The organism is Winogradskyella aurantia, from assembly GCF_002266855.1.
Lineage (GTDB): Bacteria > Bacteroidota > Bacteroidia > Flavobacteriales > Flavobacteriaceae > Winogradskyella > Winogradskyella aurantia.
Window position 1 is genome coordinate 1 of record NZ_NGJN01000001.1, and the last position, 115,343, is coordinate 115,343.

Here is a 115,343-nt window from a genome sequence, read left to right on the forward strand (position 1 = left end):
ACTCATGAATCTCGCAAGCACGATTTGATAACGTTCTGCTTGTCTTTAAAATTTATATGTAACTTTCAGTCACCATAAATTTTTAACCCAGAACGTCACTGCGTTTAGCAGGGCGTTAGCTGCAAGCTGAAAATTAAACCAACTAAAAAAACATACATGAAAGAATTATTTACGTCTAAACCGATATTAAGTTTTATTCTTGTAACGTTTGGTATCACATTTGCCTTTTGGTTTTTACCAGTTATCGTATCTCTGCCAAAAGATATAGGATTTGCCATGATACTTATAGGTTCTTGTGGCCCTTTAATTGCAGGTTATCTTATTACAGTTATAAGTTCAAGAGAGAAAATAAAAGTAAATTCTAAACCAATTTTTATCTCTGTTATTATAGTAGTTGCTTTGGTTCTCTTTTTGCGAATCTATTTTGTGAATAATGGATTAAGCGATGTTAATGGAAAAATACCAACCCTAACTGAAGTAAGTATTCTGGGTTATGTGTTATTTGGGATAGTTCTTTTTATTTTAGGTATCAATTTTAGTAATGCTCCCAATTTAAACTTAAAAGAAAACTATCTTAAGTCCTCGCTTTTTGAAAAAGGAAAATCAAAGTGGTACATTATCGCCATTTTTTTAATTATTATATTTAGTCTAGGTAGTTACTTCATTGGTTATTTGTCAGGAATGGAAACAACTGACTTTATAATAAAGCCCGAACCTGTTTGGTTTATAGGTTTTTTTAGCACTTTTTTCTTTTTTGGTGGTAATGAAGAATTTGGCTGGCGAGGTTTTTTACAAAAAGAATTACAAAAAAAATACAATCCGCTAATTGGTGCTTTAATAATCTCATTTTTATGGAGTCTATGGCATCTTCCATTATATTATAATGGATTCTATTCAACAGGTGGATTTATGGACTCACTTTCTCGCTTTATTTATACAATTCCAATTGCTTTTATTTTCACTTGGTTATATAATAAATCTTCATATTCTATTCTCGCAGTTATTTTGTTACACGCTATGTTGAATAATTTTAGTAAGGCATTCGGTAATTCACAAATAATATTTTTGGTAATCACATTGATATTCAATGTTTTCTGCATAATCAATGATAAAATGTGGAAGAAAAAAGACTATCACCACATCTATAAAAATAATGAAATTGGCTAAAGCCAGCAGCTAACAACGTATATAAAAAATAGCTGTTTTAATCGCTTAAAGGAACGAAAATTAATAAAGTAAAGGCTATTGTTAAACTGGAAAATTAGTGCGTAAAATCCGCTACTTTTCATACACAACAACGATGATAACACATTATTCATGTCACTTTTATTGCATTAAATAGGTATTCATCTATTCGCTCCGCTCGGGTCGCCAAAGGCGAACTTTAATCTGCGCTGCTTCGCAGCCAAAGCATCTTAAAGTAAATGTGTTATCATCACAAGGGTTAAATACCTTGTATTAACGAACTCAATAATCTTAATGTATTTATGAATACTTTGCATGTGGCCCTGGCCCTCGAATTCCCAATCTAATAAATTCTACAATATACACCTCGCCTCCCGAGGCTAATTGACGACCAATAATTAGAGAGTATAAGGAGGTCCTCTTCTCTAATTATTGTTTTAGAATTTATTATCTTTTCATTCTCGTACCAGAACAGAGCCTGTCTCGACGTAAGGAGAGATTTAACCCTTGTGTTAGTGGCAATTAGAAAATGAGTTTAACCATATGAGAATTTTATGTTTGATTATCTTATTTAGTTTGTTTTGGAGTTGCATAGACAACCAAAATGGCAGCACAAATACGACATCATCAAAAATTGAGTTTGTTAAGCCACTATCAAGTCTGGATTCATTGAAAGAGCGTTTAGCTAATTTAGGTCGTTACAATGCACTTAGTGTAGCCTTAATAAGACCGGACACTACAGTTATTTGGAATTTCGGTTCAGCAGATGAATCCTCACTATTTCGCGTTGGTTCTGTAACTAAGTCCTTGACAGGATTGTCTATTTTAAAGTTGGTAGAGCAAGGTAAGATATCTCTAAATGATACGCTTATTCAACTAATTCCTGAACTCCCTTTCTCTAATAAATTTGATGAGCCTATTCTACTCAAACATGTTTTAGAAGCAAGTGCAGGGTTTGTTAGTTATAGGGATGGAGATTTTATCATCGACCCAAATTTTGATACATTATCTGTGAGCGAATTGCTCGTAAATATGCCGTATAAATTTGAATCTACTTGGAGACCCGGAACATTTACTGCCTACCATACAGTCGGCCCATTAATCAGCGGATATGTCATAGAGGATAAGTCAAATATGAGCTACAGTGATTTTGTAGAAACTCATTTTTTTAATCCACTTGACATGCCGCGCTCAACATTCTTTGTCAACGATGATGTAAAAAAATCACTGGTAAATTATCAGGACAGCACCTATGAATACGTAAAAGCGCGGCCTGCAGCGGCCTTAAACACCTCAACTTCTGAATTTACCCATTTCCTTCAAATGCTTATAAATAATGGTGTTTACAATGGAAAACAAGTACTTTCTAAAGAGAGTATTGACAGGTTTGAAACCTCCACATCCAACCTGGCAGTCAATAAGCTTGAAATAACGGATGGGCACGGCATAAATAATTGGTCTATGTATCATAACGGAATACGGTATCAAACACATGCTGGGGAAATCACACCGGGCTACTTAGCACAATATGCATATTCCAGAACTTATAAGACAGCTTATGTTTTTATGATACAAGGTGTAAGTGAACGTGCATTAAAAGTTCTCAATAATCAGATACTACCATATCTGCATCCCCAAATAGCTGAGTCACCAATAAAAAAAATCACACCTGAAGAAGAAAATAAATTCATCGGTTGTTATGAAAAAGTTCAAAAAAGCCGAATTACAAGGCCTGCTTTTAAAATTGAAATCATCAGGGATTCAACTGGTCAACTTGCAGTGCTCGACAATAACTTCGATAATCCACCACACGTAAAACCACTAAAACCTACAGATAAAGAATATATTTATATAGATGATAATCCTAAGAATAATTTCTCCATAAACGGACAGACCAGATACGCTCTGGTGACCGATGAGAACGACCAAATGGTTATCCAAAAATTATCTTATCCGTGGGATGCATATAAAAGAATTCCTTGTGATAAAAATAACAGCCACTAACAACGGCTATAATTCATTGATAGAGTCCAACTCCAATAAAAATTGTATTTTTAAAAACGGCTGATTTATGCGGTAGAAAATTTCTTGATTTTCTACCGCAACGAAATCATAGCCTGAACCATTAGGCTCAATAAAAAAACCATAGAATATGTTAAAAAGTAAAGTGTCACTAAATGCAATTATAATTTTCAGTTTTCTTCTATTAATTGGATGTAAACAGCAAGTCAAAGAGCTCACATTAGAAGAAAAAATTGCATTAGCTGTAGAATCAAGAAAAATTCCCACATCAAAAGACCATAAAATAATCTTTACGGTTCCTGAATCGCTTATTGGAAGAGGACCTCAAATAACAGAGGTATTTAGCCATATGGAAAACTATATTCCTACTGTTCTGATAGAAAAAGGAAATACAAAAACAATAAAGCTTCCAGAAAATATAAGTCAAACCCTCGGTCAAGAGATTCTCACCAGTGCCTTCTTTGAAAAGGAAACATCACTTGACCAAATTTGCTATGAAAAACAAGTTAATGGTGTAATTGTTCTTCACAAAGGACAAGTGGTTTATGAAGGGTATCCCGAAATGGAACCTTCTGACAAGCATTTTCTTGGTTCTGTGAGTAAAACATTTTTAGGAACCGTAATAGCACATTTGGCAGATGAAGGAAAACTTAACGAACAAGATCCGATTGGGAAGCATATTACAGAGTTTAAGGATAAGCCATTGGCAAATGTAACTATTGAAAATTTGTTAAGGATGACCTCAGGAATCAACTGCAGAGAAAGCGATGAGGGATCCTTTACTGACCCAAACCATTGTTTTTACAAATTACTTCAGCATTCTGCGGTTTATACAGAGCCAAATCCTGGATTTGAAGAGAGCCTAATAGAATTATTGTCCAATTCGGGAAAAATTGAACCCGCTGGGCAAACCTTCGATTATACTTCCGCCAATTCTGTTATTCTGACTACTATCGCTGAAAGAGTTTCTTCTAAACCTTTTCATGAGTTGGTTCAGGACTATATATGGACAAGAATCGGAGCTGAAGATGATGCAAGGGTAACGCTATCCAGTACTGGTGTTGCTGGAAGTTACGGTCCAATGCTAATGCGCTTAAGAGATCTTGCCAGATATGGACTGGCCTTTACAGATGACGCTCCTACAAAAATAGCATCGGCACGATATTTAAATCAAATTCATACTGGAGATAGAGCATTATTTAGATCTGAAGGAGGAACAGATCAGCATTTGAGGAAAAAATATTATGAAGGTCAAGGTGCAGATTTTCAAAGCTATCATTGGGATGTGATTTTTGAAGATGGCGACTTCCTTAAAACTGGGTTTGGAGGTCAGGGTCTTTACATATCACCAACAAAAAGATTGGTTATTGCTTTTTTTAGTGCAAAAAAGAATGAGACGAATAATAACATGTATATGACAGCCCTTGTCCGTAGTTTGGCATTACTTGAGCAATTTAAAGAATAAATTAGTTAAATACTGAGCTTAACACCTTTTAAAATTAATTGCTAATGCAAACCTACTTACGAAAGTCCTCGTGGACTTTCTATTCGGTTTTTATTTGCTAAATTACCTGCTAGACCACCCAACGAATCATATACAAGACCGTTACCACACATTTTGACCAACCAATAAGATTCCCGCTTTCTCGGGAAATAGAATATGATAAAATTCTTTAGATTATCGAAACAAAAATTTTGCAAAGCAAAATCAAAGGTCTGGTAGAGCTTGGGTTGAGATAGCCGCTTGCGGAAAAAATAGAAACCTGAAATATGATTAAGTTTTTTAGACGAATTAGATATGACCTTATGAAAAAAAACAAATCTGGAAAGTATTTGAAATATGCTATTGGGGAAATTGTATTAGTTGTTATCGGAATTTTAATTGCACTTCAAATCAACAATTGGAATGAACAACGAAAAAGTAATATAAAATCAACGGTATTTCTCAATAGCCTGAAAAATGACTTAAAAAATGACTTTTCACAAATGGACAGCATCTATAGATTCAGAATGCAAAGAGAAAAAATTTTTGAATTATTAAACCAAGAAATTGAATTCTATTCAGAGGGAAGCAAAAATCTTATAGATTCTTTATATTCAGAAACACAAGGCAGAAACCCAACATTTTTTCCAACCGTTGGTGCCTATAATGGCGCCCTTAATTCTGGAACCTTTGAAGACTTAAATAATGAAGCATTAAAACAATCCATAAGAAGCTTATACGAACACTACTATAAACGATTATTTTATAATGGAGAAAAATTGGATGATAGAGTTGAGAAAATAAGTTGGGAGCACCTCACTTTTTTTAATAAAAGTAAATCAAAAATATTCGACCCAACAGTCATTCAATCGGGGCAACTTTTGGCTCAATCTGAATATTTAAGGACAACCAATAATATATATATCGAATTATTAATCACGAATAAAAGTCAAATAAAACAAGTAATGAGCTTAATTGAAAAAGAGCTTAATTAAAAATAACGAAAGAAAAACACAGTATATGAGCTATCGCTTATCCTCGCTTACTTGGAAACTCCTTCAGATTTTCTAAAGCCAGTTTTTATTTAGAGAGGTTCGTGCCACGACACGCCATAGCTCATATACATAACCGTTACCACCAATTATGAAAATGAGAATGTATAAATTATTAATTATCGCCATTTTATTTTTAGTCTCTTGTAAACCAAAAGAAGAAATAAAAAATGATTTCATCTCGTTTGATGGAACTAAAATTGCTTATTCTGACCATGGAAACGGAAAAACTGTTTTACTAATTCATGGTTTTATAGTCGATGGCAATTATAATTGGGGGAAATCGGAATTAAAAAAACAACTGATTAACCAAGGCTACAGAGTTATTGTACCAGATTTGCGAGGTAATGGAAATTCAGATAAACCTGTTGATGAAAATGCTTATAAAAATAATGCCGAGATAAAAGATTTAATGGCGCTGATTGACCATTTACAAACTGACGAATATATGGCTATAGGCTACTCAAGAGGCGCAATTGTTCTTGCAAACTTGGTTACCAAAGATAAGCGAATCACCAAAGCTGTATTTGGAGGAATGGGAATTGGATTTACGAATCCAAATTGGCACAGACGAATTGAATTTGGAAATGTCTTTTCTGGACGGACTGAACCAAATGAAATGACAAGAGGAGCTGTAGACTTTGCAAAAAATCTCGATGTGAACTTTAAAATAATGGGTTATTTACAGGACTATCAACCTGAAACGACAGTTACTGAACTTAATAATATTGAGATAGAGACTTTGATAATTTGTGGAGATGAGGATTTAGATAATGGAAATCCGAAAGAACTACAAGAACAATTACCGAATAGTAAATTGAGTCTCGTTAGTGGAGACCATATGAGTACACCTTTTTCAATGGCATTCGCCGAATCGATTATTGAATTTCTTAATGAAAAATAACAGTGGCTAACAACGGCTATAGTTCATGACGGCTGAAATTGCTTATGCCAATTCGCACTTTGTGCTCGTGCCCTAATCGGAATTTCGAGCCTTTTTGCTAAATTTACGGTTTGCTACCGCCAGTCGCTTCGCTCGTGTCGGCGGAATGATATTCGTCTACCATTCCTCAACGAAACCATAGCTAAAAGCGTTAGCAATAATTTAAACCAACCAAATGAAAAATGACCTTTTATTAATAGCATTTGTTTTCCTTCTAATTTCCTGCAAGAATTCCAATGATAAAAAAGCGGAAACAAACGCAACAAGTTTGAAAGAACTAGAATTAAAATTAGATTCACTTTTCAATTTAAAAATCGGAATAAACGAACCTGGCGCTGCTTTATTTATTGCTCATAATCAAGAAATGATTATAGGAAAAGGTTATGGTTTAAGAGATTTAGAAAATAAAAAGCCTATTACCATTAATACTAATATGAGAATGGCTTCTGTGAGTAAACAATTTACTGCTTTATGTGTTTTAAGTCTTGTAGACAAGGGCTTACTTTCCTTGAATGATTCCATAACAAAGTATTGGAATTATCCTGTTTTTGAGAACATTACCGTTGAACAATTAATAAACCATACATCGGGAATTGCTGACTATGAAGCTTATTTCGATAACAATTGGGACAGGAGCAAAATAGTGGAAAATAAAGATGTTTTAGAATGGCTAGCTACAAATCCAAAACCATTATTCGAATCAGGCAAAGGTTGGGAATATTCTAATACTGCTTATCTTGTTTTAGCCTTATTGGTCGAGAAAGTTTCTGGAGAGGAATTCTCGAATTATGCCAAGAAAAATATTTTTGACAAAGCTGGTATGAAAGAAACCAACTTTTATAATCTAGCAAATCCAATAGAAATTAAAGAAAGAGCATTTTGCTATGAAAAAGACAGTATAGATAATTGGAAAAAAGTTGATGGCTGGTATATGAACGGAATAATGGGAGATGGAGCAGTATATACAAGTGCAAATGACTATCTAGAATATGACAATACATTGCGCAATAGTGTTTTGCTCTCAAAAAATACAGATAGTTTAATTTTTAAACCAAGTTCAACACTGCCAAAAGAATGGCCGAAAACGAACCCATTTGTGGAAAGGTTTTCATTTTTAGCGAAGAGTAAATTAAGTTATGGTATGGGATGGTTTATTAATAAAGATTTCGCAATGCATACGGGAGGTTGGTATGGAACAAGAACTGTAGTTGTGAGAGAACTTGAGCGACCTTTAACTATTGCAATATTTATGAATTCAAATTCATCATTTAACGAATTAATAAACGAGACATACAAGTTAGTAAACGAATATATAAAAACTACTGCTAACAATGACTATAAGTAATTGTTCAAAATATGAATGGAAAATGGATTCTGAAAGACATTGATTCTGGAAATGGAAAAAAGGGTTATCCTGGATTTCAAATGCTGGAAATTAAAGACTCAATTGCCGAATTTTTCACCGATTTTTCTCTCAAAAAACAAGCACCAAATCTAAAAGTTTTAGAAAGCGAAATATTGACTTCTAAAAATGGAAAATTTGCAAAATACAAAGTGATAGATGACAATCATTTGAAATTGTATATCGACGGAAAAGCAAATGGAAAAGACGCTGTTTTTGAGTGCGACTTTTATCGACTTGAACCGACAATTACAACGCTGAAAAAAGAAGATATCGAAAAACTGACTTTCGTAATAATAGAAAATGAACGTGAATCTGAGTTTATTTTTAACAAAGAGCTTTGGGACAAAAAAACTTTAGAATTATTAAAGAGAAAGGAAGGCGAAAAAAAAGTAATTGAACAAATTGATTCGACGTTCTTTGTTTCAATGTATCGGGATGGAAAAAGAAATGTCTCAATTCCAATCAAAGAAGTTACGTCTGAATTTTTAAAACTGTATGCAATTCCGACAGGACCAATGGAAATGATTGCATACCGAAAAGAATAAAATACATGCCACAACAAGGTGTATAATTAATTGCTTTGGTCGTTGCCTATTTGGAAAATTATGAAGGAATTTTCCTGTGTCCGTTTTTGTTTGGTAAATTACCAGAAACCATTAACCCATGATATTATCGAGGCATGATTTATATAGTAAATTAAATGTCCGTTGGACATTTGGGCGAGATAGCCGCCTGCGGACTTAATAAATGCTTTAATTAGACCATGATTATGTTTTTTAGACACTATCCGAATGTAGTTTTAAATGACAAACCCGAGGTCTTCAAGACCTTGAATGAGGATACAGGACCAAACGTCTAGAAACATTCCGATGGACTGTTTTAGTGATAGGGCGAGCTTGCCGCGTTGGCTATTAAAACGAGAAATATGATTAAATTCTTTCGAAAAATACGTTACGACCTTATGGAGAAAAATAAAACTGGAAAGTATTTTAAATATGCCATTGGCGAAATTGTACTTGTAGTTATTGGAATTTTAATAGCCATTCAATTAAATGAATGGAGAAATGATTTAGTAAACAACAAACAAAAACAGAAAGTATTATTAGCCTTAAAGTCGGATTTTGAAGAGAATATTACAAGATTGGACACTGTGTTTAACCACCAGGAAAAGAGCTTTTTCAAATTTTTGAAATCAAAAGATCTTATCGATTCTATAAATTATGTCACAGACAAATTGGTGTTAAAAGAAAACCTGAGGCATGGTGGATATGGATATAGTTTTAGTCCAATTAATGGCGCTTTGCGTTCGGCAATATCCTCAGGAGATATTCATTTAATTAATGATGAGCGCTTAACAAAATTATTATTTAGTTGGGAGGACTTGGTTCTTGATTCTTATGAAGAAGTTGAACTTCTTAGAAGTTACGGTTCAGACCCTTATGTTCGATTAATACATAGCTATGCCCAAGCAAGAGAAATAGGTAGAAAATCACCCAATAAGAACAGAAGCAATCACCCTTCTAATTTCGTTGGAATATTTAAGGATCCGCTATTTGAAAATTATACCCAACAAATGATTTACTACTCATACCAATATATGGAAGAACTAAAGGTCATTAGAATAAATAATTTAGAAATTATAGAATTAATTGACAGAGAATTAAAATAGTAACGAGAGCACAACAACGTATATAATTTATTGCTATTTCTAGCCTACTTACGAAAATTTGCTAACGCACAGTTCACTTCGTTCGTGTCTATACCATTTGTATTTGCCAAATTTAGAGCTTAAACCACTCAACTAATCTTATACAATCACAATGATAATACATTATTCATGTCACTTTTATTGCATTAAATAGGTATTCATCTATTCGCTCCGCACGGGTCGCCAAAGGCGAACTTTAATCTGCGCTGCTTCGCAGACAAAGCAACTCAAAGTAAATGTGTTATCATTACACTGGTTAAATACCTTGTATTAACGAATTTAATAATCTTATTGTATTCATGAATACTTCGCATTTGGCCCTGGCCCTTGAATTCCCAATCTAATAAATTCTTCAATATACGCCTCGCGGTGCGAGGCTAATTGACGACCAATAATTAGAGAGTATAAGGAAGTCCTCTTCTCTAATATTGTTTTAGAATTTATTATCTTTTCATTCTCATACCAGAACCGAACCTGTTTGGACGTAAGAAGAGGTTTAACACTTGTGTTAGCGGTCATTGTAGAACGATACATTTCTCATATTCATTTGACGAATTAAATAATGATAAAAAAACTAACAGCGGCCATATCAATGAAAGTAAAAAAGATACTTGCAAAATATCACAAGTATCTTTTAGTAGTAGCTATTATATTATCGTCAATAGCTATTTCAATAAGAGGAAGTGACGGAGATGTTAAATTGGTCTTACATAACTATCCAGTCCTTATAACCTTGTTGATAACCGCAAGCTTATTCTTAGTTGCCATCTATTTTCAGATTAATGAAAAGAAGTTTTTAAGCCTCTCAAGTCAAATAAAGGATTTGTCTAAAGATAAAAGTGCAGAGTTAAGCCCCTTAATTGACGAGTTGACTGAGAGACAAAGGGAGGTGTATTACTTGATAATTTCAGGAAAGACAAATAAGGAAATAATTACCGAGCTATTTATTGAACAAAGTACACTTAAAACACACATAAATCAGATATACAAAAAGCTAAATATTAAAAGCCGGAGAGAGTTAAAGTCAAAAATAAATAATTGAAAATCAGTACTATCTTGCGAAATCAACCCTTTATCAACCCCTGATTATTTGCTAAAAATGATGACAATAGAGAAATTGCGCTCATAAATATTCACTTAAAATTAAATGTATTATGAAAAACAATTTATTGTACTTCGCAATGTTTCTATTAATCCTTTGTTTGCCATTTAGAGGTAATCAAGAAGGAGTTCGTTGGTTATGGGCAGATATTACTTGGGTACCTATAACATCAATATTTATTTCATTGATGTGTATAGGATTATACCTTTACAAGATAAATAGAGGCAATACAGAAAATCGACAGTCAATAACTAAAGATAAATAATATGAAAATATGTATGATTTTTATACTATTTCCGAACTTGAAAAACAAGGTGAATTGATTGCATCAGAAATGCGAATAAGACGAGCTGAACTATTTCCAGAAGGTATTGAATAAGATAGCTCTAAATTTGACTCTTAAACAATTGATATGAAGTCACAAAATACATTCGAAATTCAAAAGTTAAAACCTAATGAAGTTGAGGACTTCAGAGATTTGGTCAAGATTTTTAAAGATGTATTTAAAAACGAAGAACAAATATCAGAAAAGAAGCAATTGGCTAAATTATTATCTAATCCCAACTTTATGGTGTTTGTTGTAAAGCAAAACGACAAGATTGTGGGTGGCTTGACAATTTATATTTTACAGCGATACTATGGTACGAAACCAGTTGCCTATATCTATGATGTTGGCGTAAGTCCTGATTTTCAAGCCCAAGGAATAGGCAGTTCTTTGATTGCAGAAGTCTGCAAATATTGTAAGGACAATGGATTCGAAGAAGCCTATGTTGAAGTAGAAAGTGATGATGTGGATGCTGTGAACTTTTACAAGAAAACAAAATTTCGTCGTGAAATTAATGCAACACACTTCACTTATACTTTTGAAAATTAGAAACGAAAAACAACGAACCGCTAACAATGTATATAAAAAATAGGCTGACTATTGGTAAAATCAAGGCTTTGGGCTCGTATCAAAACTTGGTGCTTAACCGAATGTTTTGTTATTCGTTATCGCCTACTTTTCATGTACAAGACCGTTGTACTTCATTATAACCAACTACTAACCAATGATATTATCGAGCCAAAATTTACGCAGTAAATCAAATGTCCTGTGGACATTTGGGCGAGATAGCCGCTCGCGGACTTATTAAATGTTTAAATTAGATTATGATAAAATTCTTTAGATTATCGAAACAAAATTTTGCAAAGCAAAATCAAAGGTCTGGTAGACCTTTGGTTGAGATAGCCGCTTGCGGAAAAAATAGAAACCTGAAATATGATTAAGTTTTTTAGACGAATTAGATACGACCTTATGAAGAAAAATAAAACTGGAAAGTATTTGAAATATGCACTTGGAGAAATTGTTCTGGTAATGATTGGCATTTTATTAGCCCTGCAAATCAATAATTGGAATAATGACAGAATAGAACGAAAACTTGAATCGAATATACTAAACGAAATTCTAGTCAATCTTAAAAAGGATGTCATAAATCTTAACTCGAAAATTAAGTTTAATCAAGAAAAATTTAAACTCAATAGAGACGTATTAATACATTTAGAACAAAAAACACCGTTAACTGACTCATTAAGATTCTCTTACAATAAATTAATTGGTAGAGGCACATTTGAACCTATAACTGTTGCTTATGAAAACTTAAAATCTAAAGGAATAGATATTATTAATAATGACTCACTTAGAATTGCCATTTCGGAATTGTATGATTTTAAGTATTTCTACATAACCGAAGATTTAAGAGCAGATTATGAGCCTGTGAAAACTTTGCATATGAGTGAAGTATTTAAGAATGTTAGGACATCATTTGGGCAGTCAAAGTCAGAGCCAGCAAACTTAAAAGAAGCACAAGATAATACTTATTTCCACGAGGCTCTTAAACAAGCTTTGGGCTATTATTTTTGGATAAATACCAATTATGAAAGAGGAATAAAAGAAAATGAAGAGGTACAGAGAAAAATTGAAGCTGAATTAATGCAAAGAAATAAATAACGAAAGCACAACGTGGTTTATAATTAATTACGCTGGTCACTGCCAACTTACGAATATTTCTGCTTCATACTCTATCTGTGATTTTTTAGTTAACAACAATTTTTTTTAGTATATCTCGTATTGTAGCTTCTGTACAGCTAGTGCATAACAAGTAATTAGTAGCCCCACCAGGACTCGAACCTGGATCTAAAGTTTAGGAAACTTTTGTTCTATCCCTTGAACTATGGGGCCAAAACAAAAAAGCATCCCGATTTTCTATAAAGAAAAAAGGAAAGCCTTTCATCGGCAAGTTCCCAACTTAATTGGGAAACTTACAACTACTCTAGGAATTATCCTAGAACAACACAACATCTTTATATTTCAAAAGCCCTAATTTCTCAGAGCTTTTTGCGGTCTGGACGGGACTCGAACCCGCGACCCCCTGCGTGACAGGCAGATATTCTAACCAGCTGAACTACCAGACCGTTGCATAATTGCGAGGGCAAATATACACTGCATTTTTTATATCGCAAACAATTTTAAACAAAAAGTAAGCTAACTGTTAAACAAATTTTTGGCGTTCTATCATGTAGGTGCTTAAGATAGCGTTAAATCCTGCATTAATGTCAGCTTCAACATACTTAATTCTGTACTGTCCGCATTTTAACCGCAAGTTTTTAAAGTAGTCTGAAACGGCCGTTTCGTAATTTTCCTTTATCGTATCGGGATAGAGATTAATAAACTCACCCGTCTCTACATCGATAAAACGCTTGGGCTTATTATCAAAGTCAAACTTCAATTCCTTTTCCTTATCAAATACATGAAATAAGACCACCTCGTGTTTATTGTGTTTTAAATGCCTTAGCGCTTCAAAAAGCTTATCGTCATTTTCAGAGGTTTGAAACATGTCTGTAAATACAAAAATTAGAGAGCGCCTGTGAATTTTCTCCGCAATTTGGTGTAAATAGGTGTAGGTTTCTGTAGTTTGTGTTTCGGGTTTTGATACCGCCGCCTCACTTAACTTGGTCAACAACATTTGATGATGGCGTTCGCTTCCTTTTTCAGGGGCATAAAAATCATAGTTATCGCTGTAGATACTTAATCCCACAGCATCACGCTGCTTTTTTAAAATGTGCATTAAGGAGGCACAGGCCAAGGCTGAAAACGCAATTTTATTTAAATTATTAATCTGTGTTCCCGCATCTTCAGGGTAATGCATAGACGAACTGTTATCCACAATAAGGTGACATCTTAGATTGGTCTCTTCATCATAGCGTTTGGTATACAAGCGGTCTGTTTTAGCGAACAACTTCCAATCGATATGTTTGGTACTTTCGCCCTGATTGTAAATTTTATGCTCAGCAAATTCCGCTGAAAATCCATGAAATGGACTTTTATGCATCCCTGCGATAAAGCCCTCTACCACTTGCTTGGCGAGTAAGTCCAAGTTTTTAAAGCCACCGACCTTATTAAGTTCTATTTGTAAATCCATCAGTTACCGAAACTAAAAAAGGTTTGCCACTAGAGCAAACCTTTTATCATTTCTTTTAGAGCCTTGTATTACAATAAAGCGTCTAATGCTTCTGAATACGCGTTCTTAGGGGCTACACCCACTTGACGGCCTACAACTTCACCGTTCTGAAATACCAAAACCGTAGGAATGTTTCTTACACCATACTTGGCTGCAAATTCCTGGTTAGCATCTACGTCTACCTTCCCAACAATGGCCTTACCATCGTATTCGCTGCTAATTTCATCTATGATAGGACCAACCATGCGACAAGGACCACACCAAGCTGCCCAAAAATCTACCATAACTGGCTTATCACTTTTCAATACTGTTTCTTCAAACGTTGCATCTGTTATTTCTAATGCCATAATATTAATCTTTAATTGTGTTCTGTTTTCTTTAATTATGCAATATTAGTCAAAAAAAGTGCCAAACCTTACATTTGTCATATTCGATTTGACTATAAGTCCATTGCTTAGAATTATTACACTAATCCGTTTCAATTCAACTTATAACGCACGTCATATCCTTCCAGTTCTGCCAATAGTTCCTGTGATATCTTAACCTTCTGCTTACGACTCGGCATGGTTAACTTTAGCTTTTCCTTGTTGTCATAAATAACGAAATTTAAGGCATGCTTTCCTTCATGTAACCTAAATAAGTCGTGAAGATGGTCAATCGTTTCCTTTTCCAAGTTTTCTATATTTAATTGTACAGAAAGTTTTTTGGCATAGGTATCCATAACATCGTGCAGCAATTGAAAATTATTGAACTGAATTCTTGGGTCGCCTTTCTTACCGGTTTCGCGATTGGTCCAGCCTTCCCTAACAAAAGCCCGTACATAGACAAAGGAATTTTGCACTAGAAAATGCCTAAACTTTAAGTAATCTTCGCCAAAAATTCGAAACTCAAAACTATCTGAATAGTCTTCAACCGTAAAGGCCGCCCAACCTTTGCCTTGTTTACTGATGCGATGTTGCACGTCGGTAACCACACCTCCAAAAGTAAGTTCACGGTTCACATAGCTTTCTAAATCATTGAATAGGTTTAGTGTGGCATTACAAAAGGTTTGCATTTCTATTTTGAAGTCGTCCAAGGGATGTCCTGAAATATAAATCCCTACCACTTCCTTTTCGCGCGCCAACTTTTCCATGGTGCCCCATTCCTCACAGGGCGGTACCTGAGGTTCGGAGATTTGAACTTCACTAGCGTCACCAAATAAGCTAACCTGGGCAGAATTTTCATTCTCCTGATGTTTGGCCCCATACTTAATGGCCTTTTCCAAAAAGGTAATACCATCGCCATCATGAGCAAAATACTGCGCGCGATGGGTATTTGTAAAACAATCAAAACCCCCGGCATTGGCAAGTCCTTCAAAAGATTTTTTATTCGCGGCCCGCAAATCAATACGTTTGGCCAGATCGAAAATAGATTTGTAGTTGCCGTCTTTTTTACGACTTTCTACAATGGTCTTAACAGCGCCATGACCAACACCCTTTACAGCACCCATACCAAAACGAACCGCATTGTCCTTGTTTACCGAAAATTTGTAATAACTCTCGTTGACACTCGGTCCAAGCACAGGCAAACGCATACGTTTGCATTCTTCCATAAAAAAGGTAACCGATTTAATATCGTTCATATTATTGGACAGTACCGCTGCCATATACTCGGCAGGATAGTGTGCTTTTAAATATGCCGTTTGATAGGCAATCCACGCATAACAGGTAGAGTGGGACTTATTAAAGGCATAACTTGCAAAAGCCTCCCAGTCCTTCCAGATTTTTTCCAGCTTTTCCTTGTCCATACCCTTCGCCGCAGCTTGCTCAATAAACTTCGGTTTCATTTTATCAAGTACGGCTTTCTGCTTTTTACCCATGGCCTTTCGCAAGACATCGGCTTCACCCTTGGTAAAATCCGCTAATTTTTGGGACAGTAACATCACCTGCTCTTGATAGACGGTAATCCCATAGGTTTCCTTAAGGTACTCTTCCATTTCAGGTAAGTCGTAAACAATTTCTTCCTTACCGTGTTTGCGATTTATGAAACTAGGGATGTATTCCATAGGCCCGGGACGATAGAGCGCATTCATTGCTATTAAATCATCAAAAACGGTTGGTTTTAGATGCTTCATATGCTTCTGCATACCCGGAGATTCGTATTGAAATATCCCTACTGTCTCACCGCGTTGAAATAATTCATAGGTTTTTTCGTCATCTAGGGGAAACTCATCTGGATTGAGGACCACACCATGCTTGGCCTTTACAATCTTAACGGTATCCTTAATAAGCGTTAAGGTTTTCAGGCCCAAAAAATCCATCTTCAACAACCCTGCACTTTCAACAACGGAATTGTCAAACTGCGTAACATATAGGTCAGAATCCTTTGCTGTGGCAACAGGAACGTAATTTGTAATATCTCCCGGTGTTATGATTACCCCACAGGCATGAATCCCTGTATTTCTAACGGAACCCTCGAGAACTCGGGCCTGATTTACGGTATCGGCCTGTAAATCTTCACCATCTGAAATATTTAGCAACTGATTGACCTTTTCTAAATCTTCCTGTCTGAATTTTTTAGATAATTCCTTTTCATCAAGTCCGAAAATCTTACCTAACTTAGACATTGTGGGAATTAATTTGGCAATATGATCGGCCTCATTAAGTGGTAAATCCAGTACGCGCGCGGTATCCCTAATAGAAGATTTGGCAGCCATGGTACCGTAGGTGATAATTTGTGCAACTTGGTTGGCACCATACTTTTCAATGACATATTGCATCACCCGGCCACGACCTTCATCATCAAAATCAATATCGATGTCGGGCATGCTCACACGATCCGGATTTAGAAAACGCTCAAAAAGCAAATCGTACTTAATAGGGTCTATATTGGTTATCCACAAGCAATACGCCACCACGGAACCTGCAGCAGACCCTCGACCGGGTCCAACGGATACATCCATTTTTCGCGCTTCGCGAATGAAGTCCTCAACAATCAAGAAATATCCTGGATAGCCCGTATTCTCAATGACACTTAACTCAAAATCGAGACGTTCCTTAATTTCTGGTGTTATTTCACCATAACGTTTTTTTGCACCTTCATAGGTGAGGTGTTTTAGATAGGCATTTTCACCGCGCTTACCACCGTCCTTTTCATCGTCTTTATGTTTAAATTCCTCAGGGATATCAAACTTGGGCAGCAATACATCTCTAGCCAATTCATAAGCCTCAATTTTATCCACAACCTCTTGGATATTAATAATAGCCTCTGGGATATCCCTAAACAAGGCTTTCATTTCTTCAGAAGATTTAAAATAATATTCCTGATTAGGTAAGCCGTATCGATATCCACGACCACGGCCTATGGGTGTGGCTTGCTTTTCACCGTCCTTTACACACAATAAGATGTCGTGGGCATTGGCGTTTTCTTGGTTTACGTAATAGGTATTGTTGGTCGCTACCAGTTTAATATGATGCTTTTTTGCAAATTGGATCAATACTTGGTTTACCCGATTTTCGTCTTCTTGGTTATGACGCATCAGCTCTATATAGAGATCATCACCAAAGGCCTGTTTCCACCACAGTAAGGCTTCCTCTGCTTGATTTTCTCCGACATTCAAGACCTTGCTGGGGACTTCCCCGTATAAATTTCCCGTGAGACAAATGAGACTTTCTTTATACTGTTCTATTAGCTTTTTATCTATTCTAGGCACATAATAAAACCCATCGGTAAAGGCAGCAGACGATAGCTTAGCTAGATTGTGGTATCCTTTTTTGTCTTTGGCCAGAAGAACTATTTGATAACCGTTATCCTTTCTGGTTTTATCTGCATGGTTCTCGCAAACAAAAAACTCACAACCTATGATTGGCTTTATAAGATTACCGCTCTTTTCCTCACCATTTTCAGCGGCCTCTTTATTTTGGGCCTTAACGGTTTTATTGTGATTGGAAACGGCCTGTACAAAATGGAATGCGCCCATCATATTTCCATGATCCGTTAGGGCTACCGCTGGCATTTTGTCGTTAGCTGCGGCCTTTACTAAGTCATTGATACTTATAGTAGACTGAAGAATCGAAAACTGTGAATGATTATGAAGGTGGACAAAATCAACATCTGCAAGTTTTCTGGCTTCCTCGTTGCTGATTTTATTTGAACTTGATGCTGCTTGTTCCTGCTGAAGTCGTTGGTTTATCTTAGCGCTTTCAAGCTTTAGGTTAACATGTTTAAGACCTATTAATTGAATAGTCTTGGGATTGGCCTTAGAAAATGACTCAAAATAATCTGGTTCTACATCTAGTTCTTCCTTAGTATACTCCCGTCGCCTAACAAGTTCTAGGAAGCAACGTGTAGTAGCTTCAACATCTGCCGTGGCATTATGGGCTTCAGCAAAAGGTTCATTGAATAAAAACTCATGCAGTTCTGTTAGTGTGGGTAGTTTAAATTTGCCACCTCTACCTCCCGGCAACTGACACAAGACAGCTGTATGTTCCGTACACGTATCTAAAACTGGCAACTCCTGTAAGTTATTGGCTATATTTTCCCTTACAAATTCAGCGCCCATAATATTAAGATCAAAACTCAAATTTTGACCTACCACAAACTTAGCCCTTTGTAACACGTCATTGAACTTACTCAAGACCTCTAATAAAGGCACCCCTTGTTCTTGGGCTAATTCGGTAGAGATTCCGTGAATCTTTTCGGCATCATAGGGGATATTGAAACCATTTGGTTGAATTAAATAATCCTGATGGTCGATACAGTTGCCCATCTCGTCGTGCAACTGCCATGCTATTTGAATAGCCCTTGGCCAGTTATCCGTATCTGTGATTGGCGCATCCCAACGTTTGGGTAATCCTGTGGTTTCGGTATCGAATATTAAGTACATAAAATGAGCCGTTTAAATTCTTACTTCCTATTTGTCACCCTGAACTCGTTTCAGGGTCTCTGTCTTAAAGATGGAAAAGAGATGCTGAAATCGAAGATTCATGAATACCGAATTATTTCATTAGATATTTAAGGAATAATCAAGTTCAACATGACAAAAGAAAATAGCTTATAAAATTACGTAGAAATTGTACTTTTTTAAAGTGAAGTTATAAACAGTTTTGAACAATTTGAATAAAAAAAACCACGCTTTTGCGTGGTCTTTCAAACTTAAGTTTTATGTAGGATTACGACACTACTTCTTCATAGATTTTCACTGAATTAATGGCTGCCTCGATAGCGTTACGCTGTTCTCTCAACATCTCAATTAATCTTGACGGGAAGTTATTGTTACTCAACAGTTCATTGTACTCCTCTAAACTTGCTTTTTCGCCTCTCAAGGCTTCATTTAGAATGGTTTCCTCACTGTTGGTTGAAAAGGTTGACTTTAAGGTCATCCAATTTCTATGCAAAGTTCCCTTGATGCTTCCGGAATCTTCTGGCAACTCACCATAAGTTAAAATTTCCGTTCTCAACTGACGTGCAAATCTTGAACGCTCTTCCGCCCTTTTCTTGAAGAATTTTTTCACATTGGCATTATCCACCTCTTTCATGGCGTTAATGTACCCTTTTTCAGCGTCGTAATTCTTGATTAGTAATTCGTTTAACTTGTCTGAAATAATTTTTTCGTACTTCATAATATCATTTATCATTTTAAAATATTTCAATATGTTTTTTTAAGATGCGTATTGTTTCACATCTGATATACTTAATATAACCTATAGTTGGGTTGATAACAAGTTTATTAACACTTAATTCCTTGATTTAACGGTTTTTAACAAAAAAAGCACTGCCTTAGAGCAATGCTTTATTGTTATATACGGTTGTTACACCTTTTTACAGGCAATCACCCAAATCATCTAAAGTAGTTTGTAGATTACCGGAAGAATCGCCACAGGCATCAATAGCGTCAAGAAGAGCATCCCTGTAAGCATTGCACACCTCAATATAATCTGTATCGCCTGCGGTTGTATTATTAAAAATCTGTTCTGCGCTGTTTAAAGCTTGTGAGGCTTGTTGGCAACTATTAGTATCGCCTAATGAAACTAATCCGCCAGTTAATGGTACACGGTAAAAAACACCGTCGATAAAATTGACCGAGCGTAAACCATCTGCTGAAAATGCTGTAAAATTGAACTCCCCTGATATGCGCTGCGGACTTGAACTATTATCAATGTTCTGCACCGAAATAGTCCCTTCTACTGGATATAGGGTAACACTTGGATCAGGACTATTTGCCGTGGAAAAGATGGTCCCATCAACACCTTTAAAAATAGCTTCAGCTGCACTTTCACTAGATAGGTCGAAAGTGCCTACACCATCTGTTGGTGTAACGAGCTGTAAAACCTCAAGGCCTCTACCTCCCTCGAATAAAAAGCCGCCAAAATCTACATCGGCTGCATAATAATCCGCTCTCCAGGCTGTTCCTTCAAAATTTCCTTGAATGGCTGGCGTGTTAAATTCTACATTGTCTCCGCAAGCGACGGCAGCCATGACTACTAGAAACAAAACAACAAATTTCTTCATAAACTAAAATTAATTAACCTCTGGTAAACATAAGTTCTGGGCACATCAAAAATATAATATTTTTTTTTATGACCTAATCTTATAAAGTTGAATTGATTATTGGAAATAATATTCTATCTTTGCGCCCTCATTAATAACCGAGGTCGAGAACCTCACTAATTAATTATTATGCCTGTAAAAATTAGATTACAAAGACACGGTAAAAAAGGAAAGCCTTATTACTGGATCGTAGCAGCGGATTCTCGCTCAAAAAGAGATGGTAAATACCTTGAAAAATTAGGTGCTTACAACCCAAACACTAACCCAGCAACTATAGATTTAAACGTTGATAGTGCTGTACAGTGGCTGCAAAATGGTGCACAACCAACAGATACTGCAAGAGCAATTTTATCTTACAAAGGTGCTATGCTAAAGAATCATTTAGCTGGTGGTGTTGCCAAAGGTGCTTTAACCGAAGAGCAAGCAGAAGCAAAATTCAAAGCTTGGTTAGACGAAAAGACATCAAAAATTGAAGCAAAAGCTGAAGGTTTATCTAAAGCAGAAGCAGAGGCTAAGGCCAAGGCTTTAGAAGCAGAAAAAGCCGTAAATGAAGCTCGTATTGCAGCCGCCGCTCCTGTGGTAGAAGAAGTGGTAGCTGAAGAAAGTGCTGAGACCGAAGAAACGACTGCAGCAAACGAAGAAGAATAAAAAATTTATTTTTATACTTTTAACCCTGACCTTGCCGTCAGGGTTTTTTGTTTTAACGCTTAAGGATGAAAAAAGAAAACTGTTTTTATTTGGGTAAAATTGTTAAGAAGTACAGTTTTAAAGGAGAGCTACTGGCTAAACTTGATACTGACGAGCCTGAATTGTATGAGCATCTAGATGCTATTTTTATAGACTTAAGGGGCAATCTCATTCCCTTTTTAATTGAATCATCACAGCTCCATAAATCGGATTTACTGCGATTAAAGCTTGAAGATGTAGACAATGAAAGTGACGCTGATGCTTTACTCAAATCAGACTTATATCTTCCACTTGAACTGCTGCCTCAATTAAACGGCAACAAATTTTATTTTCACGAAGTAATCGGGTTTAAAATAAAGGATGAAAAATTTGGTGAGGTAGGTACCATAACTGGAATTAACGATTCTACGGCTCAAGCATTATTTGAGGTGGACAGGAACGGTGTTGAAATCTTGATTCCTATGAATGATGAGTTCATTGTAAAGGTTGATAGAGCACAAAAAACGATTATGGTAAATACACCTGATGGTTTAATTGAACTTTATATAAGCTCATCCTAAATCCTTACCGCGGAAGTACTTCTACGTTATGAAACCCTTTAAATTCAAAGAATTCAAAGTCAACCAAGATCGTTGCGCCATGAAAATTGGAACCGACAGTGTTTTGCTTGGTGCTTGGACTTCTGTTAAACATCAGCCATTTTCTGTTTTAGATATAGGTGCAGGTACGGGTATTTTAAGTTTAATGCTTGCTCAACGTAGCAATGCCGAAACCATTGAGGCTATAGAAATTGATGATGATGCTTTTGAGCAGTGTACAGAGAATTTTGAAAACTCCCCATGGAACGACCGTTTGTTCTGTTTTCATGCCTCATTATTGGAATATATAGAAGCTGTTGATGAAAAATTTGACTTAATCATCTGTAATCCCCCTTTTTATTCAGAGGATTATAAAACTAATGATACGTCGAGAAATTTAGCGCGCTTTTCAGATGCTATGCCTTTAGAGCACATCATTTTTGCAGTCGCCCATTTTCTATCTGATAATGGTAGGTTCTCAATTGTTATTCCAAATAAATTGGAAGAACGTTTTATTGAGGAAGCCCAACTTATTGACCTTTATCCAAATCGCATACTTCAGGTCAGAGGCAACCCTAGCTCAGAAATTAAGCGAAGCTTGATAGAATTTTCGTTTCAAAACAATATTCCAAAAACTTCAGAATTGGTTATTGAAACAGAACGGCATAAATATACTGACGATTACATAAGTCTTACCAAGGATTTTTATCTGAAATTATAATTCATGTATTGGGCAATGCAAACGTTTTCGTTACTTTTGCTTTTGAAAAATTTAATGACTACGTATGAAGCCAGATTTATTTGAAGCGCCTGATTATTATAATATAGACGACCTGCTTTCAGAAGAACATAAACTTGTTAGGGATGCTGCTAGAGAATGGGTTAAACGCGATGTTTCCCCAATAATTGAAGAATATGCGCAACGTGCAGAATTTCCAAAGCAAATTATAAAAGGTCTTGCTGATATAGGCGCCTTCGGGCCGTACATCCCAGAAGAGTACGGTGGAGCTGGTCTGGATCAAATTTCCTATGGCTTAATCATGCAAGAAATTGAACGAGGGGATTCTGGTGTAAGAAGTACAGCATCTGTACAATCATCTTTAGTCATGTATCCCATTTGGAAATATGGCAACGAGGCACAACGCCAAAAATATTTACCGAAATTAGCCTCTGGCGAATGGATGGGCTCTTTTGGACTTACGGAACCTGACCACGGAAGTAATCCGGGAGGAATGACCACCCATTTTAAGGATATGGGAGACCATTACCTTTTAAACGGGGCCAAACTTTGGATTTCAAACTCCCCCTTTTGTGATGTTGCCGTGGTTTGGGCCAAAAATGAAGAGGGCAGAATTCACGGTCTTGTTGTAGAACGTGACATGGAAGGATTTAGCACTCCAGAAACCCACAACAAATGGTCTTTAAGAGCTTCGGCCACAGGAGAGCTTATTTTTCAAGATGTCAAAGTTCCAAAAGAAAACCTATTACCAAACAAATCTGGTTTGGGCGCACCGCTTGGCTGTTTAGATTCGGCAAGATATGGTATTGCTTGGGGAGCGATTGGTGCCGCCATGGACTGTTATGATACGGCTTTGCGTTATGCTAAAGAACGTATTCAGTTTGGTAAGCCTATTGCAGGATTTCAGTTGCAACAAAAAAAATTGGCAGAAATGATTACCGAAATTACAAAGGCACAACTATTGGCCTTTAGATTAGGTCAATTAAAGAATGAAAATAGAGCTACCTCGGCCCAGATATCTATGGCGAAACGCAATAATGTAGAAATGGCCATAACCATTGCACGAGAAGCACGACAAATTTTAGGAGGAATGGGTATAACGGGTGAGTATAGCATTATGCGCCACATGATGAACTTGGAAAGTGTCATCACCTATGAAGGCACTCATGATATCCACTTATTGATTACTGGCTTGGATATTACAGGCCTCAATGCATTCAAATAGATCAGTTTTTAGGTACTGAACAAATGCTTTCCTTAAGTAGGAAAGCATTTTTTGATTTACACTATCTTTATTGTGATGAGAAAAATCACTTATCTATTACTTATTTGTTTATTAACCATTGGTTGTGAACCGAGTGATAATACTATTGAACCTTTACCGAAGACATTCAATATATTATCATTAGGGGATAGCTATACTGTAGGAGCAGCTGTATGCAATACCTGTAAATTCCCAGAACAACTGAAGGATAGCCTAAAGGGGTCGTTATCTCAAAAGGACAGTATCAACCTGAGTATCATCGCACAAACAGGTTGGACCACCACTAACCTTATTGGTGCCATTGAAAACCAGAACCCTTCTGAAGATTTTGATATGGTCACACTATTGATAGGTGTCAACAATCAATTTCTAAGCAGGCCTTTTACCTTGTATGAAAATGAATTCCCCATATTAACCCAAACCGCTGTGACTAAAGCTCAAGGGGACAGGTCGAGGGTCATTGTACTATCTATACCCGATTACGCTTATACTCCTTTCGGACAAAACAACGGCAACCCAGAAGTCACCTCTCAAGAGATAAATGAGTATAACGCCTTTGCTCAGAATTACTGCTTAGAAGAGAACATTACCTTTTTAAATATTACGGATATCACCCAAGAGGGTTTAAACAACCCTGATTTGGTGGCACCAGATGGCTTGCACCCTTCCGAATTGGCCTATTCCAAATTTATGGAACGCTTGCTTCCTATAGTTGTCCAAAAACTCGAACTATAATCCTATGGCATTACATAAACTATGTTCTCGACACGAAAACGCTTAGACCGGGCATACAAAAATGCCAAACGATTAGATTTCAATGAGGATTCAAAGTTGATTCTCTTCAGTGATTGCCATCGTGGTGACAATAGCTTCGCAGATGATTTTGCGAATAACCGCAATATCTACTTTCATGCCTTAAAGCACTATTACAAGGAAGGTTTTGATTATTTTGAGCTGGGCGATGGTGATGAATTATGGGAAAACTTATCTTTTGAATCTATTTTTTTTTCTCACAAGAATGTTTATATGCTAATGAAGCAATTCCACGATGAAGGGCGACTACATATGTTGTGGGGCAATCATGATATGGTCTATAGAAATGAGAGCTATGTCGACAACCATCTAAACAGCTATTTTGATCCTAAAACAGGAAAAGACGAGGATTTGTTTTGCGATATAAAATATCATGAAGCTATCGTGTTGAGACATTCTCATACCAAGCAAGAATTATTCTTGTGTCATGGCCACCAAGCCGACTGGTGGAATTATACCTTTTGGAAATGGAGCCGTTTTTTGGTTCGCATCCTTTGGAAACCCTTAAATGTTATGGGTATTGCCGACCCTACTAGTCCAGCAAAAAACTACAAGGAACTCATAAAGGTGGAACGTAGAACTAAAAGGTGGATTACTGAGAATAATAATATGCTCACTATCACGGGGCACACGCACAGACCACGTTTTCCCGAACCCGGCGACATTCCTTTCTTTAATGATGGCAGTTGTGTGCACCCAAGGAGTATTACTGGTCTTGAAATTGAAAACGGGGCTATTTCACTTATTAAATGGCAAATAGTTACCACGGAAGATGGCACACTTAAGATCGATAGGTTTTTATTGGAAGGTCCAAGGCCATTAGTAGCATACAGCACAGAACCTTAATTAGCTCTCAGGGGCTATTTCAACCTCTAAACCATCTATTTCAGGAGTAATCGGAATTTGGCAACTTAATCTGCTGTTGTCTTTCACATAAAATGCTTCTGACAACATGGCCTCTTCATCATCTTGCATTTCTGGCAGTTCAGTATCGGTCAAAATATAGCACTGACAAGATGCGCACATGGCCATACCGCCGCAAATACCAATGGTTCCTTCGGGGGCAAGCTCATAAGACCTTATCACTTCCATAAGGTTCATGGCCATGTCCGTCGGAGCATTAACGTTATGCTTGACGCCGTCCCTATCAATTATAGTGATGTTTACATCTAGGTCATCCACTACTCAATGGCTTTTACAACTGCCTTTGGGGCTTCTTTTCTAGTACCATCAAAACCATCCACTCCACTTACTGTAGTGTATTTTAAGACATAGCGCTTGCCTGGATTAATGATTTGATAAGCCGCTTGGCACATCAGAGTGGCTTCATGGAAACCACAAAGGATTAACTTGAGTTTACCTGGGTATGTATTGACATCACCGATAGCAAAAATCCCTGGAATATTGGTCTGATAATCTAAAGCGTTATTGACCTTAATGGCATTCTTTTCTATTTCTAGACCCCAATTTGCTATAGGCCCGAGTTTAGGGGAAAGTCCAAAAAGCGGAACGAAATGATCTGTTTCCAAAGTCATTGGTGCTTCATCCTTTTTGGTAATTTCTACGCTTTCAAGCTTTCCATTTCCGTTGACAGCTGTAATCTCGGCAGGGGTAATTAAATTTATTTTACCTTCATTCTTAAGCTCTTGGACTTTTTCAACAGAATCTAAGTGGCCTCTAAATTCATTTCTCCTGTGCACCAGAGTAACGCTTTTAGCCACATCAGCCAAGAAGATACTCCAATCTAAGGCAGAGTCTCCACCACCTGCAATAACCACTGCTTTATCGCGGTACATTTCTGGCTCCTTAATCATGTATTCCACACCCTTATCCTCATAATCCACGATATTATCAATTAAAGGTTTTCGGGGCTCAAAACTCCCTAAGCCCCCTGCAATGGCTACTACAGGTGCCTTGTGTTTAGTTCCCTTATTTGTGGTTACAATAAAACTACCATCTTCTAGTTTTTCAACAGTTTCAGCACGTTCGCCTAAAGTAAACCCCGGTTGAAACTGTTTACATTGTTCCAATAACTTATCTGTAAGATCACCAGCTAGTATCTCTGGATAAGCTGGAATATCGTATATAGGTTTTTTAGGATAAATTTCAGAACACTGCCCACCCGGTTGCGGTAGGGCATCTATTAAATGGCATTTTAATTTTAATAATCCAGCTTCAAACACTGCAAAAAGGCCAGTAGGGCCGGCGCCAATAATTATTATATCTGTTGTAATCATTAAATTTTAATTGAAAACAAATCTACTTATGTGTTACTTTAAAAACTGTGACATTTGTCACAGTTCCTATTCAATATTTATAACACGTTCTATTTGTGGAGCGTATTTCTTAATGGTCATTTCAACACCAGACTTAAGGGTCATTTGATTAACGCTACAAGAGGTACATGTCCCTTCGAGTTGTACCTTAACCAATTTACCGTCTTCTATAGACAATAGTGATATATCGCCACCATCACTTTGAAGAAATGGGCGAATTTCATCTAAGGCTTTTTCTACATTGAGTCTTAATTCTTCTGAACTCATCTTACTTTTTCTTTACAGCAGAGCATCCTGCCATTGTTGTAATTTTTATGGCCTCCGTTGCAGGTAAAGCCTCATTTCGGTACACCACTTGCTGAACTACCTCTCGGGTAATACTTTCATAGGCCTCCTCAATTGGCGTTGCCGTTTGTAACGCTGCTGGTCGTCCTACGTCTCCAGCTTCCCTTATACTTTGCACTAAAGGCACTTCACCTAAAAGAGGCACGTTTAGGTCTTCGGCAAGGTGCTTTGCACCTTCCTGCCCAAAGATATAATATTTATTATCAGGTAATTCCGCAGGTGTGAAATAGGCCATATTTTCAATAATACCTAAAACAGGAACATTAATATTATCCTGCTGGAACATAGCTACCCCTTTTTTTGCATCTGCCAAGGCAATGTTCTGTGGCGTACTAACCACTACCGCACCTGTTATTGGCAGAGCCTGCATGATACTTAAATGGATATCACCAGTACCTGGCGGTAAATCAATCAAAAGAAAATCCAAATCGCCCCATGCAGCATCAAAAATCATCTGATTTAAGGCTTTAGAAGCCATAGGCCCTCTCCAAATCACTGCTTGGTCTGGCTTTGTAAAAAAGCCTATAGATAGGATTTTAACCCCATAATTCTCTACAGGTTTCATTTTAGACTTCCCATCAACATTCACCGATAATGGTCGCTCATCGGCAACGTCGAACATGATTGGTATGGATGGCCCATATATATCCGCATCCAAAATACCTACTTTAAATCCCATCTTAGCTAAACTCACGGCTAAGTTGGCAGTTACCGTAGATTTTCCAACACCACCTTTACCAGAGGCAACTGCAATAATATTTTGAATACCAGGAATGGGTTTGCCCTTAATTTCATTTTTTGGCTTGGTTGCAGGTGCATCTACCTTAATATTAACCTTAATTTTAGCCTTTTCATAGACCTCTCTATGGATGGTTTGTAATATCTCGACCTCTGTCTTTTTCCGAGCTTGAAGACTTGGGTTTTTTATAGTGATATCTACAATCACCTCATCTGCGAAAGTCATTACATTAGTTACAGCACCACTATCAACCATATTTTCACCTTCTCCAGGGACCGTAATAGCTTTAAGTGCTTCTAATATGTCTTGTTTTTTTAGTTTCACTCTCTTATTTACATTTATTCTAAATACAAAGATAGTGTGAAAAGTTTAGATTATTAGTTAAGAAAATTGAAATGGACAATAGCCGAATTTGTAAAGCAAATAGCTTTTAAATCGTATCGATTTAAACTAAAGCTCTTTCGTCGGATCCCAATAGACCTCGTCTAAATTTAGGATTTGATTATCCTCTACGACAACCCCTTCATTCTCTAAAAGTTGTTGCATTAGATTGGTGCCTTCAAAATGGTGTTTCCCTGTTAATAGACCATTTCTATTAACAACACGATGCGCGGGCACATCTTTTGTGTGTGAAGCGTTCATAGCGTAGCCTACCAATCTTGCACTTTTGGCCGCTCCTAAATATTTAGCAATAGCTCCATAATTAGTAACTCTACCATAAGGTATCTGTCTAACCACGTCATACACGCGTTCAAAAAAACTCAAGGTTTCTGCTTTCATCAGAGCTCGTTCATAATACTAATGAAGGTCATAAGAGCGACTATTCCCGTAATAAAACCTATGATGTAGTTCATGCTTTTTTGGGACGTGAATTTTCGGTCTTTTATCTTATCAAAAAAAAAGATATAAACATATAGCATCACAAATGTCCCCATTGATGCTCCGGTTACATAGGTAATTATGCTTAAACGCTCAAAATTCATCCAGCCAACAGACGCCAAGGTTATGGTCATATAAGCTTGATAAGGAATTGGAAAGACGTTTAAGGCAGATAAAATTATACCATGAAAAAAACGACTTTGTTTACTACGTACATCGGTTTCTATTTTAGTCTCCTTTTGATTTCTGGCAATCACTAAAAAATAAATGGTAATCAGTACAAAAATCACAAAGGCTACACGCTGAAGAATTTCAACTATATCTGGTCTATTAGATAGATATCTGGCAAAAATGGCCGCAATGTAGGTTTGGATAAATACAACCAGGCAAACCCCAGAAGAAAAGGTTATACCTCTACCAGGTCCTTCCTTTAGACTAATTCGAGCCGCTGTCATATTTAATAATCCGGGAGGGATAACACCTATAAGAGCAACAAATAAGCCCAGAAAGAAAACAACGGTAATATTCAAACTCTAATTGATTTTAAATCTAATATACGTAATTGGTTTGTCTTGGTCTAAATACTGCTGCTCATAGAAGGTCTGAATATTTGTAACTTCTTCTGGACTGCCTTCTAATTTATAGACATTATGGTTGGCATAGAGTACTTCATAATTCAATCCATGTAACAGTCCAAGGGTATAACCATGCATAAATTCACTATCCGTTTTAAGGTGCATTATTCCCTCAGGTTTTAAGACTTTCTTGTAGCGATCTAAAAATTCTGAATTGGTCAATCTATGCTTAGTGCGCTTATATTTTATCTGTGGGTCTGGAAAGGTTATCCATATTTCATCGACCTCATTTTTTTCAAAAGCAAACTCAATAAGTTCTATTTGCATCCTTAAGAAGGCAGAATTGGTAATATTTTCTTCGAGAGAGGTTTTGGCGCCTCTCCAAAAACGCGCCCCTTTAATATCAATACCAATAAAATTCTTGTTAGGATAGCGCTTAGACAAGCCAACGGTATATTCGCCTTTTCCACAACCCAATTCCAAAACAAGAGGGTTATCATTTTTAAAATAGGATTCACGCCATTTTCCTTTAAGCCTAAACTCACCGTGCGTGAGCTCTTCCCTAGACGGTTGAAATACATTTTTAAAGGTTTCATTTTCCTTAAACCTTTTGAGCTTGTTCTTACTTCCCACGATAGCGATACATTATTAATACTGCCGTAAAATTAAGGAAACATTTTAGGTTTATATTTGTTTTTGAATCTATCTGTACCTTTAAAACATCGTAACACGTCAAAACACCCAAAAACGCATCTTAGTAGCACCCTTAAATTGGGGGTTAGGACATGCTACGCGCTGTATTCCTATTGTCAATGAACTTTTAAGCCAAGGCTTTGAACCCATACTAGCAAGTGACGGGATTGCACTTGATTTATTAAAAAAGGAATTTCCTCTGTTGAAGGCCATAGAACTACCTTCTTATAATATAACCTACCCTAAAAAGGCTAACCACTTCAAACTGAAATTTCTTAAGGATGCACCGCACATTTTGTCAACCATCAAAAAAGAGAAGGAACTGGTTGCGACTATAACAAGGTCAGAACAACTTGTAGGAATAATATCAGATAATCGATTTGGCGTACGACACCACAGTGTACCTTCTGTGTTTATAACGCATCAATTAAGAGTAATGAGCGGAAGTACGACGTGGCTAAGTTCAAAATTGCATCAACGTATTATTTCAAAATTTGATGAATGTTGGGTTCCAGATATTAAAGGTCAGCCAAATTTAAGTGGCAGACTTGGGCACGTAGATAATTTTAAAATTAAACCGAAATATATAGGGCCACTAAGTCGCTTTGTGAGAAAAGACGTGGCACTGCGCTATGATGTATTAATTCTGCTCTCAGGCCCCGAACCTCAGCGAACTATCCTTGAGGAAAAGCTATTGATTGAATTCGATAAATTCAACGGAACCGTTTGCTTTGTTAGAGGTAAAATTGAATCTGAGGAAGTAATAAATTATAAAGGTCATATCACTATCCATAATTTCTTAAAAAGCGCTGATTTAGAGCGTATCATAAATGCGAGCGCCGTGGTCTTGAGTCGTTCTGGTTATACTACTATTATGGACTTAGCTAAGCTACAAAAGAAAGCCTTTTTTATACCAACACCAGGACAATTTGAACAGGAGTATTTATCTGAGAAACTGATGAGCGCTAACCTCGTTCCAAGTTGTAAACAGGAGCGATTTTCAATTGATCACCTCTCGCTTATTAATGATTTTAAAGGCTTAGGGCATATACGATTTCAATCAGACTTCAGCAGGCTGTTCGACCTTTTCCAAGGTAAAGGAGAACTCACTGCCCACACCTAATTCACTTTCTACATATATCTTTTCTTCATGCGCCTCAATGATATGCTTTACAATAGAAAGGCCTAAGCCGGACCCTCCCTCTTTACGTGACCCACTTTTATCGACTCGGTAAAAACGCTCAAAAAGTCTTGGCAAATCTTTTTCATCAATACCCTCTCCATTATCGGTAACCCTTATAATAGCTTTGTTTTTGATCAAATTTTCAATGCTTACCTCTGTGGTTCCCTTTTCCCTTCCGTATTTTATAGAATTAACGATGAGATTAGTAAGTACCTGTTGTATGCGTTCTTTATCCGCATAGACCATAATAGGCTGATCATAATCCATATCGAATGTTAAGGTAATCTTCTTTTTGGCTGCTTTCATCTCAAACAAATCGAAAACACCTTTTACCAAATCAACGATATCAAAACGTTCTTTATTCAATCTTAAATCTCCAACTTCCAATTTGGTGATCATGTCTAAATCCTTAATAATATAAATTAGACGTTCAACACCCTTAGAAGCACGATTCAAATATTTTTTTCGCAATTTGGGGTCCTCGACGGCACCATCTAGTAGGGTTAAAATATAGCCCTGGACGGTAAACAATGGCGTTTTAAGCTCATGGGAGACATTACCCATAAACTCCTTTCTATATTCCTCCCTTACCTTTAGGGTCTCAATTTCCAGCTTTTTATCACGTGCGTATTTATCGATTTCTCTAGTAAGCGTACCCATATCCGTAGTTATGGGATATTGCCTTATCCGCGTAGATTCCAGTAGCGTTAAGTCATCATATATTTTCTTAACACGTCTGTAAATAAAGCGTTCTACCCTATATTGGACTATGAGAAAGCAAAGGATATAACAAATAATTGGAAAGAAAATTACCTGCCAGTTAAAGGTATGGAAATACCATAAAAAAACACTCACTAAGAGTGTTGTAAACAATGTAACGTATAAAGAAGTGCGTATCGCAAATTTATACGATTTCTTAAGGCCAGTGTTCTGCATTAGTCTACAAACTTGTAACCAACACCTTTGACGGTTTTAAAGGATTTGTCTCCAATTTTCTCACGAAGTTTTCTAATATGCACATCAATGGTTCTTCCACCAACAACCACTTCATTTCCCCATACTTTATCTAGAATTTCTTCACGCTTAAACACTTTTCCAGGCTTGGTTGCTAGCAAAGATAGTAATTCAAACTCTTTTCTTGGTAAGGTTATTTCCTCTCCCTTATTCGTTATCTTATATTCCTCCTTGTAAATAACCAAATTTCCAATTTTAACGATGGCATCAGATGAACTTTCACCATCCTTTAATCGCCTTAGCAAGGCCTTAACCTTACTAATCAGTACTTTTGGTTTAATGGGCTTGGCAATGTAATCGTCAGCACCTGCTTCAAAACCGGCAACTTGAGAATAATCCTCTCCTCTAGCCGTTAAAAAAGCAATGATGGTATCACTTAAATCAGGCTGCTCCCTTATCCGCTCACAAGCTTCAATACCGTCCATTTCCGGCATCATAACATCTAGAATAATTAAATGTGGTTTGTGCTTCTTCGCTTTCTCCACAGCCTCTATTCCGTTTTCTCCTGTAATAACCTGATAACCCTCGGTAGACAAATTGTAACCTACAATCTCCAAAATATCTGGTTCATCATCAACCAAAAGTATTTTAATATCCTTTTTCTTCACGCTTAAGCTAGTTTTATAATAATGTAAATATAAAGTTTAAATCAATGAGTTAATAATTTAGATAAATTGGTAACGATTTTCTAACACTAGGGTTACGTTTAATTCGGTTTTCAAGAATTTAAGGGTGATAAATCCCAAAAAAATGGCAGAAGAAAGTACACAATCAACGTTAATAAGGCTATTGAAGCTATATTGAGCCAAAACCCTTTTTTTACCATATCCTCAATCTTGAGATATCCCGAGCCAAAAACCACCGCATTTGGAGGTGTGGCAACAGGCAACATAAAGGCACATGACGCTGCAACGGTAGCGCCTACCAACAAAAAGTAAGGATGGACATCAATTGCTGTTGCCAACGACACAAGAACAGGCAACAGCATAGCCGTTGTTGCTAAGTTGGACGTGATTTCCGTAAGAAAGTTCACGGATGCAATTAAAATTAAAAGCAATAAGATTAACGGAATAGAATCAAAGGCCGTCATTTGACTTCCAAGCCATTTCGCTAGTCCGCTTGTCTCAAATCCGCTGGCTAATGCCATACCGCCACCAAAAAGAATCAATATGCCCCAAGGTAGCTTTACAGCATCACTCCAGTTTAACAATTTTTGTTTCTTTGAATTATCAGGCAATAAAAACAAAACTATTGCGCTCGAGATTGCAATAATGGTATCATCAATAGCAGGTATAAACTCCTTTAGCAGAAAAGAACGGGTTATCCAAGCAAGAGCTGTTAACACAAAAACCATGGTCACCAATTTTTCCTCAAAAGACATTTTGCCTAGAGCTTTCAATTGCTTATTAATCTCTTCCTTTCCACCTGCAAATTCATTATTGGGAAACTTAAAAGCGATGCGAGTAAGATACAACCAACTCAAAACCAAAAACAAAACACTAATAGGGAAGCCAAAAACAAACCATTGCGAAAATGTAATTTCAATACCATAAGATTCATTGACAACTCCTGCCAAAACCAAATTTGGGGGTGTCCCGATTAAGGTAGCCATACCTCCAATGGAAGCACTATAAGCAATAGAGAGCATAAGGGCTTTACCAAAAACGAGATTCTCATTTTCCTTTGTCCGCGGATCGTCAATTAATTGAAGAACAATAGCTGTACCTACAGGCAATATCATTACGGCAGTTGCCGTGTTGGATATCCACATCGATAAAAAGGCCGTTGCCACCATAAAGCCCAATATGATGTGCGTAATATTGGTTCCTACAATTTTGATGATGCTCAGTGCAATTCGTTTGTGCAGTCTGCATTTTTCAATGGCAATTGCCAATATAAAACCACCAATAAAAAGAAATATATACTTATGCCCGTATGACGCTGTTGTTTCTGACAAACTCAATCCACCTGTTAATGGAAATAATACTATAGGTAAAAATGCAGTGACTGCAATTGGCATGGCTTCGGTAATCCACCAAACAGCGACCCAGACGGTGGAAGCTAAAATGGCATTGGCCGTTTTTGACAATCCTTCTGGGTGAAAAAAGAAAAGAACTATCAAAAATAGTATTGGACCCAAAACCAGCCCTATGGATTGTTTAGTTAACTTCATAAATCAATCATTAAATATTAAGTCAGCAGCTTTTAGTGAAGCCTCCACATAATTGTGGTCCGCACCATTATTTATTTCCAAAACCCAGTTAAAATCCAAGTTTCCATCTTGTGCTTGCTCAAATGCCAGGTTATAAAAATACTGTGCTCTCGCAAATCTATTGATACCTTGAGCATCAGCAAATACATTATGTCTTAAGCCTGGAGCATTAGGGTCATTATCTAAATCACCTATTAATACCGTTAGATTTTTATCATACAGCTCGTTTAGGGACAGGTTCTCTAATGGGGAATTGTTAAATCCATAAGGAAAACTCACGTCTTCAGTTGGCACAGTATACCATCCGGAAGCTGAAGCAACGACCTTTTCAATACGTGCATTGGGTTTAAACATCACAAAGCGATGTGCAAATTGACCACCAGCAGAATGACCGAATACATGATATTTTTCAGTAGTATTTTCAAGATTGGTCTTTATAAAATCGAACAAAGGGTCAATTACAGAGAATGTCCAATCTTCCTCAGGGTTCAGTGTGGCTGGAGATGGATTATCCCCATCTACAAAAACATTCCCTAAGTTATAGGCGTCCCCGCCAGGAAAATTAGTAATAGAGAACTCTGGTGCTATAATAATAAAACCAAACGTATTGGCTTTTTCCAACATGGCATTCCTATAATCCTTAGCATTGCGACCCGCCCCATGAAAAACAAAAAGCATAGGGGTCGTTGCACTTGAGTTTGGAGGCACATGATAATAGATGTTCATCACCTTATTTGAAAATGGCTCGTAATCCGAATATTCAAAAAACCCAGTCCCTGTTAGACTGTTATTTGGTAACTCTGGTGTATTCGCATTAGGAACATAATCATTCGTACAATTCAATACGGTTAGAGTGAAAAGAACAAAAAGAGACCTATACATAAAATCATTTTTCGAGATGGAGTAAAATACGTTTAGTTTTTAATATATTTATAAGTCCAATATCTAAAAAAAGTGAATACCAATTATAAATTTTCCCTAGATAAAATAAGATTGGCATACACCACTCAGCAAAATTCAGATACGGATGCGAAATATATCGTTTTATACAGAGCTATAAAAAACACCATCACATCGCATGAGTTACCTGCAAACTGGTTACTGCCATCAACACGCGTTCTATCAAAGGCATTAAATATTTCCCGTACTACCGTTAATAAATCTTACGAGTTACTGCAGCTAGAAAAGCTTATAAGCTCTAAAATTGGTTCTGGCTTTAGGGTAAGCTACAATTTGTCAAGCGAGTTTACCCCAAGAAAGAGAAAACATACATCACCTAGCAAAAAAAACTATCCAAATATTTCGGAAAAGGGCATTGCATTTACTGAGAATATTACTCTAGTCAATAAAATTTCAAGTACTAATTTGGCTTTTAGACCTGGAGTACCTCCAATTGATGTGTTTCCAGTAAATCGTTGGAAAAATTTATTAAACAACTATTGGCGCCATATTAAATCTTCCAATTTATCATATTCTTCAGCCACTGGACTAGAAGAACTAAAAAAAAGTATTGCTGACTACCTGAACATAAGTAGAAATATAAGGTGCGATTTTGAACAAATCGTCGTTGTTTCTGGGTCTTTACAGTCCCTATACTTAATCGCGACCACACTAATTGACAAAGGCGATGAGGTTATTTTGGAAAATCCAATTTTTCCTAATGTCCATAGCGTTTTTAAAAGCTCACAGGCCAAACTGATTCCATTATCCATTGATGATGAGGGAATTAAATTATCACAATTAGACCGGCAAAAGTCCAAACCCAAAATTATTCATGTAACACCGTCAAATCATTATCCTCTGGGCGTCAAGATGAGCGTGAATAGAAGACAAGAACTCTTAAATTGGGCGTCCGAACATAATACTATTATAATTGAGAATGATTACGAACACGAAATAGCAAATCACGATCAAGCCATACCAAGTATTTACAGTTTAGATCAAGAAGATCGAACCATTTACATGGGTACCTTTAACAGGCTTTTGCATCCCTCTATAAGACTAGGCTATATGATTGTACCAAGATACCTTATCAAAACGGTTCAAGCCTTGCAGGAGCATTCTCATAGATTTGTATCGCCTTCCATACAAGTAGTTATGAATCAGTTTATTGAAAAAAACTACCTGTATCAGCATATTAAAACATGTATAGACATGGCCAACGAGCGCTATGAACTATTTTGTAGGGAATTTGAAAAGATTAGCAAAAAAATGACAATAGAAAAAAAGCACTGTTCTAGTTTTCATCTCGTTGCTACCTTTAATGAGCCTGATTCAATACAATTGGAAAAGACCGTTTTGGCTGAGCTTGAATCTAAAAATATAACCGCTCATGCCTTAAGCAAATGTTATATAGACGCGCCAAAAACCTATGGGTTAATATTTGGATATGCCGCTGTGAGACCGTCTGTTCTCAAGAAAAAAATTCAAACTATGAAGGGGATTTTATAAAACACATTGGTATTAATAATAATTTAATATTGGTATCTCTAATTTTGTTTTATAAAAATTAACTTTGAGGTATAACTAAATTACAATTCTTATGAAAAAACTTTACCTTTTATTTTTATTATGCTCATTTATAGGGTTTTCGCAAAACCCTGGAGACTTGGTTATAACCGAGTACATGAATGATCCAAGCGCCGTTAGTGATACTGTAGGCGAATGGTTTGAAATTTACAATACTACTAGTAGCTCAATTGACTTAGATGGGTGGACCATACGAGATGATGGCACCAATTCCTTCACGTTCTCTGGCACCTTATTGGTACCAGCTAATAGTTATTTCGTTTTAGGAAGAGGTCCAAATGACCCCACAAATGGTGGTGTAAATTTGGACTTTAGCTACGGTGATGGTTCCTTTACCTTGGGTAATGGCGATGATGAAATTGTATTGGTGTCGCCTACGGCAGTTGAAATCGATAGAGTTAATTATGGTTCAGGGAATGGGTTTCCAGATGAAGGCCCAGGAACCAGTCTTATTTTAGACCCCACACTAACTATTGCTAGTGCAGACAATAACGACGGAGCAAATTGGTGTTTTTCGTCTTCACCTTATGGTGATGGTGATTTAGGAACGCCTGGCGCTGCCAACGACAGCTGTATAGCAACTTGTGAAACAAATTTAGGTGCTAGTGATGCCACCTGTGACACAACCACTCCAGGTGCAACAAGTGATACTTATACAGCCACTTTAGCGTATTCTGGTGCCGGTACTGGTGAAACTTTTGTGGTGTCATCTACATCTGGTGTTGTAGGTGGTGATGATCCAACTTCAGTAGCTGATGGTACAATTACGGTTACTGGTATAACTGAGGGCACTGATGTTACCATAACCATTGATAATACAGGAGATGGCGGTCTATGTACTTTGACAAGAGATATAACAAGTCCGGTTTGCGAGCCTACGGGTAGTGTGGACCTTGAACTTCAAGGTATAATTGACTTTACTGTCTTAGAAGGTGGTGCTGAAGGAAAAGCCGTTCACGTTATTGCTACTGCAGATATTGCAGATTTGAGTGAATACGGTATTGGTGTTGCAAATAACGGAGGAGGTTCCGACGGACAAGAATATACGTTTGATGCCATTTCTGTATCAAACGGGGACCATATTTTGGTGGCGAGAAGCTTAACCGCTATGGAGAATTTTCTAACCACTGCAGGTTATAATTTATTCGATCACCTTTTAGTTGCAAATACATCTATCAGTCAAAACGGTGATGATGCCATTGAGCTATATAAAAATGGTGCTATTGTTGAAACTTTCGGTGACCCCAATGTCGATGGTTCTGGCGAATCTTGGGAGTACACAGATTCATGGGCTTACAAAGACCCATTAGGATCTGTTTGGCCAGCAGGCTGGACTTATGGCGGCGTAGATTGTACAGATTTTGACTCTGGAAATCCTCCAGCGACTTGGACAACTTTTGATACGCCTTGTGTTTACCCATTTGTATCATCCTTATCAACAGATGAGTTTGCTGCGAATGAGTTATCCATCTATCCTAACCCTGTTAATTCTGGCAGAGTTAACATTCAATCACAAATTGCAGGTGATAAAATGATTGAGTTATATGATATCATGGGAAGAAGTGTTATCTCAACGGTCATAACTTCCAACAGTTTAGATGTTACAGGTCTAAAAACTGGTATGTATTTGTTGAAGATTACAATTGGTAGTAAAACCTCAACTACTAAATTGATTATCGATTAACTTGTTTATCATATTTTTCAGAAATTTACAAAAAGCGCCTTAAACAGGCGCTTTTTTTAGTTACACCCAACTCACTCAGAACAGCTCAATTGGTACCTTATAATTTTTTTAATTGGTATCAATCAGCTCAAGGTTTAAATAATACATTTGATATCATCATATGATTTTAATACTATAATTCAATGTTATCTAAAGCACATCTCAAAACCATGTTCCGCCTTATCTTATTAGTACTTTTGGTTGGTTCATGTACTACAGACGATATTAAACCTGCACTCTCCTTAACATCTGATAGCACAAGCTTAAGTGAAGATAATGGTACACTTATCGTAACAGCCACTTTAAATTCTGAATCCTCTAGTGCTGTGAGTATTCCCATAGTTTTAACAGGTACGGCAACAGCGAATTCTGACTACAGTGTTAGCGCGACTGAAATTGCTATAGCTGCTGGATCAACTTCCGGTAATATTACCATAACTGGACTTCAAGATATGGAAATAGAGGGTATTGAAACCTTAATTGTAGGTCTTGGCAATGTCAACGAATTTTTAGTTTTATCAGATTCTACCGTAACGATTGAAGTCTTAGACGATGATTCCGATTCTGATGGTGATGGTGTTTTAGATGCTAATGATGATTGTCCGGATGTAGTAGGTGATGTTGAAAACAATGGATGTCCATTTTTAGGCTTTTTGATTAATGAGGTTAATTACGACCCTGCAGCAGACCTAGCAGGAGATGCTAATGGTGATGGAACTAGAGAGCCTAATGAAGATGAGTTTATCGAATTTTTCAATTCAGGGCCAGAGCTAGATTTAAGTGGCTATACGATTTCAGACGCAGACCAATTGAGACATACGTTTCCAGCAGGAACAATTTTGCCGGTAAATGGTGTGTTAGTCGTATTTGGAGGAGGAACACCAACAGGTAATTTCGGTGGTGCCTTGGTACAAACTGCATCTGAAGGACTATTGAATATGAGTAATGCTGGTGATTTTATGACCATTGCAGACCCCTCTGGAAATGTAGTATTAACTTTTGATATAGAACCACTCTCTAATAATCCTAATGAATCTTACACCAGGAATCCCGACCTTACTGGTGATTTTGTACAACACGCAGGCATAGATGAAGCAAACGGTGCTCTATTTTCTCCTGGAACCAAGTTAGACGGTACCAATTTCTAGAGTTAGAATAGCTATGAGTTATTTCGGTCCAATATTATCTTTAGTTTTTGTTGTAATTACAGCAACCTTATTGTTGCGTAAGTATAACCCTCACGCTGTATTATTGGTTTCCGGTTTAATTATGCTCGTTATTTCACAGGTTTTAAATTTCAATATGCCAGAATTAAAAGATGCCACAGGATTTTCTGGTTTTGATTTATTTAGATATATCAAAGAATCATTTAGCAAAACTAATGCTGGTGTTGGTTTAATGATTATGGCCATTGGCGGATTCGTAGCCTATATTAAAAAAATAGGCGCCTCAGACACTTTAGTGTATGTTGCTATGAAACCTCTTAAGCTCTTTAAAAAACAGCCTTACCTCGCGGCTTCCATGGTTATACCTATTGGTCAAGTTCTATTTACAGCCATTCCTTCAGCGGCAGGCCTGAGCCTTTTATTAATGGCTTCTCTGTTCCCAATCTTAGTTAATTTAGGCGTGAGTAGACTTTCTGCCGTTTCTGTTATAACTGCTACTACGGCCTTTGGTATGGGACCAGCCTCTGCAATAACGGCAAGTGCCACTGAGATTTCTGGAATAGATACCATTGTATTCTTTTTGAACTATCAAATCCCATTGGTTTGGCCGTTAAGTGTTGCAATGATGGTTACCTATTATATAGTAAACCGTTATTATGACAAAAAAGAAGATTTAGAATTTATTGAGGATCATGACGACACTAAAAAACCAAACGCACCTTTGATTTATGCGTTAATTCCTGTATTACCGATAATACTGCTTATTGTTTTCTCCGAAATCTTCAGCCTTTTTAGTTCGCCAATTTCATTAGACACAACAACGGCAATGTTTATAAGTCTATTTATTGCTATGATATTTGAATTGGTTAGAACAAAGAGCATTAAATCCGTTCTTGATTCCCTCAATACATTTTGGAATGGCATGGGCAATATTTTTAAAACGGTTGTCACTTTAATCATAACAGCAGATATTTTTGCTAAAGGCCTTATAAGTCTTGGATTTATATCAGGTTTACTGGATTTAACTCAAAATATGGGCCTTGGTGCTATTGGCATCGGTGTCGTTATGACGCTCATGATTTTCTTGGCCTCCATGCTCATGGGTAGTGGTAACGCCTCTTTTTTTGCGTTTGGTCCTTTAGTGCCTAAAATTTCCAAGTCATTGGGAGCGGAAACCACAGATATTATTTTACCAATGCAGCTATCAGCATCGATGGGAAGAACCGTTTCCCCAGTTGCCGGTGTAATCATTGCAACTGCTGAAATTGCGCAGGTCTCTACCATAGCCATTGTAAAACGAAATTTAATCCCTTTATCCATAGCCCTTGTATTTATGCTAATCTCTCATTTTATATAGTATGATTAAACTTATAAAACATACAGAGTTATATAGTCCGGAACACAAGGGCCAAAAAGATATTCTTATTGCAGGACAACAAATAGTAGCGATTGAGGATGATCTTTCGCGCTTTGAAAACGATGCTGAAGTTTTTGACGCCCAAGGTAAAATAACAACGCCGGGGCTTATTGACCAGCACATCCATGTTATTGGAGCTGGTGGTAAAGATGGTTTTGCATCGATGACCCCAGAAGTAAGCCTGAGTGACCTTATCTCATGTGGGACCACGACGATTTGTAGCCTATTGGGAACCGATGGCACAGCAAGAAACATCAGAAGCCTCTATGCTAAAGTAAAAGGACTCGACCAAGAAGGCATATCGGCTTATATGTTCAGTGGCTATTATGGGATGGACACAGTAACCATAACGGATAGCATTCAAGGCGACATGATATTTATTGATAAAGTCCTTGGATGTAAAATAGCTATAAGCGACATAAGATCATCCTATCCCTCTGCAACCGACCTTGTACGTAAATTGAGAGATATCAGAGTTGGCGGTATGATTGGTAATAAAAAAGGGGTTTTGCATATCCATTTAGGTAGTTTACCTAGTAAAATGGATGTGCTCTTTGAATTGGTTGAAAAATTTCATTTTCCTATAGAACACATTTCTCCCACGCATGTGGGCCGCACAAAAGAATTATTTGATCAGGCTATTGCCTTTGCAAAACTTGGTGGGATGATTGATATTACCACAGGTGCCTCAAAATATACGGACCCTTATAAATCCGTCTTATATGCCTTAGACGAAGGTGTGAGCATAGATCTAATGACTTTTAGTACTGATGGACATGCAGGGCTTACAAAATTTAATGAAGCAGGTGAGGCGATTGGTGTCCGTAAAGCACCAATACACACCAATCTTGAAGAAACTATAGCATTGGTAAAGGATGGTGGTATACCAATTAGTGAAGCTTTTAAACTTATCACAACGAATCCTGCCAAAAACCTTGGACTAAAACATAAGGGAAAGCTCGAAGTAGGGTATGATGCAGATTTGTGCTGTTTCAACAAAGACCTAGAACTCATAGATGTTTTTGCAAAAGGGAAGCACATGATGAAAAATCAAATTATTAAAGTAAAGGGAAATTTTGAACAATAGGCACAAAAATATGAACATGAATATTTTTAAAATAATTCTTAGCGTATTGGCCATTTTGAGCTTCTCAGACCAATTTGCTCAAAACACGAAGCTGAGCTCATATACATTTGGCGAAGGCTATAATTTTACTAATGCCAACGGTAGCACTTTCAGGATACAGGGGTACATCCAACCATCTATGGATACCGAGATTTATGAAGACTCAGACATACCGAACGCTACAAGATTTAGAATGAGGCGACTGCGTTTAAGATTTTCGGGTAGATCGGCGAATGAGAGATTTGGTTACAGGTTACAATTGGATTTGGCAGGCCAGGATGAAGCACAACGTGAAGGGGACGTTACCGATGCAAGAAATCTCTTACTAGACGCTTATATATCTTATAAAATAACAAGACGTGTAGAGCTCATATTCGGTCAGCGCGCTACATATACCGATAACCGTGAATTATTTATGAATTCCAATTCACTTCAACTTCCTGAACGCAGTAGATTAACATCTGCATTCGCAAGCATTAGGGAATTTGGGCTATTTGCAAAGGGAACCTTTAGAACAGGAGGTGGTACCTATCTTAAACCCTATTTAACCATCACAAACGGAGACGGTGCCAATGTATTTTCCAACGACCTAGGCGGACTAAAATACGGCGCACGTTTGGATTTTTTACCCTTTGGCTTATTTACCAATTTTGGGCAATTTAGACAAGCTGATGTTGTAAGAGAATTAACGCCTAAACTCGTGGTTGGTGTTACCGGAAATTATAATGACGGTATAACTAGTAGGAGGGGAAGAAATAGTGGTAGAATCTATTATTTAAATGACTTGAACGGAAATGGTGCATTAGACGATGGCGAAGAGCGTTTACCTGATTATGCAAAGTTTGGTATTGACTTTTTGTTTAAATACAAAGGGTTTTCGGTATTAGGCGAGTACCATAAGAGCTTTGTAACAGATATTGCAGACGATATCAATTTAAGGAATGATATTTATGGTGATGATATTGATGTTCTCACCGATAGATTTAGAGGTCGTGTTAATCCAACCTCGGATGATTTTAGAGATTACACACCGCAAGAATATGTCAAAAGACAATTAATGCTTGGTGAAGCCTATAATATTCAAGCAGGATATCTATTTAAAAATGGATTCTCAATTGATGCTAGGTATACGCATATCAACTCAGACACCAATTCCTTTCTTAACAATGCCACGTTTTTTAATAGACCAGATTATTACACCATTGGAGTAAGTAAGTATCTATCGAGAAGTTATGGTGCAAAAATCCAAGCCTCTTATACTTGGATAAACGCAGGAGAGTTTGGAATATTTGACAATAATGGAAATACTCTGCCAGGTGGTGAACAATTATTTAGACTAATCTTAACCGTAGCCTTTTAAAATGAAGAACGTAATTATTTTAATATGTACCGTGTTGAGTATAACAGCTTATGCTCAGTTTAGTCCTCAATCTAAAAAAATAACAGAGAAGTTTTTTCCTGATAGCGAAGCCATCTTAAACACCACACCAGCGCTACAAAAAAAGAGAGGGTTTACAAACTACAAAGAGTTAATGGCGTTTTTAAATACTGTTAAATCCAGCCATTCTGATAAAGTTGAGATTTCTTTTATAGGCAAAAGCCAAAAGGGGAAAGATATACCAATAATTAAAATAAACGTCCCAAACAGTAAGGATAAGATTAAAGTTTGGATGCAAGGTGGTGTGCATGGCAATGAACCGGCCAGTACCGAGACTATGCTGTATTTAATTGACCGTTTATTAAATGACAACTCCCATGAAAATTTAATGGAACATTTAGATCTGGCCATTGTGCCCATGGCCAACATAGATGGCTATTTAAAAAATGATAGATACGCGGCGAACGGATTGGATCTAAACAGAGACCAAACCAAACTTATGGCACCTGAAAGTATTGCGATTAAACAAGCATATTCTGACTTTAATCCAGACGTATCTGTAGATTTTCATGAATACAGACCTTATAGAAGAGATTTTGCCAGAATGGGGGACTTTGGAATTACCAACATGTATGATGTTATGTTTTTACGCAGTAGTAATCTTAATATCCCTGAGAATTTAAGAGTACTTACAGAGCGCTTATTTATTGAAAATGCTCGAAAACCTTTAGACGTTTTTGGCTATACACATCACCCTTATATCTCAACAACTAAAGTTGACGGCGAAATACATATCAACCAAGGCTCGATTAGTTCGAGGTCCTTTGCAACAAACACGGCCTTAACAAATACCATCTCTGCCCTTATAGAAATTAGAGGCGTTGGTCTAGGAAAAACATCTTTTAAAAGACGAATACATTCAGGATTTTCAATTGCACTTTCCTTTCTAAGAACAGCCACTGAAAATATTGCTTTGGTTAAAGATGAAATTGAACAAGCTAAGAGGCAACAAAACGATGTTGTTGTAGAATATAAAAGGGGCATCTACCAAGATAATGTTTCATTTATAGATGTAAACAGCAATGAATATATAGATATCAATCTGACCATAAGGGATGCGGAAAAAGCGACCTCAACCCTAACAAGAAAACGACCTAAAGCTTACATTGTAGAGGCCAATCAAACAGATATCATCAATAAACTGACCATACTTGGTGTTGACATTGAGTATCTAGAAAACGAAAAAACCTATGATGTAGAAACCTATGTCATTGATAATTATAGTGCAAAACCCATTCGATACGAAAAAATGAAACTTCAAACTGTAAGTGTAGATTTAAAGAAACAGCAACTAAGCTTTCCAAAAGGGACTGCTTTAGTATATATGAACCAAAGAAGGGCCAATATAGTACCAGAAATCCTTGAACCAGAAGCTCCAAACAGCTTGGTTAGTTTTGGTGTTATTAAAACCAAAAAAGGAGATACTTTACCTATTTATAGATTACTTAACTAAGAGCAATAAACTAAATCGATATGAAACGATTACAGCACATAAAGACCAACCATTTATTATTATTACTATGTTGTTTTGGCTTAACTACATTCGCAAATGCTCAGCAAGAATATGAAGAGCAAGACCCGGATGCCGAACCCGAAGCAGCAAAGAATCAAGCAAACTATAAATTAGGTAGTGGCTTGGATTTTTCCTTTAATGACGGTGATTACCATTTTGGAGTAACGGGTTTTATTCAACCTGGGTTTCTAAATGAAAGCACAAAAGGATTTGAAGATGTCAATCAATTTCGATCTAAGCGAACCTTCCTACAGTTTGATGGGAATGCCATAAAAGAAAAAGTTTCCTTTTTTGTGCAGTTGGATTTTAGCCTGTCTAATCCTCTTATGGATGCCTGGTTGGCCTATGAGCCCATTGAGCAAGTTAAAATCAGCTTCGGTCAGAAACAAACCTTTGTTAATAATCGTGAAATGCTATACCGTGAGGATAGGCTACAATTCGCTAACAGAAGTTTTTTGAGCCAGACCCTTTCTGAAACCGGTCGTGAATTTGGTGTATTTGTTGAATCTAATTTTGAATTTGCTGGTGTTGGCATTGCTCCCATGGCTGCTCTTACTTCGGGAGATGGTCGTAATAGCTTCGGTGACGATTCTAGAGATTCAGATATTGGAGGTTTAAAACTTGGTGGACGTTTAGATATTTACCCATTGGGTTATTTTAAAGCTGGGAACGAATTAACAAGTGTAGATTTAGAAAGAGAAGATACATTGAAATTTGTGGTAGGCGTTGCTGGCAGTCAGAATTATGGCGCTAGTGGGCCGACAGGAGAAGGTCATGGTGATTTTTTCTTGTTTGATGCCAATGGCAACGACAATCTACCAGATTACAGACAGTTTTATGTCGATTTACTGGCAAAATACAAGGGCTTTTCCCTTCTGGCAGAATATGCTAACGCTTCTGCTACGGGTATAGATGAAGTATATCTTGATGAGAGCGCAACTCAAATTTTAGCTCCTGGACAAATAAGTGAATTCCTTGCTCTCGGTGATAGCTACAATTTTCAGGTAGGTTATGTTACCAAGAACGGGTACAGTTTTGACCTTAGTTTTAATGCCTCTACCCCTGAATTTGAGAATAGTATGTCCGTTTTAAATGATTTTAACGCAACCACATTGGGCTTTACGAAATATTTTTATGGTAATAGTTTAAAACTACAAACCTCCTACAGCATTATAAATCCTTCAATCGGTGAAACTATAAATCAGTTTGAGATTTTATTTCAAATAGCGCTATAATGGCAAAAAAATGGGTTTTTCTGTTAGCAATAATTTTTTGCCTAACCAATGCTTATGGCCAAAATCTAATAGAAAACTCGACAGGCTCATTTATTTTTACGCCTCAAGCCCCTTTAAACAGACCCCCTATTGAGGTATTTTACCACATTCCTAATGGTGACATTTCTAATATGCCTATTTTGTTTTCATTCCATGGGGCTACCAGAGATGGCGCTAACTACAGAGATTATTGGGTAGGTATGGCCAATGCCAATGGTTTTATGATTTTTGCACCTGAATTCTCCTCTACCAACTATCCTGGACTTGGAGATAATTATTTGATGGCAAATATTTTTGATGATGGCGATAATCCTAGTATAGAAACTTTTAATAATCAAAACGAATGGACATTTTCTATCCTTGATCCTTTGTTTAATCATATAAAAGCAGATATTTCCGGACAGCAACAAAAGTACAGTGCATGGGGCCACTCTGGAGGAGCTCAATTTTTGCATCGGTTTGTGATGTACATGCCTAACAGTAATTTAGATACTGCCGTTTGTTCAAATGCCGGATGGTATACAGTCCCAGAATTTGGAGTTAATTTTCCTTATGGTTTAAATTTAGGTCAACTCCCAAATAATACATTAATTTCAGCTTTTTCAAAAAAACTAATTGTTCACCTAGGTGAGGACGATACAGATCCTAATTCGCCAGGATTAAGACACAACACGATAGTTGATAATCAGCAAGGCCTATTTCGCCTAGAACGTGGTCAATATTTTTATTCAACTAGCGAAACAACAGCGGCTAACTTAAATGTTCTTTTTAATTGGGAGAATGAATTAGTGCCCAATGTAGGCCATGAGCCCCAACTCATGGCAAACGATGCCTTACAGTATTTGTTAGTGAGTTTATCTACACCAACTTTTGATGTAAATAACGGTGTTAAAATATATCCAAACCCAACAAATACAGGTAGAGTTACTATATCTTCATCAAATGCTAATGCCATGAGGATTAGTGTTTTTAATGTTTTAGGAAAGCAAGTTAAGAAAGCCGCCATCCAACCTAATACTAGTCTAGATGTATCTAATCTTAAATCTGGAATTTACATTGTACGATTAGAGCAAAACAATGCTACAACCACTAAAAAATTAATTATTAAGTAATACCTTTTATACTATATAAGAAAGCGCTATTAGGTATCTAGGAGCGCTTCTTATTTTGCCTATTTTTGCATTGTGACGACAGCACAAGACATATTTGGCATTTCTAGTAAATCAGCGTTTAAGGACGCAGCCTTAGACGTTTTCAAGTATCAATTTGAAAACAATTCAGTATATCGTTCATTTTGCGATTTATTATACAAGCATCCTTCCGATATAAACACCATCAGTGACATCCCCTTTTTACCAATAGAATTCTTCAAAACCCATGAGGTCATAAGTAACCGAAATACTATTGAAAAAACATTTACAAGTTCTGGGACAACCGGCACCTTAACAAGCAAACACTTTATCACGGATTTGACGCTCTATGAAAAAAGTTTTAGAAGGGGTTTTAAGCATTTTTACGGCGATATTGAAGATTATGTCGTACTTGCGCTTCTCCCGTCCTATCTAGAACGCAAGGGCTCATCCTTAATCTATATGGTTAATGACTTTATTAAACATTCCAAACACCCTGAAAGTGGCTTTTATCTCGACAATCACAAAGAACTAGCCGAACAGATTCAAGCCCTAGAAGCTAAAAACCAAAAGACACTTCTTATAGGGGTCTCCTTTGCCTTACTGGAATTAGTAGAAACCTATAATTTTCAATGTAAACATACTATCGTAATGGAAACGGGCGGCATGAAAGGCCGAAGAAAAGAAATTATAAGAACAGAACTCCATGAGATTTTAAACAAGGGGTTTGGAGTAAATCATATACAAAGTGAATATGGCATGACGGAACTTTTGAGTCAGGCTTATTCTAAGGGCAATGGTGTTTTTGAATGTCCCCCATGGATGAGCGTTTTAACACGTGACACCGAGGACGCCTTGTCTATACAAAGCATCAATAAAACGGGTGGATTAAACATTATTGATTTGGCGAATATAAATTCATGTGCCTTTATAGCAACACAAGATTTAGGTAAAGTATATAACGACGGAACATTTGAGGTTATTGGTCGCTTTGACCATTCAGATATTAGAGGATGCAATTTGATGGCACTGTAAGTTTTCCAACGCTTTTACGACTAACTCTAAGAGAAAGAAAGATTTTCATTAGTTAGTTGGTTAGTAAGAGGGTGCCCGAAAAAATTTCGGGCACTTTTCTATATAAGCTTAATAATATAGGTTGTTTTCTTTCCCTTATTGAGGATGATGTACCTGTTATTAATAACATCGCTAGAAGATAAGACATAATCCTCGGTCACCTTTTCCTTGTTAACGGCTACAGCATTTTCTTTTAGCGCTCGTCTTGCTTCACCGTTAGATTTCAGGAAATTAGTTTTGGCAGCCAAAGCTCCTATCATATCTAAACCTTGACCAAAGTCTTCATGTGATATCTCCGCTTGCGGAACCCCTTCAAACACATCCAAAAACGTCTCTTCATCCAAGGTTTTTATATCTTCCTTAAACGATTTACTAAACAATATTTGAGATGCTTTTTCGGCATTTTCAAAATCTTCCTGAGAATGGACCATTATGGTAATTTCTTCTGCCAAACGTTTTTGTAAAAGCCTTAAGTGAGGTGCTTTCTGATGTTCGGAAATCAAGTCTTCAATATCTTGCTGCGTTAAGAATGTAAATATTTTAATATATTTTTCAGCATCCTCATCACTAGAATTGAGCCAATACTGATAGAACTTGTAAGGTGATGTTCTCTTGGAATCTAACCAAACATTGCCCCCTTCAGATTTCCCGAATTTGGAGCCGTCTGATTTGGTTATCAACGGACAAGTAATGGCGTAACCCTTCCCTTGTCCAATACGTCTTATTAGTTCTGTACCTGTAGTAATATTACCCCATTGATCACTTCCGCCCATTTGAATTGTACAGTGGTTCTCCTTGTAAAGATGTAAAAAGTCGTACCCCTGTACCAACTGATAGGTAAATTCCGTAAAACTCATCCCATCATCGTTAGATTCCCCGGAAATTCTATTCTTCACGGAATCCTTTGCCATCATGTAATTAACTGTAATATGCTTTCCCACATCCCTAATGAAATCCAAAAAGGTAAAGTCCTTCATCCAGTCATAGTTATTGACTAATACGGCTGCATTATTCGAGTCGCTTTCAAAATCTAAAAAATGGGCTAATTGCTTTTTTATGGCTTCTTGATTACGACGTAGGGTTTTCTCATCTAATAAATTACGCTCACTAGACTTGCCAGAAGGGTCGCCTATCATTCCCGTAGCACCACCCACCAAGGCCAAAGGTTTATGACCGCATCTCTGATAATGGGCCAAAAGCATTATGGGAACTAAATTGCCAATGTGTAAGGAATCTGCCGTAGGATCAAAACCTACGTAAGCTGTTCGCATTGCCTCGGACAAATGGTCCTCAACACCTGGCATGCTATCGTGCAACATTCCTCTCCATCTAAGCTCTTCAACAAAATTCTTTCCCATGTGATTAAAATTGAAAACTATAGTTTTGGCAAAGATATGTTTCCATCACAAAAGAGAAAAGACAAATCTAAAAAAGCGTAACTTAGCTTTATGATATTAGTAACAGGTGGTACAGGTTTGGTTGGATCCCATTTGCTTTATAAGCTGAGTGAAAGCGGTGCTAAATTGCGTGCTACATACCGAAAAGCTTATAAACTAGATCGCGTAAAACAGGTATTTTCTTATTTCTCGTCAGATGCAGACCGATTGTTTAATCAAATCGAATGGATAGAAGCCGATATCAATGACATCCCCGAGCTTGAAAAGGCCTTTTCAGGGTTAACCCATGTATATCACTGTGCTGCCTTTGTCTCCTTTGAACCCGACAAATACAAACAGCTCCGCAAGATAAATATTGAAGGCACCGCGAATATTGTCAATCAATGCCTACGCCATAAAATTAAAAAATTGTGTTACGTCAGTTCAATTGCTGCGATAGGTCATCACAACGATTCAGAAAAATTAATTACCGAAGAAACAGCTTGGAATCCTGAAGAGGACAATAGTGTTTACGCAATAACCAAATATGGCGCTGAGCTCGAAGTGTGGCGCGGTACTCAGGAAGGTGTTGACGCTGTTGTTGTAAATCCCGGTATCATTTTAGGTGGAGGCCATTGGGATAGCGGTAGCAGTGGGAGTCTTTTTAAGAAAATCTATAAAGGAATGAGCTATTATGTCCCCGGTGTTACAGGATATGTAGATGTTTGGGATGTGGTTAACGCCATGACCACACTTATGGAAAGTCCTGTAAAAAATGAAGGTTATATTCTAGTATCGGAAAATTTAAGTTTTAAGGATTTCCAAACAAAAGTTGCACAAAGGCTCCATGTGAAACCACCCCAAAAAGAAGCTAAGCCCTGGTTATTAAAATTAGCTTGGCGATTAGATTGGTTAAACCATAAGTTATTCGGTAAAAGGCGATCTCTTTCTAAACAAAGTGCCAAATCGGCCTTAAGTGTCACCAAATACAGCAACCAAAAATTACAAAATGATTTAAACTTTACATTTAAACCTATAGATCAATCCATTAGAGAGGTCAGCGATTTATTTCTGAAGGATTTTAAGAAAAATACCTAATTTTTTATATTTGGTTTGATAGATATGGTCGTGTCAATATTAATCTTTTTTTGAATTGCTTTGTTATTATTTATGCTCTTAATGGAGTCTTGTCTCAGTTTGGCTTCTTGGCGCTCTTTTTTCTGGAGTTCTTCTACACTTTCTTTTTCGTTCTCTATTCTAGTTTTTATGCGTTCTACTAGGTCTCTATAGGCATCAGGATCAAACGCATAGTAGGTATTGCTCTCGGCAAATTGGGTACTATCTATATTGTATTTTCTTAATACATAGGTCTTAGGGGCAAACCCCTTTTCCTCAAGTAATTTTTTATTAACATTTTTAGCTCCATTTATGATATATAGGTCGTATAGGATTTCTGTCATCTTCTCCTTTGAAATAAGATTGTCAGGTTTTTTAGGCTTTACCCTTCCCGAACATCCAAAAAAGAAAATAAAGATTCCAAATATAGTACACCACTTATTCACCATCTATCTATTGAATGTTAAGCGTTTTGCTGCTTTAACGTTTAAAACCTTAAAATTGTTATACACTAATTGACCATTTAAAAAGGTATGGGTAATTCTGCTTCTAAATGTGTTGCCCTCAAAAGGAGACCAGCCACATTTATAAAGAATGTTTGCTTTATTTACTGTCCATGGACTATTTAAGTCTGCAATAACCAAATCGGCATAATAGCCTTTTCGGATATACCCTCGTTTTTCTACGTCAAATAAAATTGCTGGATTATGGCAAGCTTTCTCCACAATCTTTTCAAGGGAAATTTTTCCTTTATGATGAGCTTCCAATAAGGCCACCAAAGCATGCTGAACCAAAGGCCCTCCAGAGGGTGCACTAGTATACGGATTATTTTTTTCTTGTATGGTATGTGGAGCATGGTCTGTTGCAATGACGTCTATCCTATCATCTAAAAGTGCTTTCCATAACTGATCGCGGTCTTTTGCTGTTTTTACAGCAGGGTTCCACTTAATTCTACTGCCTTTTGTGGCATAATCCTCATCTGAAAACCATAAATGGTGTATACAGACCTCTGAGGTTATCTTTTTATCCTTTAATGGAATTTTATTGGAAAATAAATTGGTCTCCTTTCCTGTTGACAAATGAAATACATGTAATCTAGCACCTGTTTTTTTTGCCAATTCTATAGCCTTAGATGACGATAAGTAACAGGCTTCTTCACTTCTAATTACGGGATGTAGTTCCATGGGTATATCATCCCCATACTGTGCCTTATACTTGGCTAAATTTTTTTTGATAGTTCCCTCATCCTCGCAATGAACTGATATTACCATGTCTGTGCTAGCAAAAATCTTTTCCAACACTTTGGGGTCATCCACCAACATATCTCCTGTGGAGGAGCCTAAAAACAATTTTAAACCAGCTACCGTTTTAGTGTCTAGCTTGAGTATTTCATCGAGATTATCATTTGTTCCCCCGAACATAAAAGAATAGTTGGCATAAGAGGTCTTATCTGCTATGGCAAACTTTTCTTCTAGCTTTTCCACCGTTGTAGTCTGTGGATTAGTATTTGGCATTTCAATAAATGAAGTAATACCACCAGCCAAGGCCGCTTTCGATTCTGTCTCTATGGTAGCCTTATGCGTTAAGCCTGGCTCCCTAAAATGAACCTGATCGTCAATTAAACCAGGTAAAACATAGTTACCTTCAACATCAATAACCGTTATATCAGCAGATTTAACGCTGATGGAGATGTCTATTTCCTTTATTATTTCATCTTCTATTAAGATGTCACCTTCTATAATTTTTCCTTCATTTACGATTCTCGCGTTCTTTATGAGGATTTGATTTTTCATATCTATTTATTTTGCAAATAAACTTTTTAATTTTAAACTAATCACACCAAAAATAGCTTCAGAAATAATACTCCCGCTCATTTTTGATTTACCTTTTATCCTATCCTTAAAAATAACAGGAATTTCAACAATCTTAAAGCCTTTTTTATAAGCTTTAAACTTCATTTCAATTTGAAATGCATAACCGACAAACCTTACTTTAGACAAATCTATGGCCTCTAGAACAGAGCGCTTATAACATACAAATCCAGCGGTTGAATCCTTAACTTTCATCCTGGTGATCATCCGTACATATCTGGAAGCTCCATAAGACAATAAAATACGCGATAACGGCCAGTTGACTACTGTGATTCCCTTTACATATCTAGATCCAACAGCTACATCAGCACCGTTGACAGCACAGGCCCTATACAATTTAATAAGATCTTCTGGATTATGGGAAAAATCAGCATCCATCTCAAAAATATACTTATATCTTTGACTTAAGGCCCAATTAAACCCAGAGATGTAGGCAGACCCTAATCCGCTTTTACCTTTGCGCTCTAACAAATAGAGCTTTTCCGTAAATTCCCCTTGCAATTTAGTCACCATATTAGCCGTACCGTCGGGTGAGTTATCATCCACCACGAGCACATGAAACTCTTTATCTTGAGAAAATACAGCACGTATTATGGCTTCAATATTCTCAATCTCGTTATAGGTTGGTATGATAACAATCGTATCAGACATCTATGGGGTTTAGCGCACCTCTCCGTGCTAATTTCAAATTTGAACAAAAGTAAAGTATTTAGGTGATTATTTAGTGAAATTTATGCCTAAGGATTACTTCAAGTTATAATTGTGAATGGCTAAATTTTGGGCTAATTTAGCTCTATGCGAAATTTTATAACACATGAATGGTTTACTGTTTTAACACTCTTGGGGTTAATGGCTATTGTACTGGCTAAATTTACCAATCACTTGCGATTCAATGATTTTTTGTTCGTTGTAGGAAACTCAAAATATCTAAAGATCTATTCCAAAGATCAAAAATTCATTGACCAGTTTGACAGTTTCCTGTTCATAAATCTGGCTGTATCTGCTAGTATTTTTATTCATTTCGCTTATTCAAGTTTTATAGCACCTCTTAAATTTGAGCCCGCGGTTTTTTTCAAAATAATGCTCGCTGTGTCAACGGTTATTATTATTAAAATACTCGTTGAGCGTCTCATTGGTAGTCTGTTTGAGATAGATAAGCTCATTGACAATTATCTATTTCAGAAAACTACATTTAAAAATTATTCTGGCTTCGTATTTTTACCAGCCAATTTATTGCTATTGTATTCAAATACCAATGCTAAAATTGTAATTATCGCAGCATTCTGCATCATTTGCCTTATTAATTTCATTGGTTTTTTATCTTCTTTTAAAACTTATCAAAAATTGATAAGCATTAATTTTTTCTATTTTTTATTGTATCTTTGCGCACTCGAATTTAGCCCTTATGTGCTTTTATATAAGGTAATTAGCGATTATGTCGCTTAAAACAAAAGGTTTACGTATGAAAGTTAAAACGATATTAGTATCGCAACCTGAGCCTAAAATAGAAAACTCACCTTACTTTGATTTGCAGGAAAAGCAAAAAGTGAAAGTAGATTTTCGACCGTTTATTCATGTTGAAGGGGTCTCCTCAAAAGAGATTAGACAACAAAAAATTGATTTAAGTAAGTTTACGGCAATAATACTAACCAGCAGAAATTCTGTGGACCATTTCTTTAGGGTTGCAGACGAGATGCGCTTTAAGGTACCTGATACCATGAAGTATTTTTGCCAGTCTGAAGCCGTTGCCTATTATCTTCAGAAATATGTGGTATACAGAAAACGCAAAATATATGTTGGAAAACGTAATTTTGAGGACTTATCACCATTAATTAAAAAGTACAAGGATGAGGCTTTTTTGTTACCAACGACAGATAAGGTAAAACCAATAATCCCTGATACACTAAACAGCCTCAGTATTAATTGGAAACAAGCGACATTCTATAGAACTGTTATTAGTGACTTATCGGATTTAGCCGATGTCTATTATGATATATTGGTGTTCTTTAGTCCATCTGGTATAGAATCTTTGTTCCATAATTTTCCAGATTTTAAGCAAAAAGATACCAGAATTGCTGTTTTTGGTAATACCACGGTAAAAGCAGTTAAGGAAAAGGGACTTCGAGTAGATATTGCAGCACCAACACCAGATACCCCATCCATGACCATGGCACTCCAAAAATACATTGACCAAGTCAATAAAGGTAAGTAATTTTATACATCTTATAAAAAAAGCGATTCTTGTAATGAGAATCGCTTTTTTTATCCTTTTTAATCATTTAGAAGGCATATCGTTGAGGACCGCCTCGTCTTATTTCTTCAGAGGCATACGATTCAAATTTCTTAAAATTCTGACGAAATGAATTGGACAGCTTAAAAGCCATTTTATAATAAGCTTCATCATCGTTCCACGTCGTTCTGGGGCTCAATACCTCAGTTGGCACTCCAGGACAGGTTCTTGGTTGGGCTACACCAAATACCGAATGGATATGATAATCCTCGTAGGTGTAATTTCCTAATTTTCCTGTTAAGGCAGCCGTTATCATAGCTCTGGTATATTTTAATTTCATTCTTGTACCAACACCATAAGGTCCACCGGTCCAGCCTGTATTGACCAACCAAACATTAACACCTGCTTCTTTCATTTTTTTACTCAGCATATCCGCATATTTTGTGGGATGCAATGGCATAAACGGTGCTCCAAAACATGCCGAAAATGATGGCTGTGGTTCAACCACACCAGCTTCCGTACCTGCCACTTTTGCAGTATAACCAGAAATAAAATGATATGCAGCCTGGGCTGGGGTTAATTTTGAAATTGGAGGTAAAACGCCAAAAGCATCAGCTGTTAAAAAGAAAATATTCTTAGGGTTACCCGCATAAGATGGTTGTTGGATATTATCTATATGATAAATGGGATAGCTTACACGGGTATTTTGAGTAATGCTACTATCCATATAATCTACCTCATTATTTTCCTTGAAGACCACATTCTCAAGAATTGCACCTGGCTTTATGGCTCTAAAGATATCTGGCTCCTTTTCTTCAGACAGGTCAATAACCTTTGCATAGCAGCCGCCTTCAAAATTAAATATGGTGTTTTCAGCGGTCCAACCATGCTCATCATCTCCTATTAATTTTCGGTCTGGATCTGTTGAGAGCGTGGTTTTTCCCGTTCCAGATAAGCCAAAGAAGATTGCCGTTTCACCATCCTCACCAACATTGGCAGAGCAATGCATGGGCAGCACGTTTTTTTCTACCGGTAAAATAAAATTTAATGCGGTAAAAATACCTTTTTTCATTTCTCCCGTATATGCTGAGCCTGCAACAAGAGCAATTTTCTTCGTAAAATTCAAAATAGAAAAGTTGCCTTGACGTAAGCCGTGCTTTTCTGGCTCAGGGCATGCATAGCCTGGTGCACATAATACCAACCACTCTTCCTCAAAATTTTTCAACTCTTCTTCTGTTGGTCTAAGGAACATATTATAAATAAACATGTTAGACCAAGGGTATTCCGTAACGGTTCTTACATTCATTTTATAGTTCGGATCCGCACATACGTAACCGTCCCTAACAAAAACTTCTTTCCCACTTAAGTAATTTTCAACCTCAGTTTGCAAAAAATCAAAATGTTCGGGCGATATGGCCTTATTAGAATTTCCCCACCAAATTCTGTCCTTGGTATAGTCGTCTTGAACTAAAAACCTATCTTCTGGAGAACGTCCTGTGAACTTCCCTGTGTTGATGGCCAAGGTTCCGTTTGCAGTCTCCTTGCCCATGCCTTTTTCAATGGTAATTGCCTGGAGTTGTTTGGGGTCTAATTGATAGTGAATTTGAGCATTTTTAATGCCATATTGGTCTAACGAAATCGTTTTCGCGGTTCGGGTATGGTTTACCATAATTTTTGTGTTGTTTTAGGCTGCAAAATTATAACTTTATTTTAAATCGCGTCGCGTGAAAACTATTAATCGTTCTTATTTCTTATAATCCCGATTAACATCACTGCCCATGCTATAATGAGAAGCAAGCCTCCTAAAGGTGTTATGAGAGCAATGTTCTTAAAATCAAATGCAGAAAGCTCATTCGTTGCTAATCCGTAAATGGATCCAGAGAAGAAGACCAACCCAAATAAAACGAGGTAAAAAAGAATTGATTTAGTTTTTTCATTAACGAAAGAAGTGCCTCCAAGAATAAGAAATAAAAATGCGTGATACATTTGATAGCGCACGCCTGTCTCAAAGGACTCAATAGCATCTGCATCTACCAGGCGCTCTAATCCATGAGCCGCAAAAGCGCCTAAAATAATCCCTAGAATACCTAAAACACTACCTGTAAGCAATAATCTATTGTTCATAATTTAAATGATATTTCACCACAAAATCCCTTTGGTATTTATTACATTCGTGCATTACAAAATTAGTCATATTAAGCTATTATGCGAAAGATTTTATTAATTGGAGCTGGTAAATCATCCTCTCATCTTATAAAACACCTCTTAGATACATCACAATCTGAAAACCTACACATCACCATTGGTGACCTTAATGTGGATAGCGCCAAACGTCTTATTGGCGACCATCCCAATGCGACTGCCATTCATTTAGATGTTTTCAATTCCAATTCGCGTAGCAACGCCATAAAAAATGCGGATATAGTAGTATCTATGCTTCCTGCTAGATTCCATATTGAAGCTGCAAAAGATTGTATTGTTTATAAAAAGCATATGGTAACAGCATCATATGTTAGCAAGGAAATGCAAGAACTTGATGAGGATGCAAAAGCCAATAAGCTCATTTTTATGAACGAAATTGGGGTTGATCCTGGGATAGACCACATGAGTGCTATGCAGGTCATTGACAGGATAAGAGATGATGGCGGTAAGATGATACTATTTGAATCTTTTACCGGTGGCTTGGTCGCACCAGAAAGCGATGACAATTTATGGCATTATAAATTCACCTGGAACCCCAGAAATGTGGTTGTTGCAGGACAAGGTGGCGCTGCAAAGTTTTTACAAGAAAATCAATTCAAATACATTCCTTACCACCGCCTTTTTAGACGAACTGAATATTTAGATGTTGAAGGTTATGGTCGTTTTGAAGCTTATGCCAATAGAGACTCCTTAAAATACCAACATGTTTATGGCCTAGACCATGTAAAAACTTTGTATCGCGGTACGATGCGCCGGGTTGGTTTTAGTAGAGCTTGGAATGTGTTCGTTCAATTGGGAATGACAGACGACAGTTATACCATTGAAGACAGTGCGAATATGAGCTACCGTGATTTTGTGAACGCCTTTTTACCCTACAGTCCAACAGACTCTGTTGAATTAAAATTTAGACATGCCTTAAAAATTGACCAAGACGATATTATTTGGGATAAGTTCCTAGAGCTCGATCTATTCAGTGCAGAAAAAAGGGTAGAACTTGTAAATGCCACTCCCGCTCAGATTCTTCAAAAAATATTGATGGATAGTTGGACCTTAAGTGAAGCGGATAAGGATATGATTGTGATGTACCATAAATTTGGTTATGAAAAAGATGGTAAAAAACACCAAATTGATGCGACCATGGTTGTCGTTGGAGAAGACCAAACCTATACCGCAATGTCTAAAACCGTAGGCTTACCTGTTGCTATGGCTACCTTAGACATTTTAAATGGTAAGATAACCTCTCCTGGTGTACAAATCCCCATTTCTAAGGAAGTGTACTTCCCTATTTTAGAACAACTGAAACACCATGGAGTCGCCTTTAAGGAAAAGCAAGTTCCTTATTTGGGCTATAACCCACTCAATCTTTAAACACCGTGGTTTCGATAATAATTATTGCGGAAAACCCTAACAATTAAAGACTTACCTATCGTTTTAAATAAATTTTATTATATTGCCGCTCTAGTTTGTCCCAAATCAAACTGAGAACCAAATCAAATCGTGAGGGAAATGACAGCTTAGGTTGTCTTTTTCTTTGCTTAATTTAAATCATGATATCATGAAAAACCTACACTTATTTCAAATCTTAATCTTAACTCTTTTTATTTTTTCTTGCGAAAAGGATGATGACCAAGACAATCCAGTTGCGGAAAACCCTGGTATTAATGCAACCATTAATGGTGGGTCTTACAGTAATTATTCATTTGCAGATGGCATTTACCAAGTCACCTTAGGAGGGAATGGCACCACCCTAAGTATTGATGCTTCTGATACTAATGGAGACCAGATTACCCTTTTTCTTAATGGTACAGGAGGCTTTAACTCAAACACAGTCAAGGTAATGGGGGATATAGATTCAAACAATTTTATGACCTATGTCCTCATAAGGCAGCACGACACGCAGACCCATTATTATTCTTCAACGGGCAGTATTACTATTACTGATAACAGAGCCCATCCTACGGAATCGGGTAAACGCTTAATCTCTGGAAATATTAATGTCACGGCAAATTCGGTTAGTGGTAATAATAGTACCACCATGACTGGGACCTTTCTAGATTTAGAGTTCGACAATTAGTGAGTGACAGTACTGAGATTTAAGTTACATTTTTAAATTGTTTTATTATTTTTAACTTTCAGTTTTAAATCAAATTTTACATGAAGGTTAACGATAAAGGTGTATATATAGATGGTATTGATAAAAAGATACTTAGAGCCTTGATGGAAGATGCCAGAACGCCTATTCTTGAAATTGCGCGTCAAGTTGGTATCTCTGGAGCTGCTATTCATCAACGTCTTAAAAAGCTTGAAAAATCAGGTTTGCTTTCTGGATCCAAGTTTATTATTGACCCTAAGGTTTTGGGGTACACCACAATGGCATTTGTTGGCGTTTATTTGGACAAGGCGGTAAGCAACCCTGAAGCGGTGAAACAATTACAAAAGATACCTGAGGTTATAGAATGTCATTATACTACGGGCCATTGGAGTATTTTTATTAAAATCCTATCTAAGAACAACGAACACCTTATGCATGTATTAAATACACACATTCAAAGTATTAAAGGCGTATCACGGACAGAGACGTTTATTTCCTTACAACAACAAATCGATAGGCAAATTAAGATATAAGCTAAAAAAGCTCTGATTTCTCAGAGCTTTTTTGTTTTGTATTTTTTTTTGATTTAGTCCCTTCCTCCAAAAACTTGCAGTGCCCAATACAATAAAGACGCTAAGGCTCCAATAGCCGCAACTAGATAGGTTCTTGCCGCCCATTTTAAGGCATCTTCAGAACCTTCATATTCCTCTTGGGTTACCATATTCTTGGTTTTTAACCATACTAAAGCTCTTTTACTCGCGTCGTATTCCACGGGTAAGGTAATAAAACTAAAGAGTGTTGCAAAACCCATAAAAACTAATCCTGCCACAGCAATCCAATAGCCCATGCCTACACCGGCTGCTGCACCTAGAATTAAGCCACCAATGACTAACCACTGAGACATACCCGACGTAACACTTACAATAGGTACCAAAGCAGATCGCATACCCAAAGCACTATAAGCTTGGGCATGCTGTACGGCGTGCCCCACTTCATGAGCAGCCACAGCCGCAGCGGCGGCATTGCGCTGGTTGTAAACGGCCTCACTCAGATTAACTGTTTTATTCTTTGGGTTATAATGATCGGTCAATTGACCTTTTACTGAAATGACTTCGACATCGTAGATGCCATTGTCAGATAACATTTTTTCCGCAATTTCTCTGCCAGACATGCCATTTTGCAATTTACGCTTAGAGTAAAATGCAAACTTCTTTTTTAATTTGTTGCTTACTAGCCAACTTACTAGGGCAATGGCTCCAATTAATATATAATATCCAAACATACTTTTTTCTTTTAGATTTTAAAATTACTAAAAGCTATGCAAATAGTGCGCCAAATGTTGGTTAAGAAATTTTGTCAGTATGCGAACTTACATCGCGTCAACCGACCAGTTAAATGCCTCTGCTATTTCCTCATATACAATTTTGCCATTAACGACGTTTAGGCCTTTAGCCAAACTTTCATCCTGCTCACAAGCGCTTTCCCAACCTTCGTTGGCCAATCTCAGAACATAGGGTAAGGTAACATTGGTCAAAGCTAAGGTTGATGTGTAAGGCACAGCACCTGGCATATTGGCTACACAATAGTGCACTACATCATCAATGACATAGGTTGGGTCTTCATGCGTTGTAGGTTTGGTCGTTTCAATGCACCCGCCTTGATCAACAGCCACATCGACCAAAACCGTACCAGGTCGCATTTCCTTGAGCATATCTCTGGTAATTAATTTAGGTGCTTTTGCACCTTTTACTAAAACACCCCCAATGATTAAATCATGATCTTTTATACGGTTCCTAATATTAAACTCGCTCGAAAATTCAGTAACCACATGGCTTGGCATAACATCATTAACATAGCGCAATTGTTTCATGTTAATATCCATAATGGTGACATGAGCCCCTAAACCCGCAGCCATTTTTGCCGCTTGGATACCTACCGTACCAGCACCAAGAACCAAAACTTTTCCAGGCGGTACACCTGGCACTCCACCTAATAGTACGCCACGACCTTTAATTGGCTTTTCAAGATATTTTGCGCCTTGTTGAATAGCCATACGGCCAGCAACTTCAGACATAGGTGTGAGAAGTGGTAAGCTACCGTCTTTACATTCCACAGTTTCGTAGGCTATACAAACAGCACCGCTTTTCATCATAGCCTTTGTCAGTGGCTCGCTTGATGCAAAATGGAAATAGGTAAATACCACGTGATGCGATTTTATCAAAGGATATTCTTCTGCAATAGGTTCCTTTACCTTGACAATCATGTCGCAAGAGGCATAGACCTCTTCTATAGTATCTAAGACAATGGCTCCAACATCTCTATAATCATCATCAAAAAAACCACTACCAAAACCTGCATTTTTTTGCACATATACGGTGTGATTTTTCTTGGTCAATTCGAAAACACCAGAAGGTGTCATTCCTACACGGCTTTCATTGTTCTTGATCTCTTTGGGTACCCCGATTTTCATAGTTGTTGTTGATTTAGGATTTAATAGCAGGATGAAAGTACCACTAAAAAAATGAACTACGCAAATTTAGACACCTGCGCACAGTCATTTTTACGAAATTTTTATTTTGTAGATAATTTTTTTTTGATTCTTTAAAAAAGTAAGAGTTTTCAAAGAAATACATCAATAGATGAAGGTTATATTCTATCGATGACGTGAATCTTGGCTGTTGCGGGGCGCTTAACTAAGGTTAGATTATTGCCAAAGCTATTCACAATCATAGGGCAAAAAAAAAGCTGCCAAACGGCAGCTTTTAACCCAAATGTTGAACAATTAAACTACATAGCATTAGAACCTATGTTACCTTGGGCAACAATGGTTGCCAGTTCATCCATACTTAAATGCACATTAATATATCCATCTACACTAAGTAGGTCATTATACCCAAACATAGTATTGTCATCTAACATAGCAATGTTAGAACGACTTATGCCACTGGTACCATTGACTGGGGCAAACGTATAAAGAATTGGGCCACCCTCTGAAGCCGAATTCATATGGATATGTGCAGGATGCATGCCACCATCTGGGGTTCCTATTAATGTAATTGTAGCTTGCGCTTCACCATTAAGACGCTCTTCAAATAATACCGAACCGCTTATGCCCGGCACATCTATTTCTCCTAAAGCATAAGACTTAGACTCTCCTGTAAGCTCGTTTTGTCCTATATCACCCTGGGCAACAATCGTGGCAAGTTCGTCCATGCTTAAGTGTACATTAACGTAACCGTCTACGCCTAAAATAGCATCGTAACCGAATATGGAGCCATCATCTAATGTTGCTACGTTAGAACGACTGATACCAGATGTACCGTCAACAGGTGTAAAGGTGTAAAGAATAGCACCACCTTCTGCAGCTGTGTTCATATGGATATGTGCCGGATGCGTGCCTCCGTCTGGTGTTCCATTTAGCATAATGGTAGCCTGCGCTTCACCATTAAGACGCTCTTCAAATAATACCGAACCGCTTATGCCAGGTAGATCTATTTCACCTAGAGCGTAAGATTTTGACATTCCCGTTAATTCATTTTGACCTATATCACCCTGCGCAACAACAGTAGCTAGATCATCAGCGCTTAAATGCACATTAATATAGCCATCAAAATCGATTAAGCCTTCATAATTTAGGGGCATGCCATCATTGGTTTGCGACACAATAGTCTCACTCACTCCAGTGGCTCCATTAACTTGGTTTAAACTTACAGCAATAGCACCGCCTTCTGCAGCTGTATTAACATGAATGTGCGCCGGATGCATACCGTCTTGTGGTGTTCCGGTCAAATTTAAGCTTACCAAAACACTACCATCTAGTTGTTCAGCAAACGTGGCAGAGCCTGAAACACCTGAACTAGATAATTCAAACAACTGATAGGTTTTAGATTCTAGATTTGGATTAATCATAACATCGTCATCATCTTTACTACAGTTGGTAAAAAACAATGCCGATATAAACAATGTTAAAATAGTTCGTCTTTTTAAATACTTCATTTTTTTTGTTTTTATGGTTTGCTGTACCTACGAAGTAATTTAGACGAGGGTTCAATAAATATTCATTTTATGAAATATTTAAGAAAAAAGGGGTATAAGCCCACTGGCTGAATTTAAGATTCAATTCCGCCGAGCACATACAATTGCTCTAATGTCGGAGTTTCGCTTCCTCCCGCGGGTTCTAGGGTGATACCGAACGCTTCGGATGCGTTTGGATTATCAAAGGTAAATAAGGTATTTTCCTGATTGAAATTTTCAAGTAATCCTAAACTAGTAGGGGTTAATGGATCCATGGTTAAAGACCAAACTTGATAGACCATTGCTTCTGGTGCTACTGGTAACTGGCTTGCATCAATGATGATTTTATTTTCTTCGGTATTCCAAAATACACTAACGCTTGATTCTGGGGAAATGTCTTGCCCTTTCAAATTAACCTTTCTTGTATTGATGGAAGCGACAGTTCTTAATAGTTCTTCTTTAATAACCGTATTTTGTATTTGGCTCTCAATTTGCTGTTCAAGTTTTTCTTTTTGTTCAATATTCGCGCTTAAAATAGATTTAACCTCAGTTGTATTTTGGTATTGGAATATGAAGAAAATTAAAAATGTTGCAGCGGCCGCCCAACCAACTAGCGGATTCAAGAGGATGGTTTTTGGTTTCTTTGCCACTTGAGTTGTTTCAGATTGCTCAAGCTGTGTTAGATCGACCCTTTGGGTAACAATTTTTTTAAGAACCTCTGCAAAGTCTTGGTCTTTGGATATGGTAGCTTCTTTCGCAAGGTGCATTACTATTTGTTCTATAGCCTCCACTTCACGTCTTAACTCTGGGCTATGTTCTATAAGTTCTGCCAATTCTGCATTGCGCTCCTCAGAGAGCAAGCCAGCCACATATAGTTCTAGTTCACCTGACGCTATTAGATCTTTACTATTCATTTTCTAAATTTTCTCGAAGCTTTTTCAAACAATTTCTATTACGGCTTTTTACCGTACCTACAGGAATCGATAATCTTTCAGCAGCCATGATCTGTGTGTAGTCCTTAAAATAAAGCATTTCAATTAATTCCACACATTTCTTTTTTAATTGTTGTAGCATCCGTTTTAAGCCTTCGTAATTTTCACCTGACACGTTCTCACTCGCCGGTTTTTCAAAGATATTAACGAAAAAATCTAAGGAATGGTTCTTTTTTTGTCGTTTAAATTCCTTGGACCTCGTGTAATCTATGGCCGCATTTCTAGCCATGTTCAGAAGCCATGTAAAAAAACGTCCTTTTTTCGCATCGTATAATTGAGCTTTTTCCCAGACCTTGACAAATACGTCTTGACAAATTTCTTTAGAAATGGCCTCGTCCTGTATGATAATGTTTATGGCGCCAAGTATATTTTCGGCATACATGTTATGCAGCTGCTCAAAGGCATCAACATTATGCTGCTTCAATTCTACTACTAATCTATCTATATTTTCCATACTGCCTTTTAAGAACCATAACTTGTTATTTGTACCTTGCTTTTTTACTTAGGTTAGCCTACAATATTTACGATCTTACCGGGCACTATAATGACTTTTTTTGGTGTGCGACCCTGTAATTGTTCTTGCGTTTTTTCGTAGGCCAAGACCGTTTTTTCAATATCCTCCTTAGTCATATCTAGAGGCAACTCCAAGGTAAACCGCATTTTACCATTAAAGGAAATCGGATAGTTTTTGGTACTTTCTACCACATACTTTTCCTCAAATTTTGGAAATGCAGCCAAAGAAATAGATGCTGTATGCCCTAATTTTTCCCACAACTCTTCTGCAATGTGCGGTGCATAGGGAGAAATCAATATCAATAAAGGTTCTAATACGGTTTTACTTGTACACTTTTGAGCGGTCAATTCATTTACGGCAATCATAAAGGTAGATACCGAGGTATTAAAAGAAAAATTCTCAATGTCCTCCTCGACTTTCTTTATGGTTTTATGTAGGGTTTTTAGATGGTCTTTTGTGGGTTCGGCATCCTTAACGTTTAAACCATTTTCCCCAACGTATAATTTCCAGAGTTTTTTAAGAAAGCTATGGACACCTGAAATACCCGCCGTATTCCATGGCTTGTATTGTTCTAAGGGTCCTAAAAACATTTCGTAAAGCCTGAGGCTGTCGGCTCCGTATTGCTCACAAATGGCATCTGGATTAACTACATTGTATTTAGATTTAGACATTTTTTCGACATCATGCTTGACTTTAATATATCCATCTTCCTCACCAATAAAATATGCATTATCTAATTCTGGTCTCCACTTAATTAAATCATCAATTTTAACAAGGCTGCTGCTATTTACAAGTGAAACATCAACATGAGTTGGCGAAAAATTCTCGTATTTAGCTTTATTGGAAACATGAAAATTTTTTTCAAACAATTCTTTCAAATCTCCAATGAAAAAATCTTCAAAACGCTTCTTTTCATCAACAACTTTATTTATTGTCTCATAATTTGTGTAAATAACAATTGGTTTGGCATCCTTTTTTAGACTTGTATTCCACTTGAATAAAAAAGCACTTGTCCCCAAAATCATTCCTTGGTTAATCAACTTTTTAAAAGGCTCCTCAACATTTACAAACCCTCTATCCTTCATAAACTTTACCCAAAAACGCGAGTACAACAAATGGCCTGTAGCGTGTTCGCTACCTCCTATATATAAATCCACATTTTCCCAATAGTTTAAGGCTTCTTCAGAAGCAAATGCCTCATCTCTCTTCGCTTTTTCTTCCATGTATCTGAAAAAATACCAGGAGCTACCTGCCCAACCTGGCATGGTGTTGAGTTCTAATGGGAAGATTGTTTTATTATCTATCAACTCATTACTCACTACTTTCTTCTCAATACTATTCCACGCCCAAACATCGGCACGTCCTAAAGGCGGCTCGCCTTCTTCGGTTGGTAAGTATTTTTCTACTTCTGGCAAGGTGAGTGGTAAGTATTCAGCATCTATCATCTGTGGCATGCCATTCACATAATACACCGGAAACGGCTCGCCCCAATAGCGCTGGCGTGAAAACACGGCATCGCGTAAACGGTAATTAGTTTTACCTTGACCCTGTCCTATTTGTTCTAGCTCGTAAATAACGCGCTTAGTAGCCTTTTTAAAATCTAAGCCATTAAGAAAATCGCTATTGGCAATTTTAACCTTGTCTTTAGAGGCATAGGCTTCTTCCGAAATATCAACACCATCAAAAATATTAGGAATGTCTATTCCAAAATGTTTTGCAAAATCGTAATCGCGCTGGTCGCCACAGGGCACAGCCATAACGGCGCCTGTGCCGTAGCCTGCCAAGACGTAATCGCCAATCCAGATAGGAATTGGATTTTTTGTAAATGGATGTTCTGCATAGGCCCCCGTAAAAACACCTGAAATGGTTTTTACATCGGCCATCCGGTCGCGCTCGCTTCGTTTTGCCGTTTTTTCTATGTAGGCTTCCACCTCAGCCCTTTGAGCTTCGGTTGTTATTTTAGATACTAGCTCATGTTCTGGCGCCAAGGTCATGAAGGAGGCTCCAAAAATGGTATCTGGACGTGTGGTAAACACCTCAATGGTCTCGGCATGATCTTTAACGTTAAACGAAACAGATGCACCTACGGATTTCCCAATCCAGTTGCGCTGGCTTTCCTTCAGCGAATCCGTCCAATCTATCGTTTCCAAACCTTGCAATAAACGCTCAGCATAAGCTGAAATCCGCATACTCCATTGGGTCATTTTTTTCCGAATCACAGGATGACCGCCACGTTCAGAAACGCCATTGACAATTTCATCATTGGCTAAAACCGTTCCAAGCGCAGGACACCAGTTAACTTCAGTTTCGGCTAAGTAGGTCAATCTATATTTCAACAAGATTTCCTGTTGTTGTTCAGAAGTATAGCTATTCCAATCCGAAGCGGTAAACGGGTCTATGTTATCATCACAAGCCGCATTAACTGCAACGTTTCCTTCTGATTTAAATCTTTCCACCAATGTGTCAATAGATTCAGCCTTATCGGAATCGTTATTGTACCACGATTCAAACAACTGAATAAAAATCCATTGGGTCCATTTGTAGTACTTTGGGTCTGAGGTGCGTACTTCTCTTGACCAGTCAAAAGAGAAACCGATTTGATCTAGTTGGCGACGGTAGGTTTTTATGTTTGTTTCTGTGGTAACAGCAGGGTGTTGACCTGTTTGTATGGCGTATTGCTCAGCCGGCAGACCAAAACTATCGTAACCTTGCGGATGAAGTACATTAAACCCTTTATGACGTTTGTAACGGGCATAAATATCACTGGCGATATAACCTAATGGATGACCGACATGCAAACCCGCACCACTTGGATAAGGGAACATGTCTAGAACGTAATATTTTGGTCTATTTGAATGATTTTCGGCTTTAAAAGTCTCATGCTTTTCCCAATACGCTTGCCACTTTTTTTCAATAGCCTTAAAATTGTACCTCATCACAAAGATTCATTGAAATAAGCAGCAAATTTAGGGCTATTACAACACAATTAAAAACTAAACGTTGTAATAGTCGGCAGAAGGAAATTGTTTTTTATTTTTACAGCACTAATCCATTTTTTATGGCATCATCCTTTGATAAGTATCAAAAGCGCAAACTGATTTCATCCTATATTTCTGTAGTGATTAGTATCTCCCTAGTGCTATTTCTTTTAGGGTGTCTTGGGTTGCTTGTCATCAACTCAAAGAAAGTAGCTAATCATTTCAAGGAACAAGTGGTGATGACCATTTATTTAAATGATACGGCTAAAGAGGTAGAAGTAAATCAATTGAAGAAAAGCTTGGCGATGTCAGACTATACCAAAGAAGCCGTTTATGTATCTAAAGAAGAGGCTGCAGACTATATGAAAGCCGAGACTGGTGAGGATTTTATGGATTTTGTGGGCTATAACCCACTTAAAAATTCTATTGATGTTTATTTAAACGCCGACTTCGTAACCACAGAACAACTTGCGGAAATTAGCAATACCCTTGCAAACAAAACGTTTATTGAGGAAATACGGTATGATAATGATTTGGTAGAATTAATGAATGATAACGTCAAAAAAATATCTTTTTGGGTATTGGTTATAAGTGGAGTGTTCACCCTGATAGCTGTTTTACTCATTAATAGTTCTATTAGACTTGCGGTCTATTCAAAACGATTTATAATAAAAACTATGCAAATGGTTGGGGCGACCAAAAGTTTTATTCGGCGGCCCTTTATATGGACGAGTGTTCAACTGGGTATTATAGGCGCTATTGTAGCACTCATGGGTTTGGCTGTTGTTTTGTATTATCTCAACTTGACATTTCCAGAATTGGAGCTTTTAAGAAATTCAATCTTATTAGTATTATTGTTCGTTGGCATTTTTGTGATGGGTATTGTAATTACATGGATCAGTACCTTCATTGCGACACAGCGTTTTTTGAACTTGAAAACGGATCAGCTTTATTATTAGTGTTAAGTTGATAGTTGTTGGTTGTTAGAAAATAAAATTTACTGGCTTTCGTTAGTATTTAAAAACCACCGTTCATGAAAAAATCCGTTAGAAATGCACTCATAATTTTGCCCATCTTGGTTTTAATTCCATTTTTGTTTTTTAAATCTTGCATGATTTACAATCCAAAACCCGCTGATTGTGATATTGTAACTACAAAAATCATTAAGGTAAGGGAAGGTTCTACCTTTGACATCCAATTTAAAGGAAGTACCGGCAATACCTATTACATCAACAGAGGATTAGAACAAGGTTTAAATTTAGATACTCTTAACGCTTTGGTTTTAAATAAAACCGTTACTTTGCATTTAGCAAAATTAGCTTTCGGTCCTACCAAACACATTGCCCAGCTTGCAATTGATGACCAAGTTATTTTTACAGAATTCGATTAGATTATGGGTGAAAAAAAACGAAAAGAGGCTTCTAAAGCCGAGTTTATTTTTGGAAAGAAAAACTACAAATGGTTATTTATTGGCTTGGCCTTTATCGCTGTTGGTTTTATAATTATGGCCGGTGGCGGTAGTGATGACCCAAACGTTTTTGACCCTTCAATTTTTCACTGGAGACGCATCCGTTTAGCACCAACTTTAGTATTGATTGGATTTGGCATTCAGGTCTATGCCATTCTTCTAAATCCCGATAAGGAAAAAAAATCAGATAAATAAAATAAGGAATATCCTATACATTGAACTTTCACATGTCTTATTTTGGAAATTGACTAATGAAAGATGATATTTGCTCCCCATGGATATATTAGATGCCATCATATTAGGTGTTGTACAAGGACTCACGGAATTTCTACCTGTGTCCTCGAGTGGTCACTTAGAATTGGGGAAGGCCATATTGGGCGATAATTCCTTGCCGCAAGAGAGTTTATTATTTACCGTGGTTCTGCATTTTGCTACGGCCTTAAGCACTATGGTTGTATTTAGAAAGGATATTGTTACCATTCTTAAAGGTGCTCTCCAATTTCAATGGAATGAGGATTTACAATTTATTTTAAAAATTGCGCTTTCCATGATACCGGCAACAATTGTGGGCCTATTCTATGAAGAGGAACTCGAGCAACTCTTTAGTGGTAATATCTTTCTCGTAGGTAGTATGCTTATTGTCACTGCTGTTTTACTGTTTCTAGCCGATAAGGCCAAGGACACAAAAAAAAACGTAACGTTTTCAAATGCTCTTATGATAGGTATATCCCAAACCATTGCTATACTTCCAGGTATCTCCAGGTCTGGAGCTACTATTTCTACATCCGTTTTATTGGGGAATGATAAAACCAAAGCCGCTAGATTTTCATTTTTAATGGTTGTACCACTCATTTTCGGAAAAATTTTTAAAGATATATTTAGTGGTGCCCTCACCTATGAGAACTCAAACTTTACAAGCCTGACTGTCGGATTTGCCGCAGCCTTTATAGCTGGTTTATTTGCTTGTACATGGATGATAGCTTTGGTAAAAAAAAGTAAGTTATCCTACTTTGCCATATACTGTGCTGTTGTTGGTATTACTGCAATCATCTGGACGTTTCTGTAATCATGAAAACACTAGACGACTATAAAAACGGTCAGGTTGTTTTAATTGATAAACCTCTAGAATGGACTTCCTTTCAAGCCGTTAGTAAATTGCGTTGGGCTATCCGAAAAGCTTTTGGTATTAAGAAAATAAAAGTTGGTCATGCAGGTACCCTAGACCCATTAGCCTCTGGTTTGTTGGTGATCTGTACAGGTAAAATGACAAAGCAAATCAATATCTTCCAGGGCCAAGAGAAAGAATATACGGGCATTATTACATTGGGTGGCACTACGCCATCTTACGATTTGGAAACTGATATTGATAAAACATTTCCAACAGATCATATTACTGAAGCTCTAATCCATGATACTACAAAACAATTTATTGGAACCATAGATCAATTTCCACCCGTGTTTTCCGCGATTAAAAAAGACGGAAAGCGACTTTATGAATTTGCTAGAGCTGGCCAAGAGGTTGATATTACATCTAGACAAGTGGAAATATCAGAATTTGAAATTACTGAAAAGCTTAACCAGCAACTTAAATTTAGAGTGGTTTGTAGTAAAGGCACTTACATTAGGTCACTAGCCCACGATTTTGGAACAGCACTAAACTCAGGCGCACACTTATCAAAACTACGCCGGACACGTATCGGAAATTTTCTGGTTGATGATGCCATGTCACCTCTGGATTTCGTGAATACCCTACCTCTTAGCTAAGCAATTTGCAAGAGTTGAATAAGCCTTGTTTAAACCATTTCGTTATTATATTCGTATATACCTTGAATTAAACTTTAGATTTTTTTGAAATTTATTGAAACATACAAAGCTGCAATAATCACTTTTCTGTTAGCCGGAATTTTAATCTTGTCGATGTTTAGTATTCAGCTTAGGCAAAAGGGTAAACTTATAACCGAGAGTTACTACGAACTTGAACCTGAGCCAGAGCCATTGAAAAAGGAACTTAAAAATAGCGAACCCTTAAAAGATGGAGCAAGTGATAAGGCCTTTAACGAAGACGAGGAATACAAAAAAATAATGCAGAATTTTAAGTCGGTTAGTGCAAATGACTTTGAACGAACTACCAAAACCCTTGAAGCATCCAAAACCAATAATGTCAATGAGGAAAATAGTCTTAACGAATCTTATGCCGCTAATAAGAGCGCGGGCTTAAATTCAAAAGAGACCGAATCTTACAAAAAATTACAAGAAGAACTGAAAAAGCGGTTAGACAACAAAAAAATTGCAGACGAACACGCCAAGTCTAAAAGCACACTCACCTATTCCCTTAAAGGTAGAGCCTTAGAATATTATAAAACCCCACGCTATTTATGTGAATTTGGGGGCAAAATTGTAGTAAGCATTAAAGTTGATGCCAACGGTACTGTTTATGATGCCTACATTAATGGTTCTTCTAACTCTAACAACCAATGTCTTATAAACCATGCTATTGAATATGCTAAATCTGCTAGGTTCAGTAGCTCTGAAAGAAAAGACCAGCTAGGCACCATAACCTTTATCTTCAAAGGAAAAGGTTAAGACAATAGCTCGACCAAATCTTGGATAGTAGACTGTCCTTTGTCCTTATTATACCAGCGTTGCAAATCTTCCTTAAATTCTAAAGTTAAACTTCCATGTTTTAACTTATAATCATTTACCATTTCGGTAGCTTTTGTTGGCCTAGGTCCAAAGGTGTTTAAGACCGTATCTGTTTTGTTATCTAACATAATGAGTTTCGGAATAGACCTACCGCCATTAGTTAAAAACTCATTCATCAACGCGTCATTATCATCTCTGAGGACAATACGATAATTTATGTTTTTGTTGAGCTCGGCAACTTTATTAATCACTGGTAAAATATGGGCTGCATCTCCACACCAACTTTCCGTTAAAACCAACCAAGTAACGTCCCCTGTAAAACCTTGAATTTTTGCTTTATCCTGGTCAGTTAATTTAACCATCTTATCCCAGCGTTTCATGCGTCTTTGGTTGAGCATGGTATAATTTGCCATGGCTTCCGTCTTTTCATTACCCGTAGTCGATGAAATCTCAACTAACGAATTTACTAATTCAACGTACTCTTGATAGGACACACTATTTTCAAGGCTTTCTGAAATTACTGTTTTAACCATATATACTCCTGATATTTCCATGTTACAAATTTAAGTTGGTATTTATATTTTTTCTGTCACAGTTGTTACCTTAGTAGTTAAATTAAAGGAATACTTACAATATGAGAGATCAGTGGGTTGTTGCATTAGATTACCTTAGAATAGTTTTGCTATTAGGATTTGCCTTGCCTGTTATGGCCATGTATTTTGACTGGTTTAAAGACAGTACATTTTTTACTGAAGAGCGACTCAACACTATTAAAAATAGTGCCATACTCTTTTACATTATTGTTTACGTCATAGAGCTAAGGTTAAAATTAAAGATCAAAGACAATCACATAGCCGTTCTTAAAACTAAGCTACATAAATATGAACAGGGAGCCTAAACGCTGCGGATGGTGCAAAGGTGACCCTCTGTATGAGGCTTATCATGATAAAGAGTGGGGTGTGCCCGTTTACGATGATGATACTTTATTTGAATTTTTAGTTTTAGAGACGTTTCAAGCAGGTTTAAGTTGGATTACAATTCTACGTAAACGAGAGAACTTCAGACTTGCATTTGATAATTTCAATTATAAACGCATTTCAAATTACGATGACGAAAAAATTACTGCGCTTTTAAACAATTCAGGAATTATTCGCAATAAGCTTAAGATAAGAGCCACGGTATCAAATGCGCGGGCATTTATTAAGATTCAAGAAGACTTTGGTTCATTCTCCAACTATATTTGGGGATTTATCGATGGCACTCCAATTAAAAATAATTTTAATAATCTGAAGGATATACCTGCAAATACAAGCCTAAGCGATACGATAAGTAAAGATTTGAAGAAACGGGGATTTAAGTTTGTGGGTAGCACCGTCGTATATGCTCACATGCAGGCTACAGGTATGGTTAACGATCATATTATGTCTTGTTTCAGATACAACGAGGTCTGAGGATTTCTCATAAGTCAAAAGATTTAAATACCTTAGTAAAACAAATTAAATATTGTTCTGAATTAGTAATACTATTTTATTAATGCTGAAATTTCCCCAAATAATGATATATGCTATGAGGTTTCCAAAATTTATGTTCACTCTGATGAGTCTATTAAGCCTAATGGGTTTAAGCGCTCAAATCACTTATGAATCTGCCTTTCCAAACATTACATTTTCACGCCCTGTTGAAATTCAAAACGCCCAAGATGGTTCAAACAGGATGTTTGTGGTTGAGCAGCCTGGTCGCATTGAGGTATTTCCAAACACCCCAAATGTAACAGGTGCACAAGTATCAACGTTTTTAAATATTGAAGGCATTGTAACATTTTCTGCTGGGCAAGAGATGGGTCTTCTGGGATTAGCTTTCCATCCTAATTACAGTCAAAATGGTTATTTCTATGTCTATTATACCACTGGTAGTTCCAGTAATTTAAGAATGATAACGTCTAGATTTACAGTAGATTCATCAAATCCAAATCTTGCAGATCCTAATAGCGAAGTCGTATTATTAGAATACAACAAAAACCAATCCAACAGCAACCATAATGGCGGTAAGATTGCTTTTGGCGTAGATGGCTATCTCTATATTTCAGTAGGCGATGGCGGTGGTGGAAACGATCCGCAGAATAATGCACAAAACATCAATAATAGCTTTGGTAGCATCTTAAGGATTGATGTAGACGTGGACGGCAGCAACCCCATGGCACCGAATGGAAATTACGAAATACCAAGTGACAACCCCTTTGCAAGTGGACCAGGCTTAGACGAAATCTTTGCATATGGCATAAGGAACACATGGAAGTTCTCAATTGATGAAGTTACTGGTAATATTTGGGGAGCAGATGTTGGTCAAGGTGATTTTGAAGAAATAAATCTTATCGCTAACGGTGGAAACTACGGTTGGAAACGTTTTGAAGCTGAGAGTGTGGCCAACAATACACCTACAGAAGGACCTGGTCCGCTTACATTTCCTGTTTATTTCTATTCGCACAATTTAGGAGATGTTTCTATTACTGGCGGCTATGTATATAGAGGCTCTGAGATAAGCAGTTTAAGCCCAGATATTAACTCTAAATACATTTTTGCAGACTACGTTAGCGGTCGGGTTTGGGCATTGGATTATAACTCAACAACCCAAGTTGCAACAAGAACACTACTTTTTGATACTCCGGGATTCGTTTCTACATTTGGTTTGGACGAAAACGGCGAGATTTATTTTAGCTCCTACGGCAGTACAGCTCAAATCTTCAAGCTTAAAGATGGTACTACGGCGCCTTCTGGAACCGCTGTAAATGGCATAGGCACTTGGGCCAATGTTACGTCCAGCGCCATAAATGGCCAAATAAGGGCTGTTGAAACAGCTTTCGATGGTAGTGTTTATATAGGTGGTGATTTTAGTGTTTCCGGAAATAGTGGAATTAACAATATTGCCGTTTGGTCAGAATCAGATGGCCTGAGCACCATGGGGAGCACTAATGGCACTATTAATGCCTTAAAAATTGCACCAAATGGTGACTTATATGCTGGTGGAAATTTTTCAGAAATAGGAGGTGTCAGTGCAAATAATATTGCGTTTTGGAACGGCACATCATGGTTTCCTCTTGCTTCGGGTATTGACGGTTCTGTGGCTGCTATAGCGATAGATGCCAATGGAAATGTATATGCCGGTGGTATTTTTGAGAACCTCAACAACTCGCCAGCACGAAATATAGCAGTTTGGAATGGTACGACTTGGAGTTCACTTGAAGACCAAACAACCTCCATAGCTGGAACCAATAATGAGATTCGTTCCCTTGATATTGACAATTCCGGCATTTTATATGTTGGAGGTAATTTTGATGAAGCTGGAGGTGTATCAGCAAATAGGATTGCCACTTGGAATGGAACCAATTGGGGTAGTCTTGGCACTGGAACGAGCGGATTTGTTGAAGCCATTGCAACTACGGATAATGCTATTTTTGTTGGCGGTAATTTTGGCGAAGCTGGAGGGCAACAAGTCAACCGGATTGCGAAGTGGGACAAAAATACCAACACTTGGTCTAGCTTGGGAAATGGTGTGAGCAATATTGTTACAGCGTTGATTCACGATGGACAAAATCTTTATGCTGGAGGCGGGTTTGAAATAGCTAACAATAGCGCAACCGATCGAATCATAGTTAATAAAATAGCCCAATATAATGAGACCGATGGCTGGAGACCTCTAGGTACTTATACTGATGTTGGTGTAGATACCCAAATTAATGCCATACAGTTTGCAAAGGATACAAGTGGAATTGATAAAATATTTGTTGGTGGAAATTTTACAACAGCTGGGAACATATCCGCTCAAGATATTGCGCAATGGCTATCAGACGATGCCTTAAATGTATCTGAGGTAGACCTTTTAGATGGTTTTCAAATCTATCCTAATCCCACATCATCCAATGTTAGGCTGAGTCGCTCTGTGCCATGGTATCTAAGCGATGCCCTAGGGAGGAAAATTACATCAGGAAGCAGTGATGTTGTACCTATGACTGCACTACCCCAGGGACTATACTTCCTCAACGTCTCAAAAAAAATTACCTTTAAGATCATTAAAAGATAACCACGTTTAAGTGTTGTTTGTATAATTTTATCATTTAGAACAATTATCTAATTTTAAGTATTTAATTTATATGAGTATTCAAGTATGAAACTAATCGCTACTGCGCTATTTATTTTTATTTTTTCTTCAATTGTTTTTTCACAGGCAAAGGACGAGCGAGAAGAACGTATTACTTTGAAGGAATTTCCCGAACCCGCAATATCATTGATAAAAAATTTACCCAAAAATTGCAAAAAGTTTAAATTTTATCGGGAGACGGATGGAACACATAAGAGTTTTGAGGCCAAATTCAAATATAAGAAACACCTTTACAGCATTGAGTTTAATTTAAAGGGTATCGTTGAAGATATTGAACAAAATATCAAATTCAAGGAAATAGACCACGATATCAAATCCAAGATTAGTAACTATTTTGATGGAAATTTTTCAAAAGTCAAAATCATAAAGACTCAAAAACAATATCTTTTAATTCCTGATATTGATCACTCAACCCAAACACGTGACATCCTAACGAAAGAAGATAAATCCCATACGAATTACGAAATTATCGCAGAGGTCCAAACTAATAACAAACGAGAATTTAGAGAGTTTACATTTAGTGGCTCTGGAGAAATTATTGCCTTCAGAATTCTTAACGCAACCTCTTATGAGCATGTCTTATACTAATGCGCTTTTTATTATTTTCTTTTTATGCAGTGGTTTTAGCTCTTATAGCCAAGAAGTTTTCGCCACACTTGGTGAATCCTCCGTGGCTATTAACCATAATGTAACCGATGTTTATAAAGTAAATTTTACAGTAAACTCGAGGTATTATTTATATAGGGATAATGATTTTGGTTTTGAAAATCGGCAAATTGACCTAATTCATTTTTCCACATTAAATCTTGCCTACAACCAAAGTATCAGCTTAGGTGTTCAATATCGTATCAGGGAAGGAATCGATGGAGGCAATAACGAATTACGATTCACACAACAATATAATTTTACAGAGCGCCGATTTGCTCTTCGTTTTGGGCACCGGTTTAGATTGGAAGAGCGTTTTTTTAATAATATAACTTTTTTTAGAACGCGCTACAGATTTGCATTAGACTTTCCGTTGAACGGTGAACGATTAGATATAGGCGAATGTTATGTTGTAGGTTCTACAGAAGCCTTGCTATCGCTAAGCAAAAAAACCAACCCTCGCATAGGATATCGAATTACTGGACAATTGGGATGGGTACCCTCAAAATCCCTTAAAATTCAAGGTGGGCTCGAATATCGTTTCATTAATTTAAATATAACGCGTTCTCAAAACCTTTTTATTTTGACCTCCGCTATATTAAATATCTAATTGAGGAGAAACTTTAAATACTCGGCTCTGGAAATATGTTTAGCTCCCAAACTCTTTAAATGTTTAGTGTGTAGTTGACAATCTATCAATTTGTAATCAGAGTTTTGAACAAAAGAAATAAAGCCAAATTTACTTGCATTGCTAACTTTGGAAAACATACTTTCACCACAAAATACACCATTATGGATATCAACGCCATACAAACCTCCAACGAGCTTATTTTTCTGCCAAACCTCAACAGACAAAGCGAAACCCAAGTCATGTAATTTCACATAAGCCTCTAACATATCATCTGTAATCCAAGTACCTTGTTGTCCAGCTCTTTTGGTTTGGGCACAGGCTTCAAGTACGTCTCTAAAAGCTTTGTTCTTCGTGATTTTGAAAGTGTTCTTTCGTATAATTTGAGTCATGCTTTTAGAAACTTTTAATTCATTTGGAAAAAGGACAAATCGAGGATCAGGTGACCACCATAAAATGGGCTCTTCATTCTCATACCAGGGAAAAATCCCATTTCTGTAGGCATGAATCAATCGCTCTGATGATAAGTCCCCACCAACGGCTAAAAGCCCTTCCGCAGACGCTTCACTCACGTCTGGAAATTCTATTTTATGAGATAAAAAGTGCATTTTAGACAGGGTTTATTCTTTTTTCAGTGCTTTTTGCTGTTAAATTAATAGTTAAACTTTGATGCTACAATATTTTTAAAGATATTTGAATTGACCTTTATTCATAAATTTTGTTCATCATTGCTTTTTTAAGTTTGTTTTAAAGGTCAAAACCTAAAACCACAGCATTAAGTCCTGACTAACCATCAGGACTTTTTCTTTTGAACATAAAAAAAGACCGTTATAAAAATAACAGGTCTTTTTTGTTCATTAATTTAGTTTCTTAAATTATTTAAAACGGCAGGTCATCGTGATCGTCTTCGTTTAAATCACTCACTGGCTCAAACGCTTCAGCAGGCGGAACAGGGGGTATATCACCACTAGCAGCTTCAGATTGTATAGCTTCAATTCTCCAACCCTGGATAGAATTGAAATACTTGGTTTCTCCTTGCGGATTTACCCATTCTCTCCCTCTCAGGTTGATGTTTATCTTAACCTGTTGCCCTTCTTGATAATTGTTTAATAAGTCTGTTTTATCTTGAACAAACTCTATAGAAATATGTTGTGGGTATTGCTCTTCAGTAGTTACGACCACCTCTCTTTTTCTAAACCCATTATTACCAAAGGTTTGTGTCTCTCCTATTACCTTAATACGTCCTTGTACTTCCATTGTTCTTTTACTATAATTTATGTTGATTCAATTTCTCTTTACTCTACGAAAGTAATAACTTCCATGCACTTTCTACATCGCCATAGCTTAAATAATTCTGTGCTAATTTGTGTTTTTCCCTGTGTGATGCATTTTTAATATTCGGGTAACGCTCGCTTATGTCTTCTATAAATTTATTGACTTGGTCCTTAGTCGGTAAAGCCTCCACATTTGCCAGCATACCGAGGTTATTTCCGGTTAGAATCATACTGTCTTTTACATGATCCGGCATGGCATCCACGCCAATTCCCAAAGTAAGCAACGGCTTGGGGATTTCAAAAAATCCTTTTTTTGCCCTACTGTAGTAGCTACCTCCTGCCCGTGCCACAAGATCTAATGCCTCTTGGTTAATGGTGCCATCTTCATTCATTACCTCATCAACAATATGAAACTTTAAAACCTCGCAGATGATAAGATTACCTGCCCCGCCTTCACTGCCTAAGGAAATGATTTCGTTCACCTTGCATTCCATTTGTATTGGGGATTCAGCCACTCTGAAAGGTTTGATGTCTTCTGACGGTAACATGGTCAACCCCGCCTTTTCAAATTCGTTAACTCCGTCAGGGTACTCCGTGCTACTTAAAGACATTTGATGTACAATGTCATAATTAACGACATTAATAACAACTTCTCGTACCTGTTCAACATTCCGTAAGGTATGTTTAGTGGTATTGTCCCGTACCCGTCTTGCAGGAGAAAAAATTAATATTGGTGGATTACTGCTAAATACGTTAAAATAACTAAATGGCGATAAATTAGGATTACCATCAGCATCAATAGTACTTGCAAATGCAATAGGCCTAGGCGCTACAGCACTGAGTAAATAACCGTGTAATTTTCCTGTGGAAAGATCTTTTGAATTTAAAGAAATCATGCAGTGAACTGATTTTCAACAAATATAAATATATTAGATGGTCGCTGAAAGTATTTTACCAAATCCACAGAACAATATTATTAACATTATTGCATTATATTTAAAACGAAATTGACTAATCAATGACCATCCGTTCTAACCGCAACATAATCCGCTGGGTTATTATCTTTTCATCCTTTGCTATTATTTCACTTATCCTCTGGAACACCTATGTATTTTTTCAGAATTTTAAGGCAGAAGAACGCGCAAAAATGCGCAATTGGTCTTTTGCGCAAAAGGAACTTAGTACCACCCAGGATTTAACCTCTGATGTTGGCGAACTTCCCTTTGAAATTATAGCAAGTAATAAAACCACCCCCATGATAAAGGTGAGTAGTGATGGCAGTTTGGATTACAGAAATATAGACGAAGAAAAAGCCAAGGATTCCTTGTATCTGATTAGTCTAATTGAAAAGTTCAAAAACGAAAACCAGCCTATAGAGATTCGCTATCAAGACAAGGTGCTTTCTACGTTATATTATGGTAATTCTCCCCTCTTAAACAAATTAAAATATTACCCTTTAGCGCTATTACTGATCATTTTTCTTTTTGCTGCCGTCGTCTATTTCTTTTACAGAAGTACTAAAAATGCAGAACAAAATAAACTCTGGACGGGTATGGCCAAAGAAACTGCCCACCAAATTGGAACACCTTTATCCTCCCTTGTGGGTTGGGCAGAAATCTTAAAAACCGAAGGTGTGAATGCCCAGTATATTATGGAAATAGAAAAGGATATTGACCGTCTAAAAACCATCACAGATAGATTTAGCAAAATTGGCTCGCTACCTACTTTAGAACCAATGGATATTGTCGCTGTCACAAAATCCTCTTTTGATTATATTAGCTTACGTTCATCGAAACTTATAAATTTTTCGATCCAATGTCCTGAAGAAGAAATAATTGTAAAGCTAAATCCACAATTATATAGCTGGACCATTGAAAATTTAGTTAAAAATGCCATAGATGCCATGAAAGGCAAAGGTGATTTAACGCTAAATATGGAAAAGACGGACAAACATGTTTTTCTACATATTTCAGACACCGGTAAAGGGATTCCAAAACACCAATTCAAAAAAATATTTGAGCCCGGTTTTACTACAAAAAAGCGAGGGTGGGGCTTGGGACTATCATTGGCCAAACGTATTATTGAAGACTATCACGACGGAAAGATCAAAGTACTTCATTCTGAGCCAAGCAAAGGCACTACTATTCAAATTACCTTGAAAATCGTCTAATTTTTAGTTGAAATAAGATGCGATTTGAGAGGCAGTTTCCTCAAATTCTTCAGATGTTATTTTAACCTTACTCGTAAAACGCGCATTTTCCATGGAATGTAATGGAATAAGATGTACGTGCACATGTGGCACTTCCAAACCAATGACTGACATTCCTACCCGCTTACATGGAACTGCTTTTTCAATAGCTAGAGCAACACGCCTAGAAAACTGCATCAAAGCGGTATACGTCCCTTCGTCAAGGTCAAAAATTTTATCCACTTCCTTTTTGGGAATACATAAGGTATGTCCCTTCGAGTTGGGATTGATATCTAAAAAAGCATAAAACCTATCCGTCTCTGCGACTTTGTATGAAGGAATCTCACCATTGATAATTTTAGTGAAAAGCGTTGCCATAATTACAAGGTTTTAATAACAATGAATACTACTAATATAAAAATATTCCTGCTGAAACAAGTTAAGCAGGAATACAATCTTAAATTTTAATTATAACTTCTATCTGGAAATCTCAAGGATTTCAAATTTCATAATACCACTAGGAACTTGTATTTCAGCAACATCACCAACAGATTTTCCTAATAATCCTTTACCAATGGGAGAATTAACAGATATTTTACCGGCAGCTAAGTTTGCTTCACTTTCTGCAACCAAAATATAGGTCATTTCCATACTATTGGTTTGATTCTTGATCTTAACTTTAGATAATGCTAAAACCTTAGAAGTATCTAGTTGAGATTCATCAATAATTCTTGCATTTGCAAGTGTCTCTTCCATCTTCGAAATCTTCATTTCTAACATACCTTGTGCTTCCTTAGCAGCATCGTATTCGGCATTTTCACTCAAATCCCCTTTATCCCTGGCATCAGCAATAGCTTGAGATGCCTTCGGACGTTCGACATCCTTGAGATAATTTAATTCATCTCTCAGTTTCTTTAGGCCTTCTTCCGTATAATAAGATACTTTACTCATAATTCATTCGTTTTACTAAATAAAAGATGCTGAAACGAATTCAGCATATAAAAAAAATCCCGCGGCTACGAGATTGAGTTACAAATATATAAAATATTTATGGGATAGTTGAATTAATCGTAAATTGCGCAGCAATAATTTCTAATGAAAAAAACACTTATAATTCTGTCAATGCTATTGTTATTAAATTGCAATAGAGATGATAATAGCGTTAATTGTAATTTTTTATTTGATGCAGGGGTTAATCTTGAAGTAAACACCAATTTTCCTCAATTTAGCCAGTTGGCATTTCCATCTAATGGAGAATACGTTCCTAATCAAGGAAATAATGGTATTTGGTTATGGCGATTAAATTCAGCTACCCTTTTAGCATGGGATGCTGCTGACCCCAGTCATCAACCGTCTAGCTGTTCTACATTAACCGAATCTGGGACTGGCGATATTGTGGTTTGTGGTTGTGAGGATGAAAACCGTTATAGTCTCGCTACTGGCTTTGGATTGGAAGGAAATACACAACCCTGTACGTTACAGCCATACAGGGTTGATAATTTAGGAAATGGCGTCTTCTTAGTAACGAATTAAAAGTTTAGGGTTAATCCTAACAAGAAATTCGTCGTGGCTTGCGGATAAAAGCCAACACCCTCAATAGTAGTTATTGTCCCTGGATTTGAAAAGTCGTCATCAAACGTATAGTAGTAGCCATTAGAAACAAACTTTTCATTGAAAATATTGTTGACCAAACCAGTTAAAACAACAGAATCAAAAACCGAATTTGTCTTAATTGTATAGGTCACATTTAAATCGTTCACAAAAAAACTATCCAGCTTTGACAATTCTGCTTCTGTATTGCTCATAAATTGTTCACCCACAAATTTACTCAAAAGAGACACTTGAAGATTTTTAGCAGGCTGGTATACTATGGCATTAGCCGCTATAACATCTGGAGAAAACGCAATGGCCGTTTCACCGAGGCTAACTAACTCACCATCTAGTGAAGTTATGGTTTCACGATTGCGGTTAACACTAATCGTAGCGTTAGGTTGAAGGGTTAATTGTGGTGTTATCGGAATAATGGCCTCCAATTCCACACCCAGCCTGTAACTCTCACCACTATTGGTTCTAATAGGATTACCAACATCATCAAGCTGTCCGGATAAAACCAATTGTTCGTTGTATAACATAAAGTATCCGTTGGCGTTAAATGTAAAATTACCCTTGTTATGCCTCCAGCCTAATTCAAAATCATTAAGTTGCTCTGGCCGCACATTTGGATTGTTTTCAAAATCTTGTCTGCTAGGTTCTCTATTGGCCCTAGCATAAGAGAAGTAAAAACTATTATTTGAATTAGTCTTATAAGTAATCCCTGCTTTTGGATTAAAAAATGTATAGTTTACATCAACATCAAACGGCTGTAAGCCCGAAGATTCTAGACCTGAAGTTTCATAATTAACATTTCTAACCTGTACATCTCCAAACAACCTAATTTTATCATTTAATCGATAATCTGCTTTTGCAAATACCGACGCATCATTCTTTTTACCGTTACCTTCATAGTAACGCTCACCAAGCGGCAAGTCTGTAGCGTATTCTGCCCAAATCACCTTTCCAAAATGGTCGCCATCATAATGACTTAAAGAGACTCCCATTATAGCGTCAATGGTATTGTCTTTATAATTGATATTAGCATTAAGGACATAGAAATTATTATCTAACCACCGTTGCCTAACATAATCCATACTGTCAACAGAAGTGCCATTAACATTAATTGGGTTCAATCCTAAAAAATCAAATGTGGCATCAGGTGCAAACAGAATATTCGAATAGTAGTAATTATCTATATATTCTTCAAAAAAACCACGGCCGTTCGTATAGTTAAGCCCGATATTGGAGGACCAGTTACGGTTATAGCGTTCATTCCAATGCAATTGGTAATGGTCTTGGCGATAATCGTCTATTTGGTTATCATAGAATCCTGTTCTATTTCCGTTATCATCAAATTGAATACCACTAATATTGAACTGTCTATTGTCCTCAAGATTAGGATTTTCGCCAATAGCAGCTATGGTTGAGGGGTCAAAACCAAACCAAGATTGATAGGTCATTTCCCTTCCACCGAAAGTTATGGCCTTAATCAAGGTATTGTCATCAACATAAGACCCTTGCAGGAAATAAGATTTTAAGCTTGTGGAAGCGCGGTCAATATAGCCATCCGATTCAATATTAGAAAGTCGACCAGCAATCTCAAAATGTTCATTCATCAGGCCTGTACTAAATTTCACTGTATGCTTTCTGGTATTAAAACTTCCGAATGAATTGGAGACTTCACCAGAAGCCTCCTTAGAAACTGCATCAGTTAAGATATTAATGCTGGCACCAAAAGCTGCCGAGCCATTTGTGGATGTACCAACCCCCCGCTGTAGTTGTAAACTTTCAATCGAGGAGGCAAAATCACCAAGGTTAACCCAAAATGTCCCTAAAGACTCTGCATCACTATAGGGAATACCATTTATGGTAATGTTAGTGGATTGGGCACTTACCCCTCTGATTCTAATCCCTGTATATCCTATACCTGCACCAGCATCTGATGTTGTGACGACAGATGGCAAAAAATTTAGGAGCACAGGAATATCCTGTCCTAAATTTCGTTTTGCCAACTCTTTTTTAGTAACATTTGTGTGCGTAATGGGAGAGGTTGCTTTGACCCTTACGGCTTTAACCAAAACTTCATCTAGGGTCTCAATTTTTGTGGAATCTGTTTCCTTTTCTTGTGAAAAAATACTTGTCGTTACAAGACATAAGGACAAAAAAGCGAATAAATTTTTCATACGACTATAGATAATAATCGAATAAAAAGAGGTAATTATTCTTTAGTTAATATTTGATTGTTTGAACGATATAAAACCTTTCAAGCGCCAAAGCGCCATCTGAGCTTTCACCAAAAATGCATAAAATGACATTTTTTAACGCTCGATTCCTAAACAGCATTACCTGTTCTAGGTTCAATGGGTATGATCTCAGCCACTTATTGGCACCCCTTTTTTGAGAACGTTACAAAGGTACTAACTAAATATGGAATGCAAATAATTGAAGCAAAAAAATCAAATTAAATCTGGTGGTTTTCTATTGGTCTTTTTTTGAGACTGTTGGCGCTTGTTCTCTAGGCGTTTTTTCTTAACTGCCTTTGGAATTTTTGTAGGCTTGCGCTCTGTTTCTTCCTTTAAACCGTCCTCTATGAGTGCTAAAAAGCGTTTGGTGACAATTTCCTTATTTTTGAGTTGACTTCTTGTAGCACTGCAGCTGAGGATTAAATAACCATTTTTATTGATACGGTTAGAAAGGTTAATCACCAATTTAGCGCGTTGTTCTTCTGACAAAACTTCAGATTTAAATACATTGAAATAAAGCTCAACTTTAGTAGCCACCTTATTTACATGTTGTCCCCCGCTTCCTGAACTTTTAACAGCTTTGTAGTTAACTTCTGATTTTAAATCCTCAAAATCCACAATTATTTAATTTGATGAGGTGCCTTAAGCAAGTCATTAACTGTCTTTACCGGGTTGAAGGTAATGATTGGTACCTCTACGAAAATAGTGTTCCAATAGGCCATACTACCATTCCATAGCCCAGGTAATTCCAAAGCTTTCAAATCTTTACCAGCCTTAGTCTTCATGGTTATGAAAGCAGCATCGTGGTCTACAAAATCTTCTAAATTAAATTTCTCACCCTTGTAATTCTTTACGCCACACACCAAATCAACTGGGTTGAAATGGGTAGAATTCTTTAAAATGTTTTTTTGAGATTTATCCTTGAGATTAATTTGGGCGGACTCAACGATTTGAAGTGACTGATTTCCATTTTTGTCGTTTACCCAAAATGGTCCTCCGCCTGGCTCTCCCTCATTTTTAACCATCCCACAAACACGAATTGGTCTGTTTAACTTTTCCACTAAGTAATCCATCTTGTATTTTTCAGAATATTTATCAAATTCTTCAGAGATTCTTACGTTCAATTCTCGTGTGAGAAATTCCACTATATCGGTCAATTCATTTTCGGAAACGTTTCCATTATCTAACTTCTCTAAACAGGAGAAGGTCTTAGACTGTAATCTCAATAAAATTCCGGCAAGGACTTTTTTATATTTAGCAATTTCTTCCTTGTATTGGTTTACCACAACATTGTCAATGTTTTTTATGAATATGATATCTGCATCAACTGCGTTAAGGTTTTTTAAAAGTGCACCATGCCCTGAGGGTCTGAACAACACACTCCCATCCTCATTTCTAAAGGGCTCATTATTTGGTGTTACCGCTATGGTATCTGTGGATTCTTCTTGGTAAGAATAGCCAATCTCAAAATTTATGCTTGTGTTTTCTGTAACGTCTTTCTCTACATTACTAAACTCCTTTTTAAATTTATCTTCATGGTCCTCGGAAATGGTAAAGTGAAGATTTGCCGTATTACCGTTTGAGGCGTACAATGCAGCTTCGTACAAATGCTCTTCGAAAGCTGTTGCAATATGGTCATCTGAATATTTGTGAAATGGTAAGAGTCCTTTAGGACAATTACCATAATTCAATTGGTCTTTATCTAACATGGCCTTTACGAAGTACCAAACTTTTTGACTGTCATTTAGTTCGTCAAATTTTATATGGCCCGACTCAAGTTGTTGTATAACTAACTTATAAAAAGGAAATTTCTCTAGACCAATCATAAACAAGGACAAATCCTTTAATTTCTTTTTATTTATATAGGAATTGACAGATTCGCCATCTAACTCATATTCTTGTAAAAACTTAAATAAAAATTTAAACATGCGCGTAGCAGCCCCTGAGGCAGGCACAAATTTCAAAAGCGATACATCGTTTTTCTGCTCCTCAAATTTCGCTATAGCCTTGGTAATTAAATCGTCATTTAAACCAATAACACCATTATTTTTGGTAGCTGCTTCTGCTATATTAGTAAAAGGTATGCCTGTTTTAAAAAGTGTAATTTGTGACTCCACCATTTTTAAGGTAAGACCTTTAGATTCTATTTGTTTGATATCGCTTGCTGTAAAACTCATTGTTGTTTTTCTAATAATTTGTTGATTTGGCTAACGGCACACTTAAAGCGTTCGTCCTTATTTCCTTTGATTAAAATATAAGGTTTTTTGTGGGTTATCAAAGCATTTTCAAAAGCTTTAAACATTCGTTGGCGTTCTAGTGGTTTATCTCGTAAATCGTCAGGCACCCAAGGGGTGTCAATATAAGTTAATAAATATAAGTCATAAGTATTTGAAATGGCGTATTGATCCAGAATTGGGTCGCACGTTCCTTGATAATAGGCTTCACTATAGACCTTAGTTTCAAGCAAGTCTGTATCGCAAATCAATACGGAATCTGTTTTTTTTGCCAGTTCATTTTCTAATCGCATCTGACCAATAGCAATGGGGACTAAATCCTCTGGTTCGCAAGTCTTACCTTCCACATTCCACTTATCTTGCAGGTAGTCACGCGCATACTCAGGGACCCAATAGGTCTTGTAGTGCTCAGCCAACTGTTTTGATAATGTTGTTTTACCTGTAGACTCCGGTCCAAACAAAACAATTTTTATGCAGTTTGAAGGTTCTTGTCTAAGTTTCTCTTCCATTCTCTATAGCCATAAATTGCAAGTATCGTAAATATAAGGTATTGTAATGATAACATTCCTAGACCACGATAGGCGTATAAGGGAATAGTTATTATATCTCCCAATATCCAGAGCGTCCAATTCTCGAGTTTTTTGATTGCCATGTACCACATCGCTGTAAAGAATATGCCAGAAGTAACAATATCAATATAATTGGGAATCTCTAGGGTATAATCAAATGCATTATATACCGAATAGGTTATAAACATAGTTAATACGAATAACCCTACTCCAATATATTTTTCTCTTGTTGTAGTTCTTGAAATTGGAATAAGGTAGTTATCACCCTTTTTTCTAGACCAATTCCACCATCCATAAATACTCATAACGGAATAATAGAAATTCATCAACATATCTCCTAAATAGCCGTTAATGAATAGCAAATAAACTGTAATCACCGTACAAATAATCCCTGTAGGGTAAACCAAAATATTTTCTTGTTTAGCATACCAAACACTAGCCACACCAAAAACAAAGGCCACCGCTTCAAGACCAATTTGAAACGCAGGTGTATTGCGATAAGCCTCTAAAAAAAAATCAAAAATTTGGCTCATAGGCACTACGATCTGTTTTTACGAGTTTCATTTGTAACACTGCGATATCTAAACCAGAAAATGACCGTTTTATCTCCTTAGTTAAAAATGGCATTAAGGTATCATAGTCCCCAAATATCTGTGTACTTAACGGATTTTCAAGCACCTTGAATTCAGAGTTTCTTAAGCGTTTTATAAAGGCGATAATATGAGGTTCGTAATCATCCTTTAGTGGCGATAATGTTAGTTCTATTGATATTTTCATTTTATTCAGGTAATGGCTAATAGAAGAAGGTCTAATTTTACTTTATCTACTAACTGTTTCATTTTTCTTTTTTAAGACCTCAAAAAAGGTTTCATCCTTTTCAAAAGCAGTACCAATAACTACCATATTAGCTCCTGCATTATAAGCCAACTCGAGTTCTTTTTTAGTCCTAATGCCACCACCAACAATAAGTGGTATTTTCAGGTCTTGCTTCACTCTTGAAATGATTTCTGGTTCAATGGAATGCGTCGCTCCGCTACCAGCTTCAAGGTATATTAATTTCATACCTAGTAGCTCTCCTGCTTTCGCCGTATCAACTATTTCATCAATATTACAACGCTTTAATGGTCTGGTTTTACTAATCCGTTCTACAGATGTTTTCTTTCCATTTTCAATCAATATATAACCCGTTGGAATAACTTCTAGTGTGGTGGTTCTCAATTTTGAAACCGATTGTACGTGTTTTTCAATTAAATAATCAGGATTACGCCCAGAAATCAGGGATAAAAATAAGAGCCCATCTGCATATTCCGAAACTTGTGTGATATCTCCGGGAAATAAGATAACTGGCAATTTAGAATACTTTTTAATTTCTCTAACTAAAATATCTGTAGCATCTTCCTCAACCTCACTGCCGCCCACAAAAATATGTGTTATAGCAGACGCTTCAATCTTGGATATGATTCTTGCCACACGATGAAGTTCCAGCTTATCTGGGTCAATAAGCACTGCCATTTGCCTCTCCTTCTTCCGTATATACTCAAGGATATTTAGATACAAGCTATTCATCTGGAATGACATAAGCGCAAGTAAAACCATCAAATTCGAAAAAGGCCGTATTATACCTGTATTTTTTACTTTGAAAGTCAATCCAAGCCACGGTCTGCTCATCGCTGAGCATAAAGGGAATAACCATAAAATGCTCTTTAAACAGCATGCCTGGTGTTGCAAATAATTTATAGAGCGACTCCTTGACGCACCAAATAACCGTTAGTTTTCTCATGTAATTAGGCGAATTACCATTGAGATAGTTGAATTCATAGTTGACAAATTTTTTAGCTATGATCTCTATTTTAGGACGCTGTTTTTCAATATCAATTCCAACGGGCTTATCACTAATAATAACACCAGAATACTCAAAGGAATGGGTTATTGAAATGTGTTTTCCATCTTTTAAATGCGGTTTGCCATAGCTATCATAAAACAAATCTTGGTCCGTATAACCAAAATTTCGTAAAAGGTGACGCACACTTAAAAACCCTCTTTGATGCAGTTCACTCTTCATATTTAAAACTCGCTCTAAACTTTCTGGTTTTAAATTCAACGGCTCAATCAATTTTGCATAGGACTCTTCGATCCTCCAAACTTTAACAGCAGTTTGTGAATTTACAGTAATGGATTTGTACAGTGGCATTTAGTATTATAAATGTTATTGATTACCTTTGCAAGGCCTTTGGTAAAAGCCTACATTATGATGTAGCGAATTTAGCTAATTAAGCCATAATGCCAAAGATGTTATTGGTTAATAAAAAAGAAAAAGATAATACATGAGTACAAAAACAATGACTTACGTACCCTTTAAAGTAAAGAATATTGAACTTGCAGATTGGGGAAGAAAAGAGATTGAATTAGCTGAGGCAGAAATGCCAGGTTTAATGAGTTTGAGAGAGGAATATAAAAATGAGCAACCGCTTAAAGGCGCACGTATTGCTGGATGTTTGCATATGACTATTCAAACAGCTGTGCTCATTGAAACGTTACAGGCATTGGGCGCAGAGGTGACTTGGAGTTCGTGTAATATATTCTCTACACAAGACCAAGCTGCTGCTGCTATTGCAGCTGCAGGAACTTCGGTTTATGCATGGAAGGATATGACCGAAGAGGAGTTTGATTGGTGTATAGAGCAAACCTTATTCTTTGGCGAGGAAAGACAACCGTTGAATATGATTCTTGATGATGGTGGTGATTTAACCAATATGGTTTTAGATAAATATCCACACTTAGCAAAGGGCATTAAAGGTTTATCAGAAGAAACAACCACTGGTGTACACCGTTTATACGAGCGTGTAAAAAACGGAACTTTACCAATGCCGGCAATTAATGTTAACGATTCAGTAACCAAGTCTAAATTTGACAATAAATACGGCTGCAAGGAATCAGCTGTAGATGCTATTAGAAGAGCAACGGATGTCATGCTAGCTGGTAAACGTGTGACTGTGTGTGGTTACGGTGATGTTGGCAAAGGTACGGCGGCGTCGTTTAAAGGTGCTGGAAGTATTGTTACCGTTACAGAAATAGACCCTATTTGTGCTTTACAGGCAGCCATGGATGGTTTTGAAGTAAAGCGTTTAGAAACCGTAGTTGGCAATTCTGACATAGTTATTACAACTACAGGAAACAAGGATATTGTTAGAGCTGAGCATTTCAAGGCCATGAAGGACAAAACCATAGTTTGTAATATTGGACACTTTGATAATGAAATACAAATGGCATGGTTAAATGGAAATTACGGCCACACAAAAAACACTATAAAGCCCCAAGTAGACAAATATACCATAGATGGTAAAGACATCATTGTTCTAGCGGAAGGGCGTTTGGTTAACTTAGGTTGTGCTACAGGCCACCCTAGTTTTGTGATGAGTAATTCGTTTACCAACCAAACTCTAGCACAAATTGAGCTTTGGAAAAATAGTGCTAATTACAATAATGAGGTCTATATGTTACCGAAGCATTTAGACGAAAAAGTAGCTAAATTACACCTAGAAAAAATTGGTGTGGAGCTTACTGAACTCAAAAAAGACCAAGCCGATTATATTGGTGTCACTGTGGAAGGTCCGTACAAGCCAGAGCACTACAGATATTAAATTTGTTATGCTGAACTTGTTTCAGCATCATATAAAGACCGAAGCCCTTGCAGAAATGTGAGGGTTTTTATTATTTTTAGATACTATGAAAAATACACACAAGCTTTCTAAATACCTTGATACGCTAGAAACTCTTATTCCAAAATTTAAAGCACAAAACCTCAAAGTATCAAAATCTAACGTAGGCTGGCATATTGATCATAGCCTCAAGGTGATAAATAATGTCGCTAAAGCACTAGAATCATCAGATCCTAAATTATATAAAGCTAACTTTAGTTTTTTAGGGTGGGTGTTATTAAGCCTAGGTTATTTTCCTAGAGGAAAAGCAAAAGCTCCAAAGCATGTAAAGCCACCTGAAATTATTACTGAAGAAGATCTCATCTTACAAGTTGAAACGGCAAAACAAAATATTGAAATTACAAGTACCCTGCCCAAAAATGCCCATTTTAAGCATCCTATGTTCGGGCATATTAATACAAATCGCGTTACACGATTTTTAGAAGTACATACCAACCATCATTTAAAAATTATCAGAGATATTTTGAAATAGATGAGTTACGCCAAATCTAAAATTAAAGTCCCAAGATTCAATGAAGCTTCTGGCTTCTATACTACAAAAAAGCGTTCAAAAATAATGAGCAAGATTCGTGGTAAGAACACCAAACCAGAACTCCTGTTTCGCAAAGCGCTTTGGAAAAAGGGTGTGCGCTATAGAATTAACAACAAACAGTTACCGGGCCGACCAGATGTTAGTATACAAAAATATAAACTAGCCGTTTTTATTGATGGTAACTATTGGCATGGCCATAATTGGGAAGAACGCAAGGCTAAACTTAAAACCAATCGTGAGTTTTGGATTCCTAAAATTGAACGAAACATGCAACGTGACTCAGAAGTCAACCAAGAATTAGAGGCCTTAGGCTACACCGTATTTCGCTTTTGGGAATCTGAAATTAAATCCAATCTAAAAACCTGTGTTAACGATATTATGGTGTATTTGCAGACTGGTAAATTTCTCTAAAAAATTATATTATTAAGCGTTTGAGTGAATTCCCATTGAACCGTTAAGTGATCCTACAGAAATTTTGATATTTTCTAAATAATCAGATAAATAACAAAAAACCCTTCCTATCAATGGGAAGGGTTATCAATTTACTTAGCAATTATGAAACTAATCTGCACTGAGATTAAGACTTCCTAAATCGTGAAAAACAAAGGTCTTCGAGTCTGTCATAGAAACAAACAAACCATTTGGAAATTGGTTGCCAAGAACTGCTGTGGTGACCTCACATCCATCGGTTTCCTTGGTGCCTAAGTTAATTTGTTTAATAAAGTTATTAGTGGTTCTGTCAAAAATGGAGAAGTTATGTGCTTGCTGGTTGGACACTATAATGTACCCAGACTTATCATCAAATCTGGCGATGGCTATTCCCTCAATATCACGTTTAAAATGTTGGCCGCCAAAACAGGCCAGTTCCTTGTCTCCATTTTCTGGGTTAGCGTAATATTTTCGTATGCAATGGTTTTCATCGGCATAATAGATATAGCCTAATTCTTGATCTACAGCTATGGCTTCAATTTCCTTTTTTCCACTGAATTCACCAAATTTTCTAACAAGTTTAGCCCTTACACCCAGACTGTCAGATTCTAAAAGATATTGATACAAATAACCATTAACAGGACCTTCTTTGCGACTCACTATGGCATATGTTTTATCGGAAAAATCATTTCTATATAAGGCAATACCCATGGGTCTTTGCATAGTCGAATCAGATTCATCTTCGAACACCTTTAATCCACCATTATCTAACTGCTTCATATCTGGAACAGAAAAAAGCCGAATTTGGTGTTTTTCACGCTCCGTAAATACCATTATATCAGTGCTTAAAGAATCGTTCAACTTGAAATTGTAGCCAATATCTACGTTGTTCGGATAGCTTAATCCTGTTAAGGACTTGTCCTTGATTATTTTTCCGTCCAAATCAAAAGCATAAACACCGCCATTAATTTCATCCTTGTCCGTTCCAAAAACAATACTGCGCTCTGGATGATCCTTATTTATCCATATGGCTGGGTCATCTGTATCATGTGGTGTCGAATCAGATATTAAAGCTGGGGGTATTACAGGCAAAATACTACCACATGAGCTCAGGCAAAATATACCTAAAACGACAAGGGTTAGGGCCTTATTTCCTTTTAAACAAATCATACTTCAATCCAAAAGTTACACGTTGTCCATAGTATTCCGCCTGCATGGTTCGATTTCTTACCCCTTGAAAATACCGTAAGGGCTGATCAGTAATGTTGAGTACATCCAAGTATATTCGAAGGTTTGGATTAATAGCAAAGTTCATATTAAAATCTACCAAAAACTGTTCGTCATAATACCGGTCATCAAACGGACCACCACCAATTTCATCGATATAGGCATCTGAATAATTTACTGAAAATCGAATATTAAACTTCTTGTCATTGTAGGCTATAGAGCCATTAAACATATTTGGTGCTGTGCCAGGAAGGTCTAAATCCGTACGGAAATCACCATCTTCATTGGCCACACCATCGGTACTAGATGTAAGATAGGTATAATTGAGATAAATACTAAAATTCTTCGCGAAGCCTGGTAAAAAATCCAACTGACGCTGAAACGAAAATTCCGCCCCAAAAACGGATGCACTTTCTGCATTTTGTGGTTGAAAAATATCAAATCCTGTAACCTCATCTTCCGATTGCAAAACATAAATAAAATCCTTGATATCCTTATAAAATACGCCCGCAGAAACAATACCTACACTTTTAAAATAATGTTCTGCCATAAGATCAAAGGCCATAGATGTTGTAGCCTCTAACTCTGGATTTCCCAAAAATATTTCCTCATCCGAAGCCACAATATCCACAGTAGGCACCAAATCAACATAATTTGGTCTTGCCAAGGTATTTGTCCAGGCAAATCGAAGGATGGTTTGCGGATTTAAATCGTATTTGAGATGCACACTAGGCAGGAAATTTGTGTATGAACTTTCTTCGGTGACTTGCCCAACCAAATCTTCTTCATCTTCTATTTGGTTTCCGGTTGATGTTATTCTAGTATTTTCAATTCGAAATCCAGCTAATATTGAAAACTTCTCAGAAAGTTGTTGGTTTGCCATGGCGTAAGCGGCATACACATTTTCCTCTACATCGTAATTAGCTCTCAAAAATTCATCTGGAACGGGTTCTCCATTGACCAAGTTTAAACCACCCAACCATTCAGGAGTACCAAAAAACCCAGCTTGATACTGGCTTCCTGCCAAGAAATCTGGATCGGAGAAGTCGCGTGTTGGGAGCGATGCCAAATTTGGAAACTCATCTTCCAAGTCAAATTCAAAAAAGTTGTTATCTCTGAACTTGTTTTTAAAACGTCCTCTTAACCCGAATTTTACAAAACCATCGCCTTTACCAAAAAAATCTGCCGGTAATTCGGCATTTAAGAAAAGATTGATATCCTCCTCTTCGGTATATTGATTTTCTTCAGTAATCTCATCAAACTCAAAATTTCCAAGGGCATTGTCATCGCCTGCGTTCACAGGGGACATAAAAGGGAATTCAGGATTGGAGTTATTGACATTAACCAAGTATTCTGAAGTAAACTGGGCGTATCGTTCATTTAAACGTTCTTCCGAAGCCTGAGCATAAGATCCCATCCAATCTAGTTTAAGATCTCCTAATAGATGCTCCCCTGCCAAGGTATAGTTTTGCATGCGCTGATCTTCCAGCCTTGTATTTTTATTTCTATCATTATTAATACCTGCTTTGGTCTCGCGCGCGGCCTCTATCGGAAATCGAGTCAAGGTTCCATTAGTATCAATATTAAAATCGCCTTCTCCTATATCTTCTGCATCCAACAATTCCTGTGCAAATACATAGCGGTTTTCTCTATCGTCACGCCAATTGTACATGGTACGTAGTTCAATTTTATTATTGGCGTCAAACCTGTAGTCAAAATTTGCAGAAAAACTGCGTCTTACACGTTGCACGATATAGGTGCGTTGTTCAAACACATCAGTGTAGGGATTTACTTCGAGTTCCTGCTCTTCATCATTAGTATCGGTAAAGCCAAATTCATTATTCCATTCGGCCTCAATATTATCAGAACCAAAATCAGTATCGTGTATTGCCGCGGAAAGCATCCATCCAAACTTGTTGTTTTTAGAACGGTCACCATAAATAAATGTACCGTTTAATATGCGTTTATCTGATATTAAATTAATCCCAGAACCCAAGGTTGCGGAAAGCCTAAACCCCTCTGGTGCCGTTCGCGTCACCAGATTTACCGAACCACCAAGAGCATCACCATCCATATCTGGTGTAACGGCCTTGTTGACCTCAATGGTCTGAATCATATCCGCTGGAATAAGATCCATTTGAATATTTCGGTTATCACCTTCGGCAGAAGGAATACGAGAACCGTTTAAGGTCACTGAGTTCAGCTGTGGTGCCAAGCCTCTTACAATAATATTACGCGCCTCGCCTTGATCGACCTGCATTGTAATACCCGGTATACGCTTCATGGCGTCTCCAATATTCGCATCCGGAAATTTACCAACCTGATCTGCAGATACAATGTTTGTAATGTTTGGTTTGTTCTTTTGGGTGTTTAAGGCTTTTGCCTGGCCACCGCTAAAACCAGTTAGAAGAATGCCTTCTAATTGTTCGGATTTACTTTTTAGCAAAACACGAAGATCTATTGTTTGATTGGCTATTACATCAACTTCAACATCTTGATCGGCATAGCCTAAATATTTGATTTTTAGCATTTGCTTACCAGCTGGAACATTCAGTAAAAGAAACCCTCCTTCTACATCTGAGACAGTGCCTTTATTTAAGGAGGGAATAATTATGTTGGCATAAGGTACAAAGAGCCCTTGTTCATCAAAAATAACCCCTTTTATATTTCCGTCTTGTGCAGCTGTAAACATGATAGAGGAAACTAGTGCTATAATTAAAATAAAACTTCTTTTCATCAGTAAGTGGTTTAATTAGTTAATTGATTGCTAAATAAGAGAATGTGTTTAGCAATCACTTTACCATTTCTTTAAGTGTTCTTTAACATTAAATAGGTTTTTGTCAGGAATTCATATTTGCTTAACACTAGTTTAAACTTCCTATAAAAATTAGGATTAAGCTTTAATGATTTAAGTACAAATTTGTATTTTTAAAATATGGACATAATCTCAAAACTCCCTAAGGTTGATACCACAATATTCACGGTAATGAGTGCCTTAGCCACCAAACACAATGCCCTGAATTTATCGCAGGGATTTCCAAATTATAGCAGTGATAAAGGGCTTATTGATTTGGTGAGTAAAGCCATGAATAACGGGTATAACCAATACGCCCCAATGGCTGGTAATTTGGATCTGCGTCTAGGTATTTGTAACAAATATGAATTACTTTACAACAGCACCTATCACCCTGAGACAGAGATAACAGTTACTGCTGGTGCAACCCAAGCTATTTACACCATAGTTTCAGCATTTATCCATCACGGTGATGAGGTTATTATCTTTAAACCGGCATACGACTGTTACGAACCTGCAGTAGAACTCAATGGAGGTAAAATCGTTCCAATTCAATTATCTGCACCAGATTATAAAGTCAATTGGGCAGAAGTGGCTTCAAAAATCACCTCAAAGACCAAAATGATTATGGTCAATACACCACACAATCCCAGCGGTACAATTTGGTCAAAGGAAGATATGCTTCAGCTACAAAAATTAACCAAGGACACCGATATCATAGTTTTAAGTGACGAGGTTTACGAACATATTGTTTTTGATGGTGAACAGCACCAAAGTGTTTGTCTGTTCGAGGATTTAAAACAGCGAAGTTTTATAACCGCCTCTTTCGGAAAAACATTCCATGTTACTGGATGGAAAATTGGCTACTGTTGTGCGCCCGAGGTCCTAATGTCAGAATTTCGAAAAGTGCATCAGTTCAATGTGTTTTCCGTAAATCATCCTGCGCAAAAGGGTATCGCAGACTATATGCAAGATGCGGAAACCTATCTCGGTTTAAATTCTTTCTTCCAGCAAAAGCGCGACTTGTTTCTCAATTTAATTTCAGAGTCCAGATTTAAATTTAAGCCTTCAAAAGGAACCTATTTTCAGGTGTTAGAGTATTCTGAAATCACAGATGAACATGATGTGGATTTTGCAAAGCGATTAACCAAAGATTTTAAGCTGGCTACAATTCCTCTTTCGGTTTTTAATGAAAATAAGCAAGATAATCACGTTGTTAGAGTGTGTTTCGCCAAAACTAATGATACCTTGATTAAAGCTGCGGAGATACTAAATGGTATTTAAAAAAGTCTTAACAAATTTCGTAGCATAATCAAAAGTGTTTTTTATATCTTAATAAAAAACAATGATTATGAGACGATTTGAGATTATAGTAATAGTAATATGTTTACTTGTTTCTTGCGGTAGCAGTGAAAAAGTTATTATGGATTCTGGAAAGGTATATACCGTTAAAGGTAATTCGTTTTACTACGAAGGCAAAGATGTTACGGAAACCTTGACTAACAAGGAAAAGCGAAATATTACTGCGACCCTAGATGATAAACTTAAGGCTCAGGAGCAGACCGAAGAACGTTTAGACGAATTAGACGAGGCGCAAAAAGAACTTGAAAAAGACTTAAAGGAATTAGAAGATAAAAAAGAAGCTGCAGAGGAACGCCGACGCGCCTTAAAAGAAGCAAGAGAAGATTATATTGAAGCAAAAGCTGATTTAAGGGAAAAGAAGAAGAAATTGAGAGCTTTAAAAAACAAGAAAGATGCGAGCGAAAAAGACATTGAATCCCTTAAAGAAGATATTGAAGAGTTAAAAAAGGAGGTCAAGGACAAAAAGGCGAAATTAGAGGAGTTGCGTTAATCTAATTCCATTTTGCAAAGTATTACAAAAGGTAAATATTTTTCTATTTTTAGCTTATGAAAACAGCGTTGAATATTGCATTAGGCCAATTTGATTTAGTTTGGGAAAACCCAGAGCGAAACAGGAAGCAAATTGGTGATAAAATTTCTCAAATAAACGAGCCTGTAGACTTAATTATCTTACCGGAAATGTTTACGTCTGGCTTTACTATGAATCCCAAAAATGTGGCTGAAACCATGAATGGAACAACCGTCTCGTGGATGCATCAGCTCTCAAAGAAAAAAAATGCGGCAATAACAGGTAGCCTCGTAATTAAAGAAAATGGTGTTTATTATAATAGACTGATTTTTGTGACGCCAGACGGTGATATCCATACCTATAATAAGCGCCACACCTTTACATTAGCTGGAGAGGATAAAGTTTTTGAAGCAGGACAGGAAAAAGTCGTATTTAATTTTGAAGGTTGGAAAATATGCCCCATGATCTGTTATGACTTACGATTCCCTGTTTGGTCCAGAAATTCTGAAGATTACGATGTATTAATCTATGTTGCTAATTGGCCTAGTCCTAGAATTAATGCTTGGGATGCGTTGTTAAAAGCTCGTGCCATAGAAAATATGAGTTACTGTATTGGTGTAAATAGAGTTGGTCGTGATGGAAGCAACCATGACTATCCAGGACATTCTGCAGCTTATGGTGTTCTTGGAAACACAATAGGTGGCACCTCACCAAATATGGAACAAATGACCATAGTCTCATTAGATAAAAATGACATAAAAAAATACAGGGAAAAGCTAGGGTTCCTTAACGATAGAGACCATTTTACTCTAAAAGAATAAACTCAATAATCTGATCAAAATTTGCTCTAACTTCAGGTATAGGTGGGGCGTAACTTACGCGTTCGGGCTGTAGTCCCAATAAATAATTTCCGGAATCATATTTTTTATTCGCGTTGCTGTCAAAAATGGCCCGTAGGCCATATTGTTTTGGCAAAATATCTCTAAAGTCCACTACTGGCACATCGGTTGTGTAGCGCTCATATTCTACTTTGCCCTGACTATCAACTAACTGGACAATCAATGGAAATTTAGCATTTTTTAAATTCACCCTGATATTGCCATATTCAGATTTCATCTTGGTCCTAACCGTATAGCTCAGTGTGTCCTTATTGGTACTTTCAAAAAAGTCTGTGAAAGTCTCGGGCAACATTTTAAAGTAATACTTTTGGCCTTCCTCCTTTTCAACCTTGAATGCCACTCTATTGAGAATGGAGTCGTATTCAACCTTAAAAGGAACATCTAAAGAGTCCTTTTCTATCAATGAAATCTTAGACTCATCAATTTTAGAAAGTGGTGTACTGGCCTCAAGAGTAAAATCCTGATTAAAATTTAGAGTACTTGAATATACTATATTAAGCGCCAATGAGTCCTTTTCCAATTTTCTAAAACGATGTTTAAATGTATCTATCTCCTTTTTATTAGTCACGATAAAAAAAGTTGTATCAACTTCAAAATCTGGTTTATACCAGTAATTTAAAGTGTCTGTTTTAGGCTCTTTAGTAATTCTATACACATAACCTTCTGGCTTTTCTCCCATAACCGTTATTTGCATGGACTCAAACTCACCTTCATAAGGGAAAATTATTTTTGAACCTGCTTCCTGTTTTGGCTTTACCGCTCTGTAATTTGCCTTCTCCTTAAATAATTTAAGCTCATATAATGAAGAGTCTCCTGGAACCTTAATAACATTCTTTTCAAATGCTATTTTGTCTTCCTTTTGGTCAAATTTGTAGTTATTGTTTTTGTCTTTCAGGGCAATTAGTTTATAGGTGCCTTCCTTTACATTATCAACACTGAAAGAGGTAAGGCTATCTAAGGTATTGGTGATATACCTCGGCTTCTCTTTATAAACAATAGAGTCTGTAAAGGTAGAGTCAACTTCGTAGAGCATAACCGAAATAAAATCGTCAGGTTCCCTAAGTAAGGCGTCAACGACAAAACCTTTTACCGAAAGAGAATCAATCGCATCTCCTGTGGAAAAGACATATCGATAATATGGATAAGGATTTTCCTCATTGTTGTCTACAATACTCTCTCCAAAATTAAAGGCATAGGTTGTATTCTCTTTTAGTGTATCCTTAATTTTTATACTGATGTATTTACTTGCACCACCCAAAGGTAAAATAACAGGTTGATTATCCATCGGAGGCGAGATAATCAGCTGCTTTTGTAAATCTTTTATTTTGACATATTCATCGAAATAAATCCTAATTTCATCACCCTTAAAATTGGTTGAAAAATTCTCTGGCACCACTTTTTCTATAATGGGTGGGTCCATGTCCTTCTCACCTCCTGCAGGGGTACCTCTGTTGGCACAAGCAAAGGTTGCGCAGATAAAAAAAACAATGACCGTTAACCGTATAAAGGTTTTAACCATGAACTAAAAACTATTTGCACAAAGAAACAATATTAATAGAAAGAAACGAAAAAATCAATCGGCTATTGCCATAGTAGCAAGGCTTAACTTTATTTTTTCAATCTTTAGTAGAACCGCTGCACAGGCTTCTACCGTGGCACCAGTAGTAATAATATCGTCAACAAGCAGAATATGCTTACCTTTTAGGGACTGGTCTTCCGTTATTCTAAAAAGACCTCTATCGTCTGTCCAACGTTTAAGTCTATTTTTAAACACCTGTGTTTTTGTATTTCTTGTCTTTACAAGAACCTTGTCATTATAACTAATATCCAACTCCTTTGCCATAGACCTTGCAAATTTTGTGACTTGATTATACCCTCGTTTTCTCATTTTTGATGGATGCAATGGCACGGGTATTACCACGTCTATCGATTTATAATCATCAATGGTCTTCAATTCTGCCCCTAACCAATTACCAAAGAACTCACTTATATTTTCGTGACCTTTATACTTTAAATTGTGTAATAATTGTTGTACTAGGCCTTTTTTAGAAAAATGTAAAAGCGCCGTGGCGTTTACGAGCTTTACACGACCATATAATACTTTTTTAACCGCCTCAGGATTATCAAAATGAAAATTGGTAATGGGCAGCTCGTGCCTGCATTTTAAACAAATCACCAGCTCATTATCTTTCAAAACATTATCACATGCTTCGCAGATTTTTGGAAAGAACAGGTTTAACAAATTTTTTACCACTTAATCGATTAAAATAAATTGAGAATTTAATTAGCTCTAATTTCGCTTCAAATTAAGAAATTAATTATGATAGTTAACCCTCAATTTTTTAACTACAGATTAATTATAGGTTCTTTACTGGTCGTTTTAACTGTTTTAGGAATTTTTAGTTTTACTAATTATAAATCCATCAAATCCTACGAAGAATTCTTAAGACAAGAGAAGTTTTTGATAGAAAAGGAACTATCGGAAATGCTTGAAAGTTATGACGAACTTAGCGAAGATTACGATCTTATGGCTACTCAGCTCCAAGAGGCCAAACTAGAAACTAAACAAGCTTTAGATTCTTTAAGATTGTTAAAAAGTGACTTATCAATAATCACTAAGTTTAAAGATCAGCTTATACTCTTAAAATCAAAGAGCAAGCTGCTTGTGAGCACAATTGACTCTCTTAATTCTGCCAATAAACTTTTAGAAAAAGAAAAGCGTTACGCTCTAACGGCCGTCGAAAAAAAATCCATGGCTATAAATCAGCTCGAAGAAGTCAATGATTCCTTAAATAGAACTATTGACAACGCCGCTATATTAAAAGCGGGTAAAATTGAAGCCAAATCGTATAAACTAAAGGGAGGCAAGAAACGCTACACATCTCGTGCGAGGCGCTCTAATGCAATTGATGTATGCTTCGCGCTCAATGAAAACCCGCTCACGGTGAAAGGCCCTAAAGATATTTATATTCAAATTGTAAGCCCGCAAGGCAATATAGTCTCGGATAAAGGGGAAATTAAGTTTGGAGATACGTCTCTTATTTACAGTAAAATGGAGGTTGTAGACTACAATAATTCAAATCTGGATATATGCACGGCCATTATTGCCAGTGAGGATGATAAACCGTTGTCCAAGGGCTATTATTTTGTCAATGTTTTTCATAATAATGTAAAACTAGGCAGCACAAGTATAAAGCTCAACTAAACAAAAGATATTATTTTTAAAAACCGCACTTTAATTAGGGCGGTTTTTTATTTTTGTACCATGGCAAATGACGACAATTTCAAAAAGGTAATCTCACATGCAAAGGAGTATGGTTACGTATTTCAGAGCAGTGAAATCTATGATGGCTTAAGTGCCGTTTATGACTATGCTCAAAATGGCGTGGAGCTTAAGAACAATATTCGTGAGTATTGGTGGAAGGCCATGGTTCAGATGCATGATAATATCGTAGGTATTGATGCTGCTATATTTATGCACCCAACCACATGGAAGGCTTCTGGGCATGTTGACGCCTTTAACGACCCTCTAATTGACAATAAAGATTCCAAGAAACGCTATAGAGCAGATGTCCTAGTTGAAGACTATTGTTTAAAAATCGAAGTAAAGATAAATAAGGAGGTTGCCAAAGCCGCCAAACGCTTCGGCGATGCTTTTAATAAGGACGAATTCCTTTCTACAAATGGAAGAGTCCTAGGATACCAAGAAAAAATAGATAGTGTTCTTAAACGTTTAGGCCAGTCTTTAGAGAAAGAAGATCTGGCCGATGTAAAAGCCCTAATTGAAGAGCTGGAAATTGCCGATCCTTTAACAGGAAGTAAAAACTGGACAGATGTAAAGCAGTTCAATCTTATGTTTGGCACCAAGCTTGGCGCCTCGGCTGAGCATGCAACAGATTTGTACTTACGTCCTGAAACAGCTCAAGGTATCTTTGTTAATTTCCTAAATGTACAAAAAACGGGACGCATGAAAATACCTTTTGGTATTGCACAAACCGGAAAGGCCTTCAGAAATGAAATCGTTGCACGACAGTTCATTTTTAGAATGCGCGAATTTGAACAAATGGAAATGCAGTTCTTTATTAAACCAGGTACGCAAAAAGAATGGTTTGAGTATTGGAAAGATGCACGTTTAAAATGGCATGAAAGTCTTGGGTTAGGTTCTGAAAATTATCGCTTCCACGACCACGAAAAACTAGCACATTACGCAGATGCTGCCACTGATATTGAATTTAATTTCCCCTTTGGTTTTAAAGAATTAGAAGGTATTCATTCGCGTACCGATTTCGATTTAAAACAACACGAAGAATACTCTGGCAAAAAACTTCAGTATTTTGATCCCGAAGAAAACGAAAGCTATACACCATATGTGCTTGAAACATCTATCGGTCTCGACCGAATGTTTTTAGCCGTGTTCTCCAATGCCCTTCAGGAAGAAGACTTGGAGAACGGCACTACAAGAACCGTTTTAAAATTACCTGCTGTATTAGCACCAACTAAAGCAGCCATATTTCCATTGGTTAAAAAAGATGGTTTACCAGAAATTGCCAAGCAAATCGTTGAGGATTTAAAATGGGACTTCAACATCACCTACGACGAAAAAGATGCAGTCGGCAGACGCTACAGACGGCAAGATGCAGTTGGAACTCCTTTTTGTATTACAGTAGATCACGACACTTTAGACGACAATTCTGTAACCATACGTCATAGAGATACAATGGAGCAGAAGCGTGTAAAAATTGAGGATCTTAAAGCTTTAATTAAGGCAGAAGTGGAGATGAAATATTGGTTGCAGCGGATGTTTTAGGATTTTCTCATGTTCATTCAGCTTTGGTCAAATACTAAGTTATTGTCTCTATTTAGAATTTAGAAACGATAACCAATATAGAAGTCACCTTTTATCATCGCATCAAAATCGGCATTACCCAAAAGATTTCTCCCTGCACCTATTTTAATTTCGAAAACAAAACCAGATGTATTTATCCATTTCTTGCCCAAGGCCAAACCTATGGATATATCAAAAACTTCCTCATTATCACTATTATTAATAGCATCCTCCAAATCAAAATCAGTTAAGAAAAATGAGCCAAAACCTTCAATAAAAAAACCCTTTGCCCCATAATCCTCGTTAGTTTGAAAATACATGCGGTAATAAGGCGTTAATGAATAATTTTCAAACCAATCATTACTCTTATCTAAATTAATGAGTGCGTAGGCACCTATACCTTGATTGCTATTGATAATATACTCATAAGCCCCTTCAAATATGAAACCAGATAACAGTTTAATACTCCCAAGACGTACTTCGTGTTTCCGGTCAAAAATAGATATGCTTTCTTCTGCTTGGTCTTGTGCAATGGCAACAATTGAAGAAATAGATAGTAAGAAAGCCAAAAAGGTGTTTTTCATAATGTTTAATATTGTTAATATGATTTCTGTTTATGCTTAGATGCAAAAAAGGGTAAAGGTTGCGTTAGACTCGATCAAACAATAAAAAATCTTGAGGATCGGTGATTCTGACTTTTTTATTTTTAAGGACTAAGGTTGCCTAGAAAATATGAAGAAGTCATTTTCTTTTCATCTACATGACTTGATACTAATTTAAGGTACTATTGGTTTCAACTAATTTATCAGCTCCTTTCAATACTATCATTTTATCTTTTAGCTGATCGACATTAAGGATTTCAACATAATTTTCAGCTGTTTTGCCTAAGTCAACACTAAACTTTTCCAAGTCGTAATGCGCCTCTTTTTTGTCTTTAACCGCATAGACATATGATGCTTCACCATCCTTAATAATTGCAGTCATTGGTAGGCCAAGGGCAGAATCTACATTAACTAATATTTCCGCATTCACATACATACCAACAATAAACTGGTTTTTTTCATTGTCTACATGACCATGTACTTTTACACGTCTTGTGGTTTGGTCAATTGTCGTACCGACAAGATGAACCTCAGCTTGAAATAAGTCGTCACTCGCTTCGGGAATTTTGAATTCGATTTTTTGTCCCTTTTTAACTTTCATGATGTCCTTTTCAAATACCGATAGTTCCAAATGTATATGTTCAGTATCCACAATTTCGAGTATGACATCATTTGGTGACACATAAGCACCGTTACTGACATTTACCTTAGTAACATAACCCTCAATTGGAGCATATATTTTGATAACTGAAGATATATTACCAGCTTCAACATTTGTAGGGCTTATATTCATCATCTGCAATTTTTTCTTCAAGCTATTGAAATGCGCCAAATTACTTTTATATAAGCTTTGGGCCTTCAAGTAGTTTTTCTCTGATGTAATGTTTTCATCAAAAAGTGTTTTTTGTCGCTGATATTCAGATTTTAAATAGACTAATTGCTCCCCAATTTCTATGTAGTTTTGCTGTATTTCAATGTACTCCGGGTTTTGCAAGGCCACCAATAACTGGCCCTTAGAGACAAAGTCTCCCACCAGCAGTGGTGTGTTATAAATATAACCGGCTACAAATGTTGAAATCATGGATTTATTTTGGGGCGGAACATCAATCATCCCAGTGACATTAATAATTTCTCCAAAATTATATTCAAGGAGTTTACCTAATTGAAAGGTGTCACTATCCAATTGAACCTTTGACAGTACTAGGTTTTTTGGTTGCTCTTGAACCGATTGTTCTTCTGGTTTTGATTCTGTCTTATTGCCACATGATATGAGAAATGAGACTAATATGAGGATTCTAATTGATTTCATTATTATAGAATTATAAAATTAAGTTCAATAACCGTTTGGTTATAAAGGTTTAAATTATCTAAATACTCCAACTGTATTTGTTTTGCGGTTTCAATGCTTTGTATGTATTGAAAAAAATCTATTTCACCTTCTTTATAGGTTCTGTTTGCTGTTTTTAAAATTTCCTTTGATAAAGATTGTCCTTGGGTGTTGTAATAGTCAATAGCTTCTTCATACTGTTTTAATTTCTCCAATAAGCCCTTGTACTTGGCTCTTAGCTGAACCTCATAGTCTTGACGCTCTTCAACTAAGGCCTCTTCTGCTAGTTTCGCAGCCTTTACCTTAGCACGTTGACCTCCGAAAAGTAAAGGTATCCTTAGGCCAAATTGATAGCCGATGAGATTATCGTTGAGCCCACTATTAGTGCCTTGAAAATATTCAGCTGTTAAATCTGGTAAAAGGTTTTGTTTCTCAAGTCTAGTTTTTGCAGTTTGATAGTTGAGTGCGGACTCCATGTACCTTAAGCCAAAATTGTCATCTAGCACTAAACTCCTTAACTCTTGCTGTGGCAAGGGTAGTTTCCCTGTGCTTATGGATATGGTATCAATTTGAATCAATTTTTTTAAATGTTCCTGATTGTACAGTACCTGGTGTTCTGATTGCTTATATAATGTCGCTATTTGCCGTTGCTTAGATTGCGCCGTTATCATTTCAAGATAATTCGTTTCACCAAGCTCAAATCTTCGTTTTGCCTTAGCAGCGAAATCTGCGTAAAGACTATCTAGAAATCTGTAGGTCTCCGTTTTTTGCTCTTCATAATTAAGCTGGTAAAACGCTGCATAAATATTACGTTTCAATAACTGAAGATTCACATTATGCTGTGATACTTGCATATTTAAGCCTTCCTCATTCAATTGTTTCTCAGCAATGAAAGCTGTTGGAAACTTAAAATCTTGAGCAACTCCAAAAACACCAATAGGCCTGTCGTTAATTGCAAGGTTATTTTGGTCGTAACTGTAATACACATTGGTCTTATTGAAAAACTGTACTGCTTTTTTAGTCATAGTAGCTTCATCTACTTTTAAGCGCGACGCTTTAACCGATGCATTATGTTCTATGGCCAATTCATAAACCTGATCAACCGTTAAGGGCTTTTGCTGTGCGAATGCTGAGACCCCTAGCGTAAACATAATTACAGTAGCTATATGAGTTTTGTTTAGTTTAGGTTTCCTTTTCTCTTCGAACCAGGCATATAATACAGGAAGCACTACTAAGGTTAAAAAAGTTGCTGAAATTAAACCCCCAATAACCACGGTTGCCAAGGGTCTTTGTACCTCAGCACCGGCATTGGTAGAAACAGCCATTGGTAAGAAGCCCAATGCAGCCGCCATGGCTGTCAATAATACAGGTCGCAGACGCTCTGAGGTACCACGCATAATTAGTTCTTCAACAGTTGCAAAACCTTCTTTTTTAAGGGCTTTAAAATGTTCTATTAAAACTATGCCATTTAACACTGCGATACCAAATAAGGCAATAAACCCAACTCCTGCGGAAATACTAAATGGCAAGTTGCGCATCCAAAGTAGCATTACACCACCTACAGCTGAGAGAGGAATTGCAGAATAGACCATTAAAGCTTCCCTCACTGAACCAAAGGCAAAGAACAGCATAAAAAATATTAGGATAAGTGCTACAGGTACTGCCACTAACAACCTATTTTTGGCACTTTGTAAATTTTCAAACTGACCGCCATAACTAATGTTGTAGCCCACAGGTAATTTTAAATCTTTATTTAAAATGGTTCTTACGTCATCTACAACAGATTGTAAATCCCTATCTCTCACATTAACACCCACAACAATTCGACGCTTGGTGTCATCTCTTGAAATTTTGGCTGGTCCTGTGGTGTAATTTATACTTGCTAATTCAGAAAGGGGTATTTTATCTCCTGATGGTACATCTATGAATAAATTTTTAAGGTTTTCCATATCTTGCCTATAATCCTTGTTCAACCGAACGACCAAATCAAAATGTTTTTCACCTTCAAATACTTGGCCTACAACAGCTCCCGAAAAACCCATAGCGATAACGTGATTTACGTCTTGTATATTTAGCCCATAGCGTGCAATTTTTTGTCTGTTAAATTTAACCAACATTTGTGGTAATCCTTCAACCTTCTCTATGGTTATGTCGGACGCGCCTTCTATATCCATAATTAAACGTTTCACTTCTTCAGCCTTATTCCCTAAGACGGAAAGGTCCTCTCCAAATATTTTTATAGCAAGATCCGTTCGTACCCCTGTTATTAATTCATTAAAACGCATTTCTATAGGTTGGGTGAATTCTAGTTCCATATCTGGTATAATAGCTAGGGCTTCCTTAAACTGTTCTGCAAGTTCGTCTTTTGTGTCTGCGGTTACCCATTCGCCTTTTGGTTTTAGTTTTATGATAACGTCACTTTCTTCCATAGACATTGGATCTGTTGGTATTTCTGCAGCTCCAATCCTACTGACGACTTGGTCTACTTCAGGAAAATTATCTATTAATATTTTTTCAATTTGTGTCGTAACTTCAATGGTTTTAGTTAGGGAGGTCCCTGTTTTGAGTACAGGTTGAATAACAAAATCCCCTTCATCTAAGGTTGGCACAAATTCCCCTCCCATTTTACTGAATAGCAGCACACTTACGCTCAACAAAAGTATTGCTGCACCTAAAACTATTTTCTTATGATGCAAAGCCCATTTTATCGTCGGTTCATACATGTAGTTAATTACCGAGATTAACCTGATGGCGATATTCTTTTTTCCAGGTCTACTGGATTTTAAAAATAAGGAAGATACCACAGGCACATAGGTTATACATAACAACATAGCCCCAATTAAAGCAAAGCTAAATGTTAGGGCCATAGGTTTAAACATCTTGCCCTCTACACCACTTAAAGACAAAATCGGAATAAATACAATAAGTATAATCAGTTGACCGAATATAGCAGAGTTCATCATTTTAGAAGCGCTTTTCAAGGTAATAGCATCAATTTGTGATTGCCTCTCCTTTTTTGAAAGTGTCTCGAGATGTTGACTCTGGGATACAATCGTAAACGCTATAAATTCCACTATAATCACAGCGCCATCTATGATAATACCGAAATCTATTGCCCCTAAACTCATTAGGTTGGCGTCTACATCAAAAAGATTCATTAGGCTTATGGCAAATAGCAAGCTCAATGGAATTACCGAAGCTACCACTAGACCAGATCTTAAATTTCCCAACAACAACACTACGACGAAGATCACAATTAAAGAACCTAAAATTAGATTTTCTGAAACAGTAAATGTGGTTTTGTCTATGAGTTCACTTCTGTCTAAAAATCCGTTGATATAAACACCCTCAGGTAAACTATTTCTTATTTCATCTAAACGGACTTTAACGGCATTTATAATATCCTTAGAACTTCCGTCCTTTAACATCATAATCTGACCTAAGACCTTTTCTCCCTCACCATTTCCTGTTATGGCCCCAAAGCGGGTTGCATGCCCAAATTGAACGTCTGCAACGTCTTTTATATAAATTGGCGCAATGTCTTGCCTCACAACAATATTCCTTATATCATCCAAAGACTTTACAAGGCCCTCGCCCCGTATAAAATAAGTTTCCTGGGCTTTCTCTATATAGCCACCACCTGCAATACTATTATTTTTCTCTAAGGCATCAAAAATCTCAGTTGTTGTTATGTTCATCGCGTTTAACTTGCTAGAATTAATCGCCACTTCATATTGTTTGAGATAACCACCCCAAGTATTCACTTCAACAACCCCTGGAATACCTGACAACTGTCTTTTTACAATCCAATCTTGAATGGTTCTTAGATCCGTAATGGAATACACGTTTTCAAATCCTGGTTTCACATCTAAAATGTATTGATAGATTTCACCAAGGCCTGTCGTTATGGGACCCATTTCTGGCGATCCAAAATTTCTAGGTATCTTTTCAGAGGCAGATTTAATTTTTTCAGAGATAAGTTGTCTTGGCAAATACGTACCCATATCGTCCTCAAAAACAATAGTAACAACTGACAAGCCAAACTTAGATACGGATCTTATTTCCTTTACCCCAGGTAAATTGGCCATTTCTAATTCTATAGGATACGAAATAAATTGCTCAACATCTTGCGTAGACAAATGTTTAGAGGTTGTAATAACTTGCACTTGATTGTTAGTGATATCCGGTACGGCACCAACAGATATTTGCGTGAGGGAAAACAGCCCAAACCCAATGGCAGCAACAGTTAATAACAATACAATTAGCTTATTCTTTAAGCTAAATCTTATGATTTTTTCTAACATAATTCAATAAATAAAATAACTCCTGTTATGTTCGATAACAGAATTAATAAGTTTAATAAGGTACTGAATTATGCTGTTTTGGGTGGTTGAAAAACTGAAGGTTTTACCAGAAGGGAATAAGAATCTTTATATAAAAAGTTAAAAGGTACCTCCAAAATTTTAGCGTCATCAAGGCTAAAGGAGAAATCATTTAAGACAAATACTGAATTGACATGGGTACTGGTTTGATGACTTTGCTTAAATGGCAAATCATCATGCTCGTCGTGCTCAACGCCATCTTGATAATCCAGGCTGCCATAATGTTCAACTATAAATTCAAAGAAGGAATCACCATAGGTTTCTTGATGGTAATTAGCATGTTCTAAAAGCACACCGAACTTAGCAATATCTTGCATGCTTATGTTTAAACTCTGTAAGAGTATTAAAGCAGAAAATAATATGGTAACCGGTTTTTGCATCAAACCAAATTTATAAAATTTAATATGTAATTAAGTGACTTATATCACAAAAGGTTTAAAAATATGCCTTTAACTGTATGGTTCCTGTATGAATAGCTTTAGATGTTTCAGTTTTTCTCCCAAAATAATTGAGATTTAAATCGAGAAACTTAGTGAGTTTTTTCTGTGCTAATAGGCTCCAAGTAAAATTTCGTCCAGGTTGCAAACCCTCAAGCATTTGATAGGATACTGGTGTGTTGGGGTTACCTACAAAATCATTCTGAAAAAAATTAAGCTCGCCTGTAAGTGCAACTTTCTGAGCATTATTATAGGTAAATGACAGACCATAATTATTTTGTGCCAAGGACTCTAAATTACCTATGGTGTTTGTTTTCGACGTATATTGATAGAAGATATCAAATTGTGAATTTTCATTAAAGAGATAGGATAATTTTGATTGTAAACGCTCCTCATCGATTTTAAAATTACGATTGGCAAAATTTTCACTCGTACTTTCATCTGTGCCGAGACTTCCCAAGACATTAACCAGCCAACTTTGAGCAAACTTATGGTTAAAATTGAGCTGGTGATTGGTCAATTGATTCTCTTGAAATCCAACGGATAATAGATTTCTACTCGTATTAGTGAGAAAGGTGTAAGATGTCGTAAAGCGCTGTTTCCCCCTATTGTAAAACAAGACATTTCGAATACTATTATTAAGGGCAAGCTCATTGTCTTCATCACTTTCAAAAGGGTTTAGATTGAAATTATTGCCTTCTCGCCTTAATTTTCGATCGACCAAATAAGACGTTTGATTATAAAAATGAGAAAAGAGCTTACGAGTTTTATTTTCAGATTTACTCCATTGTTGAGGATTTAAGGTTAAGGTTTGACTGAAACGATTTTGATGGGTCCTCACAAACACTTGATTGGGTAGAAGCACCCGTATATAACTACCCTCATCCTGAAATTGGGCCAGCTCAAATTCATCGAGTTCCTGAATCCCGTTTTCGTTATAATCAATCCAGGTGTAAGCTCCTTGCCCCGCCTCCACTTCAACATAGGTAAAATCTTGCTGTGGCAAGGTCCCCGAGTTAGTCTCAAAACTCGTATTCCAAGTAATAATATTATTGAATAATTTTTGATTATAATTTAACCTACTGTTCAAACTCTGTTCATCGGGAGATGTATCATCCCTGGCTTTTAAATCCCTGTAATTAACAAATAACTGAAGGTTAGTAAATTTGTTTTGGATTAAACGTGACTTTAAATAGTAAGTATTAGACGTATTGACACGTTCTATGTTATTATTACGTAAACTGTCATTGAATCGTTTAATGTATCCTATTTCAGTGAATACCTTTGTGCTATCTCCTATTCCAACAAAGGCTTCATAAGCAGAAAACCGTTGGCTTAATGGTGTTAAAGAATCTGTAGCTATTGCCTTTTGTTCATTGTCCTCAACACCAAACTTGGCACCTAGCCATTTTTTGTTTTTTGCGTAAACTATTCGATTGAATGACCTAAAAAACGTAGAGCTATTGACGGTACTCTCACTATTCAAAACACTTGACAATGAAAAGATATTGAAATTTCCTAAGCGTAAATTGGCATTTAGATTATGTCTGCTACCATTAAAATTATTCTCGTAATCGAGGTATTCAAAGGTATAGGAGGCCGTTCCCTTTTTTGAATGAGCAAGCTGCAGTCCGGAAGTCATAAGGAGTTGATTCCCCAAAATAAAATTACCTTGTTCATCTCGATTGTCTTCCAAATTCCAATCACGATTAAACTCTGCACGATAAAGCCGTTGAATGGTCCTGAAATTTTCTTGAAGAAAATCGGCATCCACCAAGGCAGATAAATTCCACAAACTATCAGAAGCAATAAGTTGCTGCTGGACTTTTAGTTTCCCAGCAAACCCATCGTTATCATCATCATCTAAATCTGAAAATAAATTAGCGTCATTTTTACTTCCTGCAAGTTCAAAAAATACATTTGTTCTTTCCGTAGGTCGGTACCGACCATTAGCAACAGCCACTTGCAAGCGCTCGGGCGCGATGAGTTGAATTATGGGCTCATAATTCCCTTGTGGGACACCACCAACAGGAGCGACATATTCAAAAATATTACTTACCGCATTGGTATTACTCAAAATATAATTTCCTTGATTTGAACCTACCAATGTAAATCTTACACTGAACAATTCATCTTCTGGGTTATTGGAAAACACAAAGATTTCAACCCCGTCAACAATGTCCTTTCTATACAATATTCTGTTTTCGGAGAAGGACTCTTGGCTTGCGGATGGCGCAACCATCAAACTTCGGTCGTCACCAGCATCAGCTAAAATCTGAATTTGCTCATTAGATAGATTTTGCTGTAAAGGCTGATTTTTTGCATCACTTTCAGAATACACAGAAACATTTAGGTCAAACTTTTCGGTTTTGAAACTACTCCCACCAAACACTGTGAATCGGGAATAATTACGCTCACTAAATTGGTAATCTACGGTAATCCTCATTTCAGATGTTATCGGAAAGGTAGAATTAAAGATTAGCTCACCAGCATTATAGTCTATAATATAATCCCGATTTTCACCGCGTTCTAATGGAACACCATTAACATATACGGTTTCACTACCAGATACGACCAAGACAAACAATTCGTTATTGGGACCCCTTAGCTTATAAGGCCCTTGGTTGCCTTCCTGAGCCGTGAACTGTGTTGTGGTAAATTGGCCACGGACTAAAGCTCCAGATGCAAATACGTTGGTTTTTTCACTTAAATTCGCATTTACCAACAGTCCCTGTACACGCTTGGTGAATTGGGCAAAGTAACTTTGTGTATTAATTAAATCTATGTCCCCCGCTCTTATATTCCAGTTATCACTAAACAATTCGATAAATACTTGGTCAAACTCATCCAACCGTTGGGAATAACCACTTTCCTGCAAGGGAATATTAGCATCCTGTATAGAAGCCCGTAAGGATACCTTGTCACTTAACTTGCCGGAAATCTGAAGGTCTAATTCGCTGTTAAGTACAGAATTTTGATTATTACCGATGGTAACTCCTCTTGAAATGCTTCCAGAGGTCGTTAGTCCATCAAAAGGTATAAATGTATTACGCTGAGACGTATTCTCCAACCTATATAGCTTTTTCAAGCTCTCAGACCTATCTACAATAATCTTATCATCTAGTTGTTTATACACCTTTGTAAAAAACTCAGGATATCGCAAATAGGACACTTCGATAGTGTCTGCGGCAATTGGTTTTTTAAACGTTAAAATAGCCCTGGCAAAATCTATAGTGTAGGCTGTTGAATCCAATTCTGTTCCGTTCTTAGTTGATACAATAAATCGCGAGGGATTTATACTTAAAGAATCTATGCGAATGGAATCTGAAACAGCAATTCGTATTGTTCTTAAATTCCCATTATCCTGTTGGGAAAATCCCAAACAAACAAATAGTGTAAATAAGAAAGATAAGCACTGTTTCATGTAGAATTATAACTCCACTAAGCATGAAATATTTTATCGTTAAAACATGCTTAAATTAATAGTGTAAAAGTAGGGTATTATTTATTTTAGCTAAAAACAGCACTTTAATTTAGAACTACTGAAAAAATAGATTAAACCGCATAAAAATGAAAATTGCCTCTTATAATGTAAACGGAATTAGAGCAGCGCTTAATAAAGGCTTTATCAATTGGTTAAAATCGGCAAATCCAGATGTTATATGCCTTCAAGAAATCAAGGCCATGGAAGAGCAATTAGACTTGTCCTTATTTACTGATGCTGGCTATGACTACAATTATTGGTTTAGTGCCAAGAAAAAAGGTTACAGTGGTGTTGCAATTCTCTGCAAAGACGAGCCAAACCATATAGAATTTGGAACTGGGATAGAATCCATGGATGTTGAAGGAAGAAACCTTAGGGTAGATTATGACGATATTTCAATTATGAGCATGTATTTACCTTCTGGCACCAATGATGCGCGTCTATCGCATAAGTTTGAATATATGGATCTTATACAAGAC

The 115,343-nt window shown here is 36.9% G+C and carries 107 protein-coding genes and 2 tRNA genes (1 of these 109 running past the window's edge); 56 read left to right on the plus strand and 53 right to left on the minus strand.

Annotated features, from left to right (window positions below):
* Positions 1-156: 156 nt before the first annotated feature.
* The 11 genes from CA834_RS00005 to CA834_RS00060 all read left to right on the plus strand — a co-directional run bounded on the left by CA834_RS00005 (position 157) and on the right by CA834_RS00060 (position 12,887).
* On the plus strand, positions 157-1,167 hold the full coding sequence (locus CA834_RS00005) for a CPBP family intramembrane glutamic endopeptidase (protein ID WP_094966613.1): 1,011 nt from the start codon (positions 157-159) through the stop codon (positions 1,165-1,167).
* A 561-nt stretch (positions 1,168-1,728) separates the two neighbouring features.
* Positions 1,729-3,189, plus strand: a complete 1,461-nt coding sequence (locus CA834_RS00010; protein ID WP_094966614.1) for a serine hydrolase domain-containing protein — start codon at positions 1,729-1,731, stop codon at positions 3,187-3,189.
* Between the two features lie 148 nt (positions 3,190-3,337).
* Positions 3,338-4,672, plus strand: coding sequence for a serine hydrolase domain-containing protein (locus tag CA834_RS00015; RefSeq protein ID WP_094966615.1), 1,335 nt, complete (start codon positions 3,338-3,340; stop codon positions 4,670-4,672).
* Between the two features lie 341 nt (positions 4,673-5,013).
* A complete protein-coding gene (locus CA834_RS00020; protein ID WP_094966616.1) occupies positions 5,014-5,685 on the plus strand; it encodes a DUF6090 family protein in 672 nt (223 codons plus the stop codon).
* 160 nt (positions 5,686-5,845) lie between these two features.
* Positions 5,846-6,646: an alpha/beta fold hydrolase gene (locus CA834_RS00025; RefSeq protein WP_094966617.1), complete on the plus strand. Its 801-nt coding sequence runs from the start codon at positions 5,846-5,848 to the stop codon at positions 6,644-6,646.
* A gap of 214 nt (positions 6,647-6,860) precedes the next feature.
* Entirely contained in the window at positions 6,861-8,030 is a 1,170-nt protein-coding gene (locus CA834_RS00030) for a serine hydrolase domain-containing protein (protein ID WP_094966618.1), read from the plus strand.
* Between the two features lie 11 nt (positions 8,031-8,041).
* Positions 8,042-8,635, plus strand: coding sequence for a hypothetical protein (locus CA834_RS00035; RefSeq protein ID WP_094966619.1), 594 nt, complete (start codon positions 8,042-8,044; stop codon positions 8,633-8,635).
* A gap of 380 nt (positions 8,636-9,015) precedes the next feature.
* A complete protein-coding gene (locus tag CA834_RS00040) occupies positions 9,016-9,759 on the plus strand; it encodes a DUF6090 family protein (protein WP_094966620.1) in 744 nt (247 codons plus the stop codon).
* A gap of 601 nt (positions 9,760-10,360) precedes the next feature.
* Positions 10,361-10,840, plus strand: a complete 480-nt coding sequence (locus CA834_RS00050; protein WP_094966622.1) for a helix-turn-helix domain-containing protein — start codon at positions 10,361-10,363, stop codon at positions 10,838-10,840.
* 472 nt (positions 10,841-11,312) lie between these two features.
* Complete coding sequence (locus CA834_RS00055; RefSeq protein WP_094966623.1) at positions 11,313-11,774, plus strand: GNAT family N-acetyltransferase; 462 nt, start codon at positions 11,313-11,315, stop codon at positions 11,772-11,774.
* Positions 11,775-12,194: 420 nt separating this feature from the next.
* Positions 12,195-12,887, plus strand: coding sequence for a DUF6090 family protein (locus tag CA834_RS00060; protein ID WP_094966624.1), 693 nt, complete (start codon positions 12,195-12,197; stop codon positions 12,885-12,887).
* 159 nt (positions 12,888-13,046) lie between these two features.
* Here CA834_RS00060 and CA834_RS00065 read toward each other — a convergent pair.
* From CA834_RS00065 to CA834_RS00095, 7 genes are all read right to left on the minus strand, one after another.
* Positions 13,047-13,118 (minus strand) — tRNA-Arg (locus CA834_RS00065).
* A 159-nt stretch (positions 13,119-13,277) separates the two neighbouring features.
* Positions 13,278-13,351: transfer RNA gene (locus CA834_RS00070), tRNA-Asp, on the minus strand.
* 77 nt (positions 13,352-13,428) lie between these two features.
* Positions 13,429-14,358 carry a DUF58 domain-containing protein gene (locus tag CA834_RS00075; RefSeq protein ID WP_094966625.1) on the minus strand — a complete coding sequence of 310 codons (930 nt, stop codon included), beginning with the start codon at positions 14,356-14,358 and terminating at the stop codon, positions 13,429-13,431.
* Between the two features lie 68 nt (positions 14,359-14,426).
* Complete coding sequence (trxA, locus tag CA834_RS00080) at positions 14,427-14,780, minus strand: thioredoxin (RefSeq protein WP_262508265.1); 354 nt, start codon at positions 14,778-14,780, stop codon at positions 14,427-14,429.
* Positions 14,781-14,875: 95 nt separating this feature from the next.
* Entirely contained in the window at positions 14,876-19,261 is a 4,386-nt protein-coding gene (dnaE, locus tag CA834_RS00085; protein ID WP_094966627.1) for a DNA polymerase III subunit alpha, read from the minus strand.
* Between the two features lie 286 nt (positions 19,262-19,547).
* The gene (locus CA834_RS00090) at positions 19,548-19,997 is read right to left on the minus strand and encodes a ferritin-like domain-containing protein (protein WP_094967218.1); all 450 of its coding nucleotides are present in this window, start codon (positions 19,995-19,997) and stop codon (positions 19,548-19,550) included.
* A 199-nt stretch (positions 19,998-20,196) separates the two neighbouring features.
* Complete coding sequence (locus CA834_RS00095) at positions 20,197-20,886, minus strand: DUF6252 family protein (RefSeq protein ID WP_094966628.1); 690 nt, start codon at positions 20,884-20,886, stop codon at positions 20,197-20,199.
* A gap of 168 nt (positions 20,887-21,054) precedes the next feature.
* Between CA834_RS00095 and CA834_RS00100 the strand changes: the two genes are divergently transcribed.
* The 6 genes from CA834_RS00100 (at position 21,055) to CA834_RS00125 (ending at position 25,852) form a co-directional block, all read left to right on the plus strand.
* Positions 21,055-21,573, plus strand: coding sequence for a 30S ribosomal protein S16 (locus CA834_RS00100; protein WP_094966629.1), 519 nt, complete (start codon positions 21,055-21,057; stop codon positions 21,571-21,573).
* A gap of 65 nt (positions 21,574-21,638) precedes the next feature.
* Entirely contained in the window at positions 21,639-22,172 is a 534-nt protein-coding gene (rimM, locus tag CA834_RS00105; protein ID WP_094966630.1) for a ribosome maturation factor RimM, read from the plus strand.
* Between the two features lie 28 nt (positions 22,173-22,200).
* Positions 22,201-22,911, plus strand: a complete 711-nt coding sequence (locus CA834_RS00110) for a tRNA1(Val) (adenine(37)-N6)-methyltransferase (protein ID WP_094966631.1) — start codon at positions 22,201-22,203, stop codon at positions 22,909-22,911.
* Positions 22,912-22,975: 64 nt separating this feature from the next.
* Complete coding sequence (locus CA834_RS00115; protein ID WP_094966632.1) at positions 22,976-24,154, plus strand: acyl-CoA dehydrogenase family protein; 1,179 nt, start codon at positions 22,976-22,978, stop codon at positions 24,152-24,154.
* A gap of 75 nt (positions 24,155-24,229) precedes the next feature.
* Positions 24,230-24,928, plus strand: coding sequence for an SGNH/GDSL hydrolase family protein (locus CA834_RS00120; protein WP_094966633.1), 699 nt, complete (start codon positions 24,230-24,232; stop codon positions 24,926-24,928).
* A gap of 21 nt (positions 24,929-24,949) precedes the next feature.
* Complete coding sequence (locus CA834_RS00125; protein WP_094966634.1) at positions 24,950-25,852, plus strand: metallophosphoesterase family protein; 903 nt, start codon at positions 24,950-24,952, stop codon at positions 25,850-25,852.
* On the opposite strand, the gene CA834_RS00130 is transcribed toward CA834_RS00125, so the two are convergent.
* The 7 genes from CA834_RS00130 to trmB form a co-directional block, all read right to left on the minus strand.
* The gene (locus CA834_RS00130; protein WP_094966635.1) at positions 25,853-26,188 is read right to left on the minus strand and encodes a 2Fe-2S iron-sulfur cluster-binding protein; all 336 of its coding nucleotides are present in this window, start codon (positions 26,186-26,188) and stop codon (positions 25,853-25,855) included.
* Positions 26,188-27,243: an NAD(P)/FAD-dependent oxidoreductase gene (locus CA834_RS00135; protein WP_094966636.1), complete on the minus strand. Its 1,056-nt coding sequence runs from the start codon at positions 27,241-27,243 to the stop codon at positions 26,188-26,190. Before CA834_RS00135 ends, CA834_RS00130 begins: the two co-directional genes overlap by 1 nt.
* A 66-nt stretch (positions 27,244-27,309) precedes the next feature.
* Entirely contained in the window at positions 27,310-27,549 is a 240-nt protein-coding gene (locus CA834_RS00140) for a NifU family protein (RefSeq protein WP_094966637.1), read from the minus strand.
* Position 27,550: 1 nt separating this feature from the next.
* Entirely contained in the window at positions 27,551-28,690 is a 1,140-nt protein-coding gene (locus CA834_RS00145) for an Mrp/NBP35 family ATP-binding protein (protein WP_094966638.1), read from the minus strand.
* 126 nt (positions 28,691-28,816) lie between these two features.
* Positions 28,817-29,146 (minus strand): MGMT family protein, encoded by a 330-nt coding sequence (locus CA834_RS00150; RefSeq protein ID WP_094966639.1) that lies wholly within the window; start codon positions 29,144-29,146, stop codon positions 28,817-28,819.
* Positions 29,146-29,775, minus strand: a complete 630-nt coding sequence (locus CA834_RS00155; protein ID WP_094966640.1) for a lysine transporter LysE — start codon at positions 29,773-29,775, stop codon at positions 29,146-29,148. The genes CA834_RS00150 and CA834_RS00155 overlap by 1 nt, the downstream gene beginning before the upstream one ends.
* Positions 29,776-29,778: 3 nt before the next feature.
* Positions 29,779-30,453, minus strand: a complete 675-nt coding sequence (gene trmB / locus CA834_RS00160; protein ID WP_094966641.1) for a tRNA (guanosine(46)-N7)-methyltransferase TrmB — start codon at positions 30,451-30,453, stop codon at positions 29,779-29,781.
* A 262-nt stretch (positions 30,454-30,715) separates the two neighbouring features.
* Here trmB and CA834_RS00165 point away from each other — a divergent pair, with 262 nt between their 5' ends.
* A complete protein-coding gene (locus CA834_RS00165; protein ID WP_240507377.1) occupies positions 30,716-31,636 on the plus strand; it encodes a glycosyltransferase in 921 nt (306 codons plus the stop codon).
* Here the strand turns inward: CA834_RS00165 and CA834_RS00170 are convergent.
* From CA834_RS00170 to CA834_RS00185, 4 genes are all read right to left on the minus strand, one after another.
* On the minus strand, positions 31,574-32,632 hold the full coding sequence (locus CA834_RS00170) for a sensor histidine kinase (RefSeq protein WP_094966643.1): 1,059 nt from the start codon (positions 32,630-32,632) through the stop codon (positions 31,574-31,576). The two genes, CA834_RS00165 and CA834_RS00170, sit on opposite strands and share 63 nt — an antisense overlap.
* Positions 32,632-33,318 (minus strand): response regulator transcription factor, encoded by a 687-nt coding sequence (locus tag CA834_RS00175; RefSeq protein ID WP_094966644.1) that lies wholly within the window; start codon positions 33,316-33,318, stop codon positions 32,632-32,634. Before CA834_RS00175 ends, CA834_RS00170 begins: the two co-directional genes overlap by 1 nt.
* 110 nt (positions 33,319-33,428) lie before the next feature.
* On the minus strand, positions 33,429-34,883 hold the full coding sequence (locus CA834_RS00180; RefSeq protein WP_094966645.1) for an SLC13 family permease: 1,455 nt from the start codon (positions 34,881-34,883) through the stop codon (positions 33,429-33,431).
* A gap of 3 nt (positions 34,884-34,886) precedes the next feature.
* Positions 34,887-35,804, minus strand: coding sequence for a hypothetical protein (locus CA834_RS00185; RefSeq protein WP_094966646.1), 918 nt, complete (start codon positions 35,802-35,804; stop codon positions 34,887-34,889).
* A 111-nt stretch (positions 35,805-35,915) separates the two neighbouring features.
* Between CA834_RS00185 and pdxR the strand changes: the two genes are divergently transcribed.
* The 10 genes from pdxR (at position 35,916) to CA834_RS00235 (ending at position 49,273) form a co-directional block, all read left to right on the plus strand.
* Positions 35,916-37,373 carry a MocR-like pyridoxine biosynthesis transcription factor PdxR gene (gene pdxR, locus CA834_RS00190; RefSeq protein ID WP_165764728.1) on the plus strand — a complete coding sequence of 486 codons (1,458 nt, stop codon included), beginning with the start codon at positions 35,916-35,918 and terminating at the stop codon, positions 37,371-37,373.
* Positions 37,374-37,464: 91 nt separating this feature from the next.
* Positions 37,465-39,135: a lamin tail domain-containing protein gene (locus CA834_RS00195; protein WP_094966648.1), complete on the plus strand. Its 1,671-nt coding sequence runs from the start codon at positions 37,465-37,467 to the stop codon at positions 39,133-39,135.
* Between the two features lie 182 nt (positions 39,136-39,317).
* Positions 39,318-40,322: a lamin tail domain-containing protein gene (locus CA834_RS00200; protein ID WP_094966649.1), complete on the plus strand. Its 1,005-nt coding sequence runs from the start codon at positions 39,318-39,320 to the stop codon at positions 40,320-40,322.
* 13 nt (positions 40,323-40,335) lie between these two features.
* Positions 40,336-41,697: a C4-dicarboxylate transporter DcuC gene (gene dcuC / locus CA834_RS00205; RefSeq protein ID WP_094966650.1), complete on the plus strand. Its 1,362-nt coding sequence runs from the start codon at positions 40,336-40,338 to the stop codon at positions 41,695-41,697.
* A 1-nt stretch (position 41,698) separates the two neighbouring features.
* Complete coding sequence (gene iadA, locus CA834_RS00210) at positions 41,699-42,844, plus strand: beta-aspartyl-peptidase (protein ID WP_094966651.1); 1,146 nt, start codon at positions 41,699-41,701, stop codon at positions 42,842-42,844.
* A gap of 16 nt (positions 42,845-42,860) precedes the next feature.
* Positions 42,861-44,243 (plus strand): porin, encoded by a 1,383-nt coding sequence (locus CA834_RS00215; RefSeq protein WP_094967219.1) that lies wholly within the window; start codon positions 42,861-42,863, stop codon positions 44,241-44,243.
* A gap of 1 nt (position 44,244) precedes the next feature.
* A complete protein-coding gene (locus tag CA834_RS00220) occupies positions 44,245-45,774 on the plus strand; it encodes a M14 family metallopeptidase (protein ID WP_094966652.1) in 1,530 nt (509 codons plus the stop codon).
* Between the two features lie 20 nt (positions 45,775-45,794).
* Positions 45,795-47,069, plus strand: a complete 1,275-nt coding sequence (locus CA834_RS00225) for a hypothetical protein (RefSeq protein ID WP_094966653.1) — start codon at positions 45,795-45,797, stop codon at positions 47,067-47,069.
* Positions 47,069-48,220: a T9SS type A sorting domain-containing protein gene (locus tag CA834_RS00230; RefSeq protein ID WP_094966654.1), complete on the plus strand. Its 1,152-nt coding sequence runs from the start codon at positions 47,069-47,071 to the stop codon at positions 48,218-48,220. Before CA834_RS00225 ends, CA834_RS00230 begins: the two co-directional genes overlap by 1 nt.
* Before the next feature lie 72 nt (positions 48,221-48,292).
* A complete protein-coding gene (locus CA834_RS00235) occupies positions 48,293-49,273 on the plus strand; it encodes a LuxE/PaaK family acyltransferase (RefSeq protein ID WP_094966655.1) in 981 nt (326 codons plus the stop codon).
* Positions 49,274-49,371: 98 nt separating this feature from the next.
* Here CA834_RS00235 and tyrS read toward each other — a convergent pair whose 3' ends face one another.
* Entirely contained in the window at positions 49,372-50,670 is a 1,299-nt protein-coding gene (gene tyrS / locus CA834_RS00240; RefSeq protein WP_094966656.1) for a tyrosine--tRNA ligase, read from the minus strand.
* A 90-nt stretch (positions 50,671-50,760) separates the two neighbouring features.
* Here tyrS and CA834_RS00245 point away from each other — a divergent pair, with 90 nt between their 5' ends.
* Positions 50,761-51,786, plus strand: coding sequence for an NAD-dependent epimerase/dehydratase family protein (locus CA834_RS00245; RefSeq protein ID WP_094966657.1), 1,026 nt, complete (start codon positions 50,761-50,763; stop codon positions 51,784-51,786).
* Here the strand turns inward: CA834_RS00245 and CA834_RS00250 are convergent.
* The 3 genes from CA834_RS00250 to CA834_RS00260 are packed head-to-tail and all read right to left on the minus strand — an operon-like array spanning position 51,783 to position 54,326.
* A complete protein-coding gene (locus tag CA834_RS00250; protein WP_094966658.1) occupies positions 51,783-52,253 on the minus strand; it encodes a DUF4296 domain-containing protein in 471 nt (156 codons plus the stop codon). The two genes, CA834_RS00245 and CA834_RS00250, sit on opposite strands and share 4 nt — an antisense overlap.
* Positions 52,254-53,597: a dihydroorotase gene (locus tag CA834_RS00255; RefSeq protein ID WP_094966659.1), complete on the minus strand. Its 1,344-nt coding sequence runs from the start codon at positions 53,595-53,597 to the stop codon at positions 52,254-52,256. It abuts the gene before it with no gap.
* Between the two features lie 6 nt (positions 53,598-53,603).
* A complete protein-coding gene (locus CA834_RS00260) occupies positions 53,604-54,326 on the minus strand; it encodes a polyprenol monophosphomannose synthase (protein WP_094966660.1) in 723 nt (240 codons plus the stop codon).
* A 144-nt stretch (positions 54,327-54,470) separates the two neighbouring features.
* On the opposite strand from CA834_RS00260, the gene CA834_RS00265 reads away from it, so the two are divergent.
* Both CA834_RS00265 and CA834_RS00270 read left to right on the plus strand, forming a co-directional pair.
* Complete coding sequence (locus tag CA834_RS00265; protein ID WP_094966661.1) at positions 54,471-55,121, plus strand: DUF4271 domain-containing protein; 651 nt, start codon at positions 54,471-54,473, stop codon at positions 55,119-55,121.
* Positions 55,122-55,137: 16 nt separating this feature from the next.
* Complete coding sequence (locus CA834_RS00270; protein ID WP_094967220.1) at positions 55,138-55,887, plus strand: uroporphyrinogen-III synthase; 750 nt, start codon at positions 55,138-55,140, stop codon at positions 55,885-55,887.
* Positions 55,888-55,954: 67 nt separating this feature from the next.
* Here CA834_RS00270 and pckA read toward each other — a convergent pair whose 3' ends face one another.
* Together pckA and CA834_RS00280 are read right to left on the minus strand one after the other, a co-directional pair.
* Entirely contained in the window at positions 55,955-57,574 is a 1,620-nt protein-coding gene (pckA, locus tag CA834_RS00275) for a phosphoenolpyruvate carboxykinase (ATP) (RefSeq protein WP_094966662.1), read from the minus strand.
* Between the two features lie 65 nt (positions 57,575-57,639).
* Complete coding sequence (locus tag CA834_RS00280) at positions 57,640-58,029, minus strand: DUF423 domain-containing protein (protein ID WP_094966663.1); 390 nt, start codon at positions 58,027-58,029, stop codon at positions 57,640-57,642.
* Positions 58,030-58,110: 81 nt separating this feature from the next.
* Between CA834_RS00280 and CA834_RS00285 the strand changes: the two genes are divergently transcribed.
* The 3 genes from CA834_RS00285 to CA834_RS00295 all read left to right on the plus strand — a co-directional run bounded on the left by CA834_RS00285 (position 58,111) and on the right by CA834_RS00295 (position 60,732).
* A complete protein-coding gene (locus tag CA834_RS00285; RefSeq protein WP_094966664.1) occupies positions 58,111-59,475 on the plus strand; it encodes a saccharopine dehydrogenase family protein in 1,365 nt (454 codons plus the stop codon).
* A 187-nt stretch (positions 59,476-59,662) separates the two neighbouring features.
* Positions 59,663-60,181 carry a hypothetical protein gene (locus tag CA834_RS00290; RefSeq protein WP_094966665.1) on the plus strand — a complete coding sequence of 173 codons (519 nt, stop codon included), beginning with the start codon at positions 59,663-59,665 and terminating at the stop codon, positions 60,179-60,181.
* An 80-nt stretch (positions 60,182-60,261) separates the two neighbouring features.
* On the plus strand, positions 60,262-60,732 hold the full coding sequence (locus tag CA834_RS00295; protein ID WP_094966666.1) for an Lrp/AsnC ligand binding domain-containing protein: 471 nt from the start codon (positions 60,262-60,264) through the stop codon (positions 60,730-60,732).
* A gap of 53 nt (positions 60,733-60,785) precedes the next feature.
* Here the strand turns inward: CA834_RS00295 and CA834_RS00300 are convergent, their stop codons facing one another.
* From CA834_RS00300 to CA834_RS00325, 6 genes are all read right to left on the minus strand, one after another.
* Entirely contained in the window at positions 60,786-61,481 is a 696-nt protein-coding gene (locus CA834_RS00300; RefSeq protein ID WP_094966667.1) for a zinc metallopeptidase, read from the minus strand.
* Positions 61,482-61,568: 87 nt separating this feature from the next.
* A complete protein-coding gene (gene ald, locus CA834_RS00305) occupies positions 61,569-62,669 on the minus strand; it encodes an alanine dehydrogenase (protein WP_094966668.1) in 1,101 nt (366 codons plus the stop codon).
* A 317-nt stretch (positions 62,670-62,986) separates the two neighbouring features.
* Positions 62,987-64,195 (minus strand): CHRD domain-containing protein, encoded by a 1,209-nt coding sequence (locus CA834_RS00310; protein ID WP_094966669.1) that lies wholly within the window; start codon positions 64,193-64,195, stop codon positions 62,987-62,989.
* Between the two features lie 113 nt (positions 64,196-64,308).
* Positions 64,309-65,127, minus strand: a complete 819-nt coding sequence (locus tag CA834_RS00315) for an anti-sigma factor (RefSeq protein WP_094966670.1) — start codon at positions 65,125-65,127, stop codon at positions 64,309-64,311.
* The gene (locus tag CA834_RS00320; RefSeq protein WP_094966671.1) at positions 65,120-65,659 is read right to left on the minus strand and encodes an RNA polymerase sigma factor; all 540 of its coding nucleotides are present in this window, start codon (positions 65,657-65,659) and stop codon (positions 65,120-65,122) included. The genes CA834_RS00315 and CA834_RS00320 overlap by 8 nt, the downstream gene beginning before the upstream one ends.
* A 53-nt stretch (positions 65,660-65,712) precedes the next feature.
* Positions 65,713-68,655, minus strand: coding sequence for a leucine--tRNA ligase (locus CA834_RS00325; RefSeq protein ID WP_094966672.1), 2,943 nt, complete (start codon positions 68,653-68,655; stop codon positions 65,713-65,715).
* A gap of 122 nt (positions 68,656-68,777) precedes the next feature.
* On the opposite strand from CA834_RS00325, the gene CA834_RS00330 reads away from it, so the two are divergent.
* From CA834_RS00330 to CA834_RS00355, 6 genes are all read left to right on the plus strand, one after another.
* Positions 68,778-69,656, plus strand: coding sequence for a cell division protein FtsX (locus CA834_RS00330; RefSeq protein ID WP_094966673.1), 879 nt, complete (start codon positions 68,778-68,780; stop codon positions 69,654-69,656).
* Between the two features lie 74 nt (positions 69,657-69,730).
* The gene (locus tag CA834_RS00335; protein ID WP_133085435.1) at positions 69,731-70,087 is read left to right on the plus strand and encodes a hypothetical protein; all 357 of its coding nucleotides are present in this window, start codon (positions 69,731-69,733) and stop codon (positions 70,085-70,087) included.
* A 3-nt stretch (positions 70,088-70,090) separates the two neighbouring features.
* Positions 70,091-70,360, plus strand: coding sequence for a DUF3098 domain-containing protein (locus CA834_RS00340; RefSeq protein ID WP_094966675.1), 270 nt, complete (start codon positions 70,091-70,093; stop codon positions 70,358-70,360).
* Positions 70,361-70,439: 79 nt separating this feature from the next.
* Positions 70,440-71,231, plus strand: coding sequence for an undecaprenyl-diphosphate phosphatase (locus CA834_RS00345; RefSeq protein ID WP_094966676.1), 792 nt, complete (start codon positions 70,440-70,442; stop codon positions 71,229-71,231).
* Between the two features lie 2 nt (positions 71,232-71,233).
* Entirely contained in the window at positions 71,234-71,929 is a 696-nt protein-coding gene (gene truB / locus CA834_RS00350) for a tRNA pseudouridine(55) synthase TruB (RefSeq protein WP_094966677.1), read from the plus strand.
* Positions 71,930-72,082: 153 nt separating this feature from the next.
* Positions 72,083-72,748 carry an energy transducer TonB family protein gene (locus CA834_RS00355; RefSeq protein ID WP_094966678.1) on the plus strand — a complete coding sequence of 222 codons (666 nt, stop codon included), beginning with the start codon at positions 72,083-72,085 and terminating at the stop codon, positions 72,746-72,748.
* On the opposite strand, the gene CA834_RS00360 is transcribed toward CA834_RS00355, so the two are convergent.
* A complete protein-coding gene (locus CA834_RS00360; protein WP_094966679.1) occupies positions 72,745-73,362 on the minus strand; it encodes a thioredoxin family protein in 618 nt (205 codons plus the stop codon). The two genes, CA834_RS00355 and CA834_RS00360, sit on opposite strands and share 4 nt — an antisense overlap.
* An 80-nt stretch (positions 73,363-73,442) precedes the next feature.
* Here CA834_RS00360 and CA834_RS00365 point away from each other — a divergent pair, with 80 nt between their 5' ends.
* The 5 genes from CA834_RS00365 to CA834_RS00385 all read left to right on the plus strand — a co-directional run bounded on the left by CA834_RS00365 (position 73,443) and on the right by CA834_RS00385 (position 78,218).
* Positions 73,443-73,706: a hypothetical protein gene (locus tag CA834_RS00365; protein WP_094966680.1), complete on the plus strand. Its 264-nt coding sequence runs from the start codon at positions 73,443-73,445 to the stop codon at positions 73,704-73,706.
* Positions 73,690-74,259: a DNA-3-methyladenine glycosylase I gene (locus CA834_RS00370; protein WP_094966681.1), complete on the plus strand. Its 570-nt coding sequence runs from the start codon at positions 73,690-73,692 to the stop codon at positions 74,257-74,259. Before CA834_RS00365 ends, CA834_RS00370 begins: the two co-directional genes overlap by 17 nt.
* Positions 74,260-74,404: 145 nt before the next feature.
* Positions 74,405-76,885: a PQQ-dependent sugar dehydrogenase gene (locus CA834_RS00375; RefSeq protein ID WP_240507379.1), complete on the plus strand. Its 2,481-nt coding sequence runs from the start codon at positions 74,405-74,407 to the stop codon at positions 76,883-76,885.
* 84 nt (positions 76,886-76,969) lie between these two features.
* Entirely contained in the window at positions 76,970-77,551 is a 582-nt protein-coding gene (locus CA834_RS00380; RefSeq protein ID WP_094966683.1) for a hypothetical protein, read from the plus strand.
* Complete coding sequence (locus CA834_RS00385) at positions 77,532-78,218, plus strand: DUF2490 domain-containing protein (protein ID WP_094966684.1); 687 nt, start codon at positions 77,532-77,534, stop codon at positions 78,216-78,218. Before CA834_RS00380 ends, CA834_RS00385 begins: the two co-directional genes overlap by 20 nt.
* Here CA834_RS00385 and aat read toward each other — a convergent pair.
* The 3 genes from aat to CA834_RS00400 form a co-directional block, all read right to left on the minus strand.
* Positions 78,215-78,844, minus strand: coding sequence for a leucyl/phenylalanyl-tRNA--protein transferase (gene aat / locus CA834_RS00390; RefSeq protein ID WP_094966685.1), 630 nt, complete (start codon positions 78,842-78,844; stop codon positions 78,215-78,217). The genes CA834_RS00385 and aat overlap by 4 nt on opposite strands.
* Before the next feature lie 271 nt (positions 78,845-79,115).
* A complete protein-coding gene (locus CA834_RS00395) occupies positions 79,116-79,493 on the minus strand; it encodes a DUF3127 domain-containing protein (RefSeq protein WP_094966686.1) in 378 nt (125 codons plus the stop codon).
* A 43-nt stretch (positions 79,494-79,536) separates the two neighbouring features.
* Positions 79,537-80,406 (minus strand): flavin reductase family protein, encoded by an 870-nt coding sequence (locus CA834_RS00400; protein ID WP_094966687.1) that lies wholly within the window; start codon positions 80,404-80,406, stop codon positions 79,537-79,539.
* 122 nt (positions 80,407-80,528) lie between these two features.
* Between CA834_RS00400 and CA834_RS00405 the strand changes: the two genes are divergently transcribed.
* Positions 80,529-81,680: a sensor histidine kinase gene (locus tag CA834_RS00405; RefSeq protein ID WP_094966688.1), complete on the plus strand. Its 1,152-nt coding sequence runs from the start codon at positions 80,529-80,531 to the stop codon at positions 81,678-81,680.
* Between the two features lie 3 nt (positions 81,681-81,683).
* On the opposite strand, the gene CA834_RS00410 is transcribed toward CA834_RS00405, so the two are convergent.
* Positions 81,684-82,076, minus strand: a complete 393-nt coding sequence (locus CA834_RS00410) for an HIT family protein (protein WP_094966689.1) — start codon at positions 82,074-82,076, stop codon at positions 81,684-81,686.
* Between the two features lie 99 nt (positions 82,077-82,175).
* Entirely contained in the window at positions 82,176-82,649 is a 474-nt protein-coding gene (gene greA, locus CA834_RS00415) for a transcription elongation factor GreA (protein WP_094966690.1), read from the minus strand.
* A 144-nt stretch (positions 82,650-82,793) separates the two neighbouring features.
* Between greA and CA834_RS00420 the strand changes: the two genes are divergently transcribed.
* A complete protein-coding gene (locus CA834_RS00420) occupies positions 82,794-83,231 on the plus strand; it encodes a hypothetical protein (RefSeq protein ID WP_094966691.1) in 438 nt (145 codons plus the stop codon).
* On the opposite strand, the gene CA834_RS00425 is transcribed toward CA834_RS00420, so the two are convergent.
* The 8 genes from CA834_RS00425 to CA834_RS00460 all read right to left on the minus strand — a co-directional run bounded on the left by CA834_RS00425 (position 83,228) and on the right by CA834_RS00460 (position 90,528).
* Complete coding sequence (locus CA834_RS00425; protein ID WP_094966692.1) at positions 83,228-85,474, minus strand: TonB-dependent receptor; 2,247 nt, start codon at positions 85,472-85,474, stop codon at positions 83,228-83,230. The genes CA834_RS00420 and CA834_RS00425 overlap by 4 nt on opposite strands.
* Positions 85,475-85,747: 273 nt before the next feature.
* Entirely contained in the window at positions 85,748-86,152 is a 405-nt protein-coding gene (gene arfB, locus CA834_RS00430) for an alternative ribosome rescue aminoacyl-tRNA hydrolase ArfB (RefSeq protein WP_094966693.1), read from the minus strand.
* A 2-nt stretch (positions 86,153-86,154) separates the two neighbouring features.
* Positions 86,155-87,711, minus strand: a complete 1,557-nt coding sequence (locus tag CA834_RS00435) for a DUF4301 family protein (protein WP_094966694.1) — start codon at positions 87,709-87,711, stop codon at positions 86,155-86,157.
* Positions 87,708-88,277, minus strand: coding sequence for an AAA family ATPase (locus CA834_RS00440; RefSeq protein WP_094966695.1), 570 nt, complete (start codon positions 88,275-88,277; stop codon positions 87,708-87,710). Before CA834_RS00440 ends, CA834_RS00435 begins: the two co-directional genes overlap by 4 nt.
* The gene (pnuC, locus tag CA834_RS00445) at positions 88,238-88,870 is read right to left on the minus strand and encodes a nicotinamide riboside transporter PnuC (RefSeq protein ID WP_206186831.1); all 633 of its coding nucleotides are present in this window, start codon (positions 88,868-88,870) and stop codon (positions 88,238-88,240) included. Before pnuC ends, CA834_RS00440 begins: the two co-directional genes overlap by 40 nt.
* Positions 88,854-89,114, minus strand: a complete 261-nt coding sequence (locus CA834_RS00450) for a hypothetical protein (protein ID WP_094966696.1) — start codon at positions 89,112-89,114, stop codon at positions 88,854-88,856. The genes pnuC and CA834_RS00450 overlap by 17 nt, the downstream gene beginning before the upstream one ends.
* 42 nt (positions 89,115-89,156) lie before the next feature.
* Positions 89,157-89,933, minus strand: a complete 777-nt coding sequence (locus tag CA834_RS00455; protein ID WP_317042064.1) for a geranylgeranylglyceryl/heptaprenylglyceryl phosphate synthase — start codon at positions 89,931-89,933, stop codon at positions 89,157-89,159.
* Positions 89,896-90,528, minus strand: a complete 633-nt coding sequence (locus CA834_RS00460) for a 4'-phosphopantetheinyl transferase family protein (protein ID WP_094966698.1) — start codon at positions 90,526-90,528, stop codon at positions 89,896-89,898. Before CA834_RS00460 ends, CA834_RS00455 begins: the two co-directional genes overlap by 38 nt.
* 133 nt (positions 90,529-90,661) lie before the next feature.
* On the opposite strand from CA834_RS00460, the gene ahcY reads away from it, so the two are divergent.
* The 3 genes from ahcY to CA834_RS00475 all read left to right on the plus strand — a co-directional run bounded on the left by ahcY (position 90,662) and on the right by CA834_RS00475 (position 92,999).
* The gene (gene ahcY / locus CA834_RS00465; protein WP_094966699.1) at positions 90,662-91,978 is read left to right on the plus strand and encodes an adenosylhomocysteinase; all 1,317 of its coding nucleotides are present in this window, start codon (positions 90,662-90,664) and stop codon (positions 91,976-91,978) included.
* Positions 91,979-92,063: 85 nt separating this feature from the next.
* The gene (locus CA834_RS00470; RefSeq protein WP_094966700.1) at positions 92,064-92,528 is read left to right on the plus strand and encodes a DUF1569 domain-containing protein; all 465 of its coding nucleotides are present in this window, start codon (positions 92,064-92,066) and stop codon (positions 92,526-92,528) included.
* Positions 92,529-92,999: a very short patch repair endonuclease gene (locus tag CA834_RS00475; protein ID WP_094966701.1), complete on the plus strand. Its 471-nt coding sequence runs from the start codon at positions 92,529-92,531 to the stop codon at positions 92,997-92,999.
* 150 nt (positions 93,000-93,149) lie between these two features.
* On the opposite strand, the gene CA834_RS00480 is transcribed toward CA834_RS00475, so the two are convergent.
* Positions 93,150-94,187, minus strand: coding sequence for a phytase (locus CA834_RS00480; protein ID WP_094966702.1), 1,038 nt, complete (start codon positions 94,185-94,187; stop codon positions 93,150-93,152).
* Positions 94,165-96,981 (minus strand): TonB-dependent receptor, encoded by a 2,817-nt coding sequence (locus CA834_RS00485; RefSeq protein WP_240507383.1) that lies wholly within the window; start codon positions 96,979-96,981, stop codon positions 94,165-94,167. The genes CA834_RS00480 and CA834_RS00485 overlap by 23 nt, the downstream gene beginning before the upstream one ends.
* A gap of 198 nt (positions 96,982-97,179) precedes the next feature.
* On the opposite strand from CA834_RS00485, the gene CA834_RS00490 reads away from it, so the two are divergent.
* The 3 genes from CA834_RS00490 to CA834_RS00500 all read left to right on the plus strand — a co-directional run bounded on the left by CA834_RS00490 (position 97,180) and on the right by CA834_RS00500 (position 99,729).
* The gene (locus CA834_RS00490) at positions 97,180-98,322 is read left to right on the plus strand and encodes a methionine aminotransferase (protein ID WP_094966703.1); all 1,143 of its coding nucleotides are present in this window, start codon (positions 97,180-97,182) and stop codon (positions 98,320-98,322) included.
* Between the two features lie 67 nt (positions 98,323-98,389).
* Positions 98,390-98,890 carry a hypothetical protein gene (locus tag CA834_RS00495; protein ID WP_133085436.1) on the plus strand — a complete coding sequence of 167 codons (501 nt, stop codon included), beginning with the start codon at positions 98,390-98,392 and terminating at the stop codon, positions 98,888-98,890.
* A 56-nt stretch (positions 98,891-98,946) separates the two neighbouring features.
* Positions 98,947-99,729: an amidohydrolase gene (locus tag CA834_RS00500; protein WP_094966705.1), complete on the plus strand. Its 783-nt coding sequence runs from the start codon at positions 98,947-98,949 to the stop codon at positions 99,727-99,729.
* On the opposite strand, the gene CA834_RS00505 is transcribed toward CA834_RS00500, so the two are convergent.
* Together CA834_RS00505 and CA834_RS00510 are read right to left on the minus strand one after the other, a co-directional pair.
* Positions 99,713-101,326 carry an Ig-like domain-containing protein gene (locus CA834_RS00505; protein WP_094966706.1) on the minus strand — a complete coding sequence of 538 codons (1,614 nt, stop codon included), beginning with the start codon at positions 101,324-101,326 and terminating at the stop codon, positions 99,713-99,715. The genes CA834_RS00500 and CA834_RS00505 overlap by 17 nt on opposite strands.
* Before the next feature lie 54 nt (positions 101,327-101,380).
* On the minus strand, positions 101,381-102,061 hold the full coding sequence (locus CA834_RS00510; protein ID WP_165764730.1) for a ComF family protein: 681 nt from the start codon (positions 102,059-102,061) through the stop codon (positions 101,381-101,383).
* A 66-nt stretch (positions 102,062-102,127) separates the two neighbouring features.
* On the opposite strand from CA834_RS00510, the gene CA834_RS00515 reads away from it, so the two are divergent.
* Together CA834_RS00515 and CA834_RS00520 are read left to right on the plus strand one after the other, a co-directional pair.
* Positions 102,128-103,012 (plus strand): hypothetical protein, encoded by an 885-nt coding sequence (locus CA834_RS00515; protein WP_094966707.1) that lies wholly within the window; start codon positions 102,128-102,130, stop codon positions 103,010-103,012.
* Positions 103,013-103,072: 60 nt separating this feature from the next.
* Positions 103,073-104,614, plus strand: coding sequence for a glycine--tRNA ligase (locus CA834_RS00520; RefSeq protein WP_094966708.1), 1,542 nt, complete (start codon positions 103,073-103,075; stop codon positions 104,612-104,614).
* Between the two features lie 59 nt (positions 104,615-104,673).
* Here CA834_RS00520 and CA834_RS00525 read toward each other — a convergent pair whose 3' ends face one another.
* From CA834_RS00525 to CA834_RS00545, 5 genes are all read right to left on the minus strand, one after another.
* A complete protein-coding gene (locus CA834_RS00525; RefSeq protein WP_094966709.1) occupies positions 104,674-105,216 on the minus strand; it encodes a hypothetical protein in 543 nt (180 codons plus the stop codon).
* A gap of 187 nt (positions 105,217-105,403) precedes the next feature.
* Positions 105,404-106,543, minus strand: a complete 1,140-nt coding sequence (locus CA834_RS00530; RefSeq protein ID WP_094966710.1) for an efflux RND transporter periplasmic adaptor subunit — start codon at positions 106,541-106,543, stop codon at positions 105,404-105,406.
* A 2-nt stretch (positions 106,544-106,545) separates the two neighbouring features.
* Positions 106,546-110,865: a CusA/CzcA family heavy metal efflux RND transporter gene (locus CA834_RS00535; RefSeq protein WP_094966711.1), complete on the minus strand. Its 4,320-nt coding sequence runs from the start codon at positions 110,863-110,865 to the stop codon at positions 106,546-106,548.
* A gap of 68 nt (positions 110,866-110,933) precedes the next feature.
* The gene (locus tag CA834_RS00540) at positions 110,934-111,323 is read right to left on the minus strand and encodes a hypothetical protein (protein ID WP_094966712.1); all 390 of its coding nucleotides are present in this window, start codon (positions 111,321-111,323) and stop codon (positions 110,934-110,936) included.
* A gap of 55 nt (positions 111,324-111,378) precedes the next feature.
* Positions 111,379-114,804, minus strand: a complete 3,426-nt coding sequence (locus CA834_RS00545; RefSeq protein WP_094966713.1) for a hypothetical protein — start codon at positions 114,802-114,804, stop codon at positions 111,379-111,381.
* Positions 114,805-114,950: 146 nt separating this feature from the next.
* On the opposite strand from CA834_RS00545, the gene CA834_RS00550 reads away from it, so the two are divergent.
* Positions 114,951-115,343, plus strand: partial view of an exodeoxyribonuclease III gene (locus CA834_RS00550; protein WP_094966714.1) — the 5' portion only. It continues 369 nt past the right edge of the window; only the first 393 of its 762 coding nucleotides appear in the window; it begins with the start codon at positions 114,951-114,953; the stop codon falls past the right edge of the window.

Coding starts and splice junctions, on each gene's coding strand:
- CA834_RS00050 (WP_094966622.1), top strand. CDS start 10,361: ATGATAAAAAAACTAACAGCGGCCATATCAATGAAAGTAAAAAAGATA.
- CA834_RS00505 (WP_094966706.1), bottom strand. CDS start 101,326: ATGGTTAAAACCTTTATACGGTTAACGGTCATTGTTTTTTTTATCTGC.
- CA834_RS00440 (WP_094966695.1), bottom strand. CDS start 88,277: ATGGAAGAGAAACTTAGACAAGAACCTTCAAACTGCATAAAAATTGTT.
- CA834_RS00455 (WP_317042064.1), bottom strand. CDS start 89,933: ATGGTTTTACTTGCGCTTATGTCATTCCAGATGAATAGCTTGTATCTA.
- CA834_RS00100 (WP_094966629.1), top strand. CDS start 21,055: ATGCCTGTAAAAATTAGATTACAAAGACACGGTAAAAAAGGAAAGCCT.
- CA834_RS00520 (WP_094966708.1), top strand. CDS start 103,073: ATGGCAAATGACGACAATTTCAAAAAGGTAATCTCACATGCAAAGGAG.
- CA834_RS00485 (WP_240507383.1), bottom strand. CDS start 96,981: ATGAAAAGAAGTTTTATTTTAATTATAGCACTAGTTTCCTCTATCATG.
- CA834_RS00140 (WP_094966637.1), bottom strand. CDS start 27,549: ATGAGTTCAGAAGAATTAAGACTCAATGTAGAAAAAGCCTTAGATGAA.
- aat (WP_094966685.1), bottom strand. CDS start 78,844: ATGCACTTTTTATCTCATAAAATAGAATTTCCAGACGTGAGTGAAGCG.
- CA834_RS00340 (WP_094966675.1), top strand. CDS start 70,091: ATGGGTGAAAAAAAACGAAAAGAGGCTTCTAAAGCCGAGTTTATTTTT.
- CA834_RS00200 (WP_094966649.1), top strand. CDS start 39,318: ATGTTATCTAAAGCACATCTCAAAACCATGTTCCGCCTTATCTTATTA.
- CA834_RS00185 (WP_094966646.1), bottom strand. CDS start 35,804: ATGTATAGGTCTCTTTTTGTTCTTTTCACTCTAACCGTATTGAATTGT.
- CA834_RS00475 (WP_094966701.1), top strand. CDS start 92,529: ATGAGTTACGCCAAATCTAAAATTAAAGTCCCAAGATTCAATGAAGCT.
- CA834_RS00170 (WP_094966643.1), bottom strand. CDS start 32,632: ATGCAGAACACTGGCCTTAAGAAATCGTATAAATTTGCGATACGCACT.
- CA834_RS00535 (WP_094966711.1), bottom strand. CDS start 110,865: ATGTTAGAAAAAATCATAAGATTTAGCTTAAAGAATAAGCTAATTGTA.
- CA834_RS00360 (WP_094966679.1), bottom strand. CDS start 73,362: ATGGAAATATCAGGAGTATATATGGTTAAAACAGTAATTTCAGAAAGC.
- CA834_RS00540 (WP_094966712.1), bottom strand. CDS start 111,323: ATGCAAAAACCGGTTACCATATTATTTTCTGCTTTAATACTCTTACAG.
- CA834_RS00310 (WP_094966669.1), bottom strand. CDS start 64,195: ATGAAGTATTTAAAAAGACGAACTATTTTAACATTGTTTATATCGGCA.
- CA834_RS00345 (WP_094966676.1), top strand. CDS start 70,440: ATGGATATATTAGATGCCATCATATTAGGTGTTGTACAAGGACTCACG.
- CA834_RS00180 (WP_094966645.1), bottom strand. CDS start 34,883: ATGAAGTTAACTAAACAATCCATAGGGCTGGTTTTGGGTCCAATACTA.
- iadA (WP_094966651.1), top strand. CDS start 41,699: ATGATTAAACTTATAAAACATACAGAGTTATATAGTCCGGAACACAAG.
- pnuC (WP_206186831.1), bottom strand. CDS start 88,870: ATGAGCCAAATTTTTGATTTTTTTTTAGAGGCTTATCGCAATACACCT.
- CA834_RS00335 (WP_133085435.1), top strand. CDS start 69,731: ATGAAAAAATCCGTTAGAAATGCACTCATAATTTTGCCCATCTTGGTT.
- CA834_RS00055 (WP_094966623.1), top strand. CDS start 11,313: ATGAAGTCACAAAATACATTCGAAATTCAAAAGTTAAAACCTAATGAA.
- CA834_RS00035 (WP_094966619.1), top strand. CDS start 8,042: ATGAATGGAAAATGGATTCTGAAAGACATTGATTCTGGAAATGGAAAA.
- CA834_RS00005 (WP_094966613.1), top strand. CDS start 157: ATGAAAGAATTATTTACGTCTAAACCGATATTAAGTTTTATTCTTGTA.
- CA834_RS00075 (WP_094966625.1), bottom strand. CDS start 14,358: ATGGATTTACAAATAGAACTTAATAAGGTCGGTGGCTTTAAAAACTTG.
- CA834_RS00460 (WP_094966698.1), bottom strand. CDS start 90,528: ATGCCACTGTACAAATCCATTACTGTAAATTCACAAACTGCTGTTAAA.
- greA (WP_094966690.1), bottom strand. CDS start 82,649: ATGAGTAAAGTATCTTATTATACGGAAGAAGGCCTAAAGAAACTGAGA.
- CA834_RS00525 (WP_094966709.1), bottom strand. CDS start 105,216: ATGAAAAACACCTTTTTGGCTTTCTTACTATCTATTTCTTCAATTGTT.
- CA834_RS00215 (WP_094967219.1), top strand. CDS start 42,861: ATGAATATTTTTAAAATAATTCTTAGCGTATTGGCCATTTTGAGCTTC.
- CA834_RS00040 (WP_094966620.1), top strand. CDS start 9,016: ATGATTAAATTCTTTCGAAAAATACGTTACGACCTTATGGAGAAAAAT.
- tyrS (WP_094966656.1), bottom strand. CDS start 50,670: ATGGGAAAGAATTTTGTTGAAGAGCTTAGATGGAGAGGAATGTTGCAC.
- CA834_RS00010 (WP_094966614.1), top strand. CDS start 1,729: ATGAGAATTTTATGTTTGATTATCTTATTTAGTTTGTTTTGGAGTTGC.
- CA834_RS00320 (WP_094966671.1), bottom strand. CDS start 65,659: ATGGAAAATATAGATAGATTAGTAGTAGAATTGAAGCAGCATAATGTT.
- CA834_RS00300 (WP_094966667.1), bottom strand. CDS start 61,481: ATGTTTGGATATTATATATTAATTGGAGCCATTGCCCTAGTAAGTTGG.
- CA834_RS00245 (WP_094966657.1), top strand. CDS start 50,761: ATGATATTAGTAACAGGTGGTACAGGTTTGGTTGGATCCCATTTGCTT.
- CA834_RS00385 (WP_094966684.1), top strand. CDS start 77,532: ATGAGCATGTCTTATACTAATGCGCTTTTTATTATTTTCTTTTTATGC.
- CA834_RS00395 (WP_094966686.1), bottom strand. CDS start 79,493: ATGGAAGTACAAGGACGTATTAAGGTAATAGGAGAGACACAAACCTTT.
- CA834_RS00290 (WP_094966665.1), top strand. CDS start 59,663: ATGAAAAACCTACACTTATTTCAAATCTTAATCTTAACTCTTTTTATT.
- CA834_RS00500 (WP_094966705.1), top strand. CDS start 98,947: ATGAAAACAGCGTTGAATATTGCATTAGGCCAATTTGATTTAGTTTGG.
- CA834_RS00220 (WP_094966652.1), top strand. CDS start 44,245: ATGAAGAACGTAATTATTTTAATATGTACCGTGTTGAGTATAACAGCT.
- CA834_RS00115 (WP_094966632.1), top strand. CDS start 22,976: ATGAAGCCAGATTTATTTGAAGCGCCTGATTATTATAATATAGACGAC.
- ald (WP_094966668.1), bottom strand. CDS start 62,669: ATGAAAATCGGGGTACCCAAAGAGATCAAGAACAATGAAAGCCGTGTA.
- CA834_RS00265 (WP_094966661.1), top strand. CDS start 54,471: ATGCGAAATTTTATAACACATGAATGGTTTACTGTTTTAACACTCTTG.
- CA834_RS00425 (WP_094966692.1), bottom strand. CDS start 85,474: ATGAAAAATTTATTCGCTTTTTTGTCCTTATGTCTTGTAACGACAAGT.
- CA834_RS00515 (WP_094966707.1), top strand. CDS start 102,128: ATGATAGTTAACCCTCAATTTTTTAACTACAGATTAATTATAGGTTCT.
- CA834_RS00230 (WP_094966654.1), top strand. CDS start 47,069: ATGGCAAAAAAATGGGTTTTTCTGTTAGCAATAATTTTTTGCCTAACC.
- CA834_RS00545 (WP_094966713.1), bottom strand. CDS start 114,804: ATGAAACAGTGCTTATCTTTCTTATTTACACTATTTGTTTGTTTGGGA.
- CA834_RS00530 (WP_094966710.1), bottom strand. CDS start 106,543: ATGAAATCAATTAGAATCCTCATATTAGTCTCATTTCTCATATCATGT.
- CA834_RS00095 (WP_094966628.1), bottom strand. CDS start 20,886: ATGAAGAAATTTGTTGTTTTGTTTCTAGTAGTCATGGCTGCCGTCGCT.
- CA834_RS00195 (WP_094966648.1), top strand. CDS start 37,465: ATGAAAAAACTTTACCTTTTATTTTTATTATGCTCATTTATAGGGTTT.
- CA834_RS00470 (WP_094966700.1), top strand. CDS start 92,064: ATGAAAAATACACACAAGCTTTCTAAATACCTTGATACGCTAGAAACT.
- CA834_RS00365 (WP_094966680.1), top strand. CDS start 73,443: ATGAGAGATCAGTGGGTTGTTGCATTAGATTACCTTAGAATAGTTTTG.
- CA834_RS00400 (WP_094966687.1), bottom strand. CDS start 80,406: ATGATTTCTTTAAATTCAAAAGATCTTTCCACAGGAAAATTACACGGT.
- CA834_RS00255 (WP_094966659.1), bottom strand. CDS start 53,597: ATGAAAAATCAAATCCTCATAAAGAACGCGAGAATCGTAAATGAAGGA.
- CA834_RS00435 (WP_094966694.1), bottom strand. CDS start 87,711: ATGAGTTTTACAGCAAGCGATATCAAACAAATAGAATCTAAAGGTCTT.
- CA834_RS00270 (WP_094967220.1), top strand. CDS start 55,138: ATGAAAGTTAAAACGATATTAGTATCGCAACCTGAGCCTAAAATAGAA.
- CA834_RS00030 (WP_094966618.1), top strand. CDS start 6,861: ATGAAAAATGACCTTTTATTAATAGCATTTGTTTTCCTTCTAATTTCC.
- CA834_RS00405 (WP_094966688.1), top strand. CDS start 80,529: ATGACCATCCGTTCTAACCGCAACATAATCCGCTGGGTTATTATCTTT.
- CA834_RS00420 (WP_094966691.1), top strand. CDS start 82,794: ATGAAAAAAACACTTATAATTCTGTCAATGCTATTGTTATTAAATTGC.
- CA834_RS00060 (WP_094966624.1), top strand. CDS start 12,195: ATGAAGAAAAATAAAACTGGAAAGTATTTGAAATATGCACTTGGAGAA.
- CA834_RS00315 (WP_094966670.1), bottom strand. CDS start 65,127: ATGAATAGTAAAGATCTAATAGCGTCAGGTGAACTAGAACTATATGTG.
- CA834_RS00295 (WP_094966666.1), top strand. CDS start 60,262: ATGAAGGTTAACGATAAAGGTGTATATATAGATGGTATTGATAAAAAG.
- dcuC (WP_094966650.1), top strand. CDS start 40,336: ATGAGTTATTTCGGTCCAATATTATCTTTAGTTTTTGTTGTAATTACA.
- CA834_RS00325 (WP_094966672.1), bottom strand. CDS start 68,655: ATGAGGTACAATTTTAAGGCTATTGAAAAAAAGTGGCAAGCGTATTGG.
- CA834_RS00015 (WP_094966615.1), top strand. CDS start 3,338: ATGTTAAAAAGTAAAGTGTCACTAAATGCAATTATAATTTTCAGTTTT.
- CA834_RS00225 (WP_094966653.1), top strand. CDS start 45,795: ATGAAACGATTACAGCACATAAAGACCAACCATTTATTATTATTACTA.
- CA834_RS00120 (WP_094966633.1), top strand. CDS start 24,230: ATGAGAAAAATCACTTATCTATTACTTATTTGTTTATTAACCATTGGT.
- CA834_RS00370 (WP_094966681.1), top strand. CDS start 73,690: ATGAACAGGGAGCCTAAACGCTGCGGATGGTGCAAAGGTGACCCTCTG.
- CA834_RS00490 (WP_094966703.1), top strand. CDS start 97,180: ATGGACATAATCTCAAAACTCCCTAAGGTTGATACCACAATATTCACG.
- rimM (WP_094966630.1), top strand. CDS start 21,639: ATGAAAAAAGAAAACTGTTTTTATTTGGGTAAAATTGTTAAGAAGTAC.
- CA834_RS00025 (WP_094966617.1), top strand. CDS start 5,846: ATGTATAAATTATTAATTATCGCCATTTTATTTTTAGTCTCTTGTAAA.
- CA834_RS00150 (WP_094966639.1), bottom strand. CDS start 29,146: ATGAAAGCAGAAACCTTGAGTTTTTTTGAACGCGTGTATGACGTGGTT.
- CA834_RS00355 (WP_094966678.1), top strand. CDS start 72,083: ATGTTTAGTATTCAGCTTAGGCAAAAGGGTAAACTTATAACCGAGAGT.
- CA834_RS00330 (WP_094966673.1), top strand. CDS start 68,778: ATGGCATCATCCTTTGATAAGTATCAAAAGCGCAAACTGATTTCATCC.
- truB (WP_094966677.1), top strand. CDS start 71,234: ATGAAAACACTAGACGACTATAAAAACGGTCAGGTTGTTTTAATTGAT.
- CA834_RS00110 (WP_094966631.1), top strand. CDS start 22,201: ATGAAACCCTTTAAATTCAAAGAATTCAAAGTCAACCAAGATCGTTGC.
- CA834_RS00450 (WP_094966696.1), bottom strand. CDS start 89,114: ATGAAAATATCAATAGAACTAACATTATCGCCACTAAAGGATGATTAC.
- CA834_RS00020 (WP_094966616.1), top strand. CDS start 5,014: ATGAAAAAAAACAAATCTGGAAAGTATTTGAAATATGCTATTGGGGAA.
- CA834_RS00285 (WP_094966664.1), top strand. CDS start 58,111: ATGCGAAAGATTTTATTAATTGGAGCTGGTAAATCATCCTCTCATCTT.
- CA834_RS00090 (WP_094967218.1), bottom strand. CDS start 19,997: ATGAAGTACGAAAAAATTATTTCAGACAAGTTAAACGAATTACTAATC.
- CA834_RS00495 (WP_133085436.1), top strand. CDS start 98,390: ATGAGACGATTTGAGATTATAGTAATAGTAATATGTTTACTTGTTTCT.
- CA834_RS00280 (WP_094966663.1), bottom strand. CDS start 58,029: ATGAACAATAGATTATTGCTTACAGGTAGTGTTTTAGGTATTCTAGGG.
- dnaE (WP_094966627.1), bottom strand. CDS start 19,261: ATGTACTTAATATTCGATACCGAAACCACAGGATTACCCAAACGTTGG.
- CA834_RS00375 (WP_240507379.1), top strand. CDS start 74,405: ATGAGTCTATTAAGCCTAATGGGTTTAAGCGCTCAAATCACTTATGAA.
- CA834_RS00410 (WP_094966689.1), bottom strand. CDS start 82,076: ATGGCAACGCTTTTCACTAAAATTATCAATGGTGAGATTCCTTCATAC.
- CA834_RS00135 (WP_094966636.1), bottom strand. CDS start 27,243: ATGATTACAACAGATATAATAATTATTGGCGCCGGCCCTACTGGCCTT.
- CA834_RS00260 (WP_094966660.1), bottom strand. CDS start 54,326: ATGTCTGATACGATTGTTATCATACCAACCTATAACGAGATTGAGAAT.
- ahcY (WP_094966699.1), top strand. CDS start 90,662: ATGAGTACAAAAACAATGACTTACGTACCCTTTAAAGTAAAGAATATT.
- CA834_RS00380 (WP_094966683.1), top strand. CDS start 76,970: ATGAAACTAATCGCTACTGCGCTATTTATTTTTATTTTTTCTTCAATT.
- CA834_RS00480 (WP_094966702.1), bottom strand. CDS start 94,187: ATGATTTGTTTAAAAGGAAATAAGGCCCTAACCCTTGTCGTTTTAGGT.
- CA834_RS00125 (WP_094966634.1), top strand. CDS start 24,950: ATGTTCTCGACACGAAAACGCTTAGACCGGGCATACAAAAATGCCAAA.
- pckA (WP_094966662.1), bottom strand. CDS start 57,574: ATGGTAAACCATACCCGAACCGCGAAAACGATTTCGTTAGACCAATAT.
- CA834_RS00250 (WP_094966658.1), bottom strand. CDS start 52,253: ATGGTGAATAAGTGGTGTACTATATTTGGAATCTTTATTTTCTTTTTT.